The sequence below is a fragment of the Actinotignum urinale DSM 15805 genome (assembly GCF_000420445.1).
Classification (GTDB): domain Bacteria; phylum Actinomycetota; class Actinomycetes; order Actinomycetales; family Actinomycetaceae; genus Actinotignum; species Actinotignum urinale.
The window spans coordinates 1-89,192 of sequence record NZ_ATUY01000009.1 but is presented as its reverse complement, the minus strand read 5'-3'; the positions used below and the strand labels follow the sequence as shown (position 1 = coordinate 89,192).

Genomic DNA, 89,192 nt, shown 5'->3' with positions numbered 1-89,192 from the left:
CAAGCATTAAATACAGTGAACGCCTGGCAACAGCCGGTATCAAATCATCGACCGGAACTGTTGGTGATTCTTACGATAACGCCCTAGCAGAAACCGTAAATGGTTTATACAAGACCGAGTTGATCTACTCTCGCGCCTGGCGCTCGTGTAGCGAGGTCGAGTGGGCAACCCTGAACTGGGTGTACTGGTGGAACAACCACCGCCTCCACGAATCCCTAGGCTACGCTACCCCAGAGGAGATTATCGCAAGCTATAATCAACACCGGGTCAGTCAACTGACCCCCGTATAAGAAGCGGAACAAAACCCAGTACGCTTCAGGTCGAGATCGACTGTGTACCAGGTCTATCTGCGATCGTTCGCCGATGCGGACGGCGACGGTTTCGGCGATCTCGACGGCCTGCGCTCGCGCCTCTCGCACATCCGCGACCTCGGGGCGGACATCATCTGGGTGACGCCGTTCTACCGCTCCCCGCAGCGGGACAACGGGTACGACATCGCCGACTACGACGCGATCGATCCGATCGCCGGCGATGACACCTCCTTCGATGCGCTGGTGCACGAAGCCCACGACCTCGGTCTGAAGATCATGATCGACGTGGTCCTGAACCACACCTCCGACCAGCACCCGTGGTTCCGTTCGGCCCTTGAGGGCCCCGACAGCCCACACCGGGATTGGTACATCTGGCGCCCCAGCCGACCGGGATTCGGCCCGGGCGAATCCGGGGCCGAGCCGACCAACTGGCTCGGCTTCTTCGCCGAGCCGACCTGGACCTACGACGAGACCAGCGACGAGTACTACCTCCACCTCTTCGCGCGCCAGCAGCCCGACTTGAACTGGGAGAACCCCGAGGTCCGCGCGGCGCTGTTCGCGATGCTCCGTCGATGGGTGGACCGTGGCGTCGATGGCTTCCGTATGGACGTGATCAACCTGATCTCCAAGCGCTATCCGCTCTCGGATGTCCCCGCCACCAACGGCATCTACGGAGACGGGACGCCAGAGTTCGCGAACGGGCCCCGGCTTCTCGACTATCTTCGCGAGATGAAACGCGAGGTGCTCGACTACGCCGAGGAGCGCAACGGCCGCCCGCTGATCACGGTCGGTGAGATGCCTGCGGCGACGATCGAGGTCGCACAGTCGGTGACCGGTGGAGACAGCCCTCTGCTCGACATGATCTTCACCTTCGAGCACATGAACTTCGACCACGCTCCGGGATGGATCGGCCGTTACTGCCCTCGGCCCGCCGACCTCCCGGAGCTCAAGGAGATCCTTGCCCGATGGCAGGAAGGACTCGCGCCGTCCGGATGGAACAGTCTCTACTTCGGCAACCACGATCAGGCGCGGATCCTCTCACGTCTGGGCAGTACGTCGGCGATCCACCGCGAGGACTCCGCGAAGACGCTCGCCACAGTCCTGCACCTGCACCGCGGGACGCCCTACCTCTACCAGGGCGATGAGATCGGCATGGCAAATTATCCGTTCACCTCGTTCGCCGAGTTTGCCGATGTGGACGCACGGAACTCCTGGGCCACTGTCGCCGCCCAGGGCGGTGACCTCGATGAGCTCCTACGGGGACTGCAGCAGAACGGACGGGACAACGCCCGCACCCCGATGCAGTGGGACAGCTCCGACACCGCCGGCTTCACGACCGGCACCCCATGGTTCCCGGTAAACCCCGATCACCGCACGGTCAACGTCACCGCCCAGGCGGGAGTGCCCGGTTCGGTCATGGAGCACGTCAAGACGCTGATCTCACTGCGTAAGCGGCACGACATCGTCACTGAGGGGACCTTCACCCTGCTGGCGGCTCGACATCCTTCATGCTGGGCCTTCGTGCGTGAACTCAAGGGCGAGCGGTGGCTCGTTGTCGCGAACCTCTCGGACACGACCGTGGACCTCGCCGAGGTCCTCGGGCAGAGCGCGCCAGGTGCCGAGGACACCATGATCCTCGGCACCTCTCCCTCGGCCGAGCCGACGTCGCCTCTGCAGCCGTGGGAATCCCGGATCCTCCGCAGCTCGCGGTCCGATCTCGCGTCGACGCCGGCGATCTCCTGACCCACCTAAGTAAGGACCTCATGATGACATCACCCTCTGCACCTCGCCCGGCCCCCGCGTCCACCGCGGGAGGCCCCGGACTCGTCTCGATCGCCTGCACGGCGGCTCTCGGCTTCTTTCTCTTCGGCTACGACACCGCGGTGATCAACGGCGGCATCGATGCCCTCTCCGACCACTTCGGCCTGAGCACCGGCATGAGGGGTTTCGCCGTCTCCTCCGCGCTGCTGGGCTGCGTCGTCGGTGCCTGGTTCGCAGGCTCTCTCGCGAACCGCTTCGGGCGTACCCGACTGATGGTGGTCGCCGCGATCCTCTTCCTCATCTCGGCGATCGGTAGCGCGACTGCTTTCGGGACCATCGACTTCATCCTCTGGAGGATCATCGGAGGCATCGGCGTCGGGAACGCATCCGTCATCGCCCCCACCTACATCGCCGAAGTGGCACCGGCTCGGTCGCGTGGGAAACTCTCCTCTTTGCAAGGCCTCGCGGGGGTCGTCGGCATCGCTGCAGCACTCTTCGTGAATGCGGCGATGGCCTGGACCGCCGGCGGTGCCGCCGAGAACCTCTGGCTGGGGATCCCCGCCTGGCGATGGATGTTTGTCGCCGAGGCGCTGCCCGCCCTCGTGTACGGGGTGTTCGCACTGCGGGTTCCCGAATCTCCGCGATTCCTGGTCGCCATAGGTCGAGAAGCGGACGCTGCGCAAATCCTGCGCCGGGTCGGAGCGGCCGATGACATCCCCGAGACCATCGAGAGGATCAGAAGGTCGCTGGGCGACACCCGCCGGATGCGGCTCAGCGACCTTCGAGGTGCGGCGCTCGGGCTGCAACCGATCGTGTGGGTCGGGATCCTGGTGGCGGTTGCCCAGCAGTTCGTCGGCATCAACGTCATCTTCTACTACTCGACGACTCTCTGGCGCTCGGTGGGCTTCGACGAGTCCAACGCCCTGGGCGTCACGGCGATCACCTCACTCATCAATATCGGATCCACCGTCCTCTCCCTGCTGATCATCGACAGGGTCGGACGGCGCCGACTGCTCATCGTCGGAGCACTCGGAATGGCGGCAACACTCGGGGCCATGGCGATCGCGTTCTCCCAGGCCGTCACCGCAGATGGCGCGGTGGTGCTGCCCGAGCCCTGGGGGATCATCGCTCTGGTGGCCTCTCTGCTCTTCGTCGCCTTCTTCGGCACCACCTGGGGATCGGTGATGTGGGTGCTCCTGGGCGAGATGTTCCCCAATCGGATCCGAGGCGCAGCGATGAGCGTGGCCACCGCCGTCAACTGGATCGCGAACTTCCTGGTCTCGGCCACGTTCCCGGTGCTGGCAGCCCTCTCGTTGTCCGTGGCGTATGGGTTCTACGCGGTCAGCGCCCTGGTGGCGTTCTTCCTGGTGCGTCGTTTCGTCCGGGAGACCTCAGGAGTCGAGATCGAGGACATGCGCAGCAGCGTTGCTGCGGAGTGAGAGGCGGATCCCGGCTCCACGGCGTGCCGACCCGGGTTGCGGCCCCCGAAGCCGTGGGATGCCAGATACCTACTCCCATGACCGCGACGCTCTCCCCGATGAAGCTGCTGGACCGCCAGTACAACTCGGCGACGCCCGACCGACGAGTCCGCTCATTGGCATGAGAGTGGGTTCCGTGTGCCGTCTGCCAACGACCAGGTCGTCATCGGCAGACGGCTCACACCGGTCTCGGATTGAACCAACTCGGCGCACCGCGAAATGACACCCGAGCACCGCGCCCCATGGCTGCGCCCTCCATATCACCGCTGGGCACCGGCCTCCGGCCCCCACGGACCCTCAAAACGTCCTGACAGAGGCTGACAACATTCGCGCGGTATGAAAGAACTACCGCCAAACTGGTCCGCGGACGCCGATCATCGCGGGAGTCATCACCAAAGCCGAGGACATGGAGCGCTACGAACAGTGCTTCGAGCTCCACACCTTCGGATTGTGCCCCTCACAGCGTCGTTGGAGGTGGCAGAACATCGACTGCGCGGCCGGTACACCCTGAGCCGGCACCGCGCCTTGACCTGGCACCTCGGCGACCACGAGCAACTAGCGCGAGAACTCCATCAGCTCTCTTCGTACGACCTCGTCGTCGACACAGACCACAGCACGCCAGCAGAGGTCGCCGCGCTCGTCTCCGAGGAGTTCGCCCCGTAGCTGCACGGGTGAGCCACGGGACATCAGTTTAAAAGTAAGAGCGACACCGAGGTTATCCTTCACGGATACGAAGAGTGGGGTAAGGGAATACTGCAGCATCTGCGGGGAATGTTCGCGTTCGTTATTTGGGATAAGCAGAAGCAGGAATTGTTTGGGGCGCGAGACCACTTTGGGATCAAGCCTTTTTATTACGCTCAAATGAACGGTATCTTCTTTTATGCTTCCGAAATTAAGGCGATGCTACCTCACCCACAGTTCGTGAAAGAACTAAACCCGGACGCGTTAAAACCGTATATGACTTTCCAGTACCCGGCGATTAATGAAACTTTCTTTAAAGGTGTGTTCAAGCTTAAAGAGGGTCACTGTTTTACTTATGGTCACGGGAAAATGCAGATTGAACGCTACTATGATCCTGATTCCGGCAAGGCATTATCATGCTCGCCACCCATTTCTACGAATCCAGGGATGGAGCAACCGCCGGGTTTTGGGCAGATAAAACCGCTGCTGCCCGCGCCGTGTGGAACGCAGTCAACACCCTGCTTCGTCTGGATCGGGACTGGAAAATCTAAAGAAAGGCGCGCCTTGTGGCAACGCTAGGCAAAATGAGCGAGCACATCGACCTGATACAACCTGTAGTGGTTAAGGACGCTGCCGGGTTCGCCACGACTGGTGACGAGGTTATAGCTTCGGTGCGCGCATATATGGAAGTGCGGCACGCAAGTGGTGCGTGGGTCAACCGCGCCGCCTACACCAAAGCAGACCTGTTATTTAGGATCCGATCAATACCCGGCATAAAAATAACCGAGGCGATGCAAATCAGCTCCGCACATGGCAGGTACGTTATTGATGCTGTCGAATACCTCGGCCGCTATGTCGAGATTTTGGCTCACCGCACCGAAGCAGAAGGAGCACCCTGATGGCTAGAGTACAAATCAAGCTTCCCAACGATTTCATTGACGCACTCGACTCAGCCAGCAGCCTCATTGATAACTCCGCTGAGCAAGTACTTAAAGCCGGGGCTAATATCGTGGAGCCGCGTATGCGCTCTAACCTTTCTGCAGCAATCGGTTCGAATACAAAACAGCCCTCCCGCTCTACCGGTCAGCTCGCCAAAGCGCTAGGAACCGCGCCAGTAAAAGTCAATAGCCGCGGAGACTACAACGTCAAAGTTGGTTTCGCCGAAAACCGAGACGATGGTAGAGCTAACGCACTAATCGCTAACGTTCTAGAACACGGACGCTCCAACCAGCCCGCTAGACCCTTCCTAGCCCCCACGCGTTCACAAACCAAGCGAGCCGCAATCACCGCAATGAAACAAACCCTCGCCGCGCGAATCCAGCAGGTGAAACCATGAGCGGGCTTTTAGAAAACCTAAGCCACATCGCTAAACAACTTGAGCTCGCCTATGCAGTCAGCTGCTACACCGATTCCCCAGCCCCAGACACGTATCTAGTCTTCACCCCGTTAACAGATTCTTTCGAGATCTTCGCCGACAACACCCCAGGCGTCGAAATAGAACAAGCCCGAATCAGCCTGTTCACGAAAACCAACTACTTAGCTCTAAGAGACCAGATCACGAAAGCTCTAATTAGCGCTCGCCTGGTTATTACAGGCAGGCACTATATCGGATACGAGGACGATACCGGCTACCACCATTATTCAATCGACATCGCCACCTACCATTCTTACAACCTATAAAGGAGAAACACCATGGCAACCATTGGTTTAGACAAGCTCTACTACGCGAGCATTAGCGAAGATCCCACTAGCGGTGAGGAAACCTATGCCATCCCTAAACCGCTGGCCAAAGCTATCAGTGCTGAACTCTCCGTCGAGGTCGCTGAAGCGATCCTGTATGCCGATGACGGGGCATCCGAGATTGTCAAGGAATTCAAATCTGGAACGCACACTCTTGGGGTTGATGATCTGGGGGCAGAGGCGGCAGCTGCCTTAACTGGTGCGAGAATGGACGCTAACGGGGTACTTATCAGCACTTCTGAGGATGGTGGCACACCCGTGGAAAGCCGAAGTCACCGAAGGAGCGGTCGGCGTCAAGCCAGAAACCATTACTGGCTGGTACACCCAGGTGTATGAGCCTGCCACTACAAGCAACACTAAACCGACAAACAACTAGAAAAGCAGGAAAGCCATGACAGCAAAACCCATACCAGCCAGGCCGAAACGCATCTGGTTTATTGACGATATTATTCCTGCTGGGGTTTAGCGGGCTAAATGTTTAGTGAGATAACAGGCGAATAGCTGAGGATGGGCGACGTGCCACTGGTGCCCTGCCCCTTGGATAACCTCTAGGTGAGCCGTGGGGATAAGGCTTGAGATTCTGCGGGCAGCAGGCAGATTTACTTTATCTTTACTACCGCAAACCACAGTTACGGGCATCGATAAAGCTGCTAGCTGCGAAGTGAGGTCTAAATCTTTCAAACTATCGAGCACTCCCAGCAGCTCAGGTTTGCTAAGACGTGGCGGACAGACCCATTTTGTTGGTAAAACTCGCATTAGTGTCTTTTGCAGATTCATCAACATTTTTGGGAGTTTAGCTTGCGGAGCTGAAACAAACAGTGAAGACACCTTATCTGGATGGGTGATCGCGATATTTAAAGCAATCACTGCACCCAACGATAGCCCGACCAGGTGAACTGGTTCGGTCAGCGAGTCAGCAATCTGGGTACATACGTCTTCAAGCGACCAGCAAGCCAGCGACTGTTTCATTCTCAAAATGTCTAGAGCTATGCACTCGGTTTGTGGAAGTTGTTTTATTACCGGGTTCCAAACATCACAGGTTTCACCCAACCCGTGCAAGAACACTACTTTTTGGGCATCGTTCATTTACGCAACGCGAAAAAACCTACGACCAGGCTAGTTATCAGAAAACCAGCAGTATTTCCGATAGCGGTGACCGGCGAAATCACGTGCGTGAACCCGAAAACAGCAAAACAGATAGCTGCAATTAATAGCCCAACAGCTATCAACATCAACCAGTTACGCACTCGCGCATTACTCTTTCCCATATTCGCCCTTTCCCCTTTTACGTGTTCGTTCACTGATTATCTCATAACTATTTTAAGAGGTAAACGCTCATGGCTGACTCAAGTTTTGGTTTGAAGATTGGCCTTGAGGGTGAGCTTAAAGAGAATAATTCTGCTCTTTCCAAGTTTGCCGATGAGGCTGACGGTGCGGGTGATGACGCGAAAACTGTTGCTAAGGACACCGGACACCTAGAAAATGCTGTAGATGAGCTGGGTTCGCAGATGGACGGTACCAGTTCGAAGACCCGCTTTTTTTGGTGATGTGCGAAGCCCGAATAGGCGGCCTCGTATTCGCCCTTGTAAAAGACCTCGTCAACCGCAGATACGTCGATCTGGGAACCGAAGTCAGCGCCCGTGGTACCCTTCACGCAGTGCGGGGGCCAGGAGTCCACGAAATCCGGGTTATCCGAGAAGTGCGTGCCCGGGTCGATGTGCCAGTCTTTGGTGGCCACGATGTAGGCGTAGTCATTGCCATGCTCGCGCACATAATCCGCGACGGCGGAGGTAGCAACATTGCCCATCTTAGTGCCGAGCGATCCGCCGGGAAGATAATCGTTCTGCAGATTAACCAACACCAAAACCGAAGAATCACGAGAGGTAGTCATAACAGTCATTCTAGACAACCGCGTTGTTATTAAAAGCGGAGCAGATCTCCCGGAAACATAAAAGGAGGAGCACCCGAAGGTGCTCCTCCGATTAACGCGAGCTTAGCGCGTGATGGTTTCGGTGAACGGAGTGTCCTCGCTCGAGGTGCCCACGTAAACCTTGTATTCGCCATCGCGGATAACGAAATCGTGCTTGGCGTTGCACCAGACACCGAACGGGTGGTTGGTGGCGGCCGGGTCAATGACGATGGACGCGGTCTTGCTCTCGCCGGGCTCAAGCTCAACCTTAGCGAAACCAACCAGACGCTTCGGCGGCTGACCGTCCTCGGGGATGCCCAGGTAGACCTGGACGACCTCAGCGCCAGCGCGATCGCCGGTGTTGGTCACCTTGGCGGTCACGGTGACGGGGGCGTCGGTGAGCTTCTTCGTGTCTACCGCAACATCGCTGAGCTCGAAGGTGGTGTAGGACAGGCCGTGTCCGAAAGCGAACAGCGGCTTGATGCCCTGCGACTGCCACCAGCGGTAGCCCATATTCAAGCCCTCGGAGTAGCGAATGACCGGGTAGCCGGCATCCTCTTCCACGCCTGGGTGGCGCTCCGGATGGTTGTAGTAAATGGTGTCCTCTTCGCGAGCCGGGTAGGTGGTCGGAACCTTGCCGGACGGGTTGATGCGACCGAAGAGAAGATCTGCGACGACGTGGCCGTCCTCGGTGCCCTGGTTCCAAACCTCAAGAATAGTCGGGGCCTTGTCCTGCCAAGGCATGAGCACGGGAGCGGAGTCCTTCATCACAACGACGGTCTTGTTGTTGAGGCCAAGCAGCTCGTCGAGCATCTTGTTCTGGTCGTTGAACATGTTGGCGTTCTTCATGTCGGCGCCCTCGGTGGCCACCAGGCCAGCCATCAGAACAACCAGATCGGCTTCCTTGGCGACCGCCTTGGCTTCGTCCAGGTTGGACAGGTCGTTGGCAACGACAACCAGGTTGACCTTGGCGTCCGAGCCCATCTCCTTGAGCACGTCCTCCATGCCCGGAGCCGGGTCTACGGTGTACAGCGGGTCGACCTTGGACGAACCGCCACCGCCCTGGCAAGCCTGGCCTGCGAACGTCTGCTGACCGATGATTGCGATGGTGCCCTTCGGCTCGGTGACCGGAAGCAGACCGTCGTCGTTGCGCAGCAACACGGCCATCTGGGAGCCGAGCTCGCGGGAGATCTGGCCGTTCTTCTTGGCGTCGATCTCGCCTGGGTTGTACGGCTTACCGAACTGGTTGAAACGGAACATCTGCGTGTAGCGGCGGATCAGCGCGCGGTCGATGGTCTTCTCTTCAAGAGAGGTGTCCTGCAGCGCGGCCTTGATGTTCTCTTCGTTCAGCCACTTGGCGTCCGGCATCTCGTGGTCAAGGCCGGCATTAAGCGAGGGTGCCGCAGAGCGGGTCGACCAGAAGTCGGACTGGACGTAGCCGTCGAAGCCCCACTCATCACGCAAAATCGTGGTCAGCGAGTAGTAGTACTCGGTGGCGTAGACGCCGCGGATGCGGTTGTAGGCGCTCATGACGGAGGCGACCTTGCTGTCCTTAACCACCATCTCGAACGGCAACAGATAGAGCTCGCGGAATACGTTCTCGTCAACCTCAATGTTGTGGCGGAAACGCTCGTCCTCCTGATCGTTGAGCACGTAGTGCTTAACCATCGCGATGATGTCGTGGCTCTGGATGGCCTTCGTTACCTCAATGCCCATCACACCTGACAGGTAGGGGTCTTCGGAGAAGTACTCGAAGTTGCGGCCCGCGATGCTGGTGCGGTGCAGGTTAACCGCTGGCCCCTCCAGCACGTGCTGGCCGAGAGTTGCGGTCTCCTCACCGATCACGTCGCCGTACTTGTAGGCGAGCTCGGTATCGAAGGACGCGGCAACGCCGATGGTCATTGGCAGGGCAGTGGCGGGCGGGCTTGGGGTGCCGTCGCCCATGCCTACGCCGACGGGCCCGTTGGTGATGCGGAACCGTGGGATACCCAGCTCCTCAATGCCCTTGACATGGCGCTCCAACCGAATCTGGGCGACAAGTTGCTCCATCTCTTCGGCCGTCTCGCCCTGGTTGACCAAGTCATAGATATTGATAGTTTTCATCGCGCCATGAAGTTGGGCGATCTTCTGTTCTAGCGTCATTGCTTCTACCAGCAACTCAGCCCGTTCGCGCGGTGATTTAGAGGCGTCGAACCAAGGATGTTTTGTACTCATACCGAAAGACTACCAAGGGTGACTTTGGCGGCACTCGAAATGTTCTTGGATGAGACTAGACGTCGTTGAGCTAACAGCTTATTTTTTGGGACGGAGGAGCCTTAGCGTGACTATATTCTTTTGCTATATAAAACTGCGTTTTCCTTTACCCACGAAAGCGAGTGGAATTCTAGTTATGCGAAGTGGAACCAAGCTGATCGCGTTAATAACTGCAATACTGCTATCGATAAGCATGGCTGCTTGCTCGGGAAATGAGACTGTGCAGACTCGCGTTTATCACGGATACAAAAAGATTCTGGAAAAGCCCGATCAGATAGATTTCGGTGGCGAGATTGATCCAGACATGGGCAAAATCAGCTATGAATTGGTTTATTTTGGCTCTGAAGAAGCTCCCAAGCTGCTAGTGATGGCGCCCACCCGGCAAAATGTTAATACCAAACTGGTGAAGGTGTATTCCTTTGACGTAACCTCAAATTCGATCGTCGACCCAGGAGAAAGCCTAGTAGTTGGTAGGGACGAGGACGGCAGGCAGCTAGGGGCGATATCGGTTAAGGATGACAGCTCGGCCCTGGTCTACCGTGCGTCGTCACCGGAAGAAAAATCTGCATCAACAGAATTGATCACTTTCGGCGACGGCAAATTGCAGAAGGATCTTGAGTGGAGCGGTGAGATTTCAGAGACCCCTAAGGCTACCGAAGAGCAGCAGCTCAGATTCAGCCAACTGGATGATGACCAAAAATTAGTTAAATACTCCAAGAATGAACTTCCGTCTAACACCTAGATAGCAGCGTTTAACGACGGCCAACTGAAAAAAATTCGCGCTAAAGTCCAACAAGCCTATTCTGAGGTTATTGAAAACCCTGCAGAATATTTCTCTGATAACGACGCAGTTCGAGGGCCTTTCAAGTATTCGCTCGTTTATCTCAACGGGCTGGACGTTCCCGCGATGCTGCTTAGTGGCCAGCTGGACGCTAGTTCCGAAGAAAACAAGGTGTTTCTCTTTGACGAAGAGGCGGACAAGGTATTTGAAGTCAATAGCCCATGGCAGCTGCCCACTGGGATCGGAGATGGGCCACTGCTTTTCCTCACCGCTTTCCTAAATGGAGACGGCCTAATTCATACCTATTTTTCTAGCGGCACGGGCGAGTCCACTATTACAAGACTGTTCCTGTCCGGCAGCGAGTTTAAAGAAGAAACCATCTGGAAAGGACTCATCTATTCAGCGCCCAAGTGGAAAACACTCACGCCATTCTTTTTAGACGTTTCTTCTGCTGATTTCCTGGATGCCTATCTTGAAGGAAAACTGCCCACCAACGAAGCTATCGATGACTTCGCGGCACAATTTAAAGACGAGCCGCAGCAAGAAGACCGGCAAAAAGAGAGCCCAAAGCCAACCGACAGTAGGGTTTCGGATGCCAAGGCGGCCGGCAAAACAGTCGTCTCCGGCACGGTGCTCCAGATGAATACCGTGGAGCTGTTGGATCTGCAGTTTAGACAAGGTGTTCTGAGCGAGACTGAGAAGCAGGGTTACTACATGCAAGAGAAAGCGGGATCTGGCCTTGGGAAGACTTATTACGTGCTGAAATTTGATCAGCCACAAGATATTACTTGTCGCCACAGCGGTGACACCAGCGTTCGTACTAATAAGTCGGGTAGAACGCTGCTCAGCCTTCCTGACGATGCCGCAAATTACGTCGGGAAACATGCGCACGTGATTGTCAATCAGTGCTACTGGCAAAGCGATTTTTCATTGCCTTTAATGGAACCTAGGGGATCCGAGGTAGCGATTATTCCGGGCTAACCCGCACATCGCCCAGCTCTGGGCAGACGTTGAAGAAGCAACCATCGCTGCGATCACCTCGCGCCAGCCGATCCGGCTACGGAATCTGCGCTTTAGCGTTGAGTCCTGGATTCTCTTCATCGAACTGCCCTCGGGCAGGAGATTAGCGTATGTGCAGCAGCGTTTAGGTGAGAACAGGTGGGGCGGCACCTCCATCACCTACACCGGAACCACCACGGCGCGGCGCTGGGGGCAGTTAGAAACCTACGGCGGGAAGTTGGTCGAGAATATCGTGCATGCGATCGCTCGTGATCTGGTTGTCACGGGCATGCACGCAGTCGCTAAGGTCGGGCATCGGATTGCGATGCATGTCCATGATGAGATCGTTATCGACGAGCCCACAGATTCGGGCTTCACCGTGACCCAGGCATGCCAACTCATGTGCGTTTTACCTGGTTGGGCTGTCGGCCTGCCCCTCGCTGCTGACGGCTACGAATGCGAATTTTACCGCAAGGACTAGGGAACCCAGAGTGCTAGTTCTTGCCAGTTCTCGGGAGCTCCAGTGCGAGAGAGTGGAACAATGGGATTGTGTGGATAGGTGTTGAACAACCGTGTTAATCGGTCAGCTTGGGACAAGCCCAGTTGATGATGTAAATACTGGATCATCGAGAGTTGACCGAATACGCGGTTCATTCTGTTAGCCACCGGAGTCAGCTTTGGATCGTTGTTCAGTTTGGGCTTGATGTCGTAGACGCGGTTGAACATTCTCGCGTGGTGAGCCGCGTAGTTACGCAGGATATTTAAGGATTTCAGCCATGACTCTAGCTGGGGTCCAGTGAGCCCACACGGCTCGGCAATCCGTTTACGCACAATATTGGGAGACATGCCATACAGGTAGGACAACATTCCCCAATCCATGACTTCAACGGCTGCCCAGATCGGCAAAGTCCCTCCATATTTGGAATTATGATGGGCGACGAAATCCTCCTTCGACGCTTTCAGCGCCGATTGATACTTTCCTATCCACACCTCATGCACGCTACGCCCGTCTTTGTTTCGCTGCCGTGCCCGGGCGCTCAAACGTTGAGGATCCAAATAGATCAACGGATCAAGGCGACCTAGTTCGTGACCGAGCTTGGTTCGAATAGCCAGCTCCACGCGATCAAGCTCGATGAACACGCTGTGGCGCAATCGTTCGTCAAACCCATAGAGGGCTACCACCAGATCAAACGATGCTCCGTCAACGAATTCATCTCGAGCAATGCCGTCGCCTTGGGAGAAACGGCGCATCGGATACCAATATCCGGATAAACGGTAGTAATTTAGCTGCGCTAACAACTTCTCGGCGTGCTCTGAGTTATCAATTTGCATCCCACGCTGGCCAAGCAATTCGACCTGCTCCTTGTAGGTCTTGAACAGTTTCATCTGTTCCACGCGCTCACCTTTGTCTAAAGCGAAGACCGGCCCTGGACTCCCACCGAAGCGGGCAGCGGAACCGGTCATGTTGTCTATAAGGCTACCTGGTTGATGACACCGAAGCAAGAGAGATTGATAGTTTTTCCACACAGAGCACCCGACAAGTTCTTCTATGAGCCGTCCGGATTAGGTGGTGCTCGAGGGCGTATGTGCGAGAGCCCCAAAGCTCAGTGACCACAAACCCGCCTAGGGAGTTAACTCCTTGAAGGTTTACGTCCTACCATCGAGAGCTTCTCGCATCAACCGGTGCACATTCGTCTATTTGGCTCTCAGAACAGAAGTCTTGTTATGGGCAACACCATCCAAACCTTTACCAACGATGCCTTCGGAGTCATCCGCACCATCACCAACGACGGCCAGACGCTGTTTTGTGGCAAGGACGTGGCCACCGTGCTCGGCTACACCAACACAAAGGATACCTTGACACGTCACTGCAAGGGGTTCGTGAATCACTACCCCCTTCAGACCATATGCGTCTGCGGGGGGCGCCGAGGTGATGCGCCTGAGGTTGGTTTTGCCTCACGGACGCGTACCTGTGCGCAGACGCTAAAAAGTCTTACAGGCGCTAAAATGTTTACAGTACCGTAGGTAAAGGCTTTCCCTTCCTTGAAAATACTAACGCCCCTATATTTAAATCCCAGCCAAATTCTTTAGCGTTTACAATCAGAAACCCATCTACCCCCGGGAAACTTCTGCGTATCTACAATACTGTATGGAGTGACAGTGTTGAATAGTTTAATAGCTTCATCAAGAGTATTGGTATCGGGCACTCCTTTACGGCTGTCATGCCACTTGACATGATCAGGTGAAACCGAGAGATCTGATCGGTACTTAACCCAAATGTGCCTAATATTTGCTTAAAATTATTAGATTCGTCATTTTACGACCATTTTGGTAAGAAAATTAGCGACACGCTGATAGTACATTTTCCGAATTTTGAAAATCCACACTGCGTATGCTTGCTAATTTACGCTATCGGCTCGCCGGCTAGCACCAGGTTAATTTCCTCCTTCTGCGGAGCAGTATTCGGCCCCGGACGGGAAATCATGATTGCCGCCGCCGCATTTCCGCGCCGAACGGCCTCCACCAAGTCGTGCCCCTCCCCGAGCGCCGCCATCATTACCCCCACGTGGGTATCGCCAGCGCCATTGGTATCACGCACCACGGTCGGGAAGGTCGGCACCGCTACCACTTCCCCCGCTCCGGTAATTACCACTGCGGGATTGTTGCCGGCGCGCACCACCACAGCAGCGTCTTTCTTGAGCAATTTCTTAATTGCAGCTGCATTAGCGACATCGGAACCGGATTCTCCCAGAATTTCCGCTTCGCGCTCGTTGCAAGACCAAATATCGGCGCGCACAAGTAGTGGCGCGTAAAGCTCTCGTGGCAATTCTGAAATCAACGGCGAAGGATCTACCACCACCGGAATATCTTCTGGAATCTCCGCTAGCCATTTGGCCAAGGCGACCGCATTAGATTCCGTGGCCAAGCTATAGCCAGAGACATAGATCAAATCACCCGGCTCTAGCTGGATTGCAGATAAGTGTTTGTAGCCAAAATCGCCTTCTACGCCGAGTGTAGTTACGAAGGTGCGTTCTGCAAAATCATCTACGAATGCCACACAGTAACCGTTATCAGCATCAGGTACGCGCGGAAAAATAGAGGAAATACCGTCCTTTTCCAGCGCCTGCCCAATAATATCGGCGAATGGTCCCGTACCGACTAGCCCGCAGTACACTACTTTCATGCCGTAGCGAGCCGCTCCCAGCATGGAGTTGAGACCGCCACCCGCCACCAGCTCCGTACTGTTGGCGATTACGTCCCCACCCGGCTCTGGCATTTTCGGCAGCCGAATCACCTGATCTACGATCACGCTGCCCGTATTGATCATTCTCATTCTTTTACACCTGCGCCTTTAGCTCCACCCAATGCTAGATAGAGCAAGCCAGAAACCAGCAAGGCTACCAGCCACTCCAGCCCCTGCTGGGTAATAAAGGAATCGGGAAGCGCGAATTTGAATAGATAGCCGGCACCCAAAGCCACCAGCCACGAGGCCAGCACGCGCACTTCAAAGCCGCCTTTGTACCAGTAGGCAGAGCGGGAAGTAATATCCAATAAATCGTCAGAACGATAGGTGGTGCGCTTAATCATATCTACCAAGAACACCCCCAACCAGGCAGTGAGCGGAATTGCCAACAAGGTGATGAACCCGATGAAAGCATCGTAGAAACTTTCAAAGAAAAACAAGAATACCATCGAACCAACTAAGCTGACCATTAAATCAGCAGCCACGGCAACGATGCGGCGAACTTTCAAGCCCAAGGTCAATAAGGTTAAACCGGAAGAGTATACCGAGATATTGTTAGAAAGCAGTAGCCCAGCAAAGGCAGAGATCAGGAAGGGGATTGACATCCAGGCTGGCAGCAGAGCCGGAATCGAAGCCAGCGGGTTACCGGCGTCAAACTCCGGATTGGTGATAGCAATCAGTGAACCAGTGCCAATCATAATAATCAGCGGAATACCAGCGCCGGCTGCACAGGTTAGAATCAAAGTCGCCGGAGAAACTTTCTTGGATTGGTAGCGCCCAATATCTGCGCCCGAGTTAGCCCAGGCAATACCGGTGGCAGAAGCGACCACGCTGATACCCATTAGTACCGTACCCCAAGAGCCAGCTTCCGCGCTCAACACCATACCCCAATCCACTTTCGCCACTATGAAGCCAACTACAACTAGGGTGAGCACACCGAAAATGTAGGTGGCCCACTTTTGGAATACAGCAAGCATCTGATGTCCTACTCCAGATACCGTCAAAGTGAGCGCGAGGAATAGGAGTACTGCCACAATTGCAATCCACGGATGACTATGCGGAGTGAGCTCCGAACCCACAATGACGGTACCGATAGAAATTGCCGCAAAGGCCGCCGTCACAGTATTTACCGTCTCCCAACCCCAGCGGGAAAGAATAGCTACAAAGGTGGGAAGATAGTTACCGCGAGTGCCGAAGGCGGCACGCGAAAGCGTCAAAGTGGGTGCACCGCCCCGCTGGCCGGTGATTGATACGATACCCACGATAGCGAAAGAGGCTACCGCTCCCACTGCTCCGGCGATTAGCGCCTGCCAGAAATTTAGCTCTCCAGCTACTACCCAGATTCCCAATGGGATACCTAGAATGGAGATATTTCCAGCAAACCAAATCCAAAATAGTTCGGCTGGTCCGCTGGTCTGTTCCGAGGCAGGAATTGGTTCAATTCCCCGATCTTCAACTTCGAGTAATGAACGCCAACCTTCGGCGGGCGTTTCCGTATTAGACATTATTTCTCCTTAGAAATTCGCAGCGATACTAGATTTGTTGCAGTTTGTACTATCGGTAATGAATTTAAAGTAGTGACTAGTTCTAATGATTCAGGCGGAATCTTGGCAGAGTCGCCGCAAGCGCCGAGAATTGCTCCGGCCATTGCACCCACCGTATCAGTATCTCCGCCGGCGTTTGCCGCCAACAAGAGTATTTCGTTGGCGCTGACGTCTAGAGCGCACAAAGCCGCTACGGCCGGAATTGACTCATGCGAAGCATAGGAAGTGCAGATTTGGTGGAACAGCGTATCTAAAATTTCCTCACGCGAAGTGCATTTTTTGAGGAGCTGGATAGCCCACCGAGAACGTAAATAAATATCGGGAGCACATACCTGATTGCCAAAGGTGGCAGCTTCTCGCGCTAAGTCGAGCCCAATCTCCAACGCCTCCTGTCGAGAGGCACCCGCGATTCCAGCGCTCACTGCTCCAGCCACCAGCATCGCCCCTTGCAATGCCACATTAGTATTGTGGGTGACTTGCGAAGCCTGCACAACCGCCGCTATAAACCGTTGCCGATCGGCAAGATCGAAGGCTATCCCCACCGGGGATATGCGCATTGCCGCGCCGTTCGTGGTGCCGTATTTTCCCGTTTCGCTGGGGGGCACGCCATCTTCTAAAGCGGAGATAGCCCGCTTAGTAGAGGGGCCAAGCAGATCGAGAGAGCCGCGCGCAATCATATCTTTTTCCCACTCCAACAGCCCGTGGGCGAATTCCAGCGGTGGTACTGCGCCGTGTTCTATCAAAATTTTCGCCAGTATAAAGGTCTGTTCGGTATCATCAGTAACCATGCCCGCAGGGGCACCATGCGCTATTTCTTGCGCTGGCCCCGCAGCCACCAAAGTATCCACAAACCCATACTCAGCTTCAATGGCTTGCCGAGTGAGGTCTTGTGTTGGCATACCCAGCGCATCGGCATAGGCAGTAGTTTGCAAGCAAAGCTGGGCGCGAGCCAGTTTTTCTTTTTGGGTGGTTATATCTTTCATCCCTCGCCCCTTTCTTTCTGGGGATTAAATACATTGAGGAATCGGAAATGATCTGGGTCGAGCAGACTAGTCACTTGCTCCGCTAAAAAGTTATGCGAAGTCAACGCACCCCACCCCTTTCGCAGACTCCACGTTACCACACGTCTGGGCAGGGACAGATTACACAGGGCACTTTGAAGATTAAACACGCGGTAGCTGCGGCATATCATCGCCGAAACTCTTATGGTTATTGCTCACCCTGTTTCACCTAGTGATAAGCCTAGTGGCAATGGCTCAATGTGAAAAAGCTCGATGTTATACGCGGCTAAGCTTGGGCAAGGTATTAAGGTATCTAGATCGCGGTATTCGATAATGCACCCTAAGAAAGCCGTCACTTTCGCTGTCCAAGATTCTTGGGGTAGATTACCCGAAACATTCCGACTGCGCCCCACAAAAGCAGAGGCCGCCGGCCGACCTTATCAATAACAGACATGCCAATGAGCGTCATAATAATGCCGATAATCGAGGTGAGAACGGGAATAAAGACAGTCAAATCTCCCTCGAAACCGACGGTTGTCCACAGATCTGTTGCATAGAGCAACACATTATTAATGCCTGTCATTTGAATGAGGAACGCGAAGGCCAAAGCAACCCACACAACAGGCTTCAACCCGCGTTTTGGAATCCAGCAAGTCCGAGAACCTCGGCTTGTGGTCGGACAAGGAAGCCTTAATATCCTCAATCATGAGCTTGAGTTCTATTGTTGTTCCGACGCTTCGGAGAACAGTTTCTGCCTCCTCGTACTTTCCAATCTGGACCAAATACCTGGGCGACTCCGGCAAGAACAGGACAAAGAAACCGTAGAGGATCGCGGGAACAACTTCAGTAATGAACATTCAGCGCCATGTGTGGAGTCCGAACCAGGCGACTTCGTTGGCGCCTCCGGTGATTTTTACGAAAATGAAGTTGCTGATGAAGGCGCCGAAATACCCACACCGATGGCGAGCTGTTGGAGGGTTCCGAGGCGACCATGTAAAGAAACCCTCTTTGCATAGCGCTTATCTAAAAAAACTCTTTGCGTGACATTACGAAAAATCTGCAGCGATAAAACTTTCAATTAAAGCACGAACCGCCCTCCATGTGCGAGTCCCCTGAAGCGTAAGCGCCCCGTGGAATGTTCCGGCAAGCATATGAAGTTCCACCGGAACGCCGGCATCAGCCAAATCGACAGCTAGTCGCATACCTTCGTCGCGCAAAGGATCATTGGGATTAACGATAATCATTGTTGGTGGCATCTTTTCCATGACTTCCCTGCTGGGAACATACGGGATTGTGGCACCACCCGTTGAACAACACCTCTCGCCACCGCGTTCAGCATCGGAATCTTTATCGCCACAACACGTATCGTGGCGTTCCGCTTCATCGTTCCCACCACAACACGCACCCGCACCATGATGCTCCCCCAAAAGATAGTGCTCCCACGCATGTGTTGACGCCTCTTTTGTCCAAATCGGGCCGTCCGCGAAGGTGCTAAACGACAGGGTATCCATAGTGTTTTCCAGGCAGGGTTCGAGCAAAATCAGCCGTCGAATCCCCACCTCTATTCCACGCCGAGCCAAGATTTCGGTAGCCTGGCGCGCTAGCCCCGCCCCCGCGGAATCGCCGTAGACGTAGAGCGGCAAATCCGGGAAACGCTTCTTCACGTACAGAATTGCCTCAACGCAATCCTCGGCTCCCTCTGGGAAGGGATGCTCCGGCGCCAAACCGTAATCGGGTGAAGCGACGAGCGCCCCACCAAAAACCCCGGTCAAAATACTGTTGTACGGATCGTCGTAAGATGCCTTTCCGGCAACATATCCGCCTCCGTGAATAGATACGACGACGCAGCTCGGATCTTTCCCTTCCTCCGCCAAAAGGCGAAGCTCGCAGGGGTATTCCCGCCCAATATCAACGGTTTCCACGTGGATTCCGGGCGCTGCCGTGACGTTGGCGAGTAATTCCTCGCCACCTTCCCGCATTTTCTGGACATCATCTGTGGTTTGAACGGGTGTTGCTGCGATAACGTCTCGTAGTTCTGATGCGATATAGGGTTCGCTGTTCGTGGCGTTGCGGTTTTCGTCGATAAAACGGTCCACAATAGCATAGAACTGTGCGCTTTGGTCGCGGCGAACTGTATGTGTGGCGTCGGGAATTAATGCGGTGTGTAAATACGGATTGCCGAGGGCTTCAACTTCTTCGCATCCGGCTTGGCCGAACAACACGTCCGCCTGGTCACCCGTCACAATAAGCGTGGGGACGCGCAACTGCGCCAGGACATCACGTCCCACGACACCCACACGTCCGGTTGCAACAAAAGCGCGATCCACCTGGGTTTTACCCTGTGCCCACGGTCCGTATTCGGAATGTGGCCACGTCTTGTAGGTTTTCATGAGCGTCACGATGGCTTCGCCAATATTCGATGTGACTTTTTCTAGATGACTCACTAATTCGGATGCGACACTGGCGTAAAGCTTTGCCTGTTCGGGTGTCAGGAGTGCGGGATCTTCAAGAATAAGACATTCCACAAGCTCGGGATAATTGCGGGCAAAATATGCTGAAATGGCGCCACCCATGGAATGCCCCATGAGAACTATTTTGCGATTCGGCGCGCTACGGGCACAATCCAATATTCGCGGGTGCATAGCTTGAAGAACCGCCTCAAAAGGAGACGTTAAATCTTCGGGGTTGAAGTGGGAAGACAATCCGTGCCCGAGAGAATCGAGAAGAAATACTTTCCAGGACGTATTGTAATGGGTGGCAATGTCGCTTAACGATGCGCCGTTATCGGTTACCCCGTGAAGGGCAACGATACAACCACTCGTGGGCGTACCCGAAACGGAATACGCTATGTTATGGGAGCTCATCGGCTTACCTGACTTTGGTTTGTCAACACAACTTTGTGTCGTGAAACATTTCTATTGTGCGCTTAAGAACGAGCTCTCGCGCTACAACGCAACGCACCACATGCCGAGAACCGCTCCACATGCGGGAGCAGGGAATGAACTCGCCGCTGTGAACACGATAGAAACCCCATTCACAACCCAGCGCTCCACATGCCATAACAATGCACATTAAGCACTACAACACTTGTAAGAACTACGTTCTAAAGCTACAGGAAAAGTCTAAAGCCTAGGGGAAGGAAATAGGAATACCGTTGGCGTCCCAACGTGCCGGATTTTCAAGAATTGAGCTTAATGCACGCATACATCCGCCCCGAGTTGCCCCGTAATGCGCGTAGGTACTTGTCTCTAGTGTGACGTTCGCCCACCTGCGCCCCAATGCGCGGTATTCTATTTCGGATTTGAGCACAATCTCCATGCGGCTGTACAGTTTCGCAAAATTGCCACCCAAAATAACTGTGTCCAGGTCAAGAAGATTGAGAACATTGGCGATTGTGCTCCCCAATGCAAGCGCCCCTTCGTCAATAGCTCGTCGGACGCTATCGTGCCTATCGTCGAACATTCGGCACAGTGTTTCCATATCTGTTCCGTGCGGGAGTTGCGCGCGCGATACGAGGGCGTCGAACCCAACGTACTGCTCCAAACAGCCGTTCGAACCGCATCGGCATTGCGGACCAGTGAGGTTCACGCATATATGCCCGATCTCCCCAGCCCACCCGCGCGAACCTGTAAATACACGTCCGTTGACGACGATAGCCGCACCTACACCGACTTCCGCAGAAAGGTAGAGGAAATTTTTCATGCCGGTAAGGACTCCGGGCCTGGCGTAGAGGAATGCGTAGGCGGCCGCGTCGGCTTCGTTCATAACAAAGCACCGGTTTTCCTCGAAACCTGGGAAGGAAAGGTGCGCGATGGGGTGGACGTTGTGCCAGCCGAGGTTGGGTGCGGTGAGGATGGTTTGTGCGTCTTCCGCAACGAGGCCCGGGATGCACAAGACGACGGATAGTATGTCCAGATCCGTGTTGGTTAGGTAACTTTCGATGGTTGCGGAGAGTTTGCGAAGGACCGTTTCGGGTTCGGAGTTGCGCAAATCAACGGTTTTCTTGTCCTCGAAAAGGGTGTTTCCCGCAATGTCGATGATTTGAACGGCGACGTATTCCAGGTTGATTTCCACACCGATGGCGCATTGTTTTCCCTTTTTTACGACGAGGGGCAGAGCCGGGCGGCCGGTGGGCGGGTAAACGGGTGCGAGTTCTTCGAGTATTTGGGCGTCTAGCAGTTCTTCAACGAGCCGTGAGACGGTAGCGCGGGTAAGGCCTGTTGTTTTTGAGATGTCTGCGCGGGAAATGCCTTCGTGCTCCTGAAGAATAGCTCCCAAAACCAAGCCGATATTTTCTTGGCGAATCGAGGTGGAATCTTTCCGAGCTTTCATGAATGAAGTCCTTCGTTGTGGCTAGGAGTTAGATTTACGACGCTAACTAGTTATTATATCTTTTTTAAAGAAATCGGAAAACTGCACCAACGTTTGTGGCGCATGTCAAATGCTTTTTTCCCTTGACTTTGCGCAAAAAAACAGTTAGTTTTGTTTCTAAACAAAGGCAATGCGGCCGAGGAGAATCGTTAATATGGCAATAGTAGCTGGTGTAGACTCATCAACTCAGTCCACCAAAATTCTTGTAATCGACACGGAAACAGGGGCAACACTGCGCGAAGGACGCGCCCCACACCCGGAAGGAACCGAAGTTCATCCACACGCCTGGTACACGGCTTTCGAAGAAGCCGTCACTAGCATTGGTGGCATTGACGACGTTGAAGCAATCTCTGTTGCAGGCCAGCAACACGGTTGTGTCCTCCTCGATGCACAAGGCGCTGTAATTCGCCCTGCACAGCTCTGGAATGACACAAAATCCGCCACAGCCGCACGCGAACTCATTAGCGAATTTGGCGAAGATTTTTGGGCGAAGAGCGTGGGCTCTGTCCCCGTCGCATCTCTAACCGTCACAAAACTACGGTGGCTCGCAGATAACGAACCGGAAAACGTCGACAAAATCGCTGCAGTATGCCTCCCTCACGATTGGCTCAGCTGGAAAATCTCCTCCTCCACAGACCTTCGCGACCTCGCAACCGACCGTAGCGACGCTTCCGGAACAGGATACGTTGATTGCGAAACAGACGCTTACCGTTACGACATTATCGCCGCAGCCCTGCGCATCTCCGAAGATAAAGCGCGCTCCATTATTTTCCCGAAAATCGTCGCCCCCTATGAAAAAATTGGTGTGCTGGGCGAACAGTGGGGAACGGCCATTATCGGCCCAGGAGCGGGAGATAACGCGGGCGCAACACTGGGGCTGAACCTCAAACATGGGCAAGCAACGCTGTCAATTGGAACTTCCGGTGTTGTTGCTGCGATTTCTCCCCACCCGGTGCAGGACGCAAAATCGGGAATCACGGGCTTTTCAGACGCAAATGGGGAATGGCTCCCGCTGGCATGCACGCTCAACGGATCTCTTATACAAAATTATTTCTGCGAACTCTTAGGCGTGAGCTTTGAAGAGCTTGGGAAACTCGCCAGCATGGCTGAGCCGGGAGCGGGCGGAATGGTTCTTGTCCCCTACTTCGGCGGGGAACGCACCCCGAATCTCCCCCACGCCAACGCAAGTATTCACGGCATGACCCCTTCATCCATGACCCGGGAAAATTTTGCTCGCCTCGCATATGAAGGCCTAGCCTGCCTCATGCGTGGCGCGCTCGAAACGATTCGCCAGGCAGGAATTACGGTGGATAGCGCACTGCTTATTGGCGGAGCAGCTCAATCTCTGGCACTCACACATATTATGGCGGATATTCTCGACATCCCGCTTGAGGTTCCTCAACCCGGAGAATACGTAGCCAAAGGCGCGGCACGCCAGGCAGCTCGCGTTCTCGGCGCAACATCCGAAGGTGGCGAATGGGAGCCACGTATTATTCGACGCATTACACCCCAAGAACCCAACCCCAGCTGGGAACGCTACGCGAATATCACCGCTCAGCTTTTCCACTCCTAGTTCTCTACCGCAAACCGCTTACGTAAGGAATTGCCACATAGGCAAGAATGCATACGAAAATTGCTGAAACCTACCACACACGTAAGAACACATAAGGAATTGTCTGCTGCCACGCTCGTAAACCGGCCATTATGAGGGCACCCAAGCTCATAGGTAAGGAATTGCACGACGATAACGTGCTTGTTGCGGTCGGCTAGTCTCTGTAACACACGTACCAGGACTAGCCGACTTCACTTTTTCGTGGCTTTATCCACAACACTCTGTAATACACATACAACGCCAATCAAAAATACTGCAAACGTCGCCAAGCCCAACAAAAACCCTGAAAAGAAACCGCAACACGTACCAATTCTTCACACAACTCAAGGGGGGACTCCCGTATGGGAATCCCCCCTCGTCGTCGTACCTACACTACATCATGAGGAATACTGTAGAAAATGGGCTTTTCGAGAAGCTGTGCAAAGCACTCATCCTCGGCCCTAAATACACGTCGCTTAAGGCCTACGCCGCACAAACTTCTCACTTCCCCACTACTTGCGACGGTTCGATAGAACATCGAGGCCAACCGCCAACAGAACCACAAGGCCCTTAATTGACTGCTGCCAGGCGCTATCGACATTCAAAATAGACAGGCCCATATTAAGAACGCCCATAATAAACGCACCAATCACCGCGCCGGAGAGTCGCCCGCGACCACCCGTCACAGCAACGCCACCGATGAAAGCAGCGGCAATTGCGTCCATTTCGTAGCTCGTACCCGCGGTTGCAACAGCAGCACCTGCGCGAGAAGCCGTCACAATACCCGCAAGAGCGGAAAGGAGTCCCATATTGACGAATACGAGGAAGTCAGTTTTCTTTGTATTCACGCCGGAAAGTCGAGCCGCATCAATATTTCCACCCACCGCGTAGACGTGACGTCCAAAGACCGTGCGGTTCAAAATGAAGCTGTAGATCATAATGAGAATGCCGACGATAATGAGGATGATCGGCGTTCCACCGGAGGACAGAGACAGGATGAAGGTGACTGCACCGATACCGATTGCGAACAGTGCGTTGCGGATAACGAAGGAAACCATGGATTCTACGTCGCGGCCGGCGCGGGAAGTAGCCATGCGCTTACGCACACCGGAGTAGAGCAAGCCGGCAATCGCCAAACCACCAATCCAGAGGGTCACGGCGTCAGAATCGTGGAGGTAACCGATGAAATGCGGAAGGTTCCCGTTCGTAATTTTCACGAAACCGGCAGGAAGCCCGGAAATCGTTTTTTCTACGAGAACGATTGCTAAACCGCGGAAAATCAACATTCCACCCAGGGTGACAATAAACGCGGGAATTCCCACATACGCCACCCAGAAGCCCTGCCAGCAACCAATAATGATTCCCAAAACAAGACCCACAACAACCGCAACCGGCCACGATAAGTTGTAATCGGACATGCAGATTGCAACAACACCACCCACAAAGGCAACAACCGAACCAACAGACAAATCGATATGTCGCGCAATAATGACAATCGTCATGCCGATTGCCAAGATCAACACGTACGCATTTTGCTGGATAAGGCTCGCAACATTGTTTGGCGCCAAAAGCAGGCCCTTCGTGACAACCTGGAAGAATGCCACAATAATAATCAGCGCCGCCAGGATACCGTACTGCCGAAGATTAACCTTCGCGAAAAGACTCTGTTGTGCCTTTTCTTTCGCCTGATGTTTGCCCGGGGAAACCTTTGGCGTTTCTTTCTCTTTTACGTTGTTCATCATGCCACTTCCTTCTTAGCATCGCCGGCCATGTATTCCATAAGGCTTTCCTGTGTTGCGTCCGCGCGGTCGAAACAGCCGGTCATTCGTCCTTCATTTAAGGTGTAGATACGGTCGCAAATACCGAGAATTTCGGGGAGCTCTGAGGAAATGACGAGCACGCCTTTACCGGAATCTGCCAGGCTATTGATGATCTGGTAAATTTCGTATTTTGCACCAACATCAATGCCACGTGTGGGTTCATCAAGTATGAGAAGTTCGGGTTCGGTGTACATCCACTTCGCCAACACAACCTTTTGTTGATTTCCACCTGAGAGTGTTCCCACGATCGTTTTGTTATCGCGGGTTTTGATACGAAGATCCTTGCGGTACGTGTTAACCACTTTCACTTCTTCGTGTTCATTGACGACGCCAGCGCGGACGAGGCGTGCTAGCCCGGCTGCTGTCGTGTTCGTTTGGACGTCTTGAATAAGATTGAGCCCCACGCCTTTGCGATCCTCGGGAACGTAGGCGAGGCCAGCCTTCACCGCTTTGCGGACGGTGGACGTGTCTTTTTTCTTGCCGTGCATATACACCGAGCCACTAATATTGACCCCGTAACTGTGGCCAAACATGCTCATTGCAAGCTCGGTTCGCCCGGCACCCATCAGCCCCGCAATTCCCACAATTTCACCCTTGCGAACCGTGAGATTTGCCTGCTTAACAACCTGGCGTTCCTTATCGATTGGATGGTGAACCGTCCAATCCTTCACCTCAAGAAGAACCTCGCCACCCTTATTCGGAACGTGTTCCGGGAAAAGATTGGAGAGTTCTCGGCCAACCATGTGCCGGATAATATCCTGCTGGCTGATCGCGTCCTCGCCCTTCATATTCCATGTCCCGATTGTGTGCCCGTCGCGAATAATCGTCACGCGGTCAGAAATATCCGAGATTTCGTTGAGCTTGTGCGAAATAATGACCTGGGATACGCCTCGCGCTTGAAGCCTACGCATCAGATCGAGAAGGTGCGCGGAATCGTCGTCGTTCAAGGCGGCCGTGGGTTCGTCGAGAATAAGCAGTTTCACGTCTTTGGAGAGCGCCTTGGCGATTTCCACAAGTTGCTGTTTGCCCACACCGAGGTCAGAAACAATGGTTCGTGGATCCACGTCCAGCCCCACTTCGTCCAGAAGCTCACGCGTCCTGCGATGTGTTTCATGCCAGTCAATCACGCCACCCTTCGCAATTTCCGATCCAAGGAAAATATTTTCCGCCACGGACAGGAAGGGCGAGAGCGCTAATTCCTGATGAATAATAACGATCCCAACCTTTTCAGAATCTTTAATATTCTTGAATTCGCATTTTTTGCCTTCGAAAATAATCTCACCCTCGTATGTTCCACTTGGCCACACACCTGAGAGCACTTTCATTAGCGTTGATTTTCCGGCACCGTTTTCGCCACAAATGGCGTGAACTTCTCCCTTGGCGATCTGGAGATTCACGTCATCCAGGGCGCGCACGCCGGTAAACTCTTTGACAATATGCTTCATGTGAAGCAGGTTTGTATCGTTCACATTGTCCTCCTAACTATCCCTAGGATTATTTGATTCCGATATCGCCAGCGGAATAGTAGCCGGAGTCAACGAGCTTTTCTTTGGCGTTGTCTTTCGTAATAACAACCGGTTCAAGAAGGAATGTTGGTACGACGAAAACACCGTTGTTGTAGCTTTTTTCGTCATTAACTTCCACTTTTTGCTTCTTAATGATTTGGTCTGTCATTTTCGCGGCTTGGTCGGCGAGTTTGCGGGTGTCTTTCCAGACGGTCATGGACTGGAAGCTCTGCATAATATTCGTAACATTTGCCTGATCTGCATCCTGCCCGGTGAGTACCGGCCAATCATTTTGCGTGTAGCCATCGGCTTTCAAGGCTTGCGTAATGCCGAGCGCCAGAGCGTCATTCGGAGCGAGAATCGCATTCACCTTTGTGCCTCCGCGATAGAAGGAGTTGAGGCGTGTTTCCATTTCGGACTGGGCGGCCGGCCCCATCCATGCCTGAATACCAATGGACTGCCAGCCGTTAACAGACTTCGGCATCTTGTTCGACGGAACTTTCAACTGCCCCTTATCGATATAGGGTTTGAGCACGTCCCATGCGCCTTCGAAGAAGTAGCGCGCGTTATTATCGTCCGGGGAACCGGAGAACGGCTCGAAGTTGAACGGGCCTTTTCCTTCCTTGAGGCCAAGAGCCTTTTCAATATATTGGCCCTGTGCCTGCCCAACCTTGTAGTTATCGAAGGTCACATAGTAGCTGATCGCATCGGTATCGCGAATCAAACGGTCATAGGCAATAACTTTGATGCCCGCTTGTTTTGCCTGGCTGAGTACCGGGCCGAGTGCGGAACCGTCAATGGATGCCACAATAATGACTTCCGGCCCTTCATTGATCATGTTTTGAATCTGGGAGATTTGCTGTTCCACCTTGTTGTCTGCATACTGCATGGAGGTGGTGTAGCCTTTCTCTTTGAGAACTTTTCTGAGGTAGTCGCCGTCGCGTGCCCAGCGTTCCAAGGATTTCGACGGCATAGAAATACCGACTTTTCCACTGCCTTTTCCGCCTCCTCCTGCCCTATCGCGTGCGCGGACAGAGGAGCAACCCGTTACTGTTGCGACGACGAGTAACAGGCTGAGGAGTAGGGCGAATGTTAAACGGAGAGATTTTTTCACAGGAGCCTCCTTGCTCTGTTAAAAATGAAAATTTGTTAGCGCTCACGCTTCGTTGTATGAACACCTTGACGTTTTTTGACGCACTTTTCTAAGGGAGCCTCGAAAGGTCCCTGAGAGAATCGTTTTATTGTGTGGCACGTGTGACGCGCAGGTAACGTTTAACGTGCCACACCTGGTAGTTGTACGACGACGATGCGACGTCCTGTGTGGCTGATGCTGAATGTCTAGCTAGATTGTGGAAACATGGAAGGGAAACACAACATAGTAGAGACGTTTCTTCAGCAGAGGTAGTGGACTACGTTCGCAACGCCGTCGTACATATATAGATGAAGAATTAACCAATCAGGTGGCGCATGGCGTGCTGATACAGTTCAACGAAGCGGTATTCGCGCTTTGCGACTTCTTCGGGATCGATATCAGCTTCCTTGCGCAGGTCCTCAATTGTTTCGCCGGGCGCCATGGTTGGCACGGCGAGTTCGAGAATTGAAGCTTCTTCCATGAGTTCCTGGGTGCGAGGATCTGCACGGAATGCCTTTGCTTTCTCGGCGAGCATGAGGTACATTTCCATATTCGCGGCTGCAGAATCCCATACGCCCTGCATGCCTTCTGTACGTGAGGGCTTGTAGTCGAAGTGGATTGGGCCTTCGTAGCGGTTTCCGCCTCCGGGGAAGCCGTTGACAAGAAGGTCGACGGTGAAGAATGCGGAGGCGAGATCGCCGTGTCCAAAGGCTTTGTCCTGGTCGTACTTGATGCCGGACTGGCCGTTCAAGTCGATATGGAAGAGTTTGCCGTGGTTGAGCGCCTGGGCGATGCCGTGGGTGTAGTTGAGGTTCGCCATTTGTTCGTGGCCGGTTTCTGGGTTGAGGCCGACGATGTCGCCGTGTTCAAGCTGGGCGATGAGTCCGAGGGCGTGGCCGACGGTGGGGAGGAAAATGTCGCCGCGGGGTTCGTTGGGCTTGGGCTCCAAACCGATCTTGAGGTTGTAGCCTTTTTCCTTAATATATCCGGCGACGGTGTCGAGGCCTTCCTTGTAGCGGTCGAATGCGGCGCTGAGATCCTTGGAGGAATCGTATTCTGCGCCTTCACGCCCACCCCACATAACGAAGGTTGTGGCGCCGACTTCGGCGGCAATATCGACGGCGTTGAGGATTTTCTTCAATCCGAAGCGACGGATGCTGCGATCGTTGTTGGTGAGTCCACCATCTTTGAAAATCGGGTGGGAGAAGGTGTTGGTGGTGACCATTTCGATAACGAGGTCGTTTGCTTTGCAGACCTCAACGAGTTTGCCTACTCGACGATCTTGTTCTGCTGGTGTTGCGTTGAAGGGGAATACGTCGTTGTCGTGGAAGGTAATCCCCCAGGCTCCGAGCTCAGCGAATTTTTCGGCATAATCCCAGGGTTCTAGGGATGTGCGGGTGTCTGTGCCGAAGGGATCTGTTCCGGTCCAGCCGGCTGTCCAGATACCAAAGGAAAAACGATCTTCTTTGGTGGGTTTGCGCATGATTTTTCGCTCCTTTGCGTTGCGTGTGAATGATGTTGGGTAACTGCCCGACTTTGTTCAATAGAAAAACTAACATGTAAATATACGGGTGTCAAGAATGGCAAACAACCCTTGAGCCGAGCGTTGTGCGTAGAAAATCTACGTGCGACGACCCTTAAAGTCGCGGCATTCGGCAGTTTTGTTTAGCTTCTAAACAAAAGACGTGCAAACCTTCCCTCGGTTTTCACTCTTCTTAGTCAGTATTTATTGACTAACATCACATTTTTTATGACAGCGACAAGGGGAAATAGCTTGGCAACTCAACAATTCAGAGAAAAACAGCAGTGGGTAATTCAATACGTCCGGCAATATTAACAACCATCGCTCCCGCGCAAAACTCTCAAACATCAACACTTATAACGACTGGTTTTTACACATTTGGGAAAAACGCTCCGCGGGGCTCACGTGCGAGAGGCAAACGCAGTAGACTAATCTTCATATAACATACGACACATTCATGTGCTGTAGTTAACCGGGCTGACCAACGTACTGCTCAGCCCGGTTAACTAGACGTGCGCACCTCCCAGCGCACACCACTATTCAAAGGAGAGTAAACGGTGGCCAACACATATATATACGATTTTTCCGAAGGCAACGCCTCCATGCGCAGTATCCTTGGCGGTAAAGGCGCAAATCTAGCAGAAATGATGCGTTTAGGTTTCCCCGTACCAGACGGATTCACCGTCACAACACAAGCCTGCGTCGAAGCCATGAATAACGACGGCAAATGGCCAGAAAAACTGAATGAACAAGTTGATGCAGCACTTGCCAGGCTCGAAGAACGCACCGGCCATAAACTCGGCAGCTCCGATTCCCCACTACTTGTATCGATACGTTCCGGTGCCGTCGTATCTATGCCGGGAATGATGGACACAATCCTCAACCTTGGGATAACCGACGACACCGTGCGCACTATCGCTGAAGAATCCGGAAACGAACGCTTCGCCTATGACTGCTACCGTCGTTTTATCCAAATGTATGGGGACGTTGTTGAAGGGGTACCCGCACACATGTATGAAGACGCCATCAAAGAAATGAAAAAAGCACGTGGCGTTACCCTAGATACGGACCTTACCGCTGAGGATTTGAAAGAACTCGTCGTACAATTCAAAAAAATATCTAAAGATTATCTAGGGAACGTGTGGACGCTGGATCCGCGCGAACAACTTTCTCACGCAATTAGCGCGGTTTTCCGCAGTTGGAACAACCCACGTGCAGATATTTACAGGAAAGTCAACGGTATTTCGCGCGACCTCGGAACAGCCGTCAATATTATGCAAATGGTTTTTGGCAACCACGGAGATACATCCGCAACAGGTGTGTGCTTCACTCGTAACCCCTCCACGGGCGAAAAAGGGCTCTTCGGCGAATTCCTTATTAACGCTCAAGGTGAGGACGTTGTTGCAGGAATACGAACCCCGCAACGCCTGCCAGATCTGGAAGCAATTTTGCCTGAAGCCTACCGCGAACTCCTGGAAACCATGCAACACCTGGAAACACATTATCGCGACATGCAGGACTTGGAATTCACGATTGAAAACGGCAAACTCTTTATGCTCCAAACACGTAACGGGAAGCGAACCGCGCCAGCAGCGCTGAAAATCGCGGCCGACATGGTTGAAGAAGGCCTTATTACAAAAGAAGAAGCCCTTGAGAGGATTGAACCGGCACAGCTAGATCAGCTCCTGCACCCTGGCGTCGATCCATCCAACACCGTCGAACCTATAACGAAAGGTTTGCCTGCATCCCCCGGCGCGGCCGTCGGCTCGCTTGTTTTCGACGCCGATACCGCGGCGGCTGCGGGTGCCGAAGGGAAAAATGTTGTGTTGGTTCGATACGAAACAACACCCGACGATATTCACGGCGTTCTTGCGGCTCAAGGCGTGCTCACGGCCCACGGCGGTATGACGAGCCACGCCGCCGTTGTTGCACGCGGATTCGGAAAACCCTGCGTATCGGGGGCAACCGCGATCAAACTAGATACGCAAGGGAAAACTCTCACCATTGGGGATCGAACATTTGTTGAGGGCGACCTTATTACTCTCAATGGTTCGACGGGAGAAGTCTTTGGAGAGGCACTTAAACTCATTCCGCCACAGATTAACGAAGATTTTGAGCATGTTGTTCAGTGGGCCGATGAGGTGCGAGCGCTCGGTGTTCGTGCTAACGCCGATAATGGGCCGGATGCCGAGAATGCGCGGAAACTCGGGGCTGAAGGTATTGGCTTGTGCCGTACCGAGCACATGTTTATGGCTGCGGATCGCTTGCCGGCCGTGCGAGAAATGATTTTGGCGGAGACTTCGGAAGAACGCGAAGCTGCGTTGGCGAAGATTCTGCCTATGCAACAGGCCGATTTTGAAGCAATTTTCACGGCGATGAAGGGCTTGCCGGTGACGGTTCGACTCCTCGATCCGCCACTTCACGAATTCCTCCCGAATTATGTGGACCAGGCATTAAAGGTGCAGGAACTTGAACTGACTGGTGGTAGCGAGGACGCACTGAAAGAAGCACGTGCAACTCTCGCCCAGGTGAAGAAACTTCACGAACAAAACCCGATGTTGGGGACTCGTGGTTGCCGCCTCGCCATGCTTCACCCCGAAATTCCGGCGATGCAGACACGCGCAATTATTCGCGCAGCGCTTGCCGTTTTGGAACGCGTTGGGCAAACCGTTGGCGTCGAGATTATGATTCCGCTAGTGAGCCTAGAAGAAGAAATCTTACAGCAGCGTGAAATTGTGAAATCCACTGTTGAAGAAGAATTTGAGCGTGCAGGTAAGCGTTTGGACTACACAATCGGAACCATGATTGAGCTTCCTCGCGCAGCTCTTCTTGCCGACCGCATTGCCCACCACGCCGATTTCTTCAGCTTCGGCACGAATGATTTGACGCAAACAACGTTGGGTATTAGTCGAGATGACGCTGAAAATGGCTTCCTTGCCGCCTACGAAGCCGAGGATATTTTGCCGCATAATCCCTTCGCGTCGATTGATGTCGACGGCGTTGGTCAGCTGGTGAGTATGGGCGTTGAGCGCGGGCGCTCCACGACTCCGCACCTCAAGTGTGGCGTATGTGGTGAACACGGCGGCGACCCGGCGTCCATTGAATTCTTCCACTCGGCGGGGCTGAACTACGTATCCTGCTCACCTTTCCGCGTCCCCATTGCACGTTTCGCCGCCGCAAAAGCTGCGCTGAAAGATAAGTAGGGCTGGCATAACCGCTGACCTAGTTCAGCGCTTGCCATTACTGAGCGCAAGCGCGGGCTAATGCTTACTTAACCGAGCATTAGCCCGCGCTTATGCGACTCTTCACATTTTGGCTTGTAGGGTTTGTGTGAGTCCTCCTGCGTGTAGCAGGCTTCGGGTGATGTAGTTGTCGAGATTGGTGAATCCTAGGGCGATGCCTCTGAGGTGCTCTAGTCTCTCGTTGAGCGCTTCGGTTGATCCGTTACTAGAGCCGGGGTGGGTGAAGTAGGCAAGCACATCGCTTCGTCTACGTTTGAGTGTTCACCCGAGTGTAATGTTACGGCACGGTTTTTTATTTTTCCGCGTCAAACTTTTCGGTTTGGTTCGTGGCATTTTCTTCATTCCACGATTCATGGTGTCCGCCGGGAACATCCCACACGTCGGTAGGAAGCTCTCCCGGAAGATGCGGGTTATTCACCGAGCAGAATATTGGTGTTTCACCCTTAGATCGTTGCGCCTCATAATCACGCAGGGCGCCGAACGCCCACTTGCCTAGGAGCAAAATAGCTCCGAGATTCACGATTGTCATGAGCGCTGTTGCCCAATCCGCAATAGACCACACGGAAGGAAGCGGAAGGACTGCGCCAAGGAAGGTTGAAAAAATAACGAGGAGTTTCAAAGGCAACACCGACTTTTTCAACCCGGCAAGGTAACGATAATTTGTTTCCGCGTAGGTAAAGTTACCTAAAATCGTCGTATATCCGAAGCAAATCATCAAAACCAACACAATAACGGAAACAATGGTGTGTGTTGTGGGACTACTGCCAAGAGTCTCCACTAAGGACAGACTTGTTAGCGCCGTACCATCCTGTTTTGCTGAGCGATTCGGATTCCAGAACGGGCCAGACATAAGGATAATGAAAGCTGTTGATGTGCAGACCAACATGGTATCAACGAAAACGCCGAGCGCTTGAATCATACCCTGAGTCACTGGGTGATCAACCGTTGCGGTTGCGGCCGCGTTAGGAGCTGAACCCATACCAGCTTCATTTGTGAACAAACCACGCTTAATACCCGTGGTGAGAGCTGCAATGAATGCGCCTGTTGCACCGGCAACTGCAGGCGGAACATATGTTCCTCCGCCGAATGCTCCGGTGAAAATTTCACTGAAAACGTGAGGAATATTATGGAAATTAATCGCCATAACAAGAAGTCCCATTACCACGTAAACGAGCGCCATAATGGGTGCCAAATATTCTGACATGACGGCAATCTTGCGCATTCCACCAAGAACCAAGGGAAGAGTCATAATGGTCAAAATAACTGCTGTAACCCATGTTGGGGCGCCAAAGGAAACTTCTGCCAACTGGCTAATGGAGTTGGATTGAATCATTTCGAAGCTGAAACCATAGGCAAAAATAAGAAGAATAGCGAAAACCGCCCCCCATTTTCTGGAGTTTAAACCACGAAGAATATAGAAAGCTGGGCCACCGCGGAAGGTTCCGTCGCCGTTACGAACTTTGAAAATCTGGGCAAGAGTTGCTTCAACAAAAGCCGTCACCATACCAACAAGGGCGACAATCCACATCCAGAACACGGCACCAGGCCCACCAGCCACCACGGCTAAAGCAACACCAGCAATGGAACCTGTTCCTACACGGTCTGCCAAACCAATGGCGAAGGCCTGGAAGGAACTAATTCCGCCTTTCGCGCCACTGCGGGAATCCGTAATAACTTTGAACATATGCCCGAATAAACGCACCTGCATAAACCTGGAGCGGATTGTGAAGTAAATTCCCGTGGCAAGAAGAAGCACAATGAGAACCCACACGATAGATGCATCATAGGCCCAGTTAAGCACTGATGAGATATCTGCATTAATTTTCTCAAAATAGTCTGAAAAACTACCTGCGGTAATCGGAGATACTAGAGTCGTACCAATGTTGACCATTTTTCCATCCCTTCTTAGTTCTTGGTCGAATTAAAGGGGTTTTGCAACGACACCTTCAAGACTTGAGTCAAATGGTCATTTTCAGTAAAGAAAAACACTGGTAATTTTACTCTTTTTTGAATTTTTCGCGTAACTGTGTCGTATTTTTGGAACAAAAGTGACACACAGTACCTCGACACTAATAATCGACGGTAGTAATCGAGTACTAATTATCGACACTAGTAAAGGTTATAGGCTTCTATCCGCCAATCAGGGTTTCCTGAGTGGCAACGTTGAAGAATCGCGTAATGGCAATTATCCAATCCTCGCACCCCACCCCAGGAACCGTACAATCCTAAAAGGTGCGAAACACCACAAGCAATGGCGGCTCCGTGTGCAACAACGACGAGTTTCCCCCCGTCCATTGCATCACTTGCCTCGCCAACCGCTTGAGCAAACCTCTCCCCTACGGATTCACGAGTTTCCATACCAATACCGTGAACCATGCCGTGACGCTGCCAATGAATAAATTCACCGGGGAATTCCACCTCGATTTCGGCGCGAGTTTTCCCTTCAAATTCACCAAATCGGCGTTCAACCAGCCGTTCATCCGTTGTCACATCAAGCCCGACCTCTGTTGCAAGGCACTGAGCCGTCGTTAAAGCCCTAGAGAGAGGGGATGAAATAATCCGGGTTGGCTCCTTAGCCACAATACTTTGCGCGCTTTCCCGCGCCTGTCGCAATCCCAAATCGTTCAAAGGAATATCCGTAGCGCCCTGGATTCGCATTTGCTTATTAAAATCCGTTTGCCCATGACGCCATAAAATCAGATAATCGGCAGGCATTCTACACCTCGCCATCTAACTGCAGATCAATAACCGGACAATCTCCCCATAAACGTGCTAGCGCATATTCGTCGCGATCCTCGTCGCGCTGAACGTGAACAATAAGCTCGCCGTAATCAAGAAGAACCCAACGCAACTCCGCGTTCATACCCTCGCGTCGCAATAGCGTTGCCCCAGCCTCACTCAGCTTGTCTTCAATCTCGTCAACAATGGCTTTTACCTGCGGTTCCGCGCTCCCCGACGCAATTAGGAACACGTCAGAAATTGCGAAACGCTCCGACACGTCAAGCGCTTGAATAAAGGTTGCTTTCTTATCTGCAGCGGCCGAGGCCGCAATGTGGGTTAACTCGATTGATTCAGCTGATGCGCTCACGCAATCTCCTTGATCTGTTGAATTGTTGTGTGAACTGAAGCCCACACCTGCGTTGTATCAATTCCTGCATCGGCGCCACGCAAACGAATAATTCCAACACCGAGAAGGAGCCCCGCGCCGATCGAGCATACAATAAGGAGAACCATAAACAATGGCCACCCCCACTTGCGCGAACCCGGTTCATCTAAAGGCTCATCAATATGTTCAACATGGTCGATGGTGACCGAAGATTTTATAGCATCCTCTTCATCAGCACTATGCTCGCTATCTTCGCTCTGAGCCACACTATTCGCAGTAGAACGTAAATCATCATGTTGCGTGCGTGCCAGCAAACGTTCGCGTAAGGACGTTGATACATCCTCGTCGTTGGCATCATTATCATGATCTGTATCGCCAGGTGCCGGGGGTGCTGTTTCAGTGTCGAGAATCTGCTGCGGAACAGATGCGACGTTCGTTGCGGACTGTGCAGACTGTGCAGACGGTGCGAATTCTTGGGTTGATTGCGCTGATGGAGCCGACTGCGCAGAAACAGCGGAAACCGAGGATTGCGCACTTGACGCCGTTGAGGTCGATGGTGCCGACCGCTGAACTGAATACGATGAGTTATCGTCAATAACGGTTGTGCTGGCATCGAATCGATCAAAAACACTAACTCTGCTGTTGACGGGTTCTGGTTGTGCCACAGGCGCGGACTCTACCGGCGCAGGCGCAGGTAGCGGTTCAGATACGGACGCGGTTTCTACAACTGCAGGTGCCGATTCTGCTGGCGCAGTCTCGGAAGGTTCAGCATGTCTCCTGCCCCAAAAACGTCGCGAACGTCGCGGTTCTGGCTCAGGAGTTACAGTCTGTTCAACCTGTGGCGACGATACACCGGCGCCCTGTTCTTCCGGTTTCGATATAGCTACCTCAGGTTCAACGCTCTGTGTCGAATGATCCACTGGATCTTTGGCCGGCGCCACTGCACGATGAAAACTTCCTTGAGTTTGCCCAGTGCCTGCCTCACGAGCGCTCTGAACCTCTTGATTATTTTGAGCGTTATCTTTCTCGCCATCGGTTTCAAGAGCACGACGGTGTGCTCTAGTAATGGGAATATCGCGAGTTTCACGTAACTCATCTATAGGGGCAGCTTCATCACGTGGAATTGCACGAAGCAATCCGCGTTCACGCATTTCTTGGCGTGTTAAACGGCGACCCTCACTCATTCGATTACCTCTCGTAGCATATGTTATTTCTCTAGTTTACCTATTTTTCCGGAAACATCATAAAGTCCATATTTTCTAATGTGTTGAACCACATCATCCGGCACTAAATACCAAATGGGTGCACCACGCAAAACACGTTCCCTAATATCCGTCGAGGAAATTGCCATCGCGGGAACCTCAACTATTTTCGTTGTTCCCTTGGGTAAACTCGACACATCAATAGCGTGCCCCGGCCGTGTCACCCCAATAAAAGTCGCTAACTCCCACAAATCACCCGAATCCTTCCAGCTCAATATTTGCGGAAGCACATCGGCTCCAGTAATGAAGAACAGCTCAGCTTCTGGATGCATTCTGCTCAAATCTTTGAGCGTATCGACGGTGTAGGTAACGCCCGGCCGGTCAATATCCACACGGGAGACACTGAATCGCGTATTAGATGCCGTCGCGATAACAGCCATAAGATATCTATGTTCAGGAAGGGTGACGTCGCGATCCTGTTTGAAAGACGAGATTCCCGTGGGCACGAAAATAACTTCATCCAGATGGAAAAGGTGCTGGACTTCAGAGGCAGCAACAAGGTGCCCGTGATGGATCGGGTCAAAAGTTCCACCCATCACACCAATACGTGGACGCCGGTTTGTCACATTTACCGGTAGTTGAACGCTTGTATCAACATCTTCAGAAGGAACAATCACTTTAGCGGACATGCCCGTTCCCCTCCGCGATCCACATCGTCGTCGTCATTTCTTCTAATGCCATTGGCCCGCGAGCATGTAATTTTTGGGTAGAAATACCAATTTCGGCTCCGAGCCCGAATTCTCCACCATCCGTGAAACGTGTGGAGGCGTTCACCATAACGACCGCACTGTCTACACGCGCAGTAAATTCGTTAATCGTGGCAACATTTGTGGAGCAAATGGACTCAGTGTGCCCTGTAGAGTAGCGGGAAATATGTTCAATCGCCTCGTCCAAGCTACCCACAATTTTTACGGCCATGTCCATCGATAAATATTCGCGTTCCCAATCTTTTTGGGTTGCCGGCACGGTATCCAGCTCGGGCACAAGCCCGGCCGTTTCCTCATCAACATGGAGTGTGACGCCAGCATCGCTCAGTGCGTGAAGAATCCCTGGAAGTTGAGAGCTCGCAATATCCCTGTGTACAAGTAAGCTCTCAGCTGCGTTACAGACGCTACACCTATGTGTCTTTGAATTCACGACGATATCGAGCGCCTGCTGGGGATTATTTTCCTTGTCAATATATACGTGACAGTTCCCTACACCCGTCTCGATAACCGGGACGAGGGATTCACGCACAACAGTTTGAATCAGCCCCGCTCCCCCGCGCGGGATAACAACGTCGATTAACCCGCGTAGTTTCATCAATTCGACGGCTCCTTCACGCCCACAAAAATCAATACTTTGAATAATATTTTCAGGGAAACCTGTAGCTTTCGCAGCTCTTCGCATAATATCCACAAGAACCTCATTGGATTCCAGAGCCGCGCTTCCCCCGCGCAGAATCACTGCACTACCAGCTTTCACTGCTAATGTTGCCGCATCAACCGTCACATTCGGGCGAGCTTCATAAATCATTCCGATAACACCCATGGGAACGCGCACCTGACGCAAACGCATCCCGTTTGCAAGATTATTACCGCGCACCACCTCGCCAACAGGATCGGGCAAGAAAACAACTTTGTCTACCGCATCCGCAATCCCGCAAATTCGTGCTTCGTCAAGAACGAGGCGATCAATAAGTCCTTCATTCATCCCGTTGTTACGGCCACGTGCAACATCTTTGGCGTTTGCGGCAACAATATCGGCAACGCTTGCGCGAAGCTGGGAAGAGATTTCTTGCAGAAGTGCGTTCTTTTGTGCGGTGGAGGCTGTGCGAAGTGAAGAGCTGGCGGCACGCGCTGCGCGAGCTATATCCGTCACCTGTGATCGAATATCCTGTTGAGTCATACCCTTAAGAATAATCTACTAGGAATCTTTTGGAATACTCTTCTTGAAAGTTGCGTTGCCTCAAGTGACATTATTTTCAAACAAAGGACCATCATGGCCACAATAGAAGTAACTCTCGACAATTTTAATGATGCTGTATCTGAAGGTATTACCATTCTTGATTTCTGGGCACCGTGGTGTGGCCCGTGCCGAGGATTCGCGCCCATTTTCGAAAAGGCTTCGGAAGAAAATCCAGACGTTACCTTCGGGAAAATCAACACCGACGAAAACCAGGATCTTGCCGGTCATTTCCAAATTATGTCCATCCCCACCATCATGGTTTTCCGCGATAATATCCGCATCTTTTCCCAGCCGGGTGCCTTGAGGAAAAAGGATTTGGACAATCTGATTACTCAGGTTAAAGCTCTGGATATGGATGAGATTCGCGCAAAACTTGAGGATCAGGGCAAATAATTTTTCTTTACTGAACAGCGTATAGCCGTTGCTTTCCGGTGTACGGCAGAATGTTCAGCATAAATATACGGTGAATATCACTACATATATCCGACGATAAATATACGACGACGAAGGTGTGGGGCGAAGAAAACTTCGCCCCACACCTTGACTCTTTTTCACATGGCTTGAATGCCGACGCCAGCTACAAGAAAATCTCTATCTACGCAGTTGCACGTCCGACGAGGAAGGGAATAACACCTTTGACGAGGGATGCCACATCTGTTCCGGCTGATGCGGGAAGATAAACCACGCCGTCTGCCGCGCCTTGCCCTAACCAGTATTCGGTTGCATCGGCTATATCGCATACTGTCCCGATAACGTGAACTGTGCGTGAGAACATCTTTTTCCCGCTAATTGTTTCATTGAGAATAAGGCGTTCTTTGGCGGCTTGACGGGTTGCTGAAATAATCACACCTATGTCAAGGAGTACTCGAAGCTCCTGGCCACTTTCCTGAGCGGCAGCCCGCAGTGCAAAACGTGCTTCGCGTGCAAGATGCGGTGTTGGTGCGTTCATGCGAATATCCGGGCCAATGTGAATGAAACGTTCCGGATTCGAAGCGAGAACAGTTTCTGCATCAACCTGGGCAAGAAGCTGGACATTCATTTCTTTCGCCCGAGAAATACACGTATCTAATTCGTCGGTCTTTTCTTCACCACTTAAGGGGAAGCTCAGCACAATGCGACTCGAATCGACGCCCTCAAGCATATCCAAAGTTGCGTTGAATGTCTCAACTTCAGGCGCAATAACTACCGCGATCTGGGAAACGCCATACTTTATCATTTCAATAGCGGCTTTGACGCGGTCAAGCGAAGGATTGCCGGTTTCCGAGACGACAAAATCTTTGGAAAGGCACACAAAATCTATTCCATTAGTTGTGGCAGCTTGTGCGCTGGCGAAAAGCATTCCTATATTTGCGCTTTTGCGTGAGAGTTCTTCGCCACTTCCGAAACGTTCTGTGCGTGCTCCGAGGAGGGATAAGTCCAGTCCTACCGCTGCGTCGCGCAGGATTTCTTCGTTTGTTGCTTTGCAGGAAATTGTTGTTAATTGAATTGTCATGTCATTACTCGTTTTCGCTAAAGGATTCTGGACTAGGCTGTTTCGCTGTTATGTAGCCATGGACAATGTCCAAAGGAGAGATGCATACCCTTGCTGCTCATGGAATTACAACAAACCATAGTGCGAGCGATCAGGCGCATGACGTTCTCCTTAGATCCTTCAGCTTTAGTGTCCATAGACAAGCCGAATAATTTGACGTTACTACTCAACCGTAAGTTAGTGTCACCGAAACTGCAACAAAAAACGACACAAAGTGTAAGGTATCACTAAAATGGAACGAATAAATATTAAGTTTATATAAATTTATGCATAATATTTACCGAAAATTCACCAAAGTGAAGTAATATTATTTTTCTTTATGCACTCTCACCCGCACGATATCATTGGCGTGAACAACCGGACGTTGACCGCGTGCACGAGGACTACCCACAAAACCCAATAATTCTTCGACGTTATAGGCGGAAAGTCCGCGGGCAAAAACTCTGCCCGTTTCGTCCTTAATTTCAATAAGATCACCTTCGGCAAAGCGCCCGGCAACCCCGGTAACGCCCACAAGAAGCAGGGAGGCACGTGCTTTCGTTAATGCCTGACGCGCTCCGGCATCAACTGTCACATGGCCTCGAACCTGAGCAACATGCTCCAACCACAAAGAACGCGCGGAAGGATGCCGTGACGATGGAACAAACCACGTCCCCACAGGTTCACCGTTCAACGCCTTTTCCACATTATCTGCACTCGTGAGCACAACTCCCACGCCTCCGGATGCGGCAAGCTCCGCGGCCGCAACTTTCGTCCGCATTCCCCCAGTTCCTACACTCGAACCACGTCCTGTAATGGACAACCCATCAAGATCCTCAAGCCCGCTCACCTTCTCAATAAGGTGCGCGCCCGGCTCAGTTGGCGGCGCACTATACAAACCGTCCACGTCGGTTAACAAAACAAGCATCTGCGCATCGATAAGGTGAGAGGTGAGGGCCGCCAAACGATCATTATCTCCAAAACGAAGTTCGTCGGTCACAACCGCATCGTTTTCATTGACGACGGGAATCACGTGCATGCCCAAAAGCGTCTTTAAAGCGTGTTGAGCGTTGGCATAATGCTTACGATGAATGACATCCGGCACCGTTAAAAGAACCTGACCGACAGTAATCCCGTAGTTGGCGAAAGAAATTTCATAGGCCGCCATCAACCGGGATTGCCCCACCATCGCGGCCGCCTGCTTATCGCTCATTGTTTTCGGGCGAGTCATATTGAGAGGAGTGGCCCCCGCAGCTACAGCTCCGGAGGAGACCAACACAATATCAATACCACGGTTATGTGCATCGGCAAGAGCGCGAGTCAATTGGTTAATCGCCTCAAGATTGAGCGAACCATCCTCGCGCGTCAACGAAGAAGAACCTATTTTTACGACGATACGTTGAGCTTGGCTGGCTACAACAGATCGCGTTGTGTTCTCCATGAATCCTTCTTTCCTTTAACATTTTGTGCACGTCGCTATTGCGCATCTATAGTACGGGCACAAACCCTAACCTCCGTACGTCACCCGAAGTACGGGCACAAACCCTAACCCCCGTGCGTCACCTTAAATACGGCCACATACGTATCTAACTCGGCTTCACGTCCTTTGTGAATAATGCGGTGCCTATTGCGAATATGCGTCTAGCGTCGGTGACTACCACAACAAACCCTACAATATGAGGGCATTATTCTGAGGGGTTTGTCCACAGCCCTTTCTCGCGGTCGTCTCGAAGTTCTTGACGTGCAGCTTCTTTAGCATCCATACGATCGTGATGTGCCTGCCTCTTTTCACGGCGTGTTGCACGGGTACGCTCTTCCTCAAGACGCAAATCAGAACCTCTAGGGCCATACACCTCAGAAACCGCGGCAACCGTCGGCTCCCAATCAAAAATAAAACCTGTTTGTGGCGGACCAATCACCACCATATCACCGGGTAAAGCACCTACTTTACGCAACTGATCTTCCACCCCAACGCGATGCAAACGTTCCCCAAGGTAACCCACGGCTTCGTCGTTATCAAAATCTGTTTGAATAACCCAGCGTTCTACGGTTTGGCCACGTACATTCCAGAACGTATTTCCACCATACGTGCATTGTTCGACGGTGAAGCTGGACTGCGCGCGTTGCGGACGCAAAACAATACGAGGCTGTTCTTCCTCTTTGGGAAGTTCGCTGCGAACTTTTTCAACAATGTTAGCCAGGGCGAAGGAGAGTTCTTTCAACCCTTTGCGCGCCACAGCGGAAACAAGGTACACATCCATTCCGCGTTCTTGAAGATCCGGGGTCACGAATTCGGCAAGTTCTTCTGCTTCGGGCACATCGATTTTATTGAGAACTGCAATGCGGGGGCGTTCACTTAAAGGAACCACGCCTTCCATGGGCGGAATTTGTGAGGAGTAGAGCGCAAGTTCTTGTTCAATAATGTCCAGATCCGTGAGCGGATCGCGCCCGGGTTCAAGGGTGGCGCAATCAATCACATGAACAAGGACAGCGCAACGCTCAATGTGCCGCAAAAATTCAAGCCCTAAGCCACGTCCTTCGCTAGCGCCCGGAATTAACCCTGGCACATCCGCCATAGTGTAACGCACATCTCCAGCGGTTACCACACCGAGATTCGGAACGAGGGTGGTGAAAGGATAATCGGCGATTTTCGGGCGCGCAGCACTCATTGCTGCAATAAGTGAGGATTTACCGGCAGAAGGGAAGCCAATCAACCCGACATCGGCAACGGATTTCAGTTCGAGAACAACGTCGCGTTCTTCACCTGGCTCACCAAGGAGAGCGAAACCTGGAGCCTTACGTTTTTTCGACGCAAGAGCTGCGTTTCCTAAACCACCAACTCCGCCACGCGCGGCAATATAGCTGTCCCCTGCCACACTTAAATCGGCAAGAATATCGCCATCCGGCGTGGTGATGACGGTTCCTTCGGGTACGTTGAGGATAAGATCCGCACCATTTTTGCCTCGCTGCAGATCGCCGGCGCCGGGTTGTCCGTTTTGCGCTCTGCGATGCGGGATTCTGTGGTAGTCCAGAAGGGTTCGCTCGCTGGTATCGACCTTGAAGATAATGCTTCCGCCGTGCCCTCCGTCGGCGCCATCCGGCCCGCCGAGTGGTTTAAATTTTTCGCGACGTACCGAGACGCACCCGTTACCACCATTTCCAGCCGTGAGATGGAGGGTTACTTTATCGATGAATGTTGCCATGAAAGTGTTATTTCCCGTGTTAATGTGCAACTACTACAAGCCGGAAACCTATGCGAATAGTTTCTGCGCGGTTCTTGTGCGAATCAGATGCTTGAAGCCCGAGATTGTGTGCAAATATTTCTCGCACCGACTTTCCACACTGCTGGCGTACCAAGCACTACGCTTTGAAGCCAGGTTCCCTGTGATACACGTAAGGGGTGGAAGAATATCCCACCCCTTACGAGAAGTTATTATCGTTTACGCATCTGCTGTAACGACGTCAACCATCTTGCGATCGCGACGTGTCACGAACTGAACGGTGCCTGCTTCCTTGGCGAACAAGGTGTCGTCCTTGCCACGGCCAACATTCACACCAGGATGGAACTTGGTGCCACGCTGACGAACAAGAATTTCTCCTGCGCCAACAACCTGACCACCGTAGCGCTTCACACCGAGACGCTGAGCATTCGAATCGCGACCGTTACTGGACGAGCCGCCACCCTTCTTATGTGCCATCTCTTTACCTTCTTACTTACTTCTTAAAATATCGCTAGTTAACGTTGATAGGCCATTACTTAATGCCGGTGACTTTCACACGGGTCCGCAATTGGCGGTGTCCCTGGCGCTTACGGTAACGAGTCTTGTTCTTGTACTTAACGATAGAGATCTTCGGACCCTTTTCGTCGCGAACAATTTCAGCAGTTACCTTCGCCAAAATGCCATCGGCAGCCGTGGTGACCTTGTCCCCGTCAACGAGCATGATGGGCTCAAGCTGAATGGTATCTCCAGCTTCGCCTTCCACCTTGTCAATAACGACGACGGTTCCGACGGAAACTTTTTCCTGACGGCCGCCGGCCTTGACGATCGCGTACACCACGTTTTGCTCCTGTTGATTACGGCTACTTGTGCGCTTTTGCGCATAGTTTAACTATCGATTGCTTTAAGCATCGGCTAACTACTTTACAACGACTTCCCCCATAAACTCAAGTTACACATCTGTAGTTTGTGCCATTTTACCTATGGGATATCCCACTGTACGTAGAAAGCCTTGTTTTATTTGACTTTTTTCACCTATGAATCTTCTCCGTCGTGTGAAATTGTCACAACAGAAACGGGTTCATGGGCGGGTGACGTCGAAATCGTTCCGCTACTCACAACACCACGGCTCCGCGTTTTCACAGAATGTGTACCCGCGTGAACACCCGATGTCGGAGAGGAGGTCTCGACATGTTGCGCTTCTTCTTCCGAATGATCTTGGCGTTTAGGAGTAACCACACCGCTGCTCACCACAACACGCCTGCGCCTTCTGCGTGGTGCGGTTTCCTCAGATGACGTCCCCTGGCCGGTATCTTCTGAGCGCTTGGTTGATTCTTCGGATTGCGTATCCTTCTCGACGTCCTTCTTTCCTGCGGGTGGCACATCTACATGTGTGGCCGCAGCAATAGAATTCATGGCGTTCGAGGCCGCTTCTCTCTTTGCGGCCTTATCGGCATCTTGCTTCACCGAGTTCTTTTCTGCACGACGATGACGACGTTTCTTCGTCCCCGTTTCCTGAACGGGCTCCTCTCCCTTTTCTACCGGGGTACTTTGAATAATGTAGCCTCGTGCATCACACGCCTCGCACGGAACAGAGAATGCTTCCACAAGGCCCTGCCCCACACGTTTACGTGTCATTTGAACAAGACCCAGAGAGGTCACTTCTGCAACCTGGTGGCGAGTGCGATCGCGCCCAAGACATTCGATAAGGCGCCTCAACACAAGATCGCGATTGGCTTCCAAAACCATGTCGATAAAGTCAATAACGATAATTCCGCCAATATCGCGAAGGCGAAGCTGCCTGACGATTTCTTCAGCCGCTTCCAAATTATTGAGCGTCACGGTTTCTTCCAGCGAACCGCCACTTCCCGTGTATTTTCCGGTATTAATATCAATAACCGTCATAGCTTCGGTGCGGTCGATAACAAGCGTTCCGCCACTGGGCAACCAAACTTTACGATCGAAGGCTTTTGCGAGTTGCTCGTCGACACGATACTTTTCAAAAATATCTTCGGAAGATTCCCAGTGCTCTAGGCGCTCATGAAGTTCCGGCGACAACTCGGAGACGTATTCGGAAATTGTTTCCCACGTGTCCTTGCCCTGGACCTTGAGTTTATCGAAATCTTCGTTGAAGATATCGCGAACCACACGCACGGCAAGCTCCGGTTCGCTCTTCAAAACGACAGGCGCGGTTTTTGCCTGCTTGCTCTTACGCTGAATTTCCTTCCAGGATTTTACGAGCCGTTCAATGTCGTCATTAAGCTGTTCCTGAGTTGCGCCTTCAGCTGCGGTGCGCACAATCACACCGTGTTCTTCAGGAAGATTTTCCTTCAATATTTTCTTGAGGCGATGGCGCTCCGCTTCTGGAAGTTTGCGGGAAATGCCGGTAATGTTTCCTCCGGGCACCAGGACGAGGTGACGCCCCGCAAGGGTGATTTGCGCGGTTAATCGCGCACCCTTATGCCCAATCGGATCCTTGGTGACCTGCACCAGTACGGGATCTCCGGTTTTCAACGCCTGTTCAATGCGCGGGTTTTTGTGGGTAATTCCTGCTTCTTCCCAGTTCACTTCACCGGCGTATAGAACGGCGTTGCGCCCTTTCCCAATATCCACGAAGGCCGCTTCCATAGAAGGAAGAACGTTTTGGACACGCCCCAAATAGACGTTTCCCACCATCGAAATTTGGGTACGCCTGGCAACATAATGTTCCACAAGTACATCGTCTTCAAGAACAGCTATTTGGTTGAGCCCATCGTGTTCACGCACAAGCATTTCGCGTTTAACGTTTTCGCGGCGTGCAATATATTCGACTTCCGTAATGGTTCCGCGTCTACGTGAGGATACTTCACGCCGGTCCCGCCTGCGCGCTCGTTTAGCCGCTAAACGTGTTGAGCCGAGAGGAGCGGTAACGTCGTCCTCGGGTTCGGTTTTCATTGTACGACGACGACGTGTCGGTTCTGCGGGCTGTTCAAATCCATCTTTCTTGGCGTCGGGTTTTTGTGATTCCTTACGCGCCAACTTATCCGATGTTTTTTTCTCGGCTTTGCTCTCGGCACCTGCGTCACGATTACGTTCGCGTTTGGGAGGTTGTTCTTCCTCGTCGTCCTCTATATCTATATAGGTGATTTTTCGGATGATTTTGGATTCGTCGGATGAATCGGGTTCTTGGAAAATGGGGAGCCCGAAATTCATGGTGTACTTAGTGACGGGCTCGGCCGTTTCATCTTCAACAGCTGAGTAAAAGGGTGATTGGTTCGTTTGAATAAAACGTGGTGACATAGTTGTCCCACGTTTTTCAAACGCCGTGGCATGAGAAGCCATTCGACTACACTTCCTGACCAGTCCTTCATTCCACATCCCATAAAGTCTGGTCTTTAATGTGCGACACTGTCGCAAAAACGGTGGTTCGCATCTCGCCAAAAACATCTCGTGGTGTGTACTTTAATCCGGCGACGACGTCGAATGCGATGCGGTAGCATTCGATTCCTATCGAATATTCTACATGAGAGTGTGCACATTCGAGAATATGCCACACCTTTCATTTCCACACTCCGTGTTACATAGGTCTCGAACCTCGTTACATAGGTCTCGAACCTCGTTACATAGGTCTCGAACCTCGCCACATAGGTCTCCAACATTAATGAGGAATGCATTTGCGTATGTGACAAGTTAAAGGTATTTGCGCCGATATTCCCTTCCTTCCCGCACCAACGAAATAGAGACGAAGTATTACAAATGTAACGGAAAATATATTATGTGGGACTTTTGTCCCAAGTTTGGGAAAGGTGTCTCTAAAAGCCTTGCTACATTTCCTAAAAGGAGGATACCCTGCGCCACACTAGGGAGTTTTCAAGGCGACTGTCGAACATTCTAGGGTCTAAACTAGAACCATTACAGGTCCTTAGGTGGCATATTTCAGCATGTCTTCAGGTTGGAATGTCACACAGTACATAATTGGAAAGGCGAAAAGTGGATCCGATCACCCTTGCTCGGTGGCAGTTTGGTATCACCACTGTGTACCACTGGTTCCAGGTACCCCTAACCATTGGGCTGTCACTCATCGTCGCATTTATGCAGACCAAAGCCCGTAAAACGGGCGATCCGAAATGGCAGCGGATTACCGATTTCTTCGGCAAAATTCTGCTCATTAATTTCGCACTTGGCGTTGCCACAGGTATCGTTCAGGAATTCCAGTTCGGTTTGAACTGGTCTGAATACTCCCGATTCGTCGGTGATATCTTCGGCGCACCTCTTGCGTTTGAGGCACTTCTTGCCTTCTTCCTTGAATCTACATTCCTCGGCTTGTGGATCTTCGGAAAAGGTCGCCTCTCCCCCAAGATTCATAACCTCTGCGCATGGCTGTTCTCCATCGGAACCATGGTGTCCGCAGCCTGGATTCTTGCAGCAAATAGCTTCATGCAGAATCCCAACGGCGCCGTATTTAATCCAAAAACAGGGCGCGCTGAACTTGATGGCGTTTCAGGTTTCCTCAAGCTTTTCGCTAACGAGACATGGATTTACACATTTGCACACGCCATCTCAGCGGCATTCACCCTTTCCGGTGTCCTTGTTGCAGGTTTCGCGTTCTGGTGGATGGCTCGCTCCATTCGTCTGACAGGAAATGAATCAGAAGCACGCGATTACTGGAAACCCACCGCAAAACTTGGCTTAAAAGTCACCCTCGTGGCATCACTTATTGCCGCAACTTCAGGTCACTTCATGGGTCAGCACCTCGGAGAGATTCAGCCGACTAAAGCAGCTGCCATGATGGGCGTATGCAAGGGAGAAGAAAGCGCTAAACTCTCCCTCGTCATGTTCGGCAATAGTTGCGATACGGCAACACAGGTATATGTTCCGATTCCAGGCCTCGAATCCTTCATGATGACGAACCACTTCACCGGTCCTGAATCACGCCTCGAATCCATTGACGAAGCCAATAAAAAGGTCCTTGATCGTATCCACAAGATGGAAAACGTCAACAAGGAACTCGTCGATAAATTCACCGAAGCATACGGTAAGAACGAAGTAACACCTAATGTTCTCGTCTCCTACTACTCCTTCCGCGTGATGGTCGGCGTTGGCCTGCTTGATATCCTCATAGCCGCCGTTGGCCTATGGGTATTGCGTGGAAACAGATTAGTCAGAAGCGAAAAGTGGGGAAGATTCTGGCTCTGGATGATTCCTCTCCAGTTCCTCGCCAATACGGCGGGCTGGATTCTCACAGAAATTGGGCGCCAACCGTGGGTTGTCTACCCTGGTCACGTCGACGGGGTTCTCCTCATGACGGATCTCGGCGTATCCCATTCTGTCAATGCAGGAAGTGTTGCCTTCTCCTTGACGGCATTTACCCTGCTGTACACGTCGCTCGGCATTGTGTGGTTCTGGCTACTGGCACGATACCTCAAGGAAGGTATCAACACCCACAAGAAAGTCGTTGAATACGATGTCAAAGCCACACCGGAACTTGTGTACTAGGAGGAAGTTACCATGACACTTTTAATGATTATTTGGTTTATCCTCATCGTCGTTCTTTGGATTGGTTACGTTGCCCTAGAAGGCTTCGGTTTCGGTGTAGGTATGCTCTTGAAACCCTTTGCCAAGAACGAACGTGAACGCCGGGCGTTAATCAACTCGATTGGCCCGCACTGGGACGGAAACGAAGTATGGTTGCTCACCGCCGGTGGCGCCACCTTCGCCGCCTTCCCCGAATGGTACGCCACCATGTTTTCGGGCATGTATATTGCTCTCGTTGCCGTTCTTCTGTGCCTCATCATTCGTATTTGCGCACTTGAATGGCGCAAAATGATTCGCACCGAAAAATGGCGCGGAACATGGGATATGCTTCACTGTGTTGTTTCGTGGGTTGTTACCATCCTCTTCGGTGTTGCCTTCGCAAACTTCGTTCAGGGCATGGCTATTGAAGTGGGCTCCTACGAATCCGGTAGCTTCGTAGCAGTTGCACCCGGTGAGGTTGTTTCATCACTTGCAACCAACCATCACTTCTTAACAGGTGGTTTCTTCTCCTTGCTCACTCCGTTCACTATTCTCGGTGGTCTCGTTGTGATGAGCCTATGCTTGAGCCACGGCGCACTGTGGATTTCCATTAAGGTTTCCGGAGATCTTCAGAAGCGAGCCATGGGACTCGCAAAGAAGACAACCCTTGTTTCCACCGGCCTGACAGCAGTCTGGGCACTGTGGGCATACTTCGTCTACTCCAACCAGGTATTTGCTATCATTCCGCTCGCCATCTGCGCAATCCTTCTCATTGCAACCGTCTACTTCACGTGGATGAACCGAGATGGGCTTGCCTTTGGTTTGCATTTCGCAGGTATCGCGTTTGCCGTCGCCACTATTTTCTCCATGATCTTCCCGTACGCGATGAGATCCTATATCGACGACGCATATTCACTCACTATCGAACAGGCAACCGCAACAGCACCCACACAGGGGATTATGCTTGTTGTCGCTATCGTCTTTGTTCCGATTGTTCTCGCATACACATTCTGGGCATACTACATGTTCCGCAAGCGCATCGACGTAGGCCAGATTCCCGAAGAACCCGTCGGACTCGAACCGCGAAAGATTCGCCAATTTGAAGTGAAATAACTCCGGAACGTGGTCGCATAGTCCAACTGTGCGGCCACGTTTTTGTTTCGTGTAGTATCAATCAATATCACCACATCCCCGTCGAACAGGAATGGAATGAAACCTCTCGATCCTCGCCTTATGAAATACGTAGGTGCAGCGCGTAAATACGTGATATTTCTGGGCGCCCTAGGGTTTTGCGAAACTGTTCTTGTTCTTGCCCAATGCCTCTTAATTGCCGGGAGCATCTCCCCCGTTATCGACGGATACGCCGAACTTTCGGATATGTCGTGGCGTATTGCCTGGCTCGGCATTGTTTTCGCGCTTCGCGCACTACTGCTCTACCTGCGGGAAGCCTACGGGCATAGAGCGGCTCTCACAACAATTGCGGACTTGCGCGCCCGCGTTGTACGCCACGCAGGGGACGTTGGAGAACGATGGCTCTCCCAAGGACATTCAAGCTCAACTGTCACTCTTGTAACTTCGGGTCTTGATGATTTAGAGCCATATTTCGTAAAATTTTTGCCCCAGCTCATCCTCACCTGCACGGTTATGCCGGTAGCGCTTATCGTCATTGTGTGGCTCGACTGGATTAGTGCATTAGCCATTGTTCTATGCATTCCCCTCGTGCCCCTCTTCATGATTCTTATTGGCAGGCTCACCCAAAACTTTGCTTCCGAACGCCTCGCCTCCATGCAACGCCTGGGACAGCAACTGCTCGACCTCCTCGCCGGACTCACCACCCTCAAAGCCGTAGGACGGGAAAAACACCCCGAAGGACGTGTCCAACACCTTGGAGATACCTACGCCGCAACCACGATGCAAACGCTGTATGTTGCTTTCCTTTCCGGAGCCGTCCTTGAGTTCCTCACCACCCTCTCAACAGCCCTTGTTGCGGTCGAAGTAGGCTTGCGTATGGTTGCCGGGCATATGGGGCTGTTCGTAGGGCTCACCATTATTATGCTTACCCCGGAAGTTTTTAAACCCTTACGCGATGTTGGAACCCAATTTCATGCTTCGTCTAACGGCGTGGCGGCAACTGATCAAGCGTTCGACATCCTCGAAACGCCACTTCCCGTTGTTGATGGCCAAGAACCATGCCCCGATCTTTCTTTAAGCACCATTCACATTAATAACCTCAGCGTATATGCGCCGGGCCGTGAAACAATCGCCCCAGCCAAGCTCACAGCAACTCTCCGCCCCGGTGAGATTACTGTGCTTCGTGGCCCTTCAGGTTCAGGAAAAACGACGACGACAAATGTTCTCATGCGTTTCCTCGACCCCGACGAAGGGAATATTACGATAGGGGACGTTCCTCTCTCCGCTATTTCGCGCGAAAGTCTATGGAACAACATCACGTGGGTACCCCAACGTCCCGTTCTTATTCCAGGTACCGTCGCCGAAAATATTGGTGGAATTGTCGATGAGAAAACGCGTGAAGCTGCACGACTTGCCGGATTTGATTCTGTTATCGAAACACTTCCCCAAGGCTGGAATACCATGATAGGCCAAGGTGGTGTTGGCTTGTCCGTTGGGCAAAGGCAGCGCCTTGCGCTCACACGTGCACTCATCAGCGAACGTCCCGTTATCCTTCTTGACGAACCTTCCGCGCATCTTGACGCAAGAAGTGAGGAACACGTCGTCGAATCTGTGCAAAAATTACGCGAATCGGGACGTACCGTCATCGTTATCGCGCACAGGCAAGCCCTCATAGGGGTGGCGGATAACATTGTGGACGTTTACGCATCAACACAATCTCTCGCAGACAGCGTCGCACAAAACACAAACGGAACGGAATTTGAAACAAGAACAGAAACCCGAAACGGAAACCAAACCAGAACAGAAAGAGAAACGAAATTAGCCACACCACAAGTAGGCACGGTACAAGTTTCACCCCAACCACAGGGCACCGTTATGAGCGAAGTCAAGGAAGGAGAGGGCAAGTGAGTGTTTTCCCCGCAGATGAGCGACGCGCCATTAGACGAATCCTTCCCCTTCTCAAGGTCAAAACCGGCGGTTTTATCGGTTCGGTAGCGGCCGGGGCGAGCGGACTTATTTCCTCGGTGTGCCTGGCGGCCGTTTCTGCCTGGCTTATTACTCGCGCCTCCCAAATGCCACCCGTTCTAGTTTTGGGAGTTGCTACAACCGCGGTGCGTTTCTTCGGTGTATCCAAGGCTGTATTACGTTACGTGAACCGCATTTTTAGCCATCGCGTTACGCTCTACGGCATGTCGCACCTGCGTTCCCACGTTTATTCAACGCTTGCGCAGTCCCCCACAGACGTTATTACCTCTATACGACGAGGGGATTTGCTTGCCCGCACCGGGCGAGATGTTGATTCTGTTGGCGACCTTATTGTCAAGGCTCTTCAACCGGCATGCGTGGCTGTTGTTGTGTGTATTACTTCCTGCCTGATTGTAGGGATTCTTTCGCCCGCCATCGGTGTTGTCTTGTTCTTATGCCTTCTTCTTTCCGGCGTTGTGGCTCCCTACTTTGCTATGCGAGGTGGGCGACGTGCCGAAGAATCCCAGGTCAGAGATCGCAGTGAAATTTCTTCCCAGGCGCTCACCCTTCTCGATTCGGCTACCGAACTTCGTGTGTCTGGGCGTCTAACGGACATAGAAATAATTCAGCGAAAAACAGAAGAACGCATTTTCACCCACCGCGACGGCGCTGCTCGCCCCCAGGCTTTAGCTGTGGCCATCGATACGATTGCTATGGGGATTGTGGTGGTGTGCGCCATCATTATTGGAAGCCAACAGTTGGCTGCGGGCACGCTTTCACAAACCGCTTTGGCTGTTTGTGTTCTTACTCCACTGGCGGCTTTTGAAGCAACAATGGGGCTTGGAGAATCGGCTATCCAGCTGGTTACTTCCGCAAAAGCCGCTCAGCGCATCCTCGAACTGCTCGATAAAGCAGAACAGCACGACACTCAGAACGTGGTTACCCACCAACCTAGCGACTCTTCGGCTAACGACTCCCCGCGTACCGACCCTTCACACAGTGATTCTTCGGGTAGCGTTTCTTCGGGCACCGACTCTTCACTTACCGCCCCTTCACACAGTGATTCTTCGGGTACCGATTCCTCATCCGAGCCCTCCCCGCGTAGCAGCAAAACACCTGAGGGATTGATTATTGACCGCGCTGTACTGGGGTGGCCAGGTCATCCCGATATTTCCGAGCCTCTCTCCTTTACCATTCCTCCTTCCACATCCCTAGGTATCGTTGGCCCCTCCGGCATCGGAAAATCAACACTGTTGTTCACGCTCGCTGGAATGCTACCCGCTCACCAGGGAACTGTTCGTTACAACGGACGAGACATAGCAACGATTCCCAGGGAAGAAGTCAGCGAATTTCTCATTCTCACGGCAGAAGACGCACATATTTTTGAAACAACTGTCCTCGAAAATCTTCGTGTCGCAAACCCCCACGTCACCGAACGCGAAGCCGTTATCCTTCTCCACAAAACCGGTTTAGGATCATGGCTGGCAGAGCTTCCCGACGGCGTTCACACCATGCTCGGCGAGGATGCTGCAACAATTTCCGGTGGAGAACGCCGTCGTCTCCTTCTGGCACGCGCACTCGCATCCGGCGCCCAATATCTTCTTCTCGACGAACCAGGTGAACACCTCGACCCAAAAACTGCCGATCTTCTCATTCGCGATTTGCTCCGAGCCGGAAAAGATCCTATAGATCCACGAACCATTATCGTCGTAACACATCGAATATCACCACTTGACGAAGCGGATAATGTTATCGTGTTAGAGAAAAACGATAACAATATAACTTACGTCAAGGATTACGGAACCCACGAGAACATTCTTCGTCGTAACACCGAATATGCATGGTCAATCCATCAGGAAAACGCATGACACAACCCGATACTTCTCTACTACAATCTGCCCTCACTATCACAACACGGATGGACCGGGCGGGCATTCTCCACAACCTCGCCGAAACAAGTATCCAAGTAACCGGCGCTCCCATCGCCCATGTAGGTGTACTCGACGGTTTAGGGCACATCACGAATATTTTGACCTTCGGTGACAACGCTGGACTGCCTGAAATAGATGAAAAGGCGTTGCGGAATTTTCTGGAAACCATTTCGATTACAGACACCGAAGTAAGAAAACTGAGCCCTACGGACGCACTTTTTCTCGAACCGTTGAGCTCTCCAGACAAAATAGTGCAGACCGAGGAACAAGATAACGAAACAGAGGGCCCAGCAGAGCACTCAACGAACGATATACCTCACAACGTAACGCACAAAACGGAAGAAAACACCGCAGCCGCAACGGACAACCTAGGTGACGCAGAGTTTTCGTCGTTCAACAACGCTCCATTCCTCATATCGGATATCCATACGAAACAACGCAGTATTGCGCGACTCATGCTCGTGGGAAAGGAAACCTACTCACACGAAGATGAACAAGCTGTGAGGCTTCTTACCCAAGCGTCGGCCACCGCCCTGGAAAATGCTGCTCTCTACTTCGAATCCATTTCGCGTGCCCGATGGATTACGGCATCACGCAGTATTACCACCGCCCTCTTGGAAGGTTCCGACGAAGAAGATGCACTCCAGCTTATTGCGGACACGATGCGACGAGTTTCCCAATCTGATATTGCTCTCATTATTTTGCCCTCAGTTGGGGATAATTGGATTTGCGAGTTCACCTCGGGAAAGGATTCGCACAAGTTTGTGGGTTTGGAGTTCCCTCCAAATTCACGCGCACGCGAAGCTGCAAACGCCGCCATGGGGCGTGTTCTCGAAGATTTCGCTTCCGCAACTCTTTTAGATGATGCACGTGTCAAGAACTTCGGGCCGGTACTTTTCGTGCCCATGGTTAATAAAGGCAAATCTCAGGGGCTGATTATGCTGGTACGCAACCGCTATTCGAAAGAATTTGATTTAACAGATCTTTCCATGGCAGAAAATGTGGCAACCCAGGCTGTTTTGGCACTTGAACTCGCCTCATCTCGCCAGTTACAAACACGTGCGCTTCAACTCGAAGATCGTTCTCGTATTTCGCGAGATTTGCACGATTTTGCGATCCAAAAACTCTTTGCTTCAGGCTTGAAACTTTCAACCTTGCGTGATGATTTATCTGCAAAGCACCCAGATCCTCTCGTCATGAAAACTCTCGATGAAGCACTTTCTTCTATTGACGATTCCGTGGGGCAAATTCGAAGCATTATTTACTCCCTACGTGATCCGAAAGCTACCGTTCCAATCGCCCAACGCGTCACCCGTGAAGTGTCCAGCATAACTGGCCAGTTAGGGTTCACTGCGCATCTCAACCTGGAATTTATGGGAGAGAAAATCGACGAACGCGCCGGTACCGAGGTTGACGACGTTATTGGTTCCGATCTTTCCGACGATATTGTGGCTGTCATTCGTGAAGGGCTCACGAACGCTGCGAAGTATGCTAACGCAACAGAAATGTTTGTCAGTGTGGTGATTACGCCGGGCCATGTCAAGGTAACAGTAAAAGATAATGGAGTGGGGATGCACAATGTGAAAAGGCGGAGCGGACTGTCAAACTTAGCTGCGCGCGCACGGCGTTCACACGGGCATTTCACGGCTCACTCCATAGAACCGAGTGGAACTCAGCTCACCTGGGAAGCTAATTTCCGTTAGGGTTACCGGGAAACTTCAATAGGTTTACTCAACCGACGCGTTGATTTCCACCGGCGCTGTTATTGAAATACCCCAACCACAACTTAATCGATAAACCGCCAGCATCTTGTTTCATTACAACCAGCTCCTTGGGTGCCGGGTAGCTCCTATCCGTTAGGGTTACTGATGGCGCCAGCCTGTTGCACGTTGCGCCGCAACCCATGCGGCAGCTTGAGTTCTGCGCTGTAATCCCATTTTGCTTAAGAGAGAAGTAATATGATTTTTCACGGTTTTTTCTGCCACGCCCAGGCGTTCACCGATTTCGCGGTTCGATAATCCGTCGCCGATAAGGTCGAGAACTCGTCGTTCTGAGGGTGTAAGGTTCGCGGTTGGCTCATTATTGTCAATGCGGTGGCGATCAACAACTTTTTCGTCGAGAAGAATTCTGCCTTCCGCCACTGCGCGAATATTATCTGTAATTTCGGCGCCACGTACGGATTTCACAAGGTATGCTTTTGCCTGCGCAGCCAGGGATTCAGCGAGGGCTTCATCATCAAGATAAGAGGTGAGAACAATACATTTGGTATCCGGTGTAACATCGTGGAATTGGTTAATAATATCGATGCCGGTTCCATCGGGAAGTCTTAAATCAATAAGTGCAACATCTGGGCGGACAAGTTCTCCACGCCTCACGGCTTCTTTAACGCTTGCGGCCTCAGCAACAACTTCTAAATCGGAACAGCGATCGACTACTTCGACAATTCCGCGACGCACGACTTCGTGATCATCCACAATCATAACCCTAATGGACTCGGACATCGTTGCTTCTCCCTTGATGATATACGAACGGCTTCATCACAATTATAATTTGGTTTCGCCGATAAAGTAATCGTTAAGACGATAATACACACAAGAATTATTTTTTTGTCATCTTCTCATCTTCACAGCGCCCCGCAAGCATTCGGTATGAGGCCTCAGCCGCCTTGTGGCGCGCATTTTTTTGGCTTGATCCCTCGCCTTTCCCCCAGGCCTCCCCTCCCAAGAATGCCTGTGCCGTAAAAACTCGCGCATGATCTGGGCCGGTTGATGTTATCGTGCACTCCATGGTTCCCTCATAACCATGTTTGCGAGCAAGCTCTTCAAAACTTGTCTGCCAATCAAGGTTTGGCCCAAGCAGGGACGCATCCTTAATTTTTTGATCGAGAAGGTCACTAACGACTTCCCTCGTCGTCTCCATACCGTTTTCAAGATATGTTGCAGCAATTAACGCTTCCACGGTGTCGGAAAGGATTGAATCTTTTTCACGCCCTCCGGAGCGTTCTTCACCGCGCCCTAAACGGATTTCTTTACCTAGGTTAATGGCATGGGCAACATCCGCGAGGGCTTTTTCGGATACCGCGTATGTTTTCATGCGAGACATGTCGCCTTCGCTGGCGTCTGGATATTCGCGGAAGACTTTTTCGGCAATAATGAGACCCAAAATTGAATCGCCCAGGAATTCCAGGCGCTCATTATGTGGTTCGTCGTGTTCATAGGCGAAGCTTCTATGGGTGAGGGCGCGACGAAGAAGTGGCCGTGAAATCGGAGCTCCCCAGGCGAGAAGTAACTCATGCGATGACACTATTTGCCTTCCTCTGCACGCAAAACCGCTTCTAAAGCATCCAAAGCATCGGATTTGATGGCGGGAAGTTCATGAGAATGATCCTCCGGCAAATCTTCCCACCGTTCGCCACATTCGGAGCACAAGCCCCGGCAATTCGGGGTACACAGTGGACGGAAGGGTAAATTCAGCACGATCGCGTCGCGGAAAAGTGGCTCTAAATCGATGGAATCTTTGACGATTTCGGGGTAATCTTTCACGTCGTCGCCCTCTTCAAGAAGGGCAATTTTGCGTTCCGGGTAGAAAATAAGTTCCGAAATCTCTTCTTCGCGATGTTCGTTAATGTCGACGAGACAGCGCCCACACAGCCCAACAACATCAACTCCCACCGTTCCGGTTACGTACACGCCTTCCGAAACTGAGGTGATATCAAGGGACGCCACCATGGGGCTTCCTTCAGGAACCCCAATCATTTCTAGGCTTACATTTTCGGGGGTCGCGTAGGTTTCGTCGACATGAAGAACGCTTCCTTCTTGCCGGGGTAAATCAACAAGGGACTGAATGAATGAATTGAGGAGTTGCACTAGGCCTCCTGGCCTCCTTCGCGCATGGTAGCGCTTGGTTGAGCTTGTGAATTATTTGCCGTACTGCGCTGGGCAAGAACATTACGGCCCTTATAGACCTGCGCGAGAGCCTGGTCGATGTCCTGATTGACGCGTTGAACAATATCTTCGAGATTCTGGCCAACGCTCACAAGATTATCTTGAAGGCGTGCAAGGGACTGGTCGGAATACCTGTTGGCGCCTTCTTGGAGCTTTTGGGCTTTAGCTTTGGCTTCATCGACAATGCGTTGTGCCTGGGATCGGGCCGCCACAGTAATCGCGTCATCGGAAACGAGGCGCGCAGCCTGGTTTCGTGCCTCTGAAAGAATCTGTTCTGCTTCGGAACGTGCTTCATGCACAATCTTATTGCCGTGTTCTTGCGCATTCTCGATAAGCTGGGTTGCCTGTGCGCGCCCCTTGGTTCTCACGCCTTCCACGTCAGCGAGCACGGAATCTGCCTGAACAACTTGCTCGGGCACTGCATCACGCGCCGCCTTCAACAAATCCAACACTTCCGACCTATTAATCATCACGGACGCGGACATGGGAATCGCCCGTCCGTTATTCACAATGTCAATAAGTTCATCGAGAATCTCGACGACGGAATCTCCTTGGAACTGTTCGCTCATGCCATTACCTCCTTGAGAGCCCGAGCAACTGCTGCGGGGACGAAACTTGTGACATCCCCGCCGTAGCGGGCAACATCTTTAACAAGACTTGAGGAAATATGCCCCTTGGCGGGGTTCCCCAGAACAAAAACGGTTTCAATATTTGAAATTTCGCGGTTCATTAGCGCCATGGGGTATTCCGCATCCAAATCCACGGCGCTTCTCAAACCTTTAACAATCGCCCGGGCGTTAATTTTCCGCGCATAATCCACGAGCAAGCCATCCACACTTTCCACTGTAACATTTGACAGATGCTCAACTTCATCACGAATGAATCTGACGCGTTGTTCGGGAGTAAACAGTGCATTCTTCATCGTATTATGTGCAACTACAACAATGATGTTGTCAAAGAGTGTTGATGCACGCTCGAAAATATCGAGATGCCCGAAAGTTACAGGATCAAAAGAACCTGGACATATAGCTAGTGTCATATATTAACCTTAGTTCGCTACTTTTTTATCCCGGTGCAGGCGCGCACTACTCCTTATATTGTTCCACAACACGGCGTACTTCGGTAATCACGTCCGTGTATTTTTCGACGATATAGTCTCCTCTTGTGTATCTTCCACATCCGCCCCCGCTTGCGCGCTCCACACCCGGGTATCTCCGTAGGTTCGCTCATCGTCCAAATTCCACCCGCGAGGCCACACGGGCTGCGGGCTTCGCACATCACGTTCCACAATAATCATTGCATCGCTAGCTATATGCCCAATCAACCCTTCCAATAACGCATTAAGATGCTCGTTTTCGTAGTTATAAGGAGGATCAATAAACACCACATCATAAATGTATTGGGATTCCTCTTTCACAAAATTATATGCCTTAGCGTTAAAAATATGGATCTCAACATCACGCCCATCAACGCTATCTTGCACAACTCGCGCATTATCCCTCAATAATTTCACCGCGCCGGCACTCACATCCACAAGGGTTGCTAACCGTGCTCCCCTGCTCACGGCCTCAAATGCAAGCGCCCCGCTTCCAGCAAATAAATCGAGAACCGCTCCCCCCTCAATAAAACCGCGAGCGCACAGTCGCGAAAAGATTGCTTCGCGTACTTTTTCTGATGTTGGGCGGGTTTTAGTGGCTGGGACTTTAAGTTTGCGTCCTTTCGCACTTCCGGCGACGATACGTGTCATTTATGCCCTTTCCATGTAGTGTTGCGTTTGCGTTTCTATGGTGGTGAGTGCGTCACGTAGCGCGGTGTGCACCATGAGTTGTGGATCTTGTTCGATGAGTTTGCGCGCCGCATTTCGTGCTGTTTCAATAATGGTGGCGTCTTTTGCAACAGAAAGGAAACGTAGGCTTGATTGTTTACCTGCCTGGTGTGCGCCCAGCACGTCTCCTTCCCTACGTAGTTCCATATCTGCTTCAGCGAGTTTGAATCCGTCGCTTATTTCGGTGAATGTTTGTACGCGTTCGTATGCTGTGCTGCCGGGTTCGGCTTGGGTGACGGCGAGGCAGATTCCTGGTTTGGTTCCGCGCCCGATGCGTCCGCGTAGCTGGTGGAGTTGGGCAAGTCCGAATCGTTCTGCGTTCATAATAATCATCATGGTTGCCTCTTTTACATCCACCCCAACTTCAATCACGGTTGTTGAGATGAGGAGGGGTGAGTGGCCGGATTCAAAATTGTCCATGATTTGAGTTTTTTTCTCGGCGCTAAGTCTGCCGTGCATCATGGCAATGTTTATTCCATTGAGTTGCGGGAGGCGTGTGAGAATAGCGTACATTTCTTCAACGTTTGTGATGTGGGGTTGTGTACTGTCGTTTGTGTCCGTGTATGAGTTCGTGTTTATGTTGAGTTGTGTTTGTTGTGGCAGGTGCGGGTTTATGCTCGGGTTTGCTTCTTGTAACAGGTGCGGGTTAAAGATCTGGCCTTCCGCTCTATTTGAGTGCTCGCTACGTGTACCAGTGGGGTTGATATTGTTCCTCCCGGTGGTGTCTTGTTCGCTCCCGTCGTCGTACATTGCATTGATTCTCGGGACAACAACATAAACGCGCCCACCCTTATCGATCTCTTCTCGTGCACGTTGCCACACGCGCGCCATCCACGCACTGTTATTTTCGGGGACAAGAGTGGTTGAGATGCTTTGGCGTCCTGTGGGCAGTTGCGTGAGCGAGGATATATCGAGGTCTCCGAATACGCTCATGGCTATGGTTCGCGGGATTGGTGTTGCCGTCATGGCGAGTGTATGTATGCCGTGCCCTAATCCGGCGCGTTGTTCCACCCCGAATCGGTGCTGTTCGTCGATCACTGCAAGCCCGAGGAAGGGAATACTGACGGTGTCGGAAAGAAGCGCATGTGTTCCGACGATAATACCGACTTCACCGGAGGCGATATGAGCGAGGGTTGCCCGGCGCTGCGTGGCGCTTAAGGATCCGGTGAGCAGAGTAATGCGGGTTGAATGAGCATTGGTGCCAACATTTGTTGCGCCAAGGTCGCTATTTGGGGCTGTGACCTTATGGTTCATTGCATCCTCGCCACCGCCACTATTTCGATACGTATCTACACCCGTGCCGGTGGAACCTCCGTTGGGGAGCACTCGTGGTAAGGACGTGTCGTAGAGAAGATTACCCAGTAGTTTTCGAATCGTGTGGTAGTGTTGAAACGCGAGCACTTCGGTTGGTGCCAGAAGCACAGCTTGCCCGCCGTTATCCACAACCTGAAGCATGGCGCGCAAGGCAACAATTGTTTTCCCGCTCCCCACGTCCCCTTGGAGCAGGCGTTGCATAGGGTATGTTCGCGAAAGATCCTGGCTGATTTCCTCACCAACACGCTGTTGGCCCTCGGTGAGGGTGTAGGGAAGCTGGGAATCAAACTTTTCTAATAATGCATCGTTGCGCTTGGGATAGGCCTGGGTATGAAGTTGTCGCGTTTGCGCAGCTGATTGAGCAAGGGCAGTTTGGAAAATAAACGCTTCTTCGTGTTTCATGCGCAGGTAGGCGTTATACCATGTTGCATCGCTGTTAGGGCGGTGTAGTTCTTGGATTGCTTCATACAGCGGGGGCAAATTGTTGGATGTGAGGTAGGTTTGCGGAAGAGGGTCGGGGAAATCTTCTGGTTTCGTTGTCGTTAAAAGGGTTTCTATTGTTTGCGCAATTTTCCACGACGGAAGTTTCGCACTTGCGTGATATATCGGTATGGGACGCGATACTGCTTCCACATCCACGCCCTGTGCTTCGTCGATCAGTTCATAATCCGGGTGCGTAAGCTGCAGAGTTCCACGGTAAAGACTCACGGTTCCTGAGAAAAGCGCCAGCGTTCCGTTGCTTAACCGGTTGTGGTGGTATGTGAGGGGGCGCCTAGTTTTTGCGAAAAATGTGAGGTCCAGGTCCTGGGTTCCATCGGTGATGGTGATGGTGAGAATAAATCCGTTGCGGGCATTCATGGGGCGTAGCGTTGAGGATAGAACACGCCCGACGACGGTAACATCTGCTCCCGGAAGTGCGTGTGCCACCGGCATGAGTTCGCCACGGTGAGCAAGCCTGAAAGGGAGGTGATAGAGGAGATCTCTTACAGTTTCAATGCCGAGGGCCACGAATCGCGGGGCGGTGCGTTTGCCGAGAATACGTGAGAGAGGGGTGCTTAATGCGTCCCAACTGTCGGAAACGACGGCAGTTTTCTCCATGTTTTCCCTCTATATAGTGCCCTTAATAGGGCGTGCTGATAGCCTTGATATACAAACGTTGAAACGTCACGTTACGAACATAATATCTTGAGTGCCTTGGAAAGTGCGGTATGCCACGCCACACATGGTGGTACGACGCAAGCAAAACCGTTATACTAGTTGAGTTGTAATTTTTCGTTGAGCCTTTGTGGCTCCGAATCGTCGATTTAAGGAGATAACCGTGGCCTCTGTTTGTGACGTCTGCGGCAAGCACCCGGGCTTCGGGAAGAGTGTTTCACACTCCCATGTGCGCACCAATCGTCGTTGGAATCCGAATATCCAGCGCGTTCGCGCTCTCGTGAAAGGTGCTCCGAAGCGCCTTAATGTGTGCACCTCTTGCCTGAAGGCAGGTAAGGTTCAGCGCGCAGCCTAAATTAAGCTTGCATGGATGGCCGGTTACCGAAAGGTGCCGGCCATTTTTATGCCCACTGACGCCTCAATCGAACTCGCCGCCAACAAACCCGCCATAATCCGCGCGCACCACTGATGCTTCATCAATAATGAGGGTGTCCAGTTCTTTAATTGTTTTGCGAAAACGTCCAGGATAAAATCTACCGGAGCGAACCCCTTCCAGATTCCCCCGGCGGGAAGGAAAAAAGCCGGTGGATAGTGTACCCGTCCACATTTAACGCAGCAACACCTGTTGGCGTAGCAACAATTGCTTTGTGCGAAGTGTTGTTAAGTGGCGATAACTCGGCCTTCGCTCGCACTTTATCGCGAAAAATGATCCCAGCCAGAATTTCCAAGATAAGCAGGAATATCTTTACCGTCGAGCGTCACGCGCCCGCCTTCCCATTTATCACGAACGGTGCCGATACGTTTAAAACCTTGTGGCAAGAGCGGAGTGTGCAAACCCCACGCCTTTTCTTCATGTCTGCGTAGGGTTGCGAGGAACCCATGATCTTCTCCCCCGCCTAACACCGTACGATATGCCCAATCAAGGCAATCATGCATGCCTAGTTGAGGGGCTACAACCATAACGGCGCGAAAGTTTTCTTCTAATTTCAACGTATCTATATCCAACCACATATGCGACGCCTTTGCCATTCTCCGTGCATCACGAAGAAGGCCATCAGATACGTCCATTAAAGCCCCCAATGATCCAGCCCTCACAGCATTCAATACGGCACTAACAGGCGGCCATGGGCGAAGGAAATTTTCCATAAAAACATCGTGCGCACTTTTCACATAATTGCGTGCCACATTGCATCGAGAACGAGGTTGACGCACAGAACGTGAAGGCGTAAACCCGCGCCTGAGCAACTCGTAGCCAGTAGCGGCGTGCCCAATATTACCCGCGTGTATAAGCGCCTCTCCCGGCCGTGCCCCGCTACGCAGACGTGGCGCGCGCCCTTCCATATCCCCGAGAACAGTTACGCCAAGGACGACGGCTTTGCCTCCCACCAGATCTCCGCCGTCGATCCCGCAACCGCAACTACGGGTAGCCTGCGCCATGCCTCGGGCACAATCCTCCACCCACGCCAATGGCAAATCTCCCGGTAATTCCATGGACACAACAAGCGTGGAAGGGCGCGCACCCATCGCGACAGCGTCGGCAATGTTTTGCATGGCAGCTCGCCAGCCAACATCTGCCCCGGTACTCCAGTCGCGACGAAAATGCACGCCCTCCACAAGCATGTCTGTTGAGACCGCCACCTGATTTACCTCAAGAACCGCGCAATCATCCCCGCTTTTCACCGTCGCATGAGGGGAAACGGGAAGGAGGGGAACAATGCGCGAGAGGATTTCATCTTCGGAAACGTCCCGAATAAGTACAGGTGTCAGTGCCATAAGTTAAGTGTATCGAAGCCTACGTTTTTTGAAGGAAAAGCGTTACCGCGCAGGCGCGGGACGTTCCGCTGAATAAACCGCATAATAACTCACATCAGCGAGTGTCCGTACGCAAAGCAAAAACGTTAACTGGCGCCAGTAAACGTTAACTCCTTGCGCACATGCAATAATTTTTAACGCAAACCAACTCCGCGTTCCAATGCCAAGGAAATCAATTCGGTTATGAGTTCACGGTAAGGAATTCCTGTTTTATCCCACAAAATCGGGTACATGGAGACGCTTGTAAATCCTGGAACTGTATTGTGTTCGTTAACGTAAATCTCGCGGTTTTCTGTGTAAAAGAAATCGGCGCGCGTCATGCCTTCACAATCAAAAGCCTCAAAAAGTTGCGCGGCCATTCTCCGCATCGTATCGCTATCTTCTTCAGGGATAACTGCGGGAATGGACATGTAGAAACCATCGGTGTCCTTGTATTTTGTGTCGTAATCATACCATTGGGCTTCTAGGACGATTTCGCCTAGAACCGAGGTACGTGGCGCATCGAGCCCATGCCCGCCAAGCACCGCGCATTCGAGCTCTCGGCCTTTAATCCCCTGCTCAATAATCACTTTCGGATCGACCTTGTGAGCCACTTCAACAGCTTCCACAAGTGCTTCCGAGCCTGCCACCCGCGAAATCCCAAGCGAAGAACCGGCACGCGCGGGCTTCACGTACACAGGGTAGGTAAGTTTTTCTTCAACTTCGGCAAGCACTTCCTCACGTCTGCGCGCCCACGAGCGGGTATCTGCCACAACATAGGGGGCGACGGGCAAGCCCGCAGACTCCAACACAATTTTCATGAAATGTTTATCCATACCGGCTGCAGAAGCGAAAACCCCGCACCCGACATAGGGAATACCCATCATTTCCAGGGCGCCTTGAAGCGTCCCATCCTCACCGAAGGAGCCGTGAACGAGCGGGAATGCAACATCAATATGCCCAAGTGGCGTCGTTGTTCCGTCGTCGTGAAGAATATGGAAACCGGGGTTTGGCCCACATTCCAAGGAAATCTTGTTATCGGAAACGGTAACCTCGTGTTTTTCGACGTCGTCGGGATCTGTTTTCCCTAAAACCCACGTTCCGTCCTGCGCAATAGCAATCGGAACAACCTCGTATGCGTTACTGTCAATAGCGCGCATAACGGATGCAGCCGTCAAACAAGAAATTGAGTGTTCTCCGGAGATTCCGCCGTAAATCAGTGCGACGCGTTTTTTCACGATGTGCCTTTCAGCTTTCACAATATACATACCTAGAGTACTACGGTGAGGTTGCAAATCGGAGGCGCCCCACCGTATGTTGTTACACGGCGCACCTGGATTCGCGAGTTGCGACGGTGCGTGTCCTTAGAGGTAACGCGCAACTTGAGCGCAACGGGGGTGCAACTTGAGCGCAACGGGGGTGCAATTCTCACATCGACGTACAGCGCGGGTGAAGTTGCCACTTCATGATGGTGCCGGAAAATAAAGGTGCCTCTTATTAATAATGAGCAACTACACCAACAATTCCAAGCAACAACGTAGCGAAACTACGAAATAACGGTGACGTCAGATCCGAGCAACAACGTACCGAAACTACGAAATAACGGTGACATCCGATCCGAGCGCGTTGAGCTTCTCCAAGAAAAATTCGTACCCTCGGTCAATAATATCCACACCGGAAACCGTAGATGTTCCCTGCGCTGCAAGTGTCGCAATGAGATGCGAGAACCCACCACGCAAATCAGGAACATTAATATCCGCCGCGTGTAAGGGGGTAGGCCCTTGAATAACCGCACTGTGGTAGAAATTGCGTTGCCCAAATCGGCATTCGTGCCCGCCCAAACATTCACGATACGTCTGAATATTCGCACCCATCTCGCGCAAAGCATCTGTGAAGCCGAAGCGGTTTTCGTACACTGTTTCGTGAACAATGCTCATACCTTCAGCCTGTGTTAGGGCGACGACGATGGGTTGCTGCCAGTCCGTCATAATGCCGGGATGGACATCTGTTTCAAAGGAGACGGATTGGAGTGTGTCGCCAGGGTGCCAGAAGCGAATGCCGTCGTCGCGAACCTCAAATTTTCCACCGATTTTGCGGAAGAGGTTGAGGAAACTCATCATGGACTGTTGTTCTGCACCACGCACGAAAATATCGCCTTTTGTGGCGAGCGCGGCGGCCGCCCAGGAACCGGCTTCAATACGGTCCGGGAGTGCCGTGTGGGAGTAACCGTGAAGTTTTTCTACACCTTCGACGCGGATAACGCGGTCGGTATCCACAGAAATAATGGCGCCCATTTTTTGCAAAATTGCCACGAGATCCATAATCTCGGGTTCGACGGCAGCGTTGGATAGTTCAGTAATCCCGTCTGCCATAACGGCGGTGAGCAGGGTCTGTTCTGTGGCACCAACGGAAGGGTAAGGCAGGCGAACCGGACGTGCCTTCAAGCCCTTAGGCGCAACCAGGTGCATACCGGCTGTTTCCTGGATGCGTTTCGCCCCAAAATCTTCGAGCACCGCCAAATGGAAATTCACGGGGCGCGAACCAATGTGGCAACCCCCAAGATCCGGGATGAAGGCCTCACCTAAATTGTGCAGAAGCGGGCCTGCGAAAAGAATCGGAATACGGGAGGATCCGGCAAGCGTGTTGACTTCATGTGGATTGCGCGGAAGATGAATATCCCCCGGCGTAATCGTCACCGTACCATCTTCAGGCTTGTATTCCACCTCAACCCCATGTAAACGGAGCAAATCCGAGACAACATCAACGTCCCTAATTTGCGGTACGTTACGCAACACGGATGTTTCTTTCGTGAGGAGCGCGGCAACCATTGCTTTAGATACAAGATTTTTTGCACCGCGTACGGTGATCTCCCCCGTCAACGGAATTCCTCCGCGAACGGAAAGCTGAGAAACCATCATTTTCCCTTCTTTGCCCTGTAGGCTTCAAACACGTTTCAACACGTTTACCGGTTTCAAACAATTGTTTCTAGTATAGTCTGAAACTACGTGAACTACTGTATTATTTCGTGGCATTCATCCTAGTTAATCGGCACATCCCCTCCGGGAATCCTAGTCAATCGGCACATCCCCTCCGGGAATCCGCGCCGACCTCACCGGAACATTCGGCAAATGCCTTTGCGGAAGCGATGTGGGTTTAAAAGATGGCCGATTTTTTTCGTACTCTTCAATAAGGTCAATATCGCGCAACGTTAGGGCAATATCATCGAGTCCCTCCATTAAACGCCAGCGCGTGTAATCGTCGATATCAAACCCACATACGAATTCGGCACATGTCACCAGTTTGTTTTCAAGGTCGACGGTAACCTGCGTCCCAGGCTCACTTTCCAAAATTTTCCAGATTTGCTCGGCATCAGCATCTGTTATAACGCCCGCAACAAGTCCCTGTTTTCCCATGTTTCCCTGGAAAATATCAGCGAAACGGGGCGACAATACCGCTTTGAACCCGTAATCGCGCAACGCCCACACCGCGTGTTCGCGTGACGATCCTGTCCCGAAATCGCGTCCGGCTACGAGGATGGAGCCGTGCTTATAGGGATCTTGGTTGAGGACGAAGCCCGGGTCCCGTCGTCGTTCCTCAAAAAGGGCGTCCTCATAGCCACTTTTTGTAATACGTTTGAGGTAACGGGCGGGCAGGATTTGGTCGGTGTCCACCGCGCTTTCACGAAACGGAACCCCAATTCCGGTGTGTTTTCTAAACTTTTCCACGATTTTCTTTCTTTTCTCTACACGGTATGTTCGATGCACGTAACCATGTGGCCAACCACGCAACCGGCTATACAAGTAAGCATGTAGCCAAATACGCAATCAACCACGCACGTAACCACGCAACCAACTATGCGACGGAGGCCAAATCTGAGGGGTGCGAAATGTGCCCCGTTACCGCAGTAGCCGCAGCAACAAGGGGGGAAACGAGATGTGTGCGCCCCCCCGGCCCTTGCCGACCGCGGAAATTTCGGTTCGACGTAGACGCGCACCTCTCCCCCGGCGTGAGCTGATCCGGGTTCATCCCCAGGCACATGGAGCAACCCGCGTTACGCCACTGCGCCCCAAATTCTTCAAAAATTTTGTCCAACCCTTCAGCCTCGGCCTGGAGGCGCACACGCGCGGATGCCGGCACAATCATCACCGTCAAATTTTTCGCCTTATGCCGCCCTTTCCACACCTGGGCAACAGAACGCAAATCTTCGATACGTCCGTTCGTGCACGAACCAATAAAAACGGTATCCACGGGGATGTCGCGAATTTTTGTCCCCGGTTCGAGCGCCATATATTCGAGCGCTTCCTCGGCGGCCTGCCGTTTGAGCGGATCGGCAATCTCCTCCGGGTACGGAACTATGGATGAAATCGGCACGCCCTGGCCGGGGTTGGTTCCCCAGGTCACTATGGGTTCGAGTTCGTTAGCGTCAAGATCTACGACGGTATCGAACACCGCATCGTCGTCGGTATATAAGGTTTTCCAATAGTCGACGGCGTCCTGCCAATCCTTGCCCTGTGGCGCGTGGGGGCGTCCTTTCACGTAGTTAAATGTTGTTTCATCCGGCGCAATCATGCCGGCACGCGCGCCTGCTTCGATGGACATATTACATATCGTCATGCGGGCTTCCATGGAGAATGTGCGAATCGCTTCTCCGCGGTATTCGATAATGTGCCCCTGGGCGCCGTTGGTACCGATTTTTGCAATAATGGCGAGAATAATGTCTTTTGACGTTGTTCCGGGTTTGGGTGTGCCGTGAACGTTGATTGCCATAGTTTTGAAAGGTGCGAGGGAAAGTGTTTGGGTTGCCATCACGTGTTCAACTTCGGATGTTCCGATGCCGATACCGATGGATCCGAAGGCGCCATGCGTGGAGGTATGCGAATCTCCACAGACGATTGTCATTCCCGGTTGCGTGAGCCCCATTTGCGGGCCGACCGCATGAACAATTCCCTGATCTGCGTTGCCCAGTGAATAGATGGGAACCCCAAATTCTTCAACGTTTGTGCGTAGGGCGCTGACCTGTTTGCGTGATGTTGGTTCGACGATGGGCAGGTCGATATTGTAGGTGGGGACGTTGTGATCTTCTGTTGCGACTGTCATTTCGGGGTGTCGCAATTTTCTGCCGGCCATTCGCAGGCCGTCGAAGGCTTGCGGGCTGGTGACTTCGTGAATCATGTGGAGATCGATGTAGAGGAGATCGGGTGCACCATCTTTTCCTTTTTTCACGACGTGTGCATCCCACACTTTTTCGGCCAGTGTTTTACCCATTTTTTCCTCCTCTTCTCTTTCTCGGCGTTGACCCTCGTCATTCGGGCAATATGCTTTTATTTAGTGTTATCGGTGGTGACTTTTTCGAACAAAATTACTGGTTCGTTAAAAGAATGCCAATAAAACTGTTATTATTCCAGAAAAATACACACAACATAATTGTGATATGCGAGTCTTTTTCCCGCGTCGCCGTCTCACATGTTATTCCGACTACAGAGACTAGCATCTCAATGGATGAGATGGAATAATCGTTTTCATGAGTTCCAATCCGTTGACGAATACAAGCGATACCGACCCGGGTAGCGGGGTCGGCGTTCTCGATAAGGCCGCAGCTGTCCTCGATGCCTTGGAAAGTGGACCCCAAACATTAGCGCAACTAGTTACAAATACGCATCTTGCCAGGCCCACTGCTCATCGCCTCGCTGTAGCCCTCGAATATCATCGTTACGTCGGCAGAGACATGCAGGGCCGTTTCGTTCTCGGTCCGCGCCTTGCAGAGCTTTCTTCTGCTGCCGGAGAAGATCGTCTTTTAGCGGCGGCAAATCCCGTCCTCATTGCCCTTCGTGATCATACTGGGGAATCTGCCCAGCTTTTCCGTCGCCAAGGAGACCACCGCGTGTGCGTTGCTAGCGCAGAGCGCACTATGGGTTTGCGTGATTCCATCCCTGTTGGCGCCGTTCTTTCTATGAAAGCCGGAAGTGCCGCGCAAGTCTTGTTGGCGTGGGAGGAACCGGACCAGCTTCATCGTGGCCTTCACGGTGCGTCTTTCACCGCAACAAATCTTTCCGCTGTACGACGACGCGGTTGGGCGCAATCTGTCGGTGAACGCGAAACCGGCGTCGCCTCTATCTCTGCACCCGTACGTGGCGCTTCAGGGCGCGTTATTGCGGCGGTTTCTATTTCTGGGCCACTGGAACGCATTGGACGCCAGCCCGGACGCACACATTCCGGCGCGGTTGTTGCCGCCGCTCAGCGCCTCACTGATGTTCTGCAAAACACTGTTGACGTGGACTAAATACCCGCAGATATTCTTCTAGGGTTTGTTCGCACACAACATCCCAGTTTTCTTGCGGGTTTGTGGTGGCGTTGGTGTTCGCAATACGCTCTCGCAAAGGCCTATTGACGACGAGATATGCGAGTTTGCGCGCAAAATCGTCGTCGTTATTCGCTTCTGAGAGCAACCCGTTAAATTCGTTGTCAATAAAATCATCGGCGCCCGTTCCTTGCGGGCTGACGATAGGCAATCCGGCCGCGCGAGCCTCCAACGTGGCAATCCCGAAAGCTTCTCGCGTGGACAGCGAAGCGTAAATATCAGCATTTTCGTACGCGCGGGCAAGCTCTTCGCGTGTCTTTTTCCCGGGAAGCTCCACCCAGAAGTAGTTTTTCACCGCAAGATATCTTTCCAAAACACCCTTGAGACAACCGTCCCCAAAAATGGTGAGCCGCACATCCGCTCCCGTCCACTCACGAACAGTTGCCACCGCATCAATCAAGGCGCGCACCCGCTTACGAGGCGCGAGGCGGCGGGCGCTCACAACAGTAAGTTTGGAAGCGCGCGTGGCCTCCCCCGAGCCTTTTTCATCCGCTACGGGATTCAAATTGTTGTACGACGATGTGCTCGAAACCGCCCTCTCCCCTGACTTTTCTAAACGTTTTCTAGCGATACCGCGCCAAAAGTCTACGCTAACTCCGTCGTGAATAACGGTGATGTGCGGAGAATCGGTGACGTAGGCGACCTCGCTTCGCGCGCGCGAGGCAACAATATTATGGCGAATACCGGAACGTAAAATTGTGCGTAGGGGTGTGAGCGCGTATTGCCATGGTTCAAGCACACAATGCCAGCTCATAACCGCAGGTAAAGAATATTCGTGGCAAACCATTGCCGCTTGCCATGCAAAAGGTGAAACGAGCCCCGTATGAATATGAACAACATCCGCGCCGGATAGGCTCGCGAGGAGTTGGCGCCGTGCCACCGGAGTGACGGGAGTTCTTCCTAAAAACCGCGACGTGACGCGCTGGACACGAAGTCCTCCAACATAATCCGGGTAGGTTCCTGTGCGAGATCCGGTTGCTGAGGGCGTTGCCGTCACAATAATCAGGTCGTGTCCGCGCGCTTGTAGCTGCAGGGCAAGATCGCGCACCTGCGATTCAATACCGCCAACATTCGGTGCGAAACTATCTGTGACCATCGCAATTTTCATATCTCATTTCACCACATTTACATCATTTATTATGTAATTTCAGTCTGTTTACACACACCCCGCGCATTTCGACGTCAAATCTGGTAGCCAGGATGTTCCGCCTAAAAGTTCACGCCGTGCATTTGATGCTGAACTACATCCATCATATGCCCTCGTACCTAACCTTGGAGATACGCCACATTGATGCATGCCTTATATGTTGGGTGGCACTTCACAAACTGCATGCTTGAGGCGTTGCTCATGGCGTGGGCTAAACGGGGAGGAAGCACGTAAAATAGACCCCATGAGCATTCGACCGATTGTTATTACAGGAGATCCTGTCCTGCACAACCCCACCGAACCGATTACGGTTTTCGACGATAACCTTGCCAAACTCGTCGAGGATATGTACGACACATGCGAGGCAGCCCCCGGAGTGGGTCTGGCTGGTCCGCAAATTGGCATCAATAAATCAATTTTTGTGTGGATGTACAAAGATCAAAACGAGGCTCCCGAACGCGGTGTTGCCATTAACCCGACCTTATGGATTGAACCCATCGATCCGTGCGAAGAAGCATGGGAAGAAGGGTGCCTTTCATTCCCGGGTGAACAATATCCGTTAAAGCGTTCACCGCGCGCCATTTTGCAGGCAGTAAATGAAAAGAACGAGCCGTTTGAAATTCATGCAACGGGTTGGTTTGCCCGCATTTTGCAACACGAATTCGATCACCTCACCGGGCATCTGTATGTTGATCGCTTAGAACCTCGCGAAGCCGCACTCGCAAAAGCGACAAAACGCAAAAACGGATGGGGGAAGAAAGGCAATACGTGGATGCCTGGGGTGGATAACCTCGAAGGCTAAAACTCGTTTTCATACCGTCTGAACGATGTACCAAATTATGGGGGCAAGTTCTAACTGTGGGTTGGCTAAGAGGCTTGTCTTAGCCAACCCACAGTTTTACCCTCTGGAATATGCGCCACAGACGGTACTTAATCCTCTACGAACTGCATGAAATTAATCGCACATCGGTTGCGCGAACTTAATCACGCACAGGAAGCACGAGTTTAATCACGCACGGGACGCACTAACTTAATCCTCTACAGGCTGCACGAGCTTAATCACAGAAGAATCGTCTTGTGCCGCCTGGCCACGGGACAGCCCCTGGAGGTAGAGCTGTTCGGTAGCCGAGGCCACGGGAACCGCCATGCCGGCAACTTTCGCTGCGCTCGTCACAATCCCCATGTCTTTCACAAAAATATCGAGACGGGAGCGTACTTCAGCTTCTTCACCGTTGTATGCCTGGATTGCGCGCGGACCTCGGTCTCCCAGCATGAAGGAAGCTGCCGCCCCGCCCATTAACGCTTCCAGCGCTTTCGTTTGATCAAGGCCAAGCTGCCCTGCAAGCGCCAAGGCTTCACCCGCAGCAGCAATATGGACGCCACACAGGAGCTGGTTCACGGTTTTCATTGCCTGGCCTTTACCGGGTTCGTTTCCCACATGAACAAGAGTTGAGGCGAGCTGGTTGAGGACGGGAAGGGCCGCGTCGAACACTTCTTGGTAGGCTCCAACGGTAACGAGCAGATCGCCTTTTCCGGCCCGCACAGGACCTCCCGAAATCGGGGCGTCAATAACCTCAATCCCGGATTCTTCCTTGAGTTTTTTCGCTACTTCAACAACCGGCGCAATGCCGATAGTGGAGGTAATGATTAGCCCAGCACCCTCCTTCATAGAATGTGCAATCCCCGCATCGCCATACAACAAGTTTTCCAACTGTTGCTGATTTCGTACCGCCACAAGGGTGTAATCTGTTCCTTCGACGGCATCCCGGGAACTGTCTTTAATAGTAACTCCGGCTTCGCGCGCCAAATCGCATCGCGCCTGCGCAATATCGAATGCCGTAACCTCAAATTTTTCGGCAAGGCATGTTGCCATAGGCAACCCCATTGCGCCCAATCCAATAACTGAAACTTTCATAATGTATCCTTTCGTTATGTGCGTTGTGCAACGCACCTTATGCGCGGGTGAGTTTTTCGGCGACCTCTGCCAGCGAAGTCTCGTCCCCAACATTTCCTGCGAAAACAATATAGGGAATTCCTTGTGCCGGACCATCTTGCCCTGACCAGAGCGATACAATTCCGGGTAGCATCGGCCCGATAACCGTGGCATGTCGGATAGAAAGCCCTTTCGTCGCCACATCGGATGATGTGATTCCTCCTTTGGCAATCACGAATTTCGGTGGGCGCCGTTCAAGTATTTTTTGAACAATTTCGACGACGGCCGAGGAAATTTTTCTCGATATGCTTAGGGATTCTTCCCCGTCTTTGCCTTTAATCACTGTACGGGAAGTCGCAATCACAACGTTTTTTCACCGAGCGAGTGGACAGCGGTTGTCACGAGATCTTCGATATGGGCTTCTCGTGTTGCATCGTCAATGACTTTTGCTGCTTCTATTTCAAGTTCAACGAGGTCTGCGTGGGAGCGGAGATAGTTGAGTTGGCGAGTGGTAATATCCACGTGGCTTCCTACCATTATCAGCCCGTGTGGTGCTAGTCCGTCTGCACGACGGGCCTGGCTAATTCGTGCTTCGTCAAGTGGCGGAGTAATATCTTGTCCGATGCGTGCGCGAACAAAAGGCGGGCCGACCCGGTAAATAAAGCGTTTCCCGGCCGATTCTGCCCTAATGAGTGCGAGCGAGAGGAGGCGTAGGTCTTCTTCTGTCACGATATCGACGGATACGCATTGCCTATTGTGTGTGCCTTCAAGGATTTTCACTGCTTCTTCTGTTGAAGAACGGAGGGTGTCGAGGGTAATGCGGGCGACGTTACCTGCCGGCACCTCTCCCCCAGTTTTTTCTTCCACCCAGTCGGGGATAGAGGACGATGTGTACCCGAAGGTGTTATCGCGGGAGTATTCTGATTCGCCAACGGGAATAAATCCGTCCTGCACGGATCCTGCGTAGTGGACAGTGCGCACTGTAATGCGCCCGGCGTCCCCGAAAGCTGGAACAATAATAATTCCGTCCACTGCTTTGTGTCCGGCGCGTTCAATACTATCTGCAATGGTGTTCGGTTCTAGTGGGAAAGCCCGCGAAGTGTGGAATCTGAGCGGGATACGAAAGAAATATTCGCTTCGTCTGCAGCGGCGAGGGCGTTAGAGACTACCTCTTCGTTGACCCGTTTTGGCTTCATCGGGGTGCAGTGAACGCGAGTTTGTCATCACGTACACCGCGCTCATTCCTGTTGAAAATGCCCACCGAAAATCCGCTTCGTCCCAGTGCGTGAGGACGGGAAGGTTTGATACGGATTGTGTTCCGGTGGGATCATCATCAAGGACGACGAAAATAATGTTGTCTCCGTCTTTTTCACGGGCTATACGCACATCTTCTGCGTTGACGTGAACGTCGTTTGGTAGCCCGTTTAATAGTGTGTCTAGGGCGATCGTCATTAGCACTCCTTCGTGTTCAGATTGTGACGCACATCTATTCTACCTGACGTTCGCTATTCCCCAGTTCACCGTTCTTACCGGGTTGAATATATGATTGCAGGTGCGAACCCGTTCCATCTGGGTTGCTTCCATAAGCGGTGCCGCACTGGTCGCATGGATGATGGTGGGTGGCCAAGTAGGTGGTGAATCCATTTGGTTGAATTTACCACCCACTTATTTTATTGAGAATGTCCTAATGATTAGGTCATCTAATACGAAGGATTAGTCTTTTTTGCGACCTTGAATGTTGACCAACACACCGGTTGCAATCAGCAATGTAGCCAAACCAATCATTGCCGGCAAATACTCGCCCATGGAATAACCAGAGGCAACGAGCTTAGCCTTACCAGGCTTAGTCGGCTTTGGTTTATCCGGGGTTGGTGTTGGTTTGTCCGGGGTTGGTGTTGGCTTATCCGGAGTCGGGGGCGGTGTTGGTTTGTCCGGGGTTGGTGTTGGCTTATCCGGAGTCGGGGGCGGTGTTGGGTTTAACGTGTTAGTCACCGTGTAAGCAAAGGAATCAGACGTATCCGTATCCTCTGATACCGCTACTGTGTACCCCGGGTCGGGATCCAGTTCCTTAACCGTGTAAGTTACAGCAACCTTACCAGCGGCCTCCGCCGGATCTGCAGAACCGAACTTCGGAAGATCCTTCCAGTTGTAGGTCCAGTTATTATCGGCGCTCAATGATTGCTCAGCAATCTGCTTGTCGCCTTCAAACAGACCGACCTTCACACTCTTAGGACGCTTCGAAGAATCAGCTTCGTCGCCCTTCCATTCCTTGGTGATAGAAATATTCACTTTTGGATAATTTACAGGCTTTTCTCCGAATTGAACGTTTCCGTTAGTTCCAATACCTGCACCACGTGGGGCTTTGTTACCCGTAATAAACACTTTGGCGTTCTCGCGAGCAACCTTCTTGCCCTGTTCTCCGGGAACGGACTTTAATGTCAAGTTGTCTTCGGATTCAATAATTCCACCACGATATGTAGCTTCACGTTCCTGGGCGTTCATGGCGTCATAACGTTTAACATCAGGATCGGGGTGTCCAAGATCGTAAGCGCTTCCGTTTCCTTGGGTAAGCCCTCCATCGTTGTACCATGTAGTCAGCCAGTTACCGAGCATCATATTGCTCAAATATAGCTTTGTTTCGTACTGTTTTTTGACGGAAGCAACGTCGGCACCTGTTTGGTCTGCAGTGTTATCGAAGATAGCGCCACCGTTCTTAATAGAACTGAGCGCCTCTCCCGTGGGGCAAAGCCAGATTCCGCCACCCATAATGGATGCGTGGTTCCCGGTAACAAGAGCGTTGTCTATCTTCACGGTGTAGGGAATGGTTCCGATATAGATTCCGCCTCCCTGTTCTTCTGCAACATTATCTTTAATTGCACCGCCTGTGATCTTCACGTTGTCGGAAGCAACATAGATACCTCCACCGACAGCTCCATGTGGTCCATTAGTAAAAAGACGCGCTGTGTTGCCTGAGATTTCACCACCTGTCATGGTGAATCCTTCACCTTTAATCTTTTCTTTGTAAGCAGGGAATCCTGCAAGGTATTTGTTGTAAGCATCCTTATCTTCGTCTTTATCCGGTTGCGATAAGGCGAAACTATCAAAAATCGCTACGCCTCCACCTGAAGGAGCTTCATTACCTATAATCTTTGCATTTCCACCCATAGAAAGACTTGCTACCTTACCGGGGTTAGTCAGGAGAAATACCCCACCACCAAAAAGGAGTGCTTTATTATTAGAAATAACGCCACCGGTAAAGTCCATATGAGCATGCCCAGCACCGTTACTCTGCCCTGAATAACCTATAAGAACACCACCCGCAAAGCCAGCATTGTTATTCGTAATGGAGCCACCATCCATGGTAAAACGGCTTTCACCTTGGGGAATCACCCACACAGGTGCGTTGATGTGTTTGTCTACATCCTTACTTTCTAAAACTCGATCAGCGTTAACTAAATCAACAGAAGTTCCGTCTTCTCGTTCTAAAAGACTGTTATCGGAAATTTTTGCATTCCCGGTTAGGCGGAAGTGTGCACCGTTAGTCACGGTAACAACCGCGGTACCAACAGTTCTGACCTGGTGATTATGCGAAATATTTCCACCGCTCATAGTGAATTTCGCATTTGCGCCATCAACGGAAACGACTGAGTTATAGTTGTCGGTTTGAAACCAACCAGGACCTGTATATGTGTTTACAATGGAACCGGCTTCCATGGTGAATGTTCCGTGAACCTTAATAACAAAAGAAGAACTACCATTTTCTGATCCGTCAATTGCCAGGTTCTTCCCCTTGAGGTTAAAGGTTGTCCCTTCGGACACCTCAATAACAGGGATTGAAGTAGAAGTAATCCCGGAATATGTTATTTTGCGCGCCGTCCCATCATCGGTGAAGGACACTGTTTTCCCTGCAGGAATCTTAAGGGAACTTGTTAATTTCACATCACCTGTGAACCTGATGGTGATGTCCGCTGGCGCCGACGCGTTCGACAACGCCTCACGGAGTTGTGTTTCGTTCGCGACGTCAACCGGCGTTGCTTCCGCGTGGGCGGAAATAGGCGCTATAAAAACGGTTGCTAGAAGCATCCCACATATTACCGCTATACGCCTAATAAGCGACGAATGTTTCTTATGTTTATGTATTATCATGAGGTCACCTTTGTTGAGTTTTACCTGCGCATCTACGCCCGTTCTTCGAGACATAAGTCCACAAGCAGTGAGTAAAGGAAGAAATAGTGAAAGCCAATTATGTACTATAACATATAGGAAGAAAAATGTTTGTTCCGGGGCTTTTTTCAGAATACGGAAAGATAAAAATGTTGTAACTGCATCATGCGACGCTAAAAGCCCTATTTCGCGCGGATTATAAGATAAATTTCTATATACGACGATAAAGCGCGCTATGGGAAATGTTGCTTTTTCACAAAAATAGCCGGGTTGAACCCGGCTATTTATTGTACCCCGTACGGGATTTGAACCCGTGTTACCGCCGTGAGAGGGCGACGTCCTAGGCCGCTAGACGAACGGGGCAAGTGGTGGCGCTTGTGGCGCCTCCGCTGGGGTACTAGGACTCGAACCTAGAATGGATGAACCAGAATCACCTGTGTTGCCAATTACACCATACCCCAAAGGGGTGTTGTCTTAATTCGCTAAGCGAGTCAAGACGACAAGAAAAAAGTCTACTTGAGACACGCATTCTTTTCAAATTTTTTGCCTGTGTCACGCCTCACCCAGCACATGATTTAACGTCCCATCTAACAATCCACCTAAAACCACACCCCACTGCTCGCCAAACCCCCTCGCCAACGTCCCACCTAACACATCACCGAATACTCATCCAACAGCTTGCACGCATCACGCCCAGCCCTCGTCGCCAATCCACACCACGCTCCCCGGCGTAAAGCCCACGCACATTGTCCAGGCACCCTGGGGAAGAACTGCACAATGAAGTTTTTTACTGGAGCCCGAACTCCGTTCGTCGTCGAAAATATGAGGCGGTGGGAGCGATATCGGAACAAACAATGTCTCCAGCGCTCCGGCGACACTCATATACACTCCACCAACAAACTCCCCTAGCCTCTCCCAGTCAAGTGTGTAGAACACACCCGGATCATAACCTTCGGGCACCCACGTAGGCCCGACTGCAACACGCAACGGGTAGGCTTCAACAAGCCGTGCCCATTGTTGGGCGCTACGAATCGAAATCACCAATTTTCGCTGAGCATTACACCCGATAGGTCCGTGCTTCAAAGACGTGAGCGGATAATCGCCGGCGTCGTCGCCGAAAAAAGACCATGTACAGGTGCGCTGGTGAACCGGTGTTCCCTTGAACTGTTCACCGACGTCAAAGGAAACGTAACTTGCTGAAAGCTCCCCTTGCGATAGAACTTCCCAGGAACTATCCCTCAAGATTCTTTCACCGTTACGTTGCTGCACATACCCGTGTGTGGCGACGGCTGGTTGATGGTAGAAGAGGTCAAGATTTTCGATATCCATGCTCCACCAGGCGGGCATGGCGTGGCTGGCAAGGCGTGCCAGCTCTTCGCGTTGCGTATCGTTAAGGAGTGCGTCGAGAGCGCATTCTTCTTCCCAGTTCCCGCTGAATCCGAACTGGACGGAGAACTGTGAAAGAGCACAGTTTGCCAAAGCGGTGCGGTAGGCGCCGTCTACTGTGGAATTATTTAGCCACTGACGCATTATTTTTATGGTTAAGGCGTAGCGTTCACGGGCATATTCTTCGCGGGTTCGAACAGCATCCGGTTCCCAACCGGTGAGTGAACCAATGAATGCGCCGACCTCATTCATGGAAGTGGCGCCAGATCCAATGCGCGCATCGTGCGGAAAGAAACGACTTGCTATGCTGGATATGGTGGAATTGAACGTTGAAAAAGACTCATTCCACAAGATGTTCGGCGCGCGAGTTGGATCATGAATTGGCGCTGGATACGATTCGTAGCTTCCATCCGTCATGCATTGTTTGTCGAGAGCTAGGACGGGATTCGCCTCCACAAGTTGCGCTAGCGTGTAGAGCCAGACACGCTGATATAGTGCCGGTGCTGGTTGGTTACGTTGCGTCACGGTTCGCTTCCTTGCGTTCTCCCAATGTACGACGAAATGGTTGCGTTGCGTCATTGCACGCTTTTACGTTACATATTTTCACGACGAATCACCGCCGCATTACATATGGAACGCTCCTTTACGGTATGCGCATACATGACGACGAACACTGTCGTTTAATGACACGACACACGTTCTGGAAGTGTATGAATATGCAATGCATTTCTTCCAATATATCATTAATTATTTTTCGTGGCACGTCGGTTGGGAAATTAAGAAAACCGGGCAACCCAACCCCAGACCCCGGCTTTCCACAACAAGTAAATTCTCAAGCACCCCAACAATATCCAGCACCCCAGCAGCGCCCAGCACGAAAAACCCTCGAGCCCTGCCTAAAGATCAGCCTTCCAGCTGTTCAAGGAGCTGCTCAACTCGCGCAATCGCTTCATTCTTCCCAAGAATCGCTATGGAATCCACAACAGGAATGGACACATTAGTGCCCGTCATCGCCACAAAGAGTGGCCCATACGCCAAACGTGGCTTAATCCCTAGTTCTTCGACAAGCTTGCCGTCCAGCGAAGCCTTCACATTCTCAACCGTGAAGTCCCCCTCAATACCGTTAAATGCCTCCACAGCACCACGCAGAGCATCGGGCGCGCTATCACGTAACTTCTTCACAGCCTTCTCGTTATACTCAATATCTGCCTTATCAACGAAAAGGAAGCCGAGCAAATCACGAGCCTCACCCAACACCTGCATACGTGTTTGAGCCAAAGGAGCAGCCTGGCTCAATACACGTTTTTCGTCGTCGGACAAATCTTCAAATGTTCCAGCCGAAAGTACATCGTTGAGGAACGGAACAAGGCGTCGCGTATAGTCCTCAACGTCAAGCATACGAATATGGTCGGCATTAATCGCCAAACACTTCTTCTCATCAAAACGTGCCGGATTCGGGTTCACATGATGAATATCGAAATGTTCCACGAGCTCCTGCGGGGTGAAAACATCACGGTCGGCCGATAAACTCCACCCAAGAAGCGCCAAATAGTTAATCAGCCCTTCCGGCAACATGCCGCGCTGCTTATGCAACAACAGATTCGATTCAGGATCACGCTTGGAGAGCTTCTTATTCCCCTCACCCATCACATACGGCAAATGCCCGAAACGCGGAGTCCACTTCGCAATACCCAGCTCCTCCAAGGCACGATACAGCACGATCTGACGTGGCGTGGAAGAAAGCAAATCCTCCCCGCGCAGAACATCCGTGATTTCCGTCAAAGCATCATCAATAGGATTCGTGAGCGTATAAAGCGGATCGCCATTAGCGCGCATAATCACGTAATCAGGCACGCTACCCGCCTTAAACGTCACCTCACCACGCACAAGATCCGTGAAGGTAATATCCTCATCCGGCATGCGCATACGCAATACGGGTTCACGCCCCTCGGCACGGTATGCTGCCTTTTGCTCTTCGGTTAAATCTCGGTCAAAACCGTCGTAACCTAGTTTTTCATTACGTCCAGCTGCGCGATGACGCGCCTGAACTTCCTCCGGCGTCGAAAAAGATTCGTAAGCGTAACCGCCCTCAACGAGCTTTTTCGCAACCTCAACATAAATATGTTTACGTTGGGACTGGCGGTACGGCCCATGCGGGCCACCAACCTCAACACCTTCATCCCAATCCAAACCGAGCCAACGCAAAGAACCAATAATTTGCTGATAGCTTTCCTCGCTATCGCGCTCAGCATCGGTATCTTCGATTCGGAAAAGGAACGTACCTCCAACGTGGCGAGCATACGCCCAGTTGAACAAACAGGTGCGAACCATACCAACATGAGGGGTTCCCGTAGGGGACGGACAAAAACGTACGCGGATATCAGAACCGCTTGCAGATGTGTTAGCCATGATGAAATAAGAATACTCTAGATACATGGATTATGGATTCGACTCTCGCACAATTGCCCAGCTTCAGTTAGAAGGTTCACGAAAATGGACAGCTTTTCCAGGCTCGATATGCATGTGGGTTGCGGAAATGGATTTGGGGATAGCCCCGGAAATTCGTGATTATCTCATTGCAGAAGCGCGCCGAGGCACCCTCGGTTACCTTCCTCCGCAAGAAGCCACCGAAATTGTGGAAGCAACCGCCACGTGGCTGTCTCAATTCGGCGAAAAGCCTGAACCGAAACGCATGCATCTTATCCCGGAAGTTTTGGCGGGTTTGCGCGTGGCAATCGATTACTTCACTCCCGCAGGCGCCCCGGTTATTGTCCCGACCCCCGCATACATGCCTTTCCTCACAATCCCGGGTGAAAACGGCCACGAGGTTCGCGAAATCCCCAGTATTTTTGACGCTTCCCGCTGGGAAATGGATTTCGAGGCCATCGAAGCCACCCTGGAACCTGGCGCCCTCTTCATTCTCTGCAACCCGCACAACCCCACCGGACGTTGTTTCTCACGTGAGGAACTGACGCGCCTGAGCGACATCATCGACCGCGCAGGCGCTCGCGTTTTCGAGGACGGTATCCACGCACCGCTTATTTTGGACGGCACCTATATCCCTTACGGCACCTTAAATGACGCCACACGCACACACACGGTTTCCGCGGTTGCCGCCTCAAAGGGTTGGAACATCCCCGGGCTCAAATGTGCGCAGCTGATTTTCCATAACGACGACGACGCTACGCGCTTCGAGCCTCATACCCATGCAATCTGCGCGGCGACCTCCACAGTAGGCGCACGCGCTGCACGTGTCGCGTTTGAGGAGGCTGGTGCCTGGCGTACCGCTGCGGGCGCCTATTTGGCCGAAAATATGCGTATTCTTGAGGAGCGTGTTGCCGGGTGGGACGGCGCGCGTGTTGCTCACGCCGAGGGTACATATATTGCGTTTATTGATTTTTCCGGTACAACATTCATGAAGGAAGCTCTTGCGGAAGATCCTCATGCGAATGCAGCGAAGATTATTTTGGAGCGTGCAGGGGTTGCGTTAACAACCGGCACCGCGTGTGGCGCAGAATATGGGGCATGGGCGCGCCTTATTGCCGCCACCCCGCGCGCTGTTCTTCACACCGCCCTCGACGCCATCGAAACGCTCATGTAACCACTATTGCGCCCCAAAGTGGAATAGCCGAACACTCAAGGGATTCCAAGCCGAACACTCAAGAGATCCCAGGCAATTAGTGTTAGATTTTAAAACTTACGCTTAAACACTGTGGGCTGTAGATGCTGTTGAATGATAGCATCTACAGCCCACACGACTATTTATTTTCTAGGCTTTCATGACGGGGTTTCGCAAGGTTCCGATACCGTCGATATTGCACTCGACCTCGTCGCCAGGCTTGAGCACAGGTTGGGTGGCGAATGTTCCCAACAAAACCATATCTCCTGGAAGCAACGTACAAAGATGCGATGCCACAGAAATGCTTTCCGCAATGCTGATTGGATAGTCCGCAACTTTTGCCGTAGCAACCTCTTCCCCATTCACGCGGGTTGTTAACGTAAAGTCGCTCGGATCCGTATCAGTCACGATGTGGGGGCCAACCGGTAACCACGTATCGTATAGTTTGTGGGCGCCGTTGAAGGTGTCACGTCCCGTTACATCATTAACGACGGTGTACCCAAAAACTGCTTGCATTGCGCGTTCTACGGGAACATCCTTCACAAGGCGGCCGATAACAACCGCGAGTTCACACTCCGGGTGTACCCCACCCTTCGCCCATTCGGGAATAAGAATAGGATCATTTGGGCCACACACGGCAGTATTGGGTTTCACGAAATACAGAACATCTTCCGGGCGCGTTCCCGGCGCGGTTGCTTGAGCAAAACCTAGGGCTTTGGACCGCGGAATCATAGGCGATAATAGAACGGTATCCTGAACGGGAATTCGTTGCCCCGTTGGAGTCATTCCCGCAAACAGAGGATCATCTTTTAACACAATGTAATCATCGGCGGCTTCATCAAGAACCGCATAGCGTGGCCCTTGTTCTAAACTTAAACGCGCAATTTTCATATCACCAAGCATACCTGGGATTGTTAAAAACAGCCGTTCGCCCTCGTAAATATTTCATTATGCATAAAAGGTAAAGACAAAAATACATTTTCGACTAAACTACATGTATAACCCCAATCACAGGTGACAGTGAGGACGCAATGAAAAAGCACCGGGATGGTTCCATTTCAGTTAAACCAGTTATTTCACCCAAGCCCTATCACACGATACGATGGTTGCTCGAAGAACGCATGGCAAAAGATTCTGGCGCCCCCGCTGTTCATCTGCAACGCGCACTCAGCGGAGAATGGCACGCCCTCACTATTGAAGAATTTGTTGCCGACGTGTACCGCATGGCGCGCGCGTTAGCGGGGCTAGGCTTCAAACATGGCGATCGCATAGGCATTTTGGCATCCACATCCTACCAGTGGTTGCTTCTGGATTGCGCCGCCTTGCATATCGGTGTTATCACTGTTCCCATTTATGAAACAAACAGCCGGCATCAAATCGACTGGATGGTGGAAGATTCCGGAATCCGCCAAATCTTTACAGACACCCGCGCGCACGCAACCATCACAGACTCCGTAACCGAAGGGCGCATCCCTCCCGCCATTGTGATGGAGGAAGGCTGGCGTGAAAAACTCGATATTGAGGGCGCAAAAGTAAGCGATAAAGAGTTGAAAGCCATGATGGAAGCCGTTGTTAGCGACGATATCGCAACCGTTATTTACACCTCGGGAACAACCGGGCGCCCCAAGGGTGTGCAGCTCACACAGGGGAACTTCGTTCACACCATCCTTGCCTCTCAGAAGGCGGAACCCGAAATCACCATGAACCCGAAAGGCAAGCTCCTTCTGTTCTTGCCTATGGCGCACGTTATGGGACGCATTGTTGCGTATATTGGGGTGACGTGTCGCATTTCCACAGGTTTCGTCGGGAATATGAAAAATTTGCTTTCTGATTTGGATAGTTTCAAACCCACGCTCCTTGTTGTTGTCCCACGTGTATTGGAGAAAATCTATAATGCGTCGGAGGCAAAAGCTGGTGCGGGATTCAAACGTAAAATTTTCCGTTGGGCAGCAGATATTGCTGTTCAAGATTCGCGAAAAACCTTCAAGGGCCCGTGGTTTATGATGAAACGCGCCTTTGCACGCAAAGCTGTTCATGCAAAAATTCGTGAAGCTATGGGCGGGCATATTGAGTTCGCGATTTCTGCGGGGGCACCGCTTGGAACACGCCTTGGGCATTTCTTCCGCGGGATTGGTTTAACGGTTGTGGAGGGTTACGGACTTACGGAAACAACCGGGCCGGCAGTGGCAACACGCGCCGCGAAACCTGTTCTGGGAACTGTTGGTATTCCCTTCCCCGGAATGTCCGTAAAAATTGCGTCCGACGGCGAAGTGCTGTTGAAGGGTCTCGGGCTATTCCCGGGATATCTCAACGACGAAAAGACAACCCGCGAAGCACTTCGAGATGGCTGGTTCCATACCGGGGATCTTGGGGAGCTAGACGCAAAGGGTAACCTCACGATAACCGGGCGCAAGAAGCATCTTATTGTGACGGCAGGTGGCAAGAATGTTTCGCCAGCGATTTTGGAAGATAAGCTCGCTTCGCATCCCCTGATTTCCCAGGTTGTTGTTGTCGGGGACCGTCGTCCTTTCGTGGGCGCGTTGATTACGCTCGATACGCAAATGTTGCCGAGCTGGTTGAAGAGCCACGGTGAAGAAAAAATGCCGGCAAGCGAGGCAATGAAGAACAAGGCGGTGCTAGATTCGCTCCAGCGGGCAATTGACCGCACAAACAAGCAGGTTTCCAGAGCCGAATCCATCCGCAAATTCGTTATTCTTCCCGGTGATTTCACCCAGGATAATGGACTATTGACTCCATCGCTGAAAGTTCGGCGCGATAAAGTTCTGCGCGAGTATCATGATGTGATTGACGAACTGTATGGTGGCCCCGAAGGTGAAGAAAAATTTGCGGATAAGAAACACCACAAGTAGCAGGTCCGGCACGCATTGCTTCACACCAGGCACATGTATGGTTGACGCCAGACACGCATATGCAAAACACCAGGCACACATGTATTAAGCGAGCATGTAACTGGTGCATATGTAGCAGGCTCGGCACGCATATGCTTACAGTCAAACATCACACATAACTACCGTCGAACAAAAATAGAAGGCTATAAGCACTAAGGTAATAACGTGACCCATTCACCCCAAGTTCTTGTAACTCAAGATTCTCGCGCTGTCACGGGAACAACTCGAACATACGCCGTGATTGGCGACCCAGCCAACCATTCCCTCTCCCCCGCCATGCATAACGCATCCTTCGCCACCTTAGGCATTGATGCGATTTACGTCGCGCATACGCTTCCTCCCGAACGGGTAAGCGCCGCGTTTTACGGGATGCGCGCAATGGGCTACCGGGGTTGCAACGTCACCATGCCCCACAAACGCGCAATCTTCGAGCTATGCGACGAGGTCAGTAATGCTTCACAGCTTATGGAGTCCGTAAACACCGTTATTTTTCGCGACGACGGAAGTACCTACGGCACAAATACGGACGGAACAGGAACTTTCGCTGCCGTCGAAGATACCGGGCACGCCGTTGGAGAAACCGTCACTGTTCTTGGAGCCGGCGGGGCATCGAGTGCGATCTACACCCAGGCCGCGCTGGGCGGAATTAAGGACATTCAAGTCTTTGCCCGGCAGGGAGTGAACTACAACCAAGCTCTTCAACGAATTGAGACTGTCAACAAGGCCCTGGGTGTAAATATTGCCCTTCACGATTTAGGTGATACTCAGGCTCTGGAACGACGCGTGCGCGAGTCAAGTTTTGTTGCTAATGCGACGAGTGTGGGCATGGAGCCCGATGCGGATCAGTGCCTCGTTGAGGAAGAGTGGCTCCATTCCGGGCAGGTTATTTTTGACGCCGTGTATTACCCGTTGGAAACGCTCCTGCTTCAGCGGGCGCGCAATGCGGGGGCGCAAACCGTGGGCGGACTGGATATGTTGTTGTGGCAGGGCGTCCACTCTGAGGAATACTGGCTTGAACGCAAGGATATCCCTGTGGATGCCATGCGCAAAGCTATGTATGCGCAAGCCTACGGCAAGCAATAAACCGTGAGTCGCGTAGCTCACGCTACTTACCCTACTCACGCAACTCAGGCGCGCAAGGTGGCTGCCCAGGCACAAGTGGCTCACCACGTCGCACCACACCGCGCAAACCCAGTCTCGCCACACCGCTACTGACTCTCACGCCACGCCTCGCCCACGCGCCAGTACACACGCGAACACCCGCTGCGCCTATTCCATGCCGGTGGATCCCGTAATGCGGCTGTGAATATTATGTGAGGCTTCCTGCATCCCTACAAACTCCACGGTTTTCCCGAGCTTTTCGTACTTGGTGGTAATCGCATCCAAGGCGCCAACCGTGGAAGTATCCCAAATATTTGTGTCGCTCATGTCGATACGAACGCGCGCAGGATCCTTCGAGTAGCTAAAGAACGTCGTCAAATCATTACTGGACGCGAAAAATAGTTGACCGTGAACGTGATAGTTGGCAACGTCGTCGCCCCCGTCGTCGATAATTTCGCGTTCAACTTCAAAAAGATGCGCAACGTTATGCACAAAAATCAACGAGGCAATAACAACACCCAAAATAACGCCCACGGCAAGATTATTCGTCACAACAACGGAAACCACCGTGGATACCATTACCACGTTGTAGGTGAAAGGAAGTTTTTTCAAGGTGTTCGGATGGATGGAATGCCAGTCGAAAGTACCTACGCACACCATAATCATGACGGCAACCAGGGCAGCCATCGGGATTTGACCAACGATTTCACCAAGGGAAAGTACGAGGATGAGAAGGGAGGCTCCACATGCGAAACTTGATAACCGAGTGCGCCCACCAGAAATTTTAACGTTAATCATGGTCTGCCCGATCATGGCGCAACCACCCATGCCGCCGAAGAATGCGGAAAGAACGTTGGCGAAACCTTGCCCGAGGCTCTCGCGGGTTTTATTTGAATGAGTATCCGTCATATCGTCAACGAGTTTTGCGGTGAGCAGTGTTTCCATGAGCCCCACAAGTGCCATTCCTAGGGCGTAGGGGGCAATAATTTTAAAGGTTTCAAAGGTTAAGGGCACTTGCGGAAGGAAAATTTCCGGCAGTGAGGTGGGAAGTTCACCGCGATCCTTAACGGTAGGAACTTGCACGTTCCAGAACATCGTAATGCCCGTTAACACAATGATGGCGATAAGGGGTGCGGGAACTGCTTTCGTCAGTTTAGGCCAAAAAATAATAATAATGATGCCGAGCGCGACCAACGGGTAAACCGCTGTTGGCACATGAATAAGTTCCGGTAGCTGGGCGGAGAAAATCAAAATCGCAAGCCCGTTAACAAACCCAACCATCACCGCTCGCGGAATAAACCGCATGAGTTTCGCAACGCCCATCCCGGCAAGAATGAGCTGGAAAACACCAGCCAGAATAATGGATGCGACGAAATAGTCTAGGCCATAATTTTTCATCAGGGGTGCAATAACGAGGGCTGTTGCCCCAGCTGCGCCGGTAATCATCGCCGGGCGCCCACCGATAATTGCAAGGCTTATCGCCAGGATGAAAGAACCGTAGAGGCCCATCTTAGGATCCACCCCCGCAATCACCGCGAAGGAAATTGCTTCAGGAATAAGGGCGAATGCTGTAACAAGCCCCGCAAGAATTTCGCGAATCATTATTCGCGGTTTCTTCACAATGGACAGTAGGGAGGGTTCTGCTTTGTAGTCATGTATTTGTTTTGTTTTCATTTTTTATATTACTCGGCACCTTAAAACCATAAAGGGCTACTTTAGCATACGAAGGAAATAAAAAGGCTCTTCGGATTTTGGTGGGGTGGGGGGGGTTTTTGGGGTTGTTGGGGTGGTGTTTTGGTGGTGTTGTGAGTGGGTGTGTTTGAGGGATTGGTTCCGTGTTTTCCATTAGAGGTGGTTTGCAGGGGTGTTGGTGTGTGTTTATAAGGATTCCCGTCATGTTTGGGTGTTAAAAGGGCAGGCTTGTGCCCGCCCTTACATTGCTTTGTGTGGCCGAGGGTATTTTTATTCAGGGAAAATGTTGTTAAGGATACGCCAGTTAGGTTTCCCCGCATATAAAAGAACACGAATTTTATAGTTCATGAAATTGGTAAACCCAAACCCTATACGTTTAATTCTTTTAATCAGATTATTGAAAGAC

Annotated in this window: 77 protein-coding genes, 2 tRNA genes and 4 pseudogenes; 28 read left to right on the top strand and 55 right to left on the bottom strand. The window is 52.1% G+C overall.

The window, feature by feature from the left end; translation table 11 throughout:
* From G445_RS11250 to G445_RS10255, 10 genes and pseudogenes are all read left to right on the top strand, one after another.
* Positions 1–290 (top strand): IS3 family transposase (locus tag G445_RS11250; protein WP_022866857.1); only part of this gene is annotated, 290 nt, incomplete at its 5' end.
* A 42-nt stretch (positions 291–332) separates the two neighbouring features.
* Positions 333–2,054: a glycoside hydrolase family 13 protein gene (locus G445_RS10265; protein WP_022866856.1), complete on the top strand. Its 1,722-nt coding sequence runs from the start codon at positions 333–335 to the stop codon at positions 2,052–2,054.
* A gap of 20 nt (positions 2,055–2,074) precedes the next feature.
* Positions 2,075–3,511, top strand: coding sequence for a sugar porter family MFS transporter (locus tag G445_RS10260; RefSeq protein WP_022866855.1), 1,437 nt, complete (start codon positions 2,075–2,077; stop codon positions 3,509–3,511).
* 375 nt (positions 3,512–3,886) lie between these two features.
* Positions 3,887–4,213 carry a phosphotransferase-like protein gene (locus G445_RS12085; RefSeq protein ID WP_084676521.1) on the top strand — a complete coding sequence of 109 codons (327 nt, stop codon included), beginning with the start codon at positions 3,887–3,889 and terminating at the stop codon, positions 4,211–4,213.
* Between the two features lie 27 nt (positions 4,214–4,240).
* A pseudogene (locus tag G445_RS11805) lies at positions 4,241–4,444 on the top strand (lasso peptide isopeptide bond-forming cyclase); the annotation flags it as partial.
* Positions 4,445–4,632: 188 nt separating this feature from the next.
* A pseudogene (locus tag G445_RS11985) lies at positions 4,633–4,782 on the top strand (head-tail connector protein); the annotation flags it as partial.
* A 15-nt stretch (positions 4,783–4,797) separates the two neighbouring features.
* A complete protein-coding gene (locus G445_RS0107115; RefSeq protein WP_022866852.1) occupies positions 4,798–5,130 on the top strand; it encodes a phage head completion protein in 333 nt (110 codons plus the stop codon).
* Positions 5,130–5,567 carry an HK97-gp10 family putative phage morphogenesis protein gene (locus tag G445_RS0107110; RefSeq protein WP_022866851.1) on the top strand — a complete coding sequence of 146 codons (438 nt, stop codon included), beginning with the start codon at positions 5,130–5,132 and terminating at the stop codon, positions 5,565–5,567. Before G445_RS0107115 ends, G445_RS0107110 begins: the two co-directional genes overlap by 1 nt.
* The gene (locus tag G445_RS0107105; protein WP_022866850.1) at positions 5,564–5,911 is read left to right on the top strand and encodes a hypothetical protein; all 348 of its coding nucleotides are present in this window, start codon (positions 5,564–5,566) and stop codon (positions 5,909–5,911) included. Before G445_RS0107110 ends, G445_RS0107105 begins: the two co-directional genes overlap by 4 nt.
* 12 nt (positions 5,912–5,923) lie before the next feature.
* Complete coding sequence (locus G445_RS10255; protein ID WP_453982992.1) at positions 5,924–6,307, top strand: major tail protein; 384 nt, start codon at positions 5,924–5,926, stop codon at positions 6,305–6,307.
* A gap of 126 nt (positions 6,308–6,433) precedes the next feature.
* Here the strand turns inward: G445_RS10255 and G445_RS0107095 are convergent, their stop codons facing one another.
* The 3 genes from G445_RS0107095 to G445_RS0107075 all read right to left on the bottom strand — a co-directional run bounded on the left by G445_RS0107095 (position 6,434) and on the right by G445_RS0107075 (position 10,094).
* Positions 6,434–7,057, bottom strand: a complete 624-nt coding sequence (locus G445_RS0107095) for an alpha/beta fold hydrolase (protein ID WP_022866849.1) — start codon at positions 7,055–7,057, stop codon at positions 6,434–6,436.
* Between the two features lie 229 nt (positions 7,058–7,286).
* Positions 7,287–7,862, bottom strand: a complete 576-nt coding sequence (locus G445_RS11545; protein WP_169511073.1) for a cysteine hydrolase family protein — start codon at positions 7,860–7,862, stop codon at positions 7,287–7,289.
* A 102-nt stretch (positions 7,863–7,964) separates the two neighbouring features.
* The gene (locus tag G445_RS0107075; RefSeq protein ID WP_022866845.1) at positions 7,965–10,094 is read right to left on the bottom strand and encodes a beta-glucosidase family protein; all 2,130 of its coding nucleotides are present in this window, start codon (positions 10,092–10,094) and stop codon (positions 7,965–7,967) included.
* A gap of 259 nt (positions 10,095–10,353) precedes the next feature.
* Here G445_RS0107075 and G445_RS0107070 point away from each other — a divergent pair, with 259 nt between their 5' ends.
* The 3 genes from G445_RS0107070 to G445_RS10250 all read left to right on the top strand — a co-directional run bounded on the left by G445_RS0107070 (position 10,354) and on the right by G445_RS10250 (position 12,394).
* Positions 10,354–10,875 (top strand): hypothetical protein, encoded by a 522-nt coding sequence (locus G445_RS0107070; RefSeq protein WP_146002354.1) that lies wholly within the window; start codon positions 10,354–10,356, stop codon positions 10,873–10,875.
* Positions 10,876–11,040: 165 nt separating this feature from the next.
* Positions 11,041–11,895, top strand: coding sequence for a hypothetical protein (locus tag G445_RS0107065; RefSeq protein ID WP_022866843.1), 855 nt, complete (start codon positions 11,041–11,043; stop codon positions 11,893–11,895).
* Between the two features lie 151 nt (positions 11,896–12,046).
* A complete protein-coding gene (locus tag G445_RS10250) occupies positions 12,047–12,394 on the top strand; it encodes a DNA polymerase family A protein (RefSeq protein WP_022866842.1) in 348 nt (115 codons plus the stop codon).
* On the opposite strand, the gene G445_RS0107055 is transcribed toward G445_RS10250, so the two are convergent.
* Positions 12,391–13,308, bottom strand: a complete 918-nt coding sequence (locus G445_RS0107055; protein ID WP_040430879.1) for an Abi family protein — start codon at positions 13,306–13,308, stop codon at positions 12,391–12,393. The two genes, G445_RS10250 and G445_RS0107055, sit on opposite strands and share 4 nt — an antisense overlap.
* Before the next feature lie 300 nt (positions 13,309–13,608).
* Positions 13,609–13,803 carry a hypothetical protein gene (locus G445_RS11980; protein ID WP_022866840.1) on the bottom strand — a complete coding sequence of 65 codons (195 nt, stop codon included), beginning with the start codon at positions 13,801–13,803 and terminating at the stop codon, positions 13,609–13,611.
* Here G445_RS11980 and G445_RS11240 point away from each other — a divergent pair.
* Positions 13,732–13,938, top strand: a complete 207-nt coding sequence (locus G445_RS11240; protein WP_306718329.1) for a hypothetical protein — start codon at positions 13,732–13,734, stop codon at positions 13,936–13,938. The two genes, G445_RS11980 and G445_RS11240, sit on opposite strands and share 72 nt — an antisense overlap.
* Positions 13,939–14,317: 379 nt before the next feature.
* On the opposite strand, the gene G445_RS0107045 is transcribed toward G445_RS11240, so the two are convergent.
* From G445_RS0107045 to G445_RS10945, 7 genes are all read right to left on the bottom strand, one after another.
* Complete coding sequence (locus G445_RS0107045; RefSeq protein ID WP_026421030.1) at positions 14,318–15,247, bottom strand: PfkB family carbohydrate kinase; 930 nt, start codon at positions 15,245–15,247, stop codon at positions 14,318–14,320.
* The gene (locus G445_RS0107040; protein ID WP_022866839.1) at positions 15,244–16,662 is read right to left on the bottom strand and encodes a purine-cytosine permease family protein; all 1,419 of its coding nucleotides are present in this window, start codon (positions 16,660–16,662) and stop codon (positions 15,244–15,246) included. Before G445_RS0107040 ends, G445_RS0107045 begins: the two co-directional genes overlap by 4 nt.
* Positions 16,662–17,684 carry an ADP-ribosylglycohydrolase family protein gene (locus G445_RS10240; RefSeq protein ID WP_022866838.1) on the bottom strand — a complete coding sequence of 341 codons (1,023 nt, stop codon included), beginning with the start codon at positions 17,682–17,684 and terminating at the stop codon, positions 16,662–16,664. Before G445_RS10240 ends, G445_RS0107040 begins: the two co-directional genes overlap by 1 nt.
* Before the next feature lie 370 nt (positions 17,685–18,054).
* Positions 18,055–18,285, bottom strand: a complete 231-nt coding sequence (locus G445_RS11975) for an MFS transporter (protein WP_026421029.1) — start codon at positions 18,283–18,285, stop codon at positions 18,055–18,057.
* Positions 18,272–18,559, bottom strand: coding sequence for an MFS transporter (locus tag G445_RS11970; protein WP_026421028.1), 288 nt, complete (start codon positions 18,557–18,559; stop codon positions 18,272–18,274). Before G445_RS11970 ends, G445_RS11975 begins: the two co-directional genes overlap by 14 nt.
* Positions 18,560–18,748: 189 nt before the next feature.
* Positions 18,749–20,566, bottom strand: a complete 1,818-nt coding sequence (locus G445_RS0107020) for an alpha/beta hydrolase (protein ID WP_022866836.1) — start codon at positions 20,564–20,566, stop codon at positions 18,749–18,751.
* A 265-nt stretch (positions 20,567–20,831) separates the two neighbouring features.
* Entirely contained in the window at positions 20,832–22,034 is a 1,203-nt protein-coding gene (locus G445_RS10945) for an ROK family transcriptional regulator (RefSeq protein ID WP_022866835.1), read from the bottom strand.
* Between the two features lie 193 nt (positions 22,035–22,227).
* On the opposite strand from G445_RS10945, the gene G445_RS0107010 reads away from it, so the two are divergent.
* Positions 22,228–23,646 (top strand): xylulokinase, encoded by a 1,419-nt coding sequence (locus G445_RS0107010; RefSeq protein ID WP_022866834.1) that lies wholly within the window; start codon positions 22,228–22,230, stop codon positions 23,644–23,646.
* A gap of 530 nt (positions 23,647–24,176) precedes the next feature.
* On the opposite strand, the gene mmsB is transcribed toward G445_RS0107010, so the two are convergent.
* From mmsB to xylA, 4 genes are all read right to left on the bottom strand, one after another.
* Positions 24,177–25,406, bottom strand: coding sequence for a multiple monosaccharide ABC transporter permease (gene mmsB / locus G445_RS10225; RefSeq protein ID WP_022866833.1), 1,230 nt, complete (start codon positions 25,404–25,406; stop codon positions 24,177–24,179).
* The gene (gene mmsA / locus G445_RS0107000; RefSeq protein WP_040430877.1) at positions 25,403–26,929 is read right to left on the bottom strand and encodes a multiple monosaccharide ABC transporter ATP-binding protein; all 1,527 of its coding nucleotides are present in this window, start codon (positions 26,927–26,929) and stop codon (positions 25,403–25,405) included. The genes mmsB and mmsA overlap by 4 nt, the downstream gene beginning before the upstream one ends.
* A 49-nt stretch (positions 26,930–26,978) precedes the next feature.
* On the bottom strand, positions 26,979–28,103 hold the full coding sequence (gene chvE / locus G445_RS0106995; RefSeq protein WP_022866831.1) for a multiple monosaccharide ABC transporter substrate-binding protein: 1,125 nt from the start codon (positions 28,101–28,103) through the stop codon (positions 26,979–26,981).
* A 334-nt stretch (positions 28,104–28,437) separates the two neighbouring features.
* A complete protein-coding gene (gene xylA, locus G445_RS0106990; protein ID WP_022866830.1) occupies positions 28,438–29,604 on the bottom strand; it encodes a xylose isomerase in 1,167 nt (388 codons plus the stop codon).
* Between the two features lie 596 nt (positions 29,605–30,200).
* On the opposite strand from xylA, the gene ppdK reads away from it, so the two are divergent.
* The gene (gene ppdK / locus G445_RS0106985) at positions 30,201–32,846 is read left to right on the top strand and encodes a pyruvate, phosphate dikinase (RefSeq protein ID WP_022866829.1); all 2,646 of its coding nucleotides are present in this window, start codon (positions 30,201–30,203) and stop codon (positions 32,844–32,846) included.
* 102 nt (positions 32,847–32,948) lie between these two features.
* On the opposite strand, the pseudogene G445_RS11230 reads toward ppdK, so the two are convergent.
* From G445_RS11230 to G445_RS0106950, 7 genes and pseudogenes are all read right to left on the bottom strand, one after another.
* Positions 32,949–33,146: pseudogene (locus tag G445_RS11230) on the bottom strand (transposase); the annotation flags it as partial.
* Between the two features lie 31 nt (positions 33,147–33,177).
* Complete coding sequence (locus tag G445_RS10220; RefSeq protein ID WP_022866828.1) at positions 33,178–34,776, bottom strand: alanine/glycine:cation symporter family protein; 1,599 nt, start codon at positions 34,774–34,776, stop codon at positions 33,178–33,180.
* A gap of 218 nt (positions 34,777–34,994) precedes the next feature.
* Positions 34,995–35,600, bottom strand: a complete 606-nt coding sequence (locus G445_RS0106970) for a histidine phosphatase family protein (protein WP_022866827.1) — start codon at positions 35,598–35,600, stop codon at positions 34,995–34,997.
* A gap of 1 nt (position 35,601) precedes the next feature.
* Positions 35,602–35,973, bottom strand: a complete 372-nt coding sequence (gene rsfS / locus G445_RS0106965; protein ID WP_022866826.1) for a ribosome silencing factor — start codon at positions 35,971–35,973, stop codon at positions 35,602–35,604.
* A complete protein-coding gene (locus tag G445_RS0106960) occupies positions 35,970–37,175 on the bottom strand; it encodes a hypothetical protein (protein ID WP_022866825.1) in 1,206 nt (401 codons plus the stop codon). The genes rsfS and G445_RS0106960 overlap by 4 nt, the downstream gene beginning before the upstream one ends.
* A gap of 23 nt (positions 37,176–37,198) precedes the next feature.
* Entirely contained in the window at positions 37,199–37,882 is a 684-nt protein-coding gene (gene nadD, locus G445_RS10215; RefSeq protein WP_022866824.1) for a nicotinate-nucleotide adenylyltransferase, read from the bottom strand.
* Positions 37,872–39,140 (bottom strand): glutamate-5-semialdehyde dehydrogenase, encoded by a 1,269-nt coding sequence (locus G445_RS0106950; RefSeq protein WP_022866823.1) that lies wholly within the window; start codon positions 39,138–39,140, stop codon positions 37,872–37,874. The genes nadD and G445_RS0106950 overlap by 11 nt, the downstream gene beginning before the upstream one ends.
* Positions 39,141–39,233: 93 nt before the next feature.
* Between G445_RS0106950 and trxA the strand changes: the two genes are divergently transcribed.
* Positions 39,234–39,593 carry a thioredoxin gene (gene trxA, locus G445_RS0106945; RefSeq protein WP_022866822.1) on the top strand — a complete coding sequence of 120 codons (360 nt, stop codon included), beginning with the start codon at positions 39,234–39,236 and terminating at the stop codon, positions 39,591–39,593.
* A gap of 202 nt (positions 39,594–39,795) precedes the next feature.
* Here the strand turns inward: trxA and G445_RS0106940 are convergent, their stop codons facing one another.
* From G445_RS0106940 to G445_RS10210, 6 genes are all read right to left on the bottom strand, one after another.
* The gene (locus tag G445_RS0106940) at positions 39,796–40,692 is read right to left on the bottom strand and encodes a hypothetical protein (RefSeq protein ID WP_022866821.1); all 897 of its coding nucleotides are present in this window, start codon (positions 40,690–40,692) and stop codon (positions 39,796–39,798) included.
* 346 nt (positions 40,693–41,038) lie between these two features.
* Positions 41,039–42,151 carry a glutamate 5-kinase gene (gene proB, locus G445_RS0106935; RefSeq protein WP_022866820.1) on the bottom strand — a complete coding sequence of 371 codons (1,113 nt, stop codon included), beginning with the start codon at positions 42,149–42,151 and terminating at the stop codon, positions 41,039–41,041.
* Between the two features lie 244 nt (positions 42,152–42,395).
* On the bottom strand, positions 42,396–43,913 hold the full coding sequence (gene obgE, locus G445_RS0106930; RefSeq protein ID WP_022866819.1) for a GTPase ObgE: 1,518 nt from the start codon (positions 43,911–43,913) through the stop codon (positions 42,396–42,398).
* A gap of 237 nt (positions 43,914–44,150) precedes the next feature.
* Positions 44,151–44,408 (bottom strand): 50S ribosomal protein L27, encoded by a 258-nt coding sequence (gene rpmA, locus G445_RS0106925; RefSeq protein WP_022866818.1) that lies wholly within the window; start codon positions 44,406–44,408, stop codon positions 44,151–44,153.
* Positions 44,409–44,463: 55 nt separating this feature from the next.
* Complete coding sequence (gene rplU, locus G445_RS0106920; protein ID WP_022866817.1) at positions 44,464–44,769, bottom strand: 50S ribosomal protein L21; 306 nt, start codon at positions 44,767–44,769, stop codon at positions 44,464–44,466.
* A 194-nt stretch (positions 44,770–44,963) separates the two neighbouring features.
* A complete protein-coding gene (locus G445_RS10210; RefSeq protein WP_022866816.1) occupies positions 44,964–47,249 on the bottom strand; it encodes an Rne/Rng family ribonuclease in 2,286 nt (761 codons plus the stop codon).
* Between the two features lie 648 nt (positions 47,250–47,897).
* On the opposite strand from G445_RS10210, the gene G445_RS0106905 reads away from it, so the two are divergent.
* The 5 genes from G445_RS0106905 to G445_RS10200 all read left to right on the top strand — a co-directional run bounded on the left by G445_RS0106905 (position 47,898) and on the right by G445_RS10200 (position 56,151).
* Positions 47,898–49,403: a cytochrome ubiquinol oxidase subunit I gene (locus G445_RS0106905; RefSeq protein WP_022866814.1), complete on the top strand. Its 1,506-nt coding sequence runs from the start codon at positions 47,898–47,900 to the stop codon at positions 49,401–49,403.
* A 12-nt stretch (positions 49,404–49,415) separates the two neighbouring features.
* The gene (cydB, locus tag G445_RS0106900; RefSeq protein ID WP_022866813.1) at positions 49,416–50,534 is read left to right on the top strand and encodes a cytochrome d ubiquinol oxidase subunit II; all 1,119 of its coding nucleotides are present in this window, start codon (positions 49,416–49,418) and stop codon (positions 50,532–50,534) included.
* 96 nt (positions 50,535–50,630) lie between these two features.
* Positions 50,631–52,460, top strand: a complete 1,830-nt coding sequence (gene cydD / locus G445_RS10205; RefSeq protein WP_022866812.1) for a thiol reductant ABC exporter subunit CydD — start codon at positions 50,631–50,633, stop codon at positions 52,458–52,460.
* Positions 52,457–54,385: an amino acid ABC transporter ATP-binding/permease protein gene (locus G445_RS11965; protein WP_022866811.1), complete on the top strand. Its 1,929-nt coding sequence runs from the start codon at positions 52,457–52,459 to the stop codon at positions 54,383–54,385. Before cydD ends, G445_RS11965 begins: the two co-directional genes overlap by 4 nt.
* Positions 54,382–56,151 (top strand): GAF domain-containing sensor histidine kinase, encoded by a 1,770-nt coding sequence (locus G445_RS10200; protein ID WP_022866810.1) that lies wholly within the window; start codon positions 54,382–54,384, stop codon positions 56,149–56,151. The genes G445_RS11965 and G445_RS10200 overlap by 4 nt, the downstream gene beginning before the upstream one ends.
* A gap of 159 nt (positions 56,152–56,310) precedes the next feature.
* Here G445_RS10200 and G445_RS0106875 read toward each other — a convergent pair whose 3' ends face one another.
* The 7 genes from G445_RS0106875 to G445_RS0106845 all read right to left on the bottom strand — a co-directional run bounded on the left by G445_RS0106875 (position 56,311) and on the right by G445_RS0106845 (position 62,629).
* Positions 56,311–56,949 carry a response regulator gene (locus tag G445_RS0106875; protein WP_022866809.1) on the bottom strand — a complete coding sequence of 213 codons (639 nt, stop codon included), beginning with the start codon at positions 56,947–56,949 and terminating at the stop codon, positions 56,311–56,313.
* Positions 56,950–57,046: 97 nt separating this feature from the next.
* Positions 57,047–57,751, bottom strand: coding sequence for a ribonuclease III (gene rnc / locus G445_RS10195; protein WP_022866808.1), 705 nt, complete (start codon positions 57,749–57,751; stop codon positions 57,047–57,049).
* On the bottom strand, positions 57,751–58,314 hold the full coding sequence (locus tag G445_RS10190; protein ID WP_022866807.1) for a YceD family protein: 564 nt from the start codon (positions 58,312–58,314) through the stop codon (positions 57,751–57,753). The genes rnc and G445_RS10190 overlap by 1 nt, the downstream gene beginning before the upstream one ends.
* On the bottom strand, positions 58,314–58,961 hold the full coding sequence (locus tag G445_RS10185) for an SPFH domain-containing protein (RefSeq protein ID WP_022866806.1): 648 nt from the start codon (positions 58,959–58,961) through the stop codon (positions 58,314–58,316). The genes G445_RS10190 and G445_RS10185 overlap by 1 nt, the downstream gene beginning before the upstream one ends.
* Complete coding sequence (coaD, locus tag G445_RS0106855; RefSeq protein ID WP_022866805.1) at positions 58,958–59,431, bottom strand: pantetheine-phosphate adenylyltransferase; 474 nt, start codon at positions 59,429–59,431, stop codon at positions 58,958–58,960. The genes G445_RS10185 and coaD overlap by 4 nt, the downstream gene beginning before the upstream one ends.
* Positions 59,432–59,518: 87 nt before the next feature.
* Positions 59,519–60,139 (bottom strand): 16S rRNA (guanine(966)-N(2))-methyltransferase RsmD, encoded by a 621-nt coding sequence (rsmD, locus tag G445_RS0106850; RefSeq protein WP_022866804.1) that lies wholly within the window; start codon positions 60,137–60,139, stop codon positions 59,519–59,521.
* Positions 60,140–62,629: an ATP-dependent DNA helicase RecG gene (locus G445_RS0106845; RefSeq protein WP_022866803.1), complete on the bottom strand. Its 2,490-nt coding sequence runs from the start codon at positions 62,627–62,629 to the stop codon at positions 60,140–60,142.
* Positions 62,630–62,849: 220 nt separating this feature from the next.
* Between G445_RS0106845 and rpmB the strand changes: the two genes are divergently transcribed.
* A complete protein-coding gene (gene rpmB / locus G445_RS0106840) occupies positions 62,850–63,041 on the top strand; it encodes a 50S ribosomal protein L28 (protein WP_022866802.1) in 192 nt (63 codons plus the stop codon).
* A gap of 63 nt (positions 63,042–63,104) precedes the next feature.
* On the opposite strand, the gene G445_RS11670 is transcribed toward rpmB, so the two are convergent.
* The 7 genes from G445_RS11670 to leuC form a co-directional block, all read right to left on the bottom strand.
* A complete protein-coding gene (locus G445_RS11670; RefSeq protein WP_022866801.1) occupies positions 63,105–63,293 on the bottom strand; it encodes a hypothetical protein in 189 nt (62 codons plus the stop codon).
* 86 nt (positions 63,294–63,379) lie between these two features.
* Complete coding sequence (gene thiL, locus G445_RS0106830; protein WP_022866800.1) at positions 63,380–64,459, bottom strand: thiamine-phosphate kinase; 1,080 nt, start codon at positions 64,457–64,459, stop codon at positions 63,380–63,382.
* Between the two features lie 173 nt (positions 64,460–64,632).
* The gene (locus G445_RS0106825; RefSeq protein WP_306718325.1) at positions 64,633–65,715 is read right to left on the bottom strand and encodes a D-alanine--D-alanine ligase family protein; all 1,083 of its coding nucleotides are present in this window, start codon (positions 65,713–65,715) and stop codon (positions 64,633–64,635) included.
* A gap of 32 nt (positions 65,716–65,747) precedes the next feature.
* Positions 65,748–65,939 (bottom strand): hypothetical protein, encoded by a 192-nt coding sequence (locus G445_RS11540; protein WP_156825577.1) that lies wholly within the window; start codon positions 65,937–65,939, stop codon positions 65,748–65,750.
* A gap of 130 nt (positions 65,940–66,069) precedes the next feature.
* On the bottom strand, positions 66,070–67,392 hold the full coding sequence (murA, locus tag G445_RS0106820) for a UDP-N-acetylglucosamine 1-carboxyvinyltransferase (RefSeq protein WP_026421024.1): 1,323 nt from the start codon (positions 67,390–67,392) through the stop codon (positions 66,070–66,072).
* A 153-nt stretch (positions 67,393–67,545) separates the two neighbouring features.
* A complete protein-coding gene (gene leuD / locus G445_RS0106815) occupies positions 67,546–68,202 on the bottom strand; it encodes a 3-isopropylmalate dehydratase small subunit (RefSeq protein ID WP_022866797.1) in 657 nt (218 codons plus the stop codon).
* 127 nt (positions 68,203–68,329) lie between these two features.
* A complete protein-coding gene (gene leuC, locus G445_RS0106810) occupies positions 68,330–69,742 on the bottom strand; it encodes a 3-isopropylmalate dehydratase large subunit (protein WP_022866796.1) in 1,413 nt (470 codons plus the stop codon).
* 256 nt (positions 69,743–69,998) lie between these two features.
* Here leuC and G445_RS0106805 point away from each other — a divergent pair, with 256 nt between their 5' ends.
* Positions 69,999–70,757 (top strand): IclR family transcriptional regulator, encoded by a 759-nt coding sequence (locus tag G445_RS0106805; protein ID WP_022866795.1) that lies wholly within the window; start codon positions 69,999–70,001, stop codon positions 70,755–70,757.
* On the opposite strand, the gene G445_RS0106800 is transcribed toward G445_RS0106805, so the two are convergent.
* Positions 70,720–71,943: a glycosyltransferase family 4 protein gene (locus G445_RS0106800; RefSeq protein WP_022866794.1), complete on the bottom strand. Its 1,224-nt coding sequence runs from the start codon at positions 71,941–71,943 to the stop codon at positions 70,720–70,722. The genes G445_RS0106805 and G445_RS0106800 overlap by 38 nt on opposite strands.
* A gap of 283 nt (positions 71,944–72,226) precedes the next feature.
* Between G445_RS0106800 and def the strand changes: the two genes are divergently transcribed.
* Positions 72,227–72,784, top strand: a complete 558-nt coding sequence (gene def / locus G445_RS0106795) for a peptide deformylase (protein WP_022866793.1) — start codon at positions 72,227–72,229, stop codon at positions 72,782–72,784.
* Between the two features lie 228 nt (positions 72,785–73,012).
* Here def and G445_RS0106790 read toward each other — a convergent pair whose 3' ends face one another.
* The 9 genes and pseudogenes from G445_RS0106790 to gltX all read right to left on the bottom strand — a co-directional run bounded on the left by G445_RS0106790 (position 73,013) and on the right by gltX (position 81,874).
* The gene (locus tag G445_RS0106790; protein ID WP_022866792.1) at positions 73,013–73,897 is read right to left on the bottom strand and encodes an NAD(P)-dependent oxidoreductase; all 885 of its coding nucleotides are present in this window, start codon (positions 73,895–73,897) and stop codon (positions 73,013–73,015) included.
* Between the two features lie 37 nt (positions 73,898–73,934).
* Positions 73,935–74,279 (bottom strand): nucleotide-binding domain containing protein, encoded by a 345-nt coding sequence (locus G445_RS11960; protein WP_219721269.1) that lies wholly within the window; start codon positions 74,277–74,279, stop codon positions 73,935–73,937.
* A complete protein-coding gene (locus G445_RS11955; protein ID WP_306718328.1) occupies positions 74,276–74,452 on the bottom strand; it encodes a nucleotide-binding domain containing protein in 177 nt (58 codons plus the stop codon). The genes G445_RS11960 and G445_RS11955 overlap by 4 nt, the downstream gene beginning before the upstream one ends.
* Positions 74,453–74,602: 150 nt before the next feature.
* A pseudogene (locus tag G445_RS11950) lies at positions 74,603–75,367 on the bottom strand (four-carbon acid sugar kinase family protein); the annotation flags it as partial.
* A 261-nt stretch (positions 75,368–75,628) separates the two neighbouring features.
* Positions 75,629–78,061, bottom strand: a complete 2,433-nt coding sequence (locus G445_RS0106780) for a Cna B-type domain-containing protein (RefSeq protein WP_169511072.1) — start codon at positions 78,059–78,061, stop codon at positions 75,629–75,631.
* 308 nt (positions 78,062–78,369) lie between these two features.
* Positions 78,370–78,442: transfer RNA gene (locus G445_RS0106775), tRNA-Glu, on the bottom strand.
* A gap of 26 nt (positions 78,443–78,468) precedes the next feature.
* Positions 78,469–78,540: transfer RNA gene (locus G445_RS0106770), tRNA-Gln, on the bottom strand.
* 226 nt (positions 78,541–78,766) lie between these two features.
* Complete coding sequence (locus G445_RS0106765) at positions 78,767–80,044, bottom strand: hypothetical protein (protein WP_156825576.1); 1,278 nt, start codon at positions 80,042–80,044, stop codon at positions 78,767–78,769.
* 324 nt (positions 80,045–80,368) lie between these two features.
* Positions 80,369–81,874, bottom strand: coding sequence for a glutamate--tRNA ligase (gene gltX / locus G445_RS0106760; protein ID WP_026421022.1), 1,506 nt, complete (start codon positions 81,872–81,874; stop codon positions 80,369–80,371).
* A gap of 25 nt (positions 81,875–81,899) precedes the next feature.
* On the opposite strand from gltX, the gene G445_RS0106755 reads away from it, so the two are divergent.
* On the top strand, positions 81,900–83,066 hold the full coding sequence (locus tag G445_RS0106755) for a MalY/PatB family protein (RefSeq protein WP_022866788.1): 1,167 nt from the start codon (positions 81,900–81,902) through the stop codon (positions 83,064–83,066).
* Between the two features lie 168 nt (positions 83,067–83,234).
* Here the strand turns inward: G445_RS0106755 and G445_RS0106750 are convergent, their stop codons facing one another.
* Positions 83,235–83,975 (bottom strand): fumarylacetoacetate hydrolase family protein, encoded by a 741-nt coding sequence (locus tag G445_RS0106750; protein WP_026421021.1) that lies wholly within the window; start codon positions 83,973–83,975, stop codon positions 83,235–83,237.
* 140 nt (positions 83,976–84,115) lie between these two features.
* Between G445_RS0106750 and G445_RS0106745 the strand changes: the two genes are divergently transcribed.
* Both G445_RS0106745 and aroE read left to right on the top strand, forming a co-directional pair.
* The gene (locus G445_RS0106745) at positions 84,116–85,954 is read left to right on the top strand and encodes an AMP-dependent synthetase/ligase (RefSeq protein ID WP_022866786.1); all 1,839 of its coding nucleotides are present in this window, start codon (positions 84,116–84,118) and stop codon (positions 85,952–85,954) included.
* A 204-nt stretch (positions 85,955–86,158) separates the two neighbouring features.
* Complete coding sequence (aroE, locus tag G445_RS10175) at positions 86,159–87,076, top strand: shikimate dehydrogenase (protein WP_022866785.1); 918 nt, start codon at positions 86,159–86,161, stop codon at positions 87,074–87,076.
* Between the two features lie 186 nt (positions 87,077–87,262).
* Here aroE and G445_RS0106735 read toward each other — a convergent pair whose 3' ends face one another.
* Entirely contained in the window at positions 87,263–88,768 is a 1,506-nt protein-coding gene (locus G445_RS0106735) for a SulP family inorganic anion transporter (RefSeq protein WP_022866784.1), read from the bottom strand.
* Positions 88,769–89,192 lie beyond the last annotated feature (424 nt).

Bases quoted from the DNA above. Each gene is read 5' to 3' on its own strand.
- G445_RS0106950 (WP_022866823.1), bottom strand. From the start codon at position 39,140: ATGACTCAACAGGATATTCGATCACAGGTGACGGATATAGCTCGCGCA.
- G445_RS10210 (WP_022866816.1), bottom strand. From the start codon at position 47,249: ATGGCTTCTCATGCCACGGCGTTTGAAAAACGTGGGACAACTATGTCA.
- G445_RS12085 (WP_084676521.1), top strand. From the start codon at position 3,887: ATGAAAGAACTACCGCCAAACTGGTCCGCGGACGCCGATCATCGCGGG.
- rpmA (WP_022866818.1), bottom strand. From the start codon at position 44,408: ATGGCACATAAGAAGGGTGGCGGCTCGTCCAGTAACGGTCGCGATTCG.
- cydB (WP_022866813.1), top strand. From the start codon at position 49,416: ATGACACTTTTAATGATTATTTGGTTTATCCTCATCGTCGTTCTTTGG.
- proB (WP_022866820.1), bottom strand. From the start codon at position 42,151: ATGGAGAACACAACGCGATCTGTTGTAGCCAGCCAAGCTCAACGTATC.
- G445_RS0106735 (WP_022866784.1), bottom strand. From the start codon at position 88,768: ATGAAAACAAAACAAATACATGACTACAAAGCAGAACCCTCCCTACTG.
- G445_RS0107095 (WP_022866849.1), bottom strand. From the start codon at position 7,057: ATGAACGATGCCCAAAAAGTAGTGTTCTTGCACGGGTTGGGTGAAACC.
- nadD (WP_022866824.1), bottom strand. From the start codon at position 37,882: ATGTCCGCTAAAGTGATTGTTCCTTCTGAAGATGTTGATACAAGCGTT.
- G445_RS10185 (WP_022866806.1), bottom strand. From the start codon at position 58,961: ATGAGCGAACAGTTCCAAGGAGATTCCGTCGTCGAGATTCTCGATGAA.
- G445_RS11670 (WP_022866801.1), bottom strand. From the start codon at position 63,293: ATGTGGACGGGTACACTATCCACCGGCTTTTTTCCTTCCCGCCGGGGG.
- G445_RS0106790 (WP_022866792.1), bottom strand. From the start codon at position 73,897: ATGAAAGTTTCAGTTATTGGATTGGGCGCAATGGGGTTGCCTATGGCA.
- G445_RS0106755 (WP_022866788.1), top strand. From the start codon at position 81,900: ATGGATTATGGATTCGACTCTCGCACAATTGCCCAGCTTCAGTTAGAA.
- G445_RS0106800 (WP_022866794.1), bottom strand. From the start codon at position 71,943: ATGAAAATTGCGATGGTCACAGATAGTTTCGCACCGAATGTTGGCGGT.
- G445_RS0106745 (WP_022866786.1), top strand. From the start codon at position 84,116: ATGAAAAAGCACCGGGATGGTTCCATTTCAGTTAAACCAGTTATTTCA.
- G445_RS10255 (WP_453982992.1), top strand. From the start codon at position 5,924: ATGGCAACCATTGGTTTAGACAAGCTCTACTACGCGAGCATTAGCGAA.
- G445_RS0107075 (WP_022866845.1), bottom strand. From the start codon at position 10,094: ATGAGTACAAAACATCCTTGGTTCGACGCCTCTAAATCACCGCGCGAA.
- cydD (WP_022866812.1), top strand. From the start codon at position 50,631: ATGAAACCTCTCGATCCTCGCCTTATGAAATACGTAGGTGCAGCGCGT.
- G445_RS10220 (WP_022866828.1), bottom strand. From the start codon at position 34,776: ATGGTCAACATTGGTACGACTCTAGTATCTCCGATTACCGCAGGTAGT.
- murA (WP_026421024.1), bottom strand. From the start codon at position 67,392: ATGGTTTCTCAGCTTTCCGTTCGCGGAGGAATTCCGTTGACGGGGGAG.
- G445_RS10240 (WP_022866838.1), bottom strand. From the start codon at position 17,684: ATGAAAGATATAACCACCCAAAAAGAAAAACTGGCTCGCGCCCAGCTT.
- G445_RS0107105 (WP_022866850.1), top strand. From the start codon at position 5,564: ATGAGCGGGCTTTTAGAAAACCTAAGCCACATCGCTAAACAACTTGAG.
- G445_RS0107065 (WP_022866843.1), top strand. From the start codon at position 11,041: ATGCTGCTTAGTGGCCAGCTGGACGCTAGTTCCGAAGAAAACAAGGTG.
- coaD (WP_022866805.1), bottom strand. From the start codon at position 59,431: ATGACACTAGCTATATGTCCAGGTTCTTTTGATCCTGTAACTTTCGGG.
- G445_RS0107045 (WP_026421030.1), bottom strand. From the start codon at position 15,247: ATGAGAATGATCAATACGGGCAGCGTGATCGTAGATCAGGTGATTCGG.
- G445_RS0106875 (WP_022866809.1), bottom strand. From the start codon at position 56,949: ATGTCCGAGTCCATTAGGGTTATGATTGTGGATGATCACGAAGTCGTG.
- def (WP_022866793.1), top strand. From the start codon at position 72,227: ATGAGCATTCGACCGATTGTTATTACAGGAGATCCTGTCCTGCACAAC.
- obgE (WP_022866819.1), bottom strand. From the start codon at position 43,913: ATGGCAACATTCATCGATAAAGTAACCCTCCATCTCACGGCTGGAAAT.
- G445_RS10200 (WP_022866810.1), top strand. From the start codon at position 54,382: ATGACACAACCCGATACTTCTCTACTACAATCTGCCCTCACTATCACA.
- G445_RS11975 (WP_026421029.1), bottom strand. From the start codon at position 18,285: ATGACAGGCATTAATAATGTGTTGCTCTATGCAACAGATCTGTGGACA.
- G445_RS0106845 (WP_022866803.1), bottom strand. From the start codon at position 62,629: ATGGAGAAAACTGCCGTCGTTTCCGACAGTTGGGACGCATTAAGCACC.
- gltX (WP_026421022.1), bottom strand. From the start codon at position 81,874: ATGGCTAACACATCTGCAAGCGGTTCTGATATCCGCGTACGTTTTTGT.
- G445_RS10945 (WP_022866835.1), bottom strand. From the start codon at position 22,034: ATGAAAGCTCGGAAAGATTCCACCTCGATTCGCCAAGAAAATATCGGC.
- G445_RS11955 (WP_306718328.1), bottom strand. From the start codon at position 74,452: ATGGTAGGAAGCCACGTGGATATTACCACTCGCCAACTCAACTATCTC.
- G445_RS0106750 (WP_026421021.1), bottom strand. From the start codon at position 83,975: ATGAAAATTGCGCGTTTAAGTTTAGAACAAGGGCCACGCTATGCGGTT.
- G445_RS0106960 (WP_022866825.1), bottom strand. From the start codon at position 37,175: ATGAGTGAGGGTCGCCGTTTAACACGCCAAGAAATGCGTGAACGCGGA.
- G445_RS0106780 (WP_169511072.1), bottom strand. From the start codon at position 78,061: ATGATAATACATAAACATAAGAAACATTCGTCGCTTATTAGGCGTATA.
- G445_RS11545 (WP_169511073.1), bottom strand. From the start codon at position 7,862: ATGACTACCTCTCGTGATTCTTCGGTTTTGGTGTTGGTTAATCTGCAG.
- G445_RS0106805 (WP_022866795.1), top strand. From the start codon at position 69,999: ATGAGTTCCAATCCGTTGACGAATACAAGCGATACCGACCCGGGTAGC.
- leuC (WP_022866796.1), bottom strand. From the start codon at position 69,742: ATGGGTAAAACACTGGCCGAAAAAGTGTGGGATGCACACGTCGTGAAA.
- trxA (WP_022866822.1), top strand. From the start codon at position 39,234: ATGGCCACAATAGAAGTAACTCTCGACAATTTTAATGATGCTGTATCT.
- xylA (WP_022866830.1), bottom strand. From the start codon at position 29,604: ATGCGCAAACCCACCAAAGAAGATCGTTTTTCCTTTGGTATCTGGACA.
- mmsA (WP_040430877.1), bottom strand. From the start codon at position 26,929: ATGAAGCATATTGTCAAAGAGTTTACCGGCGTGCGCGCCCTGGATGAC.
- mmsB (WP_022866833.1), bottom strand. From the start codon at position 25,406: ATGATGAACAACGTAAAAGAGAAAGAAACGCCAAAGGTTTCCCCGGGC.
- G445_RS0106970 (WP_022866827.1), bottom strand. From the start codon at position 35,600: ATGCCTGCCGATTATCTGATTTTATGGCGTCATGGGCAAACGGATTTT.
- rsmD (WP_022866804.1), bottom strand. From the start codon at position 60,139: ATGACACGTATCGTCGCCGGAAGTGCGAAAGGACGCAAACTTAAAGTC.
- thiL (WP_022866800.1), bottom strand. From the start codon at position 64,459: ATGGCACTGACACCTGTACTTATTCGGGACGTTTCCGAAGATGAAATC.
- G445_RS0107110 (WP_022866851.1), top strand. From the start codon at position 5,130: ATGGCTAGAGTACAAATCAAGCTTCCCAACGATTTCATTGACGCACTC.
- G445_RS0107010 (WP_022866834.1), top strand. From the start codon at position 22,228: ATGGCAATAGTAGCTGGTGTAGACTCATCAACTCAGTCCACCAAAATT.
- G445_RS0107020 (WP_022866836.1), bottom strand. From the start codon at position 20,566: ATGAGCTCCCATAACATAGCGTATTCCGTTTCGGGTACGCCCACGAGT.
- G445_RS0107040 (WP_022866839.1), bottom strand. From the start codon at position 16,662: ATGTCTAATACGGAAACGCCCGCCGAAGGTTGGCGTTCATTACTCGAA.
- G445_RS0106940 (WP_022866821.1), bottom strand. From the start codon at position 40,692: ATGACAATTCAATTAACAACAATTTCCTGCAAAGCAACAAACGAAGAA.
- G445_RS0106765 (WP_156825576.1), bottom strand. From the start codon at position 80,044: ATGACGCAACGCAACCATTTCGTCGTACATTGGGAGAACGCAAGGAAG.
- G445_RS11970 (WP_026421028.1), bottom strand. From the start codon at position 18,559: ATGTTCATTACTGAAGTTGTTCCCGCGATCCTCTACGGTTTCTTTGTC.
- G445_RS10260 (WP_022866855.1), top strand. From the start codon at position 2,075: ATGATGACATCACCCTCTGCACCTCGCCCGGCCCCCGCGTCCACCGCG.